Here is a 115343-nt window from a genome sequence, read left to right as displayed (position 1 = left end):
AGTGGAAGGAGGGGTTGCCACTCGACTCCTGCGGGAAATAAAGGAAAGATGAGACCCAGCAGGCGAAGACGAGGAGGATCAGCTTCCTCCCCGCGGAAAGCGAGTGGGTGTAGCGTATTGCAACGTTCTATTTAATAGCTGTACTCTTTTTTATAATCCATGCTCCATTGTTCCAAAGGTAGATGTAATTATTTAACACTCGTGTTTAGATAGGTAATATTTTGTTTTGCCTCATCCCCTTTTTTTTGATAGGGAAATTTGCACCTGTATAAAGTATGAAAAAAGGAAATTTTGCCAATGAAAATTTTTTTCTATCTGGCTATGTGCTAAAATGAAAATATACGGGTATTAATAGATTGTGAGAACAAAAAATGTAAATAAAGGGGACTTAATATGATACTAGTAGTAGGCGGTGCCGGCTATATCGGCAGTCATCTAGTAAAGGAACTGGTGGAAAAGGAAGAGGTTATCGTCCTTGATAACTTGGCGACAGGCCATCAGGAATCTGTAGATGAAAGAGCAGTATTTATTAAAGGAGATTTAGGGAATGCGGAAGATTTAGAACCGATATTTTCTAAATATCCAATTAAAGCTGTCATGCATTTTGCTGCGTTCAGTCTTGTTGGTGAATCAGTGCAGGACCCATTTAAATACTATGAAAATAACGTTGCTAATACTTTAACATTGTTGAAAACGATGCTTAAATTTAATGTGAAAAACTTCATTTTTTCTTCAACAGCAGCTACGTATGGCATTCCTGAAGAAGAAATTATCTTGGAAAAATCCAATACAGCTCCAATTAATCCTTATGGACGCTCCAAGCTGATGGTAGAGCAAATTTTGGCGGATTTTCATGAGGCTTACGGGTTGAATTATGTTGTTTTCCGTTATTTTAATGCTGCAGGTGCTCATGAATCAGGGGAAATCGGTGAGAAACATGACCCTGAAACACATTTGATTCCAATTATATTACAGCATTTATTAGGACAAAGAGAGTCTATTTCTGTTTTTGGAACAGACTATCCGACAGAGGATGGGACATGTATCCGCGATTACATCCATGTAACAGATTTGGCAGCTGCTCATATTAAGGGAGTGGAAGCACTATTGGATGGAAGCAAGCAGGCAGAAACGTATAATCTCGGAAATGGTGTAGGTTATTCTGTCAAAGAAGTTATTGAAACATGTGAAAATGTGACAGGCAAAAAGGCAAATGTTGTGTTAGCTGACAGACGGGTAGGAGATCCTGCAAGACTTGTTGCTTCTTCCAATAAAATATATGAGGATCTTGGCTGGAAAGCAGAAAGAGGCTTAGAATCCATTATTCAAAGTGCTTGGGAATGGCATAAAAAAGCATGATGGTAAAGCGGAGAAATGCAGCCTGCATTTCTTCGTTTTTTCTTACATACAAAAAAGTGATTGGATGGTGTTGTCACATGAAAGTCAATAAAGTGCATCATATAGCTATTATTTGCAGTAATTATCAAATATCTAAGACCTTTTATGTCGATATTTTAGGATTTAAACCGATTAGAGAAGTGTTTAGAGAAGAGCGTAATTCATATAAACTCGACCTTATGGTAAACGATGTTTATCAGCTAGAACTATTCTCATTTCCTAATCCAAAGAAAAGGCCGAGTTATCCAGAAGCAGCAGGCTTGCGACATATCGCATTTGAGGTGGATGACATTGCTGAAACAGTATCTTATTTACAAAGTCAATCTATAGAAGTCGAAGATATTCGCCGTGATGAGTTTACAGATAAAAGATTTACATTTTTTGCAGATCCAGATGGACTGCCTATCGAAATTTATGAGAAATAACAATATTCGAGTTTTATTTAGAACCCTTGTATTTAGAAAGAATGCTAAGTGTTTGCAAGATGAATTGCTTGTCCTGTGTAGTTAGTAGTCTCCAGCTTCCTGCTTTTATTTTCATGATTATCATCCTTTCAATGGGATATTGTTTTTCATATAATACATATACCGCATTCGGTTGAATAAGAAACAACAAAAATATCAACAAATGCTGACAGTTTATTTCCCGAGAAATTTCAGGAAATTTCCTTATTCGAGTTTGTTTTGTATAATTTCGTCAAAAAATGGTTTGTGAGTGTGTGTAATTGCTTAGGTGTAAGTGGTGATTTCATTTGCAAGGGAAGGTGTGCGTTGCAAATTTGTAGGGGGTTACCTATTACTTCTAACAACATCTTAACATAATAGTTTAAAAAACGACTGAAGAAAAATCTTCAGTCGTTTAACCATTTTGTTATTAGTGCAGCAACGTTCTCACTTGCTTTGCCTGTGGAATATTCGTTCCAGCGCTTATGAAATGTTTCTACTCGTTCCAAATCATAGCTGTCTTTTTCCAAAATAACGGCCAATTCCTCTGTTGTATAGGCAACAGGTCCAGGGACGAGGTTTTCGTAATTTGTCCAAAATCCTCTGTCTTTTGCATAACTTTCGAGATCGTATGGGAAGAATACCATTGGTCTTCTCATAAAGGAATACTCAAAAGGGATAGAGGAATAATCTGTGATGAGCAGGTCTGTAATCAAAAGTAATTCATTTATATATGGATATTGTGATACATCATAGACAGTGCCATCCATTTCAGGTATATCTACCTTTTCTTTAATGGAGGGGTGGAGTCTAATCAGCATAATAGTGTCATCACTGAGCTTCGTTTTTAATAATGGTAAATCAAGCTGGGCATTTGTCATCCCATTATTTCCGCCTCTAAAGGTTGGAGCGTATAAAACGATTCTTTTGTTTTCAAACTGTGGGTATTCTTTGTATATTTTTTTGATTGTTTCGTTTTTGCGTGCTTCATCAAGGAAAATATCGGTACGAGGTATTCCTGTGTGAATGATTTGCTGCTCTTGGATGGAGAATGCTTCATGAAAAATAGTATCCATCTCATGTGAGCCAGTTATTACATATTGAAACTGACTGTATACAGCCTTGAATCGCTGATTTGCTTTGCTTGTCCGCGACTGAATACTCGAATCCTTTAAGCCGAACGTTTTAATGGCACCGGCAGCATGCCAGATTTGCAGCACTTTAACATTTGGCTTAAATCGAATGCTAGATAGAAAACCGAAATAATTATCAAGAACAACTACCTTTGCTGTTGCAAGATGCCGTATTCCTGTAAGGAAATGCAATGGCTTACGTGGTGTGAAATCAAGCACTTCACCAATTTGCTTTTCTTCCAGCAATTTTTTCGTTTGTGCTGTTGTTGCAAGAAAAATAGAGCGGCTATTTGCAGCGGTTTTTATTAGCTTTTCATTTATATCCAGCGTATTTTCTGGAAAAGACACACAAAAAACTATTTTCTTTTGTTGCTGGAATAGACTGCTAATCCGAAACAACAAAGAAAATAGCATTAAATAGAAGGAAATCGCAAGTTCCCTTATCATATTACTTAACCTTGAATAAATCCTTTTTGATTTTAGAAGTGGAAATTCCAACAGTCCTTGGCAGGTATACAACTTCACAATGATCCTTCAAGAAGTCGAACTTTCCTTCCCAGTCATCTCCCATAACAAATACATCGATGTTGTGGTCGATCACGTCCGTGACCTTTTGATCCCAATGGTTTTCAGGAATTACTTCATCAACATAACGGATAGCTTCTAAAATCATTTTTCTGTTTTCATAGCTGTGGTAAGCCTTTTTATCTTTAATTGCATTGAACTCATCGCTAGAAAGAGCTACTGTCAAATGGTCGCCAAGCTCTTTTGCTCTTTTAAGAATATTGATATGACCCCAGTGCAATAAATCGAAGGTGCCATAAGTGATTACTTTTTTCATTTGTATCCTCCTATATATGAAGTGCCCATAGTCGTTATAATAACAGCCAGTCATTCTGCTATATTATTTAGCGTTGCAGCAAATGTGCATGGATGGTATCCAAGCTGTTTCTCATAGTTCTTAAATTTATGATATATTGTTTCCTAATTACCTTATTTTAAAACCTTTCCACCATTCTGACAAGTATTTCTATATTATTCGACAGCGTCTTTCATAAAAATGAAAAAACATTGAAAAATATGTCATAATAGCGAGTGTTTGTTATAGGATAAAATGGCTAAAAGAAAATAAAATACATTATTCACCAAACTAGAAGGTGGATATTAACATTTAAAACATTGGACTTTATGTTTAAATGATGTCTGGCTTTAAAAATTAGTTCGTTTCATTGCGCTGCGCCCACTCGCTTTCCGCGGGGTCTCATCCTTTCCTCTATTACCCTTAGTAGTCGATTGGCCTCCGCTCCATTCCACTAAGAAATATTCGAATAGATATAAAAAATGAAAAAACCGAACTAATAGGCACGATGGCTAAAGTAGTTCGGTTTTATTATCAGGATATAAAATAGCTTTCCAGCCTAGAGTGTATTACTTAACTGATAAATGGTCTTTCAAAGCTGTTTGGATTTTTGTTTTTTCTGCATCATCTACAAGTAAATACCAAATGCCGTCAATCTTCTGGCCTGTACCATTAATCGTAAATTGCTCAATATTTCCTGCAGCTTGTTTATAGTTTTTTTGAATATTTACCATTTCATCAAATGTAAGGTTCGTTTTAATATTTTTACTTAAAGCAGCAAAGATATCGTCGAAGTTCGTTAATGAGTTAAGACTCGCACCTTCTTTTAGTACCGCTTGGATAATTAGGCGCTGTCTTAGCTGACGTCCGAAGTCTCCACGAGGGTCCTCATATCGCATCCGCGAGAATTTAAGAGCTTTTTCTCCATTAAGGGTAACCTCTCCTTTTGGGAAATGAACACCTTCATACGTGAAATCAAGGTCATTATTTACAGTGACTCCGCCGACAGAATCAACTATATCCTTAAAACCTTCCATATTGATTTGCATATAATAATCAATAGGTATGTCTAGGAAGTTCTCGACAGTATCCATAGACATTGCCACACCACCAAATGCATAGGCGTGATTTATCTTATCTGTTGTTCCGTGTCCAACAATTTCTGTACGAGTATCGCGAGGAATGCTGAGCATTTTTACAGATTTTTTCTCTGGATTAACGGTCATAACAATCATTGTATCAGATCTTCCGCTGTCTCCGTCGCGTTCATCGACACCAAGCATTAATACGGAAAAAGGCTCCTGTTGCTCTAAATTTAACGTTTCTGTCCGTTTTGTTGTTTCTCTGTCAACAGGCTCGTGCATAGAATCCACTGCACTTGTTAACGAATTCCAAATAGTATATCCATAAACGCCAATACCAATTAAAAGGATAAGTAGTATTAATCCTGTAATACGCAGCCATTTTCGTTTTTTCTTTTTCGGTTTTTCCGATCTCATGTTCTGCTAAAACCTCCATAACCTGACAATTTTTGATAAAACTACTTTTAAGATAGCAGAAAAGACCTTATTTGAATATAAAATTCAGCAAATTTATTATATTAATAATTGTTTATAGAAGGGATGTGTTGCTTCAATAGGCTAAAATGAGTTTATCCACTGTATATGAATTAGATAGGCTGCTTTTTTGTATACTAATAAAGGTATAAACTAAAATAGTAACTTTTGCCCTGCCTGTAATCGGTGGACAATAAATAATATTGCATTTAAAATAGAGGTAAGATAGGAATTATTTGGAGGTAAATACATGTCTAAAGTTAGAAAAGCGATAATACCAGCTGCAGGTCTTGGAACTAGATTTTTGCCAGCTACTAAAGCAATGCCAAAGGAAATGCTGCCAATTGTTGACAAACCGACTATCCAATACATTGTTGAAGAAGCGGTTGCTTCAGGCATCGAAGACATTATTATTGTAACTGGAAAAGGGAAAAGAGCAATAGAGGACCATTTCGATAATGCATGGGAATTGGAAGAAAACCTAGTTGCAAAAGAGAAGTTCGACCTTCTCGATAAAGTAAAGGAATCATCCAATGTAGATATTCACTATATCCGCCAAAAGGAACCAAAAGGTTTAGGACATGCTGTATGGTGTGCAAGAAACTTCATTGGTGATGAGCCGTTTGCCGTGTTGTTAGGTGATGACATTGTGGACAGTGACGATCCGTGTTTAGGTCAATTAATGTCCCAATACGATGAAACATTATCCTCTGTTATTGGGGTACAGGTTGTACCTGATACAGAAACACATCGCTATGGTATCGTTGATCCAATTGAAGGATCTGGAAGAAGACACCAAGTGAAAAAATTCGTGGAAAAACCAAAGCAAGGTACAGCTCCATCTAATTTGGCAATTATCGGCCGCTATATTTTCACTCCGGAAATTTTCCGCTTCTTAGAAGAACAAGAAGTAGGCGCAGGCGGCGAGATTCAGCTGACAGATGCAATCGAAAAGCTGAACCAAATCCAACGAGTGTTTGCATATGAGTTTGAAGGCAATAGATATGATGTTGGGGAGCAATTGGGCTTTATCCAAACAACAATCGAGCTTGCTTTAAAGCGTGACGATATTAAAGATAAATTGGAAGTATATTTGAAAGACCTTGTTGGAAACATGCAGGATGAGCCTGTTAATAATAAATAAAGGCAATAAAAAAAGAGGATGGAAATCCTCTTTTTTTATTGCCTTTTTATACGAAGATTACTAAAAAGAGGAATTGATTCCAAGTATTTTCAGCTAATGCTATTAAACAAAACGCCTATCTACTCGATAATAATAGTATATTAAACTATTAAAATTATTGAGGTGTATGGTTATAAAAAAATTACTGAGCAAGAAGGCTTGTTTTTTGGTGTTTTTTTCTATTTTTGGTCTGTTATTAATTAACCCTGAGCATAAACTAGCAGCAGATACAGGCTGGTCAGGGAATTTTTATAATAATACCAATCTATCTGGAACGGGAATCGCTGCACAATTTCCAAGTCTCCACTTGAATTGGGGCTATGATAAGCCTAAGAGTGGTGTTAATGCAAATGATTTTTCAGCGTCATTTACAACGAAGCTGAATGTACAAGAAAGCCAGCGTGATTATTTTCTCCAAACCTTTGCAGATGACGGTGTCAGAATGTATGTGGATGATAAGCTATCAATTGATAGCTGGAGCAAATCTGGCCAAACAATTTCGAAACCGATCAATCTGACTGCTGGGGTTCATGATGTCAAAACAGAGTATAGGGAGGCAGGAGGCAAAGCGATCCTGTTTTCTGATGTGCTGCCTTTTGACAGCTGGGTTGGCTATTTGTACAATAACACGACAAAAAAAGGTGCTCCAGAGGATGCGCTTCTATACACACCTACTAGTAACAGTGATTTGTCTTTTAACTATGGCTATAATGCACCTGGTGCAAAAAATATCGGCAGTAACAATTTTTCGATGAAGCTTTACACATACAAAAAGCTTGCTGCAGGAAAGTATGTTATTCGTACAAAATCAGACGATGCTATCCAAATTTTTATAGATAATAAGAAGGTGCTTGAGAAAACAAGTCCAGGAGAGGAACAAATTATCGTCGATGTGGCTGATTCCTCGCAAGGAAGCACGCATGCTATTAGAGTGGAATATGTGGAGAAAACAGGGAAAAGCTATCTGGACTTTTCCATAACACCTGTGAAGGAAGAGCTGGCTGAAAGCTCATGGCTTGCCGCTTATTATAACAGCACAACTGCTGCAGGAATCGGCAATGTATATGGAGGCAACAGCAGCACAAGCAAAATCAGCAATGTGTTTTATAACTGGAAAACTGCTGCACCGAACACAAAGACAGCAAAGGATAATTTTTCTGCTTCCTATTATAAACTATTAAATAAAGGTAATTATTTTGTTCATACAATTGCTGATGATGGGATAAGTGCATCTATTAATGGACAACCATTATTTAATCGCTGGTCCTCCTCCTCAGGTAAAGAGAATAAGGCAGTTATTACAAATCTGCAGTCTGCAGGTATACTGAAAATCAACTATTTAGAAAAGACTAGCAGTGCTTTTGTTAGTGCAGATGTGCTTCCGTATGGACAGTGGCTAGGTTATTATTATGCAAATACTAGTTTAAAAGGAGTCCCTGCGAACAAAAAAATCATCAAGGGCGACGAAAATGGGGCATTCAGCTTTGATGCTGGTACTGGCGCTCCTGCAGCGGGTGTTCCAGTTAATAATTTTACGGCCCAGTTTATTACTGCAATGAAGCTGACTGCAGGTGATTATATACTTCGTTATAGTGCAGATGATGGTATAAGAGTTTATGTTGATGATAAGCTAGTGCTGGACAAATGGACTAGCTCCAATTCTGCTGAAAACACAGTGAAAATCAATATAAATGATATAGCGACAACAGATGCCTCTAAAAAGGATGTTCACTGGATTAAAGTTCAATATCTAGAGAAAAGCGGGAAGTCAAAGCTTAACTTCGACATTAAACCATTACAGCAATCAGTGACGACAAGTGATTGGCTTAATGTGTTTTATCCAAACAAAACGCTTACAGGAACTGGAACAGTAATTGGCGGGAAAAACGCTAAGACAAAAATCAGTTCTATTCAGTATAAATGGAATAAAAATGCACCTCTTGCGGGTATTCCTGCAGATGGCTTTTCGGCATCCTTCATGAAAAAAATAACTGGAGGTCAAGATTACTTTGTTTCAACATTTGCAGACGATGGCATGCGGGTGAAGGTAGACAACAAATCTGTTATCAATCGCTGGAGTAACTCAGGCGGTGTATATAACAACGGGTTAATTACAAGCTTAAGCTCTGGTGAACATGTTATCCAAGCTGATTATTATGATAATACTGGCAGTGCCTATGCTTATGCAGATGTACAGCCATTAGGAAACTGGATTGCCTATTATTATAACAATACGACATTGACAGGAGCACCGGTGGCATCTAAGACTGTTAATAACAGTAACAGCATGACATTGACTCAGAATTTTGGAACAGCAGCACCGGCTGCTTCTGTTAATGCAGACGGATTCTCGGCGAAATATGTGACAGCGAAAAGAATCGAAGCTGGGGAGTATGTTATTCGTGGTCTTTCTGATGACGGTGTTCAAGTATTGATTGATGGACAACCAGTCATTGATCAATGGAATAACGGCTCATACAGAGAGAAGGCTACAAAGATAAAGATTGCTGATACGAAGGACGGTAATATTCATTGGATAGAAGTGCGTTATTACGATAATAAGGGAACAGCGAAATTCGAGCTTTCCTTTGTCCCATATACTGCTGAAAATCTAGTCAACAGCACTGGCTGGTATGCAGAATATTATCCGAAGATTATCGGTGCTGATGAGACTCCTGCTTATACTTTGTCTGACAATGTAAAACCAGTTGTCATTGGCGGACAGAATTCGATTAACAAAATAACAGCAGTTCATTTCGATTGGGGAACAGGATCGCCAGCAAGCACACTTGGTACAGATAAGTTCTCTGCCATTTACAGAAAAACAGTAGAAATAACAGAGGATGGATTGTACAACTTTACGGTCCAAGCAGATGATGGAGTCATTCTGGAAATCGATGGTGAAAGAGTGATTAATTCATGGGAGAGCACCTCAAGCGGCAAGCGCGAAGTTACTGGCTATAAGCTTGCGAAGGGGACACATGAATTTGTCCTTAAATATTATGATAATACTGGTGAATCTTTTGTTAGCTTTGAAATGAAGAAAACAAAAGCTGTCTATACAGCATATGATTATTTAAACTATTCGTTGGCTGATGCAGCTGCTATTCAAGCTAGTAAATCTGCCCAAACGGATAAGAAGTATAAGGCATATGTCAGAGAGGATGTCTTCTCTTATATAAGCAGCTACAGTGATTACGGGTTAATTAATAGTGGCAGCTGGAATGTGAGAGGTGGAGTTAGCCTAAATGATTGGGTGATTGGCAAGTTCTCAACAGGAGATAAAGTAACCATCTTGTCAAAAACAGCTAAGGACAGTAACGGGTATTACTGGTATGAAGTAGACTTCTACAAATATTATGATGAAATTGCTGCAGCAACGACTGACATGCCTGCCCAATACAGACTGTCTTACAATTATTGGGTTAACGCTGGTCCTGCAGACATCCAATATTATTTGAATCCAGATAATTTCATTAGTGATGAAAAGCAGAAGCTGCAGTTCTTGAAGCTTTCAGCAAGTGCAAACTTAAACGAGGCAGAGGTAAACGCAAAGATTCTTGCCGGAAAAGGGATCTTCGCAGAAAAGGCGAGCTCGTTTATAGAGGCAGGCAAACAGTATGGAATAAATGAAATTTACTTGATTTCCCACGCATTACTGGAAACAGGCAATGGTTTTTCAGAACTGGCAACAGGAGTTACCGTTTCTAGTGTAGATGGTAAGGCAGTTGAACCAATGAAGGTCTATAATATGTACGGAATAGGAGCATATGATGCTTCGCCAACACAAAGCGGATCTGAATATGCATACAAGCATGGCTGGACAACCCCGGAAAAAGCAATTATCGGCGGAGCAGAGTTTATCGGCAAAAATTATATTAATAATGCCACATACCAACAGGACACACTTTATAAAATGAGATGGAATTCCAATAATCCAGGAGTGCATCAATACGCAACAGATATAGGGTGGGCAAGTAAACAAGTGAACCACATGAAATCCTTGTATGATTTGCTTGATTCCTATGAAATGTACTTTGAAATTCCGATATATAAATGATAACGGAGCCAGCACGAATTGGAGTGCTGGCTTTTACTTGTCTTCAAAGCATATAAGTTTTAAAATGGTCTTCATAGAAAAAAAGGATATTGCTTTGCTCGAACCTCTGTTTAATGTGTGTAGGCTTTTAGTGGATTGATCCAAAAAGTATAAAGAATGGCTTTTAAAGGAGGCTTTATACTTTCTGACAGTACATAAATAAAGGTAAGGGTTAGGTCGAAATTCCTAGTGTGATCAAAAGTAAAATTACTTATTTTTGCTTGCTTGCTCCATAATGTTAGGTTAATGTTTAAGAAAATCGGCAAAATGTGTATAATAATAAAATGGTTACTTTTGTAAAAGAAGTGAATCGTTCTAATACATAATGTATTTGATAATGAAGAGGCGGTGTTTTTATAGTGTCAAACTATAATAAAAAACAATTCGAAGCACAAAATAAAATTGATTATAATAATGATGGCTACTATGTCTACAATAAAAAAAGCAGCATATTCAGTGCGTTGAAAAAGAAGAAGGAAAAGCTGTTGACAGTTGTTACACCTGTTTATAATGCTGAAAAATACTTAAGCAAAACAGTTGATTCTGTTATTAATCAAACAATCGGTTTTGATAATGTGGAGTATATACTTGTCGATGACGGCTCAAATGATAATTCTCGTCCGATGCTGTTGGAATATGCTCAGAAATACCAGAATATGATGGTTGTTTTTCTTAAGGAAAATACGGGAACACCTGCACAGCCTAGAAACTTAGGGATAGAACTGGCAACAGCTCCTTATATTACGTTCCTTGATGCAGATGACTGGTTGGAGAATAACGGTCTTGAGGTACTTTACAATATCCTGAAAGAAACTAACGACGATTATGTTGTCGGCAAAACAATCCAGGTAGAGAATAAATCTACTAAAATAGTTGGTGAGCATGAATCCTGCAAAGAAAGAAGAGGTATTCAAGCAACGTCCATTCCTCATATTTTTCAGCATTTAGGACCGCGCTCAAGAATGATGAAGACAAGCCTGTTGAGAGATAATAATATTCGTTATCCGGAAATGAAGTATGCAGAGGACAAGCAGTTCTTTATCGATGTGCTTGTAGCAACTAAAACAATTTCAACTACGACTAATGTTATTTACTATTTGAACAGGCTTGATGAAAATGATGCTTCCTTAACAAAACAAACAAGCATCATGCAGAAAATGGATACAAACATTAAAGTAATTGACTATGTAAAGGCTAAAAAGCTCGATGAAAAAACAGAAAAGATGATTTTGAATCGTCTATATGAATTTGATTGCATCACTAGATTCTTTAATCGTCAGCATTTCTTCAAGAGTAAAAACAAGCAGGCGTATTATGATAAATTTAATGAAGTGATTGAAACAACGAAGGATCTCAGCTACTCTATTGAGGATCAATTCTTCCACCCAATCAATAAGGTCGTTTATAATATGTTCCTTAATGGTGAACAGGATAAAATTGCGGACTTGTTTAAATGGGACAAAAAGGAAAAAGTAAAAGACATTGTTATTCTGGAAAATGAGCCATATATGGTTACACCTTTTGAAGACAAGAAGCATATTCGTGTTTCTATGGCAGGCTTCTATGAAGAGGGAGCTTTCGGTGAAAGCGACTATGTTTTGGACTTCCACTTGTATGGTGATTCTATTGATAATGTTAATGATATTATCTTGCGTGACAGGGGCAATACAGTAAATCAGTATTCCTTTGAGCTTGAAAGAATCGATAAGCATCATTTCCGCTTGACACTTCCATTGACAACAATGCGTGAGTTTGGGAAGGGAAGCTATGCAATATTCATCCGTTACAATGAATATCAAAAGATTAGCTTAATTCGTATGGACTATACGCAAAAAATGATGGATAAAAAGCTGTATCAGTTCTATACAACAATCAATTCAAATCTTGGCTTGAATATTAAGTAATGTAAGCAATTCTATATCCTATAGTGCGGGTCTTATGCCCGCAGCTATAGGTTTTTTTCATTTTTGTGACAAAAATGAAAATAGTCTAACACAGTTGAGCGTCGTACTTCTAAATAAGTTTGAAATCCATTCACGTTACCTATATAATGTTTGATAGATTGTAAAGTACGTGAATTTAGGTACTGTATGTTTGAGAGGAGTAGCATAATGAGTGAATCTGGATATGTTCATAAACAGGCACATAAGGTAATTATTGATAACGATCAATTATCCGTGAAGTTCTGTTTTAAACATGAATTGCTTGAAGCAAAGCAGACAAGCCTTGTACTAATACAAAGAGGCTCTGAAAATGTAATAGAGGGGTCTATCAAGCAAATTGACATAAATGAAGATTTTGGAATTTATGAATCGGCAATCAGCCTTACTGAAAATAAAGAGGAATTCATCAAGACATCTACATGGGACTTGTATTTGCTTGTGAAGGATGAAGAGACAGAGACAGAGACAGAGATAGAGACAGAGAAGAAATTTAGAATAAAAAGCAATAAGGCAGCATTGGAGCTTAATTATTATATGTTTGCTGAAGCTGACACAATGTTTTATGCTTATACAACGAACAAGGGCAATGTTTCCTTCAGAACGGTTCAACAAAGAATCATTGCTAACATCGAGGAAGCCCATTTAACAAATGGAAGTCTTGTACATATTTCTGGATATGGCTTTAATCCGCAGTCACAGCAGGCTCCTGTCGAAAAAAGGCTGATTATCACAAATAATATTAATGAAGAAGTATTTAATATTTCCCTTGAGGAAAACAAAAGAAGCGATTTGCAGGAAATGTACGGTGGCAGCATCCATAATTACGAAACAATTGGTTTCGAAGGTAAGATTGATTTAAGCCAATATCTTTTCCAGTCAGAAGCAATCTTTTATCGCCTTTATCTGGAGCTTTCTTATGAAGAAAACGGCGAAATAGTAAAAGTATTAAGCCCGAGATTAAAGTTTATTTCCTTTAATCCAAAATATAAAAGACAAAAAAGTATTATTTCAACTGTATATGGAAAGAAAAGAGTGCTGCTTAAATCAACAGCAAAAAATAATTATCTATCCCTTAAAGTGGCTGACTACAATGCAAAACAAGAGCTGAAAAGCAGAATTAAAGGCAAGCTTGTGCGCATTAAAAGAAGCAGAAAAGCGAAAAAGCTCTTTAAGCTTGCATTTAAAATGCTCGGCATGCTTCCAGCAAGCAAGAAAACAGTTATATTTGAAAGCTTCTTAGGGAAACAGTATAGTGACAGTCCAAGAGCAATTTATGAATATTTGAAAGAGAATCACCCAGAGTATAAGCTGTACTGGAGTGTTGATAAAAGATTTATCCAAAACTTTGAGAACAGAGGTATCAATATTACACCAAGATTCTCACTTAAATGGCTATTCAGGATGGCTAGGGCACAATATTGGGTCAGCAACAGCCGTTTGCCGTTGTGGATTCCAAAGCCAAAGAACACGACATATTTGCAAACATGGCATGGCACGCCACTTAAACGTCTAGCAGCAGATATGGATGAAGTGCATATGCCTGGCACGAACACGAAAAAGTACAAAAGAAACTTCCTTAAAGAAGCAAGCAACTGGGATTATCTCGTTTCTCCGAATGCATACTCTAGTGAAATCTTTGCAAGAGCATTTGATTTCGACAGGAAGATGATTGAATCAGGCTATCCGCGTAATGATGCATTGATTAATGATAACCATGTTGATAACATTACAGCGATTAAAGAAAAGTTTGCTTTACCCCTTGATAAAAAAATCATCCTATATGCACCAACATGGAGAGATGACCAGTTCTATGGTAAAGGAAAATACAAGTTTGATTTAGAGTTAAAACTCGACCAGCTAAAAGAAGAGCTAGGCGATGACTATATCGTTATTTTGAGAATGCACTATTTAGTGGCAGAGAATTTAGATCTGACTCCGTATGTTGGTTTTGCATACGACTTTTCAAACTATGAGGATATCAGAGAGCTATACTTAATATCAGATTTGTTGATTACCGATTATTCTTCCGTATTCTTCGATTACGGTAACTTAAGAAGACCGATGATCTTCTACGTATATGATATAGACACATATCGCGACAAGCTGCGCGGCTTTTACTTTGACTTTGAGCAGAAGGCACCAGGTCCATTGGCAAAAACGACGGATGAGGTTATTGCATATATCCGTCAAGCGGAAAAAGAGCCTCTTAACGAACAATTCGAGGAGTTCTATAATACGTTTTGTTATTTGGAAGATGGGGAAGCATCTAAGAGAGTGGTTGAGGAAGTATTCCTTAAGTAGAGCAATTTTGCTTAAAGCTTACATTAAAAAGCCCATTTAGTCCTATTTGGCTTATGAGAGAAGGGTTAGGTTTACATGGTTTCAATGTTTAAAGTGTTAAAAGAACAATATGATAATTTTCATTTGATCAATAGACTGGCTGCATATGAACTGAAAAGCGCCAATAACAATAACTATTTGGGAAGCTTATGGGAGCTGTTGAACCCTGCTATCCAAATTGCGATTTATTGGTTTGTGTTTGGTTTTGTTCAAGAAAGGCATTCTATTCATTATGAGGGCGGAGGAACATATGAATTCTTCCCTTGGATGCTTGCTGGAATCACCATTTGGTTCTTCATTTATCCGTCGATAACACATGGTTCGAAGTCGATTTATACAAGGCTGAAGATGGTATCTCGCATGAACTTCCCGTTGAGTGCAATACCCTCTTATGTAATTTTGTCCAAGCTGATGCCGCAATTGCTGTTAATGCTTGTGACAATCATTATTTTTCAGTTTATGGGATTACCTATTAACATATACTATTTGCAGCTTCCATACTTTTTGGTTGTAACAATTCTATTTTTATTTTCATTGTCCTTAATCACATCAACCATTTCAACAATTGTGAGGGACTTTCAAATGCTTGTTCAATCATTGATGAGAGTACTGCTTTATACTACACCAATACTTTGGCCGATACAGGATCGTTTTGGTGAAAAATTACAATTAATAATGCAATTGAACCCGTTTTATTATTTAATTGAAGGTGTCCGCTATTCCCTTTTAGGTGAAGGGTGGTTCTTCATCGAGCATGGCTGGCTGACCCTTTATTTCTGGGCAATTATGCTTGTCTTCCTATTCCTTGGTTCGTATTTACATGTAAGGTTCAGAAGGCATTTTATTGATTTCTTATAATGGAAGTGATTGTATGACTAAATCTGTCGTAGTGAAAAACTTGACGAAAAGATATAAACTATACAGCAGCAACAAGGAAAAAATGATGGATATTTTTTTGCCGAAGAGCTATGGTGAGCCGTTTTATGCCCTTAGAGATGTCAGCTTTACGGCGGAAAAAGGCGATACGATCGGCTTTGTCGGCATAAATGGTTCAGGTAAATCAACGCTTTCCAACATTATTGCAGGCATCGTTCCAGAAACGAGCGGCACTGTTGAGATAGATGGACAGGCTTCCTTGATTGCTGTTGCAGCAGGGCTTAATAACCAGCTGACAGGCCGGGAAAACATTGAGCTTAAATGCTTGATGCTCGGCTTCAGCAAAGAAAAGATTAAAGCACTTGAGCCAGATATCATTGAGTTTGCTGAATTAGGCAAGTTCATTGATCAGCCTGTTAAATCCTACAGCAGTGGGATGCGCTCCCGTCTTGGATTTGCGATTTCTGTTCATACAGACCCAGATGTACTTATCATTGATGAAGCATTGTCTGTTGGGGATAAGGCGTTCGGTGAGAAGTGCTTGGAGAAGATGCAGGAATTTAAGGAACGAGGCAAAACAATGTTCTTTGTCAGCCATTCCATCGGCCAAATGAAGAAATTCTGTGAAAAAGCGATTTGGCTTGAATTTGGCCAGGTGAAAATGGAAGGCAGCATAAAGGATGTTATTCCCGCTTACGAAAAATTTATGGACGATTACAAAAAGATGTCTAATAAAGAGAAAAAGCAGTATCGGGAAAATGCCTTTAAAGACCGAAGTGAAGAGAAGGAAAAAGCACATAGTTAATTAAATGGCAGCATTCAAAAAGGGAAACCTTGATTGAATGCTGTTTTTTTTGCCTTTTTCGTCATGGAGCGGCTGGCAACAGAGAAAAAGCGGAAATTTATCAGTAAGATGGAGAATTTATGTCCATATTATAAGTAAAGAGTGCAACTTTTGCTTGTGATGCTACGTCTAATATTATATATTTATAAAAGGTTTTAATTATTTGTAATTTATATGTAAACTATCATGAAGAAATTAAAGGATTTATTAAGATGAAATATGCTATAATCAGTCTTGAAAAAATATAAGCTTAAGAAGAAAGCGCAAATGCCTAAAAAACAAAAGGGGCATTGGGGAGGATCTTATGATTTATATAATGCTTATTACATGTTTTTTTGGATCCATCATACTTACTCCTTTAGTGAAAAAACTGGCATTTAAATTAGGAGCGGTGGATAAACCAGAACAACGTAAAGTGCATCTGAAAATAATGCCCCGAATGGGCGGTTTAGCCATATATATCAGCTTCATTATCGGAGCTTTAATTATTAATCCAAACAAGGATTATCATTTTCCGATTTTAATCGGGAGCACCATCATCATTATTACAGGCATATTAGATGATATTTATAATTTGTCTGCAAAAATCAAATTCCTGACACAAACATTGGCAGCTGCTGTTGTCGTTATCTGGGGTGGAGTACAGGTCGAATTCATTAACCTGCCGTTCGGCGGTCAAATCGAGTTTGGGTTCCTGGATATTCCGATTACCATTCTTTGGATCGTTGGGATTACAAATGCGATTAATTTGATTGATGGTCTTGATGGACTAGCTGCAGGAGTATCCTCCATCGCCTTGTTCACGATTACAGGCATGGCGATGATTATGGGGAACGGTTATGTTATTGCCATATCCTCGATTGCTCTTGCGAGTACATTAGGATTTTTATTCTTTAACTTTTATCCGGCGAAGATTTTTATGGGCGATACTGGAGCATTATTCCTAGGCTATATTATTGCTGTAATGTCCTTGCTGGGCTTCAAAAACGTAACATTAATCTCATTCGTTATTCCAGTGATTATCCTGGGTGTACCGATTTCTGACACGTTTTTCGCGATAATACGCAGACTTATTAATAAGCAGCCACTATCTGCACCAGATAAATCACATTTGCATCATTGTCTGCTCAATATTGGCTTTACACATAGACAAACAGTCATCATTATTTATGCAATGGCAACATTCTTTGGTTTGGTGGCAGTTATTTTCTCGCAAGCGAAGGTGTGGGGAGCAATTCTGCTAATCGCTACAGTACTGCTAATTATTGAGTTGTTTGTTGAAAAGATAGGACTTGTCGGAAAGAACTATAAACCTATCCTGAAATTCATTAACGATATTCGATACGCAGCAGATAAAGAGCGTTAAAGCACATAAAAAAAGCTTACCTGAATGGGTAAGCTTTTTTTGTTATGTGGTCACAGATCATCATCTGTAATGCTCTCTAGTGCCGGCATTACATCCTCTTCATCATCCATCAGGAATGAATCATGTTCTGAAAACAACGGCCTTTCAAGCGCATAATTAATTAAAGACCAAACTGATTTAATCATGGTTGTTTCCCTCATTCTTGGTAGTTTAACAGCATCAATAGTATTTACAAAAACTAACCGTTTTATAGGGGAAATATAAAAAAAGAAGATGGACTGCTTGTCCATCTTCTTTAGTAAAATTAATTGGTTGTACCTGTTGATTCAGAATAAGTCGAATCTGTAGTAGTTGTGCCTGTACTATCTGTCGTACCTGTACTGCTGTCTGTCGTGCTTTCAGAAGAAGTATCAGTAGTGCCAGTACCAGTAGTATCAGTTGTTGTATCTGTATCTGTACTGTTTGTATCAGAAAGCTCATCACTGATTCCAAGATGCTCCTGCAGGATTGCTTTCGTTTCTTCTAATGCTGTTTGATCTAATTGGTAAATATACTTACCGTCTACGTTGCCATCACTGCCTTGTAATGTCAGGCTTTCCACCTGCAATCCGTTTTCAGCAGTTGCATATGCAAGAAGTGACTGAATATTGCTGAAAGAAAGGTCTGTTGTCATGTTATCGCCGACAGCCTCCATCAGCTTCGAATATTTCGTAATCGCTTGAGCAGAAACTGCCTTATTCATAACAGCTTTCATAATCAATTGCTGGCGTTTACCACGTTCAATATCATTATCAATTTTTCTTGTTCTTGCAAGGGCTAAAGCCTGCTCGCCATTAAGTGTTTGCAAGCCTTCTTCTAAATGAATGGCATTAGAGCCTTTTTGATCCTTCGAGTTTTGCTCTGTGAATGTAACTGGAACGTCTACTTCAATTCCGTCAAGTGCATTAACAACATCCATGAAGGCATCAAAGTTCATTTTTACATAGTAATCGACAGGTACGTCTAACAGGTTTTCCACTGTATCAATTGTTGAACTCACACCGCCGAAATAATGGGCGTGGGTGATTTTATCACTATAGCCTCGTTCAGGGATGTACACATAGGAATCACGCGGTATGCTTAGCAGCTTAACTGATTTTTCCTTTTCATTTAATGTTGCAAGCATTAGTGCATCCGAGCGGGATCTTGTTGTGCCAGAAGATGAAGAGCGTTTTTCACTGTCATCCACTCCGATAAATAAAATGGATATATCATCAATGTCTGGATCTACTGCTGAACTGCGTAGGGAAGAATCTCTATCGATTGGCTGATAAGAGTCATCTGCTACCGATTTAGCCTTTGTATAAAGGAATGCGCCGTAGCCAATTCCACTTGCAACAATGACAAGCAGCGGCACAAGGATAAATGTCAGGATTTTTTTTCTCTTTCGCTTCTTTTTATTATAATTAACATAAGATTCTCTATTCGATGCCATTGGTTTCTCCTTTAAGCGTTGATTTTGGAAACTAGTCATAGCCATTACATTATTCTTATCTTACTATCTCATCCCATAATAATAACTAGTGTTTTATTTCTTGTTAAGGAATTTTTTAATAAGAGAAGGGAAAATATTCATATAAGAGTTTCTAAATAAACGGCTTCTTTTTCTTTTAGTATGCCTTGGCCATTCGTTAATTCTGTCATCCAATTCTTGTAGGTTTGGATTTTTTCGGTCTCGACATATACATCAATCTCAACAGACTCCAGATAATGGATTTCTTTTAATTGATAAGGGGAGGTTCTTAATTCATTCTCTATTTTACCGAGGAATGTATAGTCAATTGTAACGCCAATAATTGTCATTAGTTTTCTTTCCACGACTCCTGTCGCAGTTATACCCTCTGAGGCCGATTTTCCGTATGCACGGATAAGGCCGCCGGCTCCCAGCTTAATTCCCCCGAAATAGCGAGTAACGACAACCACTGTATCTTTCAGTTTTCTTTTCTTCAGCACTTCTAAGATTGGTACACCGGCTGTTCCGCTTGGCTCTCCATCGTCATTTGCTTTTTGGATTTGGTCATTTTCACCAATTAAGTATGCTGAACAGTTATGGGTTGCATCTTTATGCTTCTTTTTAATATCTATGATAAACGCTTGTGCTTCTTCTTCACTAGTTGAAGTGCAAACATGTGCGATGAAACGCGATTTCTGTATGATGATCTCATGTTCTCCATAACCTTTTACAGTATGGTAGCAAGGAAGCATTCATAACAGCTCCTTTCTAAATAAAAAAAGCAAAAATGTTTGTTATAACGAACAAATAAGAATATAATATTTTATAGCCTTATTTCATTATAATTCGACATTCTTCATTCTTCAATTGTTGATGTGTTTGTAACAGAATTTTAATATTAGTCCGATATTGCCATGTTATAATAAGTAAAACTCCATGCCTAAAAAGTCCCTGATAAAAAAGCAGTCATATGGAAAGTGGATAGGTAAATGCAAGGAGCAGCTTGATATCAGCCGTATTTTTTGTAAATACTAAATAGGGCAAAGGACATTTGTTCCGTATAAAAAATATTCCTTAAAAATTTCTTAATTAGGTAAATAGTATTACTTTAATTGGGTATAATATATGTCTATATAACGATTTTATATTATTTACCCATGAAATTATACATATTTTCCACTTTCACGCTAAAATAAGATTTGATACAGGAAGGGTTTTCAACCTTTTTGGAGGAATTATATAATATGATAATAAGGAAATTTGATACAAAAACACTAGATTTCATTTTAGAAAAAATGGTTGAGACTGTCAGCTCCAGCAAGGATGAAATATTTCGCATTGGAGAACAGTGTCGAAAGGATTATGAAAAGCTGACCGAAGAGCTGAAGGAAATAAGGAATCTAGTCCTTCAAACAATTGAAGAGGGAGATAAGCTTGAAGCACAATCCCGCTTTGCGAGAAAACGCCTGTCAGAGGTGAGTAAGCATTTCAACGAGTACTCCGAGGTAGAAGTGCGTGAAGCATATGAAAAAGCCCACAGCCTGCAAATGGATTTAAGCATGAACCGGCATCTTGAAAAGCAATATCGAGACAGACGTGACGATATTGAAAGAAGGCTGATCGGTTTGGATGAGACGATTGAACGGGCAGATCATCTTGTTACCCAAATCACAGTCGTAATGAAATACTTGATTAGTGATTTGAAGCAGGTCGGAGAAGTACTTGAGGATGCAAAGCAAAAGCAGGATTTCGGCTTGAAAATAATTGGGGCCCAAGAGGAAGAGCGGAAAAGACTCTCACGGGAAATTCATGATGGACCTGCCCAAATGATGGCAAATGTCATGATGCGTTCTGATTTAATAGAAAGAATATATAAGGAGCATGGCGCTCAGGAAGCATTTGAAGAGATAAAAAATCTTAAGCTTATGGTTCGCAGCGCACTCTATGAAGTGAGAAGAATCATCTACGACCTTCGCCCGATGGCACTCGATGATTTAGGTCTTGTTCCAACATTAAAGAAATACTTAAAAACGACGGAAGAATATTATCAAACAGCAAGTATCGGCTTTACGACAATAGGCAAGGACTTCAGACTGCCAAACAAATATGAGGTAGCGCTGTTCCGGCTTATTCAGGAATCAGTTCAAAATGCATTAAAGCATGCCGAAGCCAAGACAATCCTCGTAAAAATAGAAATGAGGCGCGATCAAGTTATTGTTGTCATCAAAGACGATGGTAAAGGCTTTGACAAAAGTGTTAAAAAACAGGAATCTTTTGGTTTAATAGGGATGAGAGAAAGAGTAGAATTGCTCGAAGGGGAATTATCAATTGATTCAAAAATTGGATCAGGGACGCTCGTCATGATTAATGTTCCAGTTAAAAATTAATGAAATTGATAAGTGAGATTAGGGGAGGCGAAACAATTGGCTACAACGAAAATAGTTATTATAGATGATCATCAATTGTTCAGGGAAGGTGTTAAACGTATCCTGGATTTTGAATCAAGCTTTGAGGTTGTCGCAGAAGGTGATGACGGTTCACAAGCTATCCAATTGGTAGAGCAATATGAGCCGGATGTAACAATCATGGATATTAATATGCCGACAACAAATGGTGTGGAGGCAACAAGACAATTGCTGGAGAAATTTCCAGATACAAAGGTTATTATCCTGTCGATCCATGATGATGAAAACTATGTAACACATGCATTAAAAACTGGTGCAAGTGGCTATCTGTTGAAGGAAATGGATGCAGATGCACTTGTAGAAGCAGTTAAAGTGGTTGCTGATGGAGGATCTTATCTTCATCCGAAAGTAACTCATAACCTTGTTAATGAATACCGCAGGTTAGCATTGGAAGAGACAGGCGGCGGAGATCATTATGTACAAACTGTTGAAATAAGAAGACCGCTTCATCTTCTGACACGCCGTGAGTGCGAAGTGCTCCAGCTTCTTGCAGATGGAAAGAGCAACAGGGGTATTGGGGAAGCGTTGTTCATAAGTGAAAAAACAGTTAAGAACCATGTCAGCAATATTTTGCAAAAAATGAACGTTAATGACCGTACTCAAGCAGTTGTTGTTGCAATCAAAAACGGTTGGGTAGAAGTACGATAAAAGCTTCCTTATGGGGAGCTTTTTTTTATCTATTTAAAATAAATGTCGATTCCTGTCCTAATTCATGGGCAGGAATTCACTTTTTTGCCAAAAAAGTAGCGGAAATAGTAAAATATTCCTATGTCCATCATATGACGAATAGTGCAGAATATTCATAGATATAGGGATAGGAGTGTTTGAGATGAGCGGAGTTTGTATTCTTTCAAACGCTGAGCTGATAAAAGCATATCACCTGGCGATATCCTTAAAGTTGGAGGAAGAATTTATTTCCATCTTATTCGAAGAAGTAAATCGTCGGGAACTGACTGTTTGATTCTTTTCATCTATGAATCAGTATAAGATACCTTTTTGACTATAATAATAAAATCAGCCTATATTTGGTGCAAATATATTGTTTTTTAGTTAAAATATACATACATCTGTATAGATAAGGAAGGTATTATATAAAAATGAAAACAGCTATTGTAACAGATAGTACTGCTTATATAACGAAAGAAGTAAGAGACAAATATGATATACATATGATTCCATTGACAGTTGTGTTTGACAACGAGATTTATGAAGAGGAAGTAGACTTGCAAGCAGGTCAATTTTATGAAGAAGTGAAGTCAAAAGCACTTCCGACTACCTCTCAGCCGTCAATTGGAAAATTTGCTGAACTGTTTGAGCAGCTTTCAAAGGAATATGATGAAGTAATCAGCATTCATCTATCAAGTGGTATTAGCGGGACATACCAGGGCGCAATTACTGCTGGAAATATGGTGGATAATATTAATGTATTTGCTTTTGATACAGAAATAAGCTGCATGGTCCAGGGTTTTTATGCTATAGAAGCTGCTAAGCTTGCCAAATCCGGCAAAACGGCAGCAGATATTATTCCTGTATTGGAAGAGCTCAAAAAAACAAGCCATGCCTACTTCATGGTAGATGATTTAGCTCATCTGCAGCGGGGAGGACGCTTGTCCAGTGCCCAAGCATTAATTGGCAGCCTGCTACAGGTTAAACCATTGCTGCACTTCGCTGACAAGGTAATTGTTCCGTTTGAAAAAATCCGGACAAGAAAAAAAGCAATGAAACGAATTGTTGATTTGCTTGCAGAAGCAACAAACGGGGAAGAGTACCAAGCAGTAATAATTCATGCGAACAGAGAAGAAGAAGCACACGAATGGAAAGCAGAGCTTGCTGAGAGATTTCCTAATATTGAATTTTCCATCAGCTACTTTGGTGCTGTCATCGGAACTCATCTTGGTGAGGGTTCGATGGGGCTTGGCTGGATGAAAAAAATCTGAACAATGGCCTATCTAATGAAGAATTAGATAGGCTCTTATTTTTGTTAGAAGGAATGCGTAGGATAAATAGAGAAGATAATAGAGGAACATAGAAAAAACGGAAGGGGGATCAACAATACATCAGACAAAAATTCTATAAGGAGGCTAAGTTATGCTTTTTAGACTTTCACCTGACAATGAACTTCTTCCCACCCTCACCTACAGTCCTGGACTGTCCCGAATAATTGATCTCCCTTGCCATCCGCGCACAATAAACCCAAGCTTTCCCTACAACAAAAAACTTCAATCAGCACTACAAGGCAAAAAATTATTACTGGAGGAGACCACCTTCTCATTAGAAGAAATTCAAACACATTATCGGAATGGATATTGCACGTATCAGCCAGCAATAATAAAAAACCATAAGCAAATAATGTGTGTGCGTTGTGGAAATGACCAGCTGAAGCTATTCGCGTCCTTTTATTGCGCACGTTGCAGAAGAAAATGCACCTATTGCCGTAATTGTGTCATGATGGGTAGACTTTCCGAATGCACCCCTCTATTAAGCTGGACGGGTCCGGATGCACCAATACCTGCTGTATGCAGGCTCGATTGGCAAGGAACATTATCATCAGGGCAGCAGCACGCTTCCGAAAAGATTGTAACAGCAGTCGAACAAAGTATGGAGATGCTGGTCTGGGCAGTATGTGGAGCAGGAAAAACAGAGCTTTTATTTAAAGGCATCGAAAGGGCACTTCAGTTGAAAAAGAGAGTGTGTATTGCCACACCAAGAACAGATGTTGTGCTTGAATTGGCACCAAGACTGCAGCAGGTTTTTCCTGATATAAATGTAATCGCGTTATATGGAGGCAGCGAGGATAAGCTGACATACAGCCCTCTCCTCATTAGCACAACACATCAGCTTTATCGTTACGAGAAGGCATTTGATCTTGTTATCCTTGATGAGATGGATGCATTTCCATATTCGGTAGATAAAACGCTTCAGTATGCAGTGAGGAAAGCAAGAAAACAAAACTCTTCAATGGTATATCTAACAGCTACTCCCAACAAAAGCTGGCAACGAAAATGCCAAGATAACAAAATTGACTATGTAACAATTCCAGCACGCTTTCATCAACATCCACTTCCCGTCCCGCACTTTGTTTGGTGTGGAAATTGGGAAAAGAAGCTCCGCCGAGAAAAGCTGCCATTCACGCTGCTTACTTGGTTGAAGGAAAGATTAATCACAGATAGGCAGGTTTTATTGTTTTTACCGAAAATCGCTTATTTACAAAAGGTGATGTCGATATTGAAGAAGCTGGACAGCAATATCGAATCTGTTTATGCTGCCGACCCCATGCGATTAGAAAAGGTGAAAAGGATGAGAAATAAGGAAATAAAGTTACTGATTACTACGACGATTTTGGAAAGAGGTGTTACTTTTCCTAATATTGATGTTGCAGTGTTAGGTGCAGAAGATGCTGTGTTTACTGCAAGTGCACTAATTCAAATCGCCGGTAGAGCAGGGCGAAGCGTTAAAAATCCATTTGGTGACGTCGCTTTTTTTCATTACGGAAAAACGAAAAGTATGGTTGAGGCAAAACAGCAAATTACCAATAGTAATAAGGAAGCAGCAAAAAAGGGTATGCTCCTTCCTTGTATGGGAGGGGACAAATGAATTGTACGATTTGCTTAACCTCATTAAGACCAGTCTTAAATTGGACTAATTTGGTTAAGAAGCAAAAGACTTTTCTATTATGTGAGGACTGTATGAGCAAATTAGAGATTATTGAAGGAGAACGCTGTAATATGTGCTGTCGTCTCTTTGCTTTAGTAGATGCTCGCTTCAAAAAAGGGGATGTTTGTCTTGATTGCTATAAATGGGAAAGCAACCCGAGCTGGAAAGGCATGCTGGACGGGAACACCTCGATTTTTCGTTATAATGATTTTTTAAAGGAGAAGATTGCACAGTTTAAATATAGAGGAGATCATCAAGTTGCAGGCGCTTTTGCTGAATATTTTCCGAAGAGCTTAGTGAAAGGGAGAGTTGTCACTCCTGTGCCATTAAGTGCTGAAAGGTTGTACGAAAGGGGCTTTAATCAGGCAGAAGCAATTCTTGAGTATGCTCAAATAAAGTATAAACCGCTTTTAACCCGAACCCATGGTGAAAAACAGTCAAAGAAAGAACGGCAGGACCGATTGGAAAATACTGCTGCCTTCTCTGCGGCAATTAATACTAGTTGTAATGCTCAACATGTTCTGCTGGTTGACGATATATATACTACAGGTGCAACAGTAAGGCAGGCAGCAAAGGTGTTAAAGGCCGCAGGTGCAAGTACAGTCTATTCCTTTACTATTGCAAGATGACGATACTAATGGAGGGAAAGAAACAATGGCTGATTTAGCTAATTGTCCTAAGTGTGGGGACATTTATGTTGTAAATAATCTTAGGGATATTTGCCCTAAGTGCTATAAAAAAGAAGAAGAGGATTATGAGAAGGTATATCACTTCATCCGTAAGAAGCAAAACAGAACAGCACCAATGGAGCAAGTGGTAGCAAATACTGGTGTGGAAAAATCGTTAATATATAAATGGATAAAAAAAGGTCGAATTAAGCTGTCCCAATTTCCAAACCTAGGGTATCCTTGTGCGAAATGTGGCACTCAAATTAGAGAAGGGAAGCTTTGTACAAGCTGTTTATCTAGCCTTCAGGGGGATATAAAGAATCTAGAGGTAGAAGAAGAACGGAAAAGGCAGGCAAAATCGTCCACTTATTTTACAGGAAAATAAGTGGAGTGTGATACTAATGATCTGGGGCTGTGCTTGACAGCCCAGATGACTCTGCTTTTCCTTCTGCATATCTCTCCAGGAAACAAGCCTCACGACACGATTTCTTCAATATAGTAAAATACTCTTGGTTTTTTTGTTTTAAATTAGTCTTTTTGGCGCATTTTAAGAAAAAGCGAAGGAAATGTTTAAATAAAACGCTAATCATCCGATACTAGAGGTAGAGCTTTTCTGTACGGAAAAAAGAAAGCGAGGAATTACGATGAAAATTAATAATTATGGAACACAAGGAATTAACCCATACAAAAAACAAGTCAATAAAATAGATCAAGTAAAATCAGAGGCTGTAAAGGGAACAGATAAAATTGAAATCTCTTCTGCAGCTAAAGAGCTTCAGCAAGTGACACAAGTGTCACAAGCAAGAACTGAAAAAATTGAAGCACTTAAAAAGGAAATCCAAAATGGCACATATCAAGTCCGTGCAGAAGATGTTGCAAGCAGCATCGTGAATTTCTATACGAAAAATAATCAAGCTAACTAATTTTTAGAAGGAGGGTCTCTAATGTCTGCGTCCTTATTGATTGAAGTGCTGGAAGAGCTCGTCAACTCACATGCAAAGCTGTATGAGGTGGCGAAAAACAAAACAGAGATCATAAAGAAGGGGGATATTGAGTCCCTTCAGCAAGTGATGAAAGATGAGCAAGCGCAAATCATGAGCATTCAAAAGCTGGAAGCGGCAAGAATGGAAGTTTGCCGAAAAATTGTCAAGACCGTTCACAATCCTACCATTTCAGATTGCCTGGAGCTGCTGCAGCCAGCAGATGCCAAGCGAGCAGGGGAAATAGCAGATAAGCTGCGCAGCATCATAAGTGAATTAAAAGATGCGAATACGTTGAATCAGCAGCTGTTAAGACAATCAATGCAATTTGTAAATGTATCATTAAGCTTGTTAAAACCAACGAAGCAAAGCCTAAACTACGGAAAACCGGTAAATGGAAACACTGTACAAACAGACAGCATCGGAAAAATATCAAGCAGTCTTTTAAATATGAAAGCATAATGGAGGATAATTATGGGATCAACCTTTATGGGGCTTGAAACAGCCAGAAGAGGGCTAGTCGCACAGCAAAGTGCACTTTATACAACAGGTAACAATATTTCAAATGCTAATACACTTGGCTACACTCGTCAAAGAGTAGATTTAGAGCAATCACAAAGCTTTCCAGGAGTTGGACAAAATGCTCCAAGGATTGCCGGTCAATTAGGTACAGGTGTTGTTGCAGGTTCTGTAAATAGAATCAGAGACAGCTTCCTTGATACACAATACCGCTCAGAGTCAAGTAAGCTTGGTTATTGGGAGAATCGTTCTGCAGCATTAAGTAACTTAGAGACAATTATGAATGAACCATCTGAATCTGGTCTGTCTACGTCTATGGATTCTTTCTGGGAGTCATTACAGGATTTAGCAACAGACCCACAGAACTCAGGGGCACGTGCTGTTGTGCGTCAGCGTGGGATTGCCGTTTCAGAAACATTTAACTATTTGTATAAAACAGTAGCAGCAGAAAAAAGTGATGCAAAAAATGAACTTGGTGTTGCGGAAAAGGCTGTAAATACAATTCTTAGCCAGCTCGACCAGGTTAACAAACAAATTGGCAGTGTAGAGCCAAATGGCTACTTGCCAAATGATTTATATGATCAAAGGGACAGCTTGCTTGATGAACTTTCTTCGTATGCAAACATTAAAGTCTCTTATGAAGCATCTGGTGGCCACTCACTTGCACAAGCAGAAGGAAAAGCAATTGTTACGCTTGTTGATGATAAAGGTAACTCGTTAGGAACATTGGTAGATAAAAATGGTTATAATACGTTTAAGGTGAACAGCAATGCTGATGATAGTGCTGTAAAAAGCATAACAATCGGAGATAACGAGATTAATATAAATGACTATGAATCTACTGGGAAATTAAAGAGTATTGTAGAAGCATATGGCTATGAAGATGCAGATGGTAATAAAGCTGGAATATATAATGATATGCTGACAGAATTAGATAATTTGGCATATACATTTGCGACAAAGTTCAATGAGGTTCACCAGCAAGGGATGAGCCCGAACGAAATTAAAGCAGGCGAAAACCAGTCTATTTCCTTCTTTGCTGATGCAGAAAGTGCTGATGGTTCCATTACAGATCGAAGCGGCTTTGCAAGCAGAATATCGATTTCCGCTAGCATCGAGAGCAGCTTAGATAATATTGCGAATGCTGATCCTGGTACAGATCCAACGAAAGCGACACTTGGGGATGCGACAATTGTTAGCAAATTGGCTGACATCATCAACCAAAGCTATGATTATGGAAATAATTCGCAGACTTCTAACTTCCGTAACTATTATGAAGGTGTAATCGGAAGTATGGCAGTTAGTGCACAGGAAGCAGAAAAGATGTCATCCAATGCTACAACACTACAGCAGACTGTTGAAAATAAACGAATGAGTACAAGCGCTGTTTCTTTGGATGAAGAAATGACGAATATGATTCAATTCCAGCAGGCTTATAATGCAGCTGCAAGAATGATTTCTTTAACGGATGAACTTTTAGATACGATAATAAACGGCATGGGTGTCGGAGGGAGATAGGTGATTAAGCAATGCGCGTAACACAATCAATGCTTTCAGCAAACAGCTTGCGTAATATTAGCAGCAGTTATAATAAGCTGAACCAATTATCTAACCAAGTATCAACAGGAAAAAAAATCACTAAGCCGTCAGATGATCCAGTTGTAGCGATGAAGGGGATGTATTATCGCTCCAGCCTGTCAGAGGTAGAGCAGTATAAACGTAACCTTTCAGAGCTATACCTGTGGATGGATAACTCAGAGTCAGCAATGGACCAGGCTAGTTCAGGATTAGACCGTGTCAGAGAATTGCTTGTGCAAGGTAAAACAGATACGAACGGCAAGGATGAAAGAAATGCAATCGCTGAGGAAATCAATCAAATCAAAGAAGATTTGGTGAATGTAGGTAACACGAAGGTAAATGGAAAATATCTTTTCCATGGTACAGATGTTTCTAATCCACCTGTAACAGCAGGAGATCCACCGCAGGTCGCAGCAAACTTAACAGATGGGTTGATTGACAGCTATAAAGTAGAGGTTTCAAGTGGTGTCACTATGAAAGCGAACGTGAACCCTGCAACATTCAATCAAGAGATGTTTGATGTTGTTCAAGAAATCCAAGACAAAATGGCAAACAACGATAATACTGGCTTGGATGATTTGCTGACAAGACTTGATTCTGTCATGAACTCTTTATCAAGCGAAAAGTCAGAGCTTGGTGCAAGATATAACCGTTTAGAAATGGTTGAATCAAGAATTGATGCACAGGAAGTACTTGCGAACAAGGTTCTTTCAGACAATGAAGACGTCGATATGGAAGTTGCCATCACAAACCTGTCTGTTCAGCAAAGTGTTCATAATGCTTCATTGAGTGTAGGAGCAAAAATCATCCAAACTTCCTTAATTGACTTTTTGAGATGATGTAAGCAAGTTCCTTCATTATTCAGGCTGGTGAGCTCATTTTTGAACATCTATCTATGTCAAATATCACCTGAATATTAGGAGAAACAGTGAAGCTATTCTGAAAGGAATAGCTTTTTTTTATAGAAAGGAGAGTGTTTTGTATGCAAATTCCGCAAATTAGAATTGAATCAACGCCTGGCAAGCTAGGACTGACAATACTCCAACCACAAGTTTCTATGGAGCAAAGGCCTGCTGATTTGCATATTGAGCAACCAGAGGCGATTCTGACAATCGATAAAAAGGCAGCCACCTTAACAATTGATCAAACAGAAGCGAGAGCATATGAAGGAATGAAAACAAGAGAAAGATTCATTGATGATTATGTTCGAAAAGGCCGCCAGGAATGGCTGAAGGGGATTGCAAGGCGAGTGCAGGAAGCAGACCAGCTTGGAGCAATTCAAAATAAAGGGAAGCCAATCCAAGCAATTGCTAAGCGAAACAGCGAGGGTCCTCAGAAGGAGTTTGGGCTCGGCTGGATACCGCCAGCAAATAGTGTCAAAATTAACTATGATCCTGGCTATGTAAAAACAAATGTTGAAACTCGTGATCCAATTATTGAAGTGAACCAAAATAAGCCAATAATCGATTATACGCCTGGGAAGGTTATCACAGAGTTAGTTCAATATCCAAGTTTAGAAATTCATTTTGAAAATTTAAAGTCCAATGGGGTAAACTATCAACAATCAAACTAAAAGGACTGATGTAATTGAAAATCAATACAAGATTTCATGGAGAAAAAGAAATAACAGACAAGGAAATAATCCATTTTCCAAAGGGAATTCCTGCTTTTGAAGAGGAAAGACAGTTTGTTATTTTGCCAATCGATGAGCAAGAGCATGTTTTTATCCTTCAATCAGTAACAAATGAAAACCTTGGTTTTGTTATTGCCAATCCTTTTGTTTTTTTCAAGGAATATGAGTTCGACCTGGAAGAGCCTATCACAAGCTTTTTAGAGTTAGAGTCTGAAAAAGAAGTTCTCTTGTTTACCATTCTGACAGTGCAGGACCCATTTCCAAAATCAACAGCTAACCTGCAAGCACCTATTGTGTTGAACATGAAAAACAATAAGGCCCAGCAAATCATTCTGAACCTGCCGCATTATAAAACAAAGCACAGTATTTTTTCACAACAATCAGAAGCGGTAAAGGGGTGAGGAGATGCTTGTACTATCAAGAAAAGTTGGAGAAGTAATCAAAATAGGCAATGATATTGAATTGACCGTCGTATCTGTCAGCGGAGACCAAGTGAAGATAGGCATAAAAGCACCTAAACAAGTTGAAATACACCGCAAGGAAATTTTTGATCAAATTTATAACGAGAATAAAGCAGCATCTGTCGATATAAGCAGTGTTTTAAATGTCTTTAAAAAAAACCAATAAAAAAGTATAAAAAATATTAAATAAAAAATTCTCCTGCCGATATATAAGTTAGAGAGGGGAAGGGCGGCCGACCTTCCCCAATCCTAAAAAATGAAGTCCACAAGGATGTGGACAGAACATTCACGGAGGAGAAATTTACAATGAGAATTAATCATAATATTGCTGCATTAAACACTTACCGTCAATTGAGCTCTGCAACAACTGCTCAATCTAAATCAATGGAGAAATTGTCTTCAGGTCAACGTATCAACCGTGCTGGTGACGACGCTGCTGGACTAGCAATCTCTGAAAAAATGCGTGGACAAATCCGCGGTTTGGATCAAGCATCTCGTAACTCACAAGATGGTATCTCTTTAATCCAAACAGCTGAAGGTGCATTGAACGAAACACATGCAATCCTTCAACGTATGCGTGAGCTAGCTGTTCAAGGTGGTAACGATACGAACACTACTGATGACAGAACTCAAATTCAAACAGAATTAACACAATTGACTTCTGAAATTGATCGTATTGCTAATACAACTGAGTTCAACACGCAAAACCTACTAGGTGGTTCATTCTCTGCAACTCTACAAGTTGGAGCTAATGATGGACAAACTATCAACTTCTCTATTTCTAAGATGAATAGCGCTGGATTATCTGTTGGATCACTTAGCGTGACTTCAAACTCAGCTGCAAGCTCATCTATCTCTAAATTGGATGAAGCAATCAAAACAGTTTCTACACAACGCTCAAACCTTGGTGCATTACAAAACCGCCTAGAGCACACAATCAACAACTTGGATACATCTTCTGAGAACTTGACTGCTGCTGAATCTCGTGTTCGTGACGTAGACATGGCAAAAGAAATGATGAACCAAACGAAGAACTCTATTCTTTCTCAAGCAGCGCAATCAATGCTTGCACAGGCAAACCAACAGCCACAAGGCGTATTACAATTACTTCAATAATCTTTATCATTTTTTTATCAAAAGAGGATTGTCTATTTTTAGACAGTCCTTTTTTGTTTTTAAGTTATTCGATTCTATTTTTATTAATACATAAAAGCCCTGAAGGAAAGTTATTGGGAATATCTACTTGTTAATGAGAGAATCGACTTCCCGATATATAAAGTAGAGAGGGAAAGAGCTGCAGAACTTTCCCAATCATAAAAACACTAAACGTCTACAAGGATGTGGACACTTACATTCAGGGAGGAAGAATTACAATGAGAATCAACCATAATATCGCTGCATTAAACACATACCGTCAATTAAGCTCTGCAACAAACGCTCAATCTAAATCAATGGAAAAATTATCTTCAGGTCAACGCATCAACCGTGCTGGTGACGATGCTGCTGGACTGGCTATTTCTGAAAAAATGCGTGGACAAATCCGCGGCTTGGATCAAGCATCTCGTAACTCACAAGATGGTATCTCTTTAATCCAAACAGCTGAAGGTGCATTGAACGAAACACATGCAATTCTGCAACGTATGCGTGAGCTAGCCGTTCAAGGTGGTAACGATACAAACACGAGTGATGATAGAGCGCAAATCAAAACAGAAATAGACCAATTAACAAAAGAAGTTGACCGTATTGCTAATACAACGGAATTCAACACACAAAACCTACTAGGTGGTTCATTCTCTGTAACTCTACAAGTTGGAGCTAATGATGGACAAACTATCAACTTCTCTATCTCTAAGATGGATAGTACTGGATTATCTATTGGTTCAATCAGCGTAGGATCAAACTCAGCTGCAAGTTCATCTATCTCTAAGTTGGATGATGCAATCAAAACAGTTTCTACCCAACGTTCAAACCTTGGTGCATTGCAAAATCGCCTAGAGCACACAATCAACAACTTAGATACATCATCTGAGAACTTGACGGCTGCCGAATCCCGCGTTCGTGACGTAGACATGGCGAAAGAAATGATGACGCAAACGAAGAACTCTATTCTTTCTCAAGCAGCGCAATCAATGCTTGCACAAGCAAACCAACAGCCACAAGGCGTACTACAATTACTTCAATAATTAATAATATGTTTTAAAAAAGGAATGCCTGAATTTCGAGGCATTCCCTTTTTATTTTCACAGGTTAACTAATATTTTAATTAACAGTGATTACTTTATATAGTTAAAACCTATAGTTTTAATTGTTTGGATTGGTATAACCTACCATGAAATTAATCTAAATAAAAGTTAAACAAAAAAATGATCTACCGATATATATATTAGAGAGGGGAGGAGCACCAGTTTCCCTAATCCAAAAAACAATAAAGTCCACAAGGATGTGGACACTTAAATTCAAGGAGGAAAATTAATATGAGAATTAATCACAATATCGCTGCATTAAACACATACCGTCAATTGAGCTCTGCAACAACTGCTCAATCTAAATCAATGGAGAAATTGTCTTCAGGACAACGTATCAACCGTGCTGGTGATGACGCTGCTGGACTAGCAATCTCTGAAAAAATGCGTGGCCAAATCCGCGGTTTGGATCAAGCATCTCGTAACTCACAAGATGGTATCTCTTTAATCCAAACAGCTGAAGGTGCATTGAACGAAACACATGCAATCCTGCAACGTATGCGTGAGCTAGCTGTTCAAGGTGGTAATGATACAAATACAAGTGATGATAGAACACAAATCCAAACAGAAATCGACCAATTAACAAAAGAAGTTGACCGTATCGCTGATACAACGGAATTCAACACACAAAACCTATTAAAAGGTTCATTCTCTGCGACGCTTCAAGTAGGAGCTAACGATGGACAAACAATTAACTTCTCTATCAGCGCAATGGGTGCTTCTGGTCTTGGAATCTCTGGAACAATCAGCGTTGGAAGTAACTCTGCTGCAAGCTCATCTATCTCTAAATTAGATGAGGCAATTAAATCAGTTTCTACCCAACGTTCAAACCTTGGTGCATTACAAAACCGCCTAGAGCACACAATCAACAACTTGGATACATCATCTGAGAACTTGACGGCAGCTGAATCTCGCGTTCGTGACGTAGACATGGCAAAAGAAATGATGAACCAAACGAAGAACTCTATTCTTTCTCAAGCAGCGCAATCAATGCTTGCTCAAGCAAACCAACAACCACAAGGTGTATTGCAATTGCTTCAATAATTGTTCAAGTACCTTTTTGAAAAGACTGCCTATTTTTAGGCAGTCTTTTTTTGTTAATACTGTAGTTTATCTAACGTTCGCTTACATGGCTTCTATTAAGTCATGGATTGAGTATTGGAAATGGAGAAATTGCAATTTAATTAATTATAATCTGGAAAAATTTACAGATGTATTATAGCTAAATAAAAAATTCTCCTGCCGATATATAAAGTAGAGAGGGGAAGGGATGCGCAACTTCTCCAATCACTAAAAAATATCAATGTCCACAAGGATGTGGACACCTAAATTCAAGGAGGAAAAATACAATGAGAATCAACCATAATATCGCTGCATTAAACACATATCGCCAATTGAGCTCTGCAACAACTGCTCAATCTAAATCAATGGAGAAATTGTCTTCAGGACAACGTATCAACCGTGCTGGTGATGACGCTGCTGGACTAGCAATCTCTGAAAAAATGCGTGGCCAAATCCGCGGTTTGGATCAAGCATCTCGTAACTCACAAGATGGTATCTCTTTAATCCAAACAGCTGAAGGTGCATTGAACGAAACACATGCAATCCTTCAACGTATGCGTGAGCTAGCTGTTCAAGGTGGGAATGATACAAATACAAGTGATGATAGAACACAAATTAAAACAGAAATCGATCAATTAACAAAAGAGATTGACCGTATTGCAGATACAACAGAGTTCAACACACAAAACCTATTAAAAGGTTCATTCTCTGCGACGCTTCAAGTAGGAGCTAACGATGGTCAAACAATCAACTTCTCAATCAGTGCAATGGGTGCTTCTGGTCTTGGAATCTCTGGAACAATCAGTGTTGGAACAAATGCTGAAGCAGGTTCTTCTATCTCTGCACTTGATAAAGCAATCAAAACAGTTTCTACACAACGTTCAAACCTTGGTGCATTGCAAAACCGTCTAGAGCATACAATCAACAATTTGGATACATCATCTGAGAACTTGACGGCAGCTGAATCTCGCGTTCGTGACGTAGACATGGCGAAAGAAATGATGAATCAAACGAAAAACTCTATTCTTTCTCAAGCAGCTCAATCAATGCTTGCACAAGCAAACCAACAGCCACAAGGCGTATTGCAATTGCTTCAATAATTTTATTCATTATCATTCTGTTTAGGAAATCTGATTCATTTGTTTTTCCCTTAACTAGAATGAGTTTTATTAATGAAAAGGATACTGACTACGGGAAATTTTAATATTTTCAAAAAAAAAATTAAAATATGTTAAACAAAAAACGGTTCTGCCGATAAATAAAGTAGAGTGGGAGGGATTCTCCTAACTCTAAAAATAATAGTGCCCACAAGGATGTGGACACGAACATTCAAGGAGGAAGTAATACAATGAGAATCAATCACAATATCGCTGCATTAAACACTTACCGTCAATTGAGCTCTGCAACAACTGCTCAATCTAAATCAATGGAGAAATTATCTTCAGGTCAACGTATCAACCGTGCTGGTGACGATGCTGCTGGTCTAGCAATTTCTGAAAAAATGCGTGGACAAATCCGCGGCTTGGATCAAGCATCTCGTAACTCACAAGATGGTATCTCTTTAATCCAAACAGCTGAGGGTGCATTGAACGAAACACATGCAATCCTTCAACGTATGCGTGAATTAGCAGTACAAGGTGGTAATGATACAAATACAAGTGATGATAGAACACAAATCAAAACAGAAATTGATCAATTAACAAAAGAAATCGACCGTATTGCAGATACAACAGAGTTCAATACACAAAACCTATTAAAAGGTTCATTCTCTGCGACGCTTCAAGTAGGAGCTAACGATGGTCAAACAATCAACTTCTCAATCAGTGCAATGGGTGCTTCTGGTCTTGGAATCTCTGGAACAATCAGTGTTGGAACAAATGCTGAAGCAGGTTCTTCTATCTCTGCACTTGATAAAGCAATCAAAACAGTTTCTACACAACGTTCAAACCTTGGTGCATTGCAAAACCGCCTAGAGCACACAATCAACAACTTGGATACATCATCTGAGAACTTGACGGCAGCTGAATCTCGCGTTCGTGACGTAGACATGGCGAAAGAAATGATGAACCAAACGAAAAACTCTATTCTTTCTCAAGCAGCTCAATCAATGCTTGCTCAAGCAAACCAACAGCCACAAGGCGTACTACAATTGCTTCAATAATTATATCACTAGAGAGAAGAGGGCTACCTATTAGGAAGTCCTCTTTTTTTGATGTTATTAGCCACATAATGCATGAAAAGTTTCCCTTATTGCTGTATGAAACACATTGTTACTGTGAATAATACAGATAAAGATTTTACATACCTGGAATGATTCTATTGTTTTATTAAAGGATGCTTAATAACACATTTAATATGCTTTTATATGTCTCACTCTATCCTGAAGGACGAATTAATATAAAAACTTTATAAAAAGGTTAAATAAAAAAAAAATATTCCGATATAAATATAGTAAAGGGAAGGCAAATTCTTACTGTCCTTAAAAGCAATAAAATCGGCAATATATTCAACTAATAAAAATCACTTTATTAAACAGTTACCGTTTATAGAGATTAAAAGCTAACAAGTGTCAAATGATTAACTTCTATAATTACTTCAATAATAAAATATTTTAGTAGTTCTATTGAAATATCGTGCTTCGTTTTACTAAGCACGATATTTTTATTAGCATTATTAACTATCAGGAGGAATTATCAATGGAATTAAGCGTGTCATTATGCATGATTGTTAAAAATGAAGAAAGTGTCTTGGATCGTTGCCTAGCATCTGTTGCTCATTTAGTTGATGAAGTGATTATAGTTGATACAGGCTCCACAGACAGAACGAAGGAGATTGCAAGCAAATATACTTCTAAAATATTTGACTTTGAATGGATTAATGATTTCTCAGCTGCAAGAAATTTTGCCGCGGAGCAGGCAACTGGTGACTGGATTTTAGTACTTGATGCTGATGAATATATTGATGAGGAAAATTATCAGGAATTTGTTGATGGATTAAAAGAAGATAATGGCAAATACGACACATACGGTGTTAAAATCATAAACTTTACCGGCTCATATGGAGAGAAATTAGTTCAGAATCATCATGATCGTGTGTATAAGAATAATGGAGAAATAGCATATTACCGTGCAATTCATGAACAATTAAAGAGTGTTGAGGGCAAACCCGTGAAGGGAAGTATAGCAAAGCTTTCTGTATTTCATTCTGGATATATGAATAAAACTGTAGCAGATAAAGGAAAGAATGAAAGAAATAAAGAGCTTATTGATAAAGAAATGCAAGAGAGTAATAATGCATTTGATTATTTCAACTTAGGAAATGAATATTATTCTCAAGGCGAATATGAAGAGGCATTAAAAGCATATACAAATGCCTATAATCTAAAAAGCAACTATCATTTATCCTGGGTAGCCTCTACTGTTATTCAAATAATCAGTGTCTTAATTCAATTAGAGAGATTTAATGATGCAGTTAGTGTTATTGACGATTCTACAGAATTATATCCAGGTTCATTTGAATTGGTCTACTTAAAAGGTGAAATTAGCTATACTAGAGGGCAATTTGATGATGCTAAATACTACTTTGAAGAAATTATAAACAATAGCGATAAATACAATCATGAGATACTCAGACCAGATTTAAAAGACCAAATGCCGCACAGAAGGCTTGGGGATTTATATAATTATGAAAAAAATTATGATAAAGCAATTTATCACTATATGAGTGTACTGAATATAAATAAGCTTGATAGCGACAGTATTGGGAAGGTTATCTTTATATTAAATAAGTTTCATACGGAAACGGAGATTATTCAATTTATTCAAAGAAATGATTTAATTAATAAGAACAACCTGAATTACTATATGTCAGCATGCTTTAATATTGGGAAACCGGACATTATGCAGCCATTTTTTGAAGACGCTCAGGAAGACACAGTATTAGAAAAAATATATAAATTAAAGAATTACTGCTTAACTGGACAAGGAAGTATAAGGGAATTTAATGATTTATTAAATCCGAAAGTTATTGAGAATTTAAATAAAAGGCAATTACTCAACATTGTTGATATTTATTTCTTAAGAAAAAGACTTAAAGGAATAGAAAAGTTTGCTTTCCTTGTTGAAGCTCTTGAGAAAGATGAGCATGTAAGTATGTTGACTAAATTAATGGACAATCTAACGGAAGAACCGATTCTTGAGACGGAGCTATTTTTTGGTGCGCTGCAAATTTTGTTAAATTATAAAATGCTTGATTATGTTTCTGCATTATTGAAAAATAAACATTTACTAACAGAAGCTGCATTATCACAAACAGCTGCTATCCTTTATGAAAATGACTTCAAAGGAGAAGCCTTGCAGCTATATAATCAATGTGATTGGGATGTTTATCAAGAGCAAGATTTCCTTAATATTATTAATGGCTTATTGGAAACAGGGAATAATCTCAATGCTATTGAGTTTACTAAGTATGCTTTGCTTGTGTTTGAAAATGATTTCAGATTCTATAAGCTGATTTTCGAAAACTCAGTCGAACAAGACCTGTATCAGACTAATTTAGAAAAGGCAAAGCAGCTCTTCCCTGACAGTGTTTATCTGAAAAATTTACAATCGAAGTAATTCAAAGAGGAAATAGTTAAATAGTTGAGAGCTAAAAAAGGTATTTATCTAACGGTACAAACCAGTGATTGCCGGAGGATAAGTATCCTTTTATTGCTTTTTAATTAAGAATGTTCAGTTTATGATGGAGGATACATATATGTTTTTGAAAAAAAAACAGAGGGTTCTAGAGCTAACTGACACCATTATTGAAATGGTTGGTATATTAAATCAAATACAGGATCCTAGCCAAGAGCTATCAGATTGTTTAATGGCCTTAGACATTATTGCAGAGCAATTGATGCAGGAGGAGGAGCTTTCCCCTCTATTAATAGAGCAATTTAACACCGTACAAAGTAGTTTTGTCATGTATTATGAGAATTTAAAGGAATTAACTGGTGACAACTTAAGTGAAACACTTGCTCAATTAATCTCATTAGTATCATTAATAAAAGATACTATTAATACAAAGCTCAATATAGTATTTTTCCCATATAAGGTATCTATGTGGGATAGCCTCTCCACAGTTTATGAAGCAGCTAAGAATGACGAAAACTGTGTTGTTAATGTAGTGCCAATTCCGTACTATCAGCTTGCACAAGATAAGGCCATTCCAACTTATGAAGGTGACAGGTTTCCAGAGGATGTTAAGATAACTCATTTCGATGACTATAAGTTAGAAGAGCAAGAGCCAGATATTATTTTCATACATAATATTTATGATAATTATAATACGCTTACTAGAGTATATGACGAATATTTTACTTCTAATCTTAAGAAATACACAGATATGTTAGTGTACGTTCCATATTACACTGCATCTTTTATTCCGTATAAAAAAGGTGGATTTTATCCATATCATTCCCCAGCAATAGATAATATTGATAAATTTATATTAGCGCACAATAAGGAAAAGGAAATAGCGCTTGAAGAAGGAATACAAGAAGACAAACTGCTTGTGCTTGGTTCTCCGAAGCTTGATATTATGTATCGTTCCTTAAATAGCAAGCATGAATACCCTGAGGAGTGGAAGGAAAAGCTTGATGGAAAAACAGTTTATGTTCTTAATACGGGCTGTATGTACTTTGCAGTTAATCCATTTGTAGCGCTGGAAAAGCTTATAGATATTTTTAACATCCCTAGATTTGTTGAAAATAGTGTAATTTTATGGAGACCGCATCCTCTTACTGAAATATCAATTTTGAAGTATACGCCATATTTTAGTGGCTATTTTAGTAATCTTTTGGATAACGGAATCAATGGTAATGATCCATTGTACAAAGGGATTATTTTGGATAAAACGGATGATTATATGAATGCTTTGCTTTTAGCAGATGTATTGATTACTACCGATAGTTCTATCCTCAGATCATATTTGCTTACTGAAAAAAAAGTATTATTCTGGGATGAAAAAGCCCCTAAAGACTCATTAGTACCAGAAAATGCTTTTTACTATGCATATAGTAAATCTGAACCTTGGTATGAACTTGTGAAAAAATTTCCTGAAGGCTATGATCCATTAGAGCAAAACCGTATAGGGGTAGGCTCACAAGTTTATGTGAACAGCGATGGGACTTCAGGTGAAAAGATATTCAGAGAGATTAAAGCGGCTTTGCAAGGTAGGAGAAGCTAGGAAGGGATAATATGAAATTACTATGGCGAAAATCTCACTAGCCTTAATAACAAAAAATGAGCAAGAAAATATCCAAATTTGCTTGAATAGCATTGGAAACCTAGTTGATGAAATAGTGGTCGTTGATACTGGTTCCACAGACAGAACGTTAGAAATTTTAGATAAGCAGCCTCGTGTAATGGTATATCAGTTTGAATGGACAAATGACTTTTCCGAAGCACGAAACTATGCAATCAACCAATGCACGGGCGACTATATTCTAGTATTAGACGCAGACGAGTATGTGACATTCGGCAAAAGAAGTGAGCTTGAAAAAATAATGAAGCAACATCAAATTGGCAGGATGAAAATCGTCAGCAAATTTAAGAAAGACGGCCAAGTATATGAGGCAAGCTCGTATATCTCTAGGTTTTTCCCGAAAGAGGTTCGTTTCACTGGAGCTATTCATGAACAGCTTGAATCTAATTTGCCAAGAGTTGATATGAAGCTGACTGTAGCTCATAGTGGCTATTTGGATAAGGATAAAGGCTCTAGAAATATACCGATTCTTCATCAAGAGCTTGAGAAGTATCCCAATGATGCCTACTACCATTATCAACTTGGGAAGGAATACAGATTAAAACGAGAGTTTCAACAATCCTGGCTGTACTTGATGAAGGCGTACAAGCTAGCGGATGATCGCTATGCCTATTACAACCAGCTCATATTGGAGCTATTGCAAACAGGGAAGGAACTGGCTGATAAAGGCACCATTTCTGTTATTGTTGAAAACGAGTTAAAGCTTAAACATGTTACAGACTTTCATTTTTATAAAGGGCTGTTTTATCTAGATTATTGCCTAAAGCACTTGGAAGAAGCGATAAACCTGCTTCCTAATATTGAAGCAAGCTTCCTGGAATGTATTGCGATTAGCAAGAAAAAGCATATCGAATACCTATCAGGAACGGCCAGCTTTCTAGCGCTTTACAATTTAGGCGTTTATTATGAAGCAATTGGCGCTGTACCAAATGCTAAAAGGTATTATATGGAGTCTGCTAAACTTGGTTATGAACCAGCTAAGACACGGCTCTCCGCTATGTAATTGGAAAGAGAAGGCAGTTTGGCATTTTTGTCGAACTGCCTTCCCTTTTTATAAACACAGGAAGGAAGCCGCCGATATAATGGTGGTAGTATATATTTTTTTAGGGGGAAATGCCTATGATAGAAAAGTATTCTTCAAATGGCGTCTATTCAGCTCAACAGCTCAAAACCAGTGAGAATAGTGTGACGAAGGGTAACGATGCAGCTGCCGAACCACAAGTAGAGGAGAGTAAGGCTGTAAATCCTGTCGATAAGGAAAAAGAGAGAAAAAGCCTAGAAGGCTTGATGGACAGCTTAAATGATTTCATGCCTGCACACACATCACTTAAATTTCAGCTTCATGATAAGCTGGAGGAGTATTATGTGCAAGTTATTGATGATCAAACAAAAGAGGTAATTAGAGAGATACCCTCAGAAAAGATGCTTGATATTCATGCTGCAATGAAAGAGTATTTGGGCTTAATGGTAGACAAAAAAATTTGATGCATACATTGACAGCATCTTTTGCATGTATAGGATTAGATGCTGTCACCCTAAAAAAACTACATTTGATTGTTTAAAAAACACCATTCATATATAGGTAAAAAGTAAGATATCTTAATAAAATGTTAAAGGCTGAATAGGACTGGCCGATAATAATAGTAATCAATGATTATATTTAAAAAATAGTAACACACTATTGATTTAAATATAAAAAAAGTACGAGGTGAGGAATTTGGTTTTAAGAATAGGCGGACTTGCAAGCGGCATGGATATCGACTCCTTAGTAGAACAGCTAATGACTGCGGAAAGAGTTCCGTTGGACAAGTTGAATCAAAAGAAAACATATACAGAGTGGCAGCGAGACGACTATCGCGAAATGAACACCTTGCTACTGTCATTAGATACGCTAATGTCAGAAGGCGTCTCAAAGCAGTCGACATTTATTAAGAAGACGATCAATTCATCTAATTCAGATGCATTGGGTGTTAAAAATATAACGTCTACAGTTGATTTTTCAGGACAAATGGAAATTAAACAGTTGGCTACTGCTGCTTCAATTAAGAGTAATGGGGCAACTGGAATTACTGATTCTACTGCTACATTACGCAGTGCCGGAATTAATGATACGAAAATGACCATCTCTGCAATTGATGCTAACGGTGTAATGTCCAGTAAGGATATTGAAATAACAGATACAGACACGATGGACAGCTTGATTTCCAAAATCAATCAGCAGTCAGGTGTAACAGCATTTTTTGATGCTAATTCAAAACAAATCTCTTTTACTGCCAAAAATACAGGTGATATTGCAACTGGAGCGGAAATTACTTTAAGCTCTGCAAATTCAGATGGAAGTACTGGCAGTCTATTGACAACATTAAACGTTGCCTCTGATAACCTTGGCACAGGCGGTACAGCAGGAAAGAATGCAAGCTTTATATACAATGGAATTGAAACAACAAGATCTTCCAACACCTTCCGCATCAACGGTGTTGAACTGACACTTAAACAAGTCACAGAATCAGGCAAGCCAGTAACATTCTCATCAACGGCTGATGTTGATTCTATTTATGACTCGATTAAAACCTTCGTGGATAAATATAACGAAATAATTGACAAGATTAGTGATAAAATTGGGGAAACAAAATACAGGGACTATGCTCCGCTGTCTGATGCGCAAAAGAAAGAGATGACAGATGATGACATTGAGAAGTGGGAAGAAAAAGCGAAGAGTGGAACACTAAAAAATGATCAAATCCTTTCCAGTGTCTTAACTAAAATGCGTTCAAGTCTTGGCTCTATTGTGAACACAGGAGGAGCATTCAAAAGACTTTCTGATATTGGAATTTCCACTACAAATAATTATTTAGAAGGCGGCAAGCTGGAAATCGATGAAGACAAGCTAAAGGAAGCAATCACCGCTGACCCAAATAGTGTTTATAAGCTATTCCAAAACAGCAGTGCTAAAACTTCTTCTGAAAATGGCTTGGCACAAATGGTTAGAGCAAACTTGAAAACTGCTATGGATGATATCAAAACAAAGGCAGGTTCCTCTTCAAGTGTTAATAATACATTTACATTAGGGAAATTATTGAACCAATATAGTTCGAGAATAACTGATTTTGAAGATAGATTAAAGAATATTGAAGACAGATACTGGTCAAGATTTACGGCAATGGAGACAGCTATCAATAATGCAAACAGTCAATCTGCATACTTAACAAGTATGATGAGCTCATAAAAAAAGGAGTAAAATAAATGGCAACTACTAATCCGTATCAATCATATAAACAGAATTCAGTAAACACTGCTTCACCTGGCGAGTTAACACTAATGCTTTATAATGGATGCCTGAAGTTTATCGGTTTAGCCAAAAATGCTATCCAAAATAATGATATTGCGACGAGAAATGTAAATATTCAAAAGGCGCAAAAGATTATTAATGAATTAATGGTTACATTAAATATGGATTTTCCTATTTCTAAAAATTTCATGTCTTTATATGATTTTATGAACCGTCAGCTTATTAAGGCTAATATTGTAAATGACATTAAAATTCTAGAAGATGTAGAGTTCCTGTTAACGGAATTCAGGGATACATGGAAAGAAGCAATTCAAATTAACCGTCAAAAGCAATATGCGGCAGGCGGACAAGCTTAATGGAAGCAATTAAACAGTGCTATGCAATCACGCAAGAACTAATCGGCTACTTAAAGGGCGATGGGGAAAAGGAATCGGATATGATTGGCGGCCTGCTTGATCAAAGAAAAGCAGCACTGACATTGTTGAAAAAGCCTACTACCGAAAATGAAAAAAAGCTCGGAGCTGCACTTCTTCAGCAGGATAAGGAGCTATTAGAGCTGCTCCATGCTGAAAAGAGAAGTATCCAACAGGATATAAAAGAATTAAAGCTTAAGAAAAATTCTAATCAAAAATATGTGAATCCGTACCAGTCTTTACAGACAGACGGCATATATTATGATAAGAGAAAATAACAAGCGAAAACCATTTGCCTTGGCAAATGGTTTTTTGCTTTTTCAAAACCAAATGTTAAAAAAGCCGACTCAAAAGGGCTGCCATTAAAAACCCTTTTGAGTCAGCTTATAATGTTTGTTTAGATTACTCTTGAAAGTTCATGATGCTTCTTATCATTAACGACATCTTCACCAATTAAAGCAATTGCGTCATAGGGTGTTTTTGATTTGATGACAGAATAAGCGTCTATTTTCACGTTAGATGCAACAACAGCTCTTTCGATAACTGCGTTTTCTCCGATAACCGCTCCTGGAAGAAGGACAGAATCCTTAATAACTGCGCCTTTCCCGATTGTTACATCTTGGAAAATAACAGAGTTTTCCACTGTTCCGTAAATCTCGCATGCCTCACTGACTAAGGAATGCTTAACAGTTGAAGCATCATCAAGATATACTGGTGGATGGGACTGTTCTACAGTATAGACATTCCAATCCTTGTCTTTTAAGAAAATGTTGGATTCTTTTTCAAGTAGATCCATGTTGGCTTCCCAAAAGCTGTCGATTGTACCGACATCTTTCCAGTAGCCTTTGAATTTATATGCGTGGAGTTTAAGATTGTCATGCAGCATTGCGGGGATAATGTCTTTCCCAAAATCCTTGCAGCTGTCTTGATTGTTTTCTTCTTTCTCTAAGTATGCTTTGAGGGTTTTCCATTTGAAGATGTATACACCCATTGAAGCAAGGTTTGATTTTGGATCCTCTGGCTTTTCCTCGAATTCGCTGATACGGTTGCTGGAAGCTTCTGTGTTCATAATACCGAAACGGCTTGCTTCTTCCCATGGTACCTCTGTAACAGAAATAGTGGCATCAGCACCTGTTTCGATATGCTGCTTCAGCATCAGGTCATAATCCATTTTATAAATATGGTCGCCAGAAATAATCAAAACATTCTCTGGATCATACTGCTCAATGAAGGGAGTATTCTGATAAATGGCATGTGCAGTTCCTTCATACCAGCGTTCTTCTGTATCGCATTGATATGGAGGAAGGATGGAAAGACCGCCATCTCTTCTGTTTAAATCCCATTCTTTTCCGTCTCCGATGTAATTTTGTAATACATGGGGCTGGTATTGTGTTAGCACGCCAACTGTATCAATGCCAGAATTGCGGCAATTGCTTAAAGTGAAATCGACGATTCGGTATTTACCTCCGAATGGTACGGCTGGTTTCGCTAGATGATCTGTAAGTTTTTTTAATCTCGTTCCTCTTCCACCGGCTAAAAGCATGGCGATGCATTGTTTTTTCATGATAACCCTCCTGTATTCGTTTTCAGATTGTAGTTTGATTGAAGAATTATAATCGGTCATCTTCCCATAACTTGTAGTAGTACTCATGCTCTTCTTCAGCTTCTATGCTGTTATGCTGTTCTTCTGGAAGTTCTGTTAATACTTTTAAGTTGTTCAATGCTGTTCCTCCTTGGCCATTCATATAGACGTAATTCTATTAGATTTTAATTAGATTAACAATTAAAATAATTAGATGTTTTCTGTCAACTACCGACAAATTTCGAAAGTTTTTTTATGTTTTGAAGAAGATTTGATTTATTGGTTGAAAAAATATTAGCTTGTTTCACGTAGTTTTTAGATACCCATGCTAAAAAGCTTTGAAACCAAGTTATATCAAAAAAATTGTAAAAGATTGTTCTAAACGACAAATTAGTACTATAGAAGCAGTAAAAAAAGAGAAAGCATGAATTTTTAGGAAAGATGTATGGAGAGAAATAACGGAGAAAAGGAGGGTTTACCTACATATAGAAAACATATGTTAGAATACATGCCACAGATTTCTGCATTAGGAGAAGCTATACTGCTAAAGATTCTCGTAAAAAATTTGTCTAAATGTATAAATGAAAAATTTGCCGTAAAGTTTTTGGTGAAATCAGCTTTTTTTTTACAAGTTCACAAATTTGTCGAATTTTCCAAAAGTTTTTGCAGGAAATCAAAAGGGTAATCAAGAATTATATAGCATAGTCAAAAAAGTTCACTGCTCGCATAGATATAAGAATGTGGTGGGAACAATAAGACTTGCACTGGAATCCAAAAGGAGGAGTAACTTATGAATTTCAACATTAGAGGAGAAAACATTGAGGTAACTCCAGCAATTAGAGAGTATGTAGAAAAGAAGATTTCCAAACTGGAGAGATATTTCTCCGAAACACCAGATGCTAATGTAAATGTGAATTTAAAAACCTACAATGATAAGACTGCCAAGGTGGAAGTTACAATCCCGATGTCCCAGCTGGTGCTTCGAGCTGAAGAAGACCATTTGGACATGTACGCAGCTATTGATTTGATCGTTGATAAGTTGGAGCGGCAAATCAGAAAACATAAAACAAAAGTAAACAGAAAGCAGCGCGAAAAAGGCAATCTAAATGCTTTATTTGGCGCAGACGAGCCTAATACGGTTTCTGTGCAGGACGAAGAGGACGAAATGGAAATTGTTCGCCAAAAGCGCTTTAATTTAAAGCCAATGGACAGTGAGGAAGCCATTTTACAAATGGATCTTCTTGGCCACAGCTTCTTTGTTTATACAGATGCGGAAACGAATTCAACAAATATTGTTTATAAAAGAAAAGACGGCAAGTATGGTTTGATCGAAGCAAGTAGTTAAATAGCATTTTTTTAAAAACCTGCAGGAAACTGCAGGTTTTTTTCTAATATAGTAAGAACATGTAAGGTGTAGCTTTTTTTAGAAGATAGTATGCCGTAATCATTATATGGAAATTACTTGAATATTCCAGCGTGATGCAGAAGTGTTTGATATAATAAACAAAAGAATTTATAGCTAAAACAGCTGAAATCAGAATATCCTTTCTTATAAAAGTTAATTTCATTTTCAAGGAGTGTGAAAGGGATGAAAAGGTCTGTAATGGAAGCGAACCTGTTTTGTACACACTGTAATAATGAAACAAACCATGACGTTGTTTATATAAATGAAGAGATAACGAGCGTCAAGTGCCAAACTTGTCAGCATGAAGCAGGCATGAAGGTGGACATCATGAAGAAGTTTTATAAAGAGCTATTTGAGCATATTGCCACAAAGCCGAGCAGGATGACAGAGGAATACAAGCAGGATCTAAGTAAATTCATTGCAAGACTACCTATTAGGGTCATCAGCAAGCCATATCGCTTCATACGCTACTTGAATGAATCCAGAAAGGTATTAAAGTACTATAAAAAGACCTGATTTTTTTACTATAATGAGCAACTGCGTTTTTTTCTTTAGGGCATCAGTCCTTTACATACCCCTTTTTTCAGCTTTCTGTCTTTCCTTTATACTAAAGTTGTCACTCTATTAAGGAAATGGTAATATTAATAGGAAAATACTAGTGCAGCTATCATATATTCAATGATATCCTTCTTATATGGAGTTTACAAAAGAGCCATATTCTTTTCATGTGATTTTAATGAATAGTGAATATGCTATAGATACTTTAATGCTAGTTATTATGCTATTGATATAATAAACGGATGGAATTTTTCACATAGAATCTCTCATTTTAATTATAAAGGAGCGTTTTTTAATGCTTGGTATTTTAAATAAGGTTTTTGATCAGAACAAACGCGATATAAAGAAACTGACTAAGATTGCCGAAAAGGTTGAGCTTTTGGCTGGAGAAACAGCAGCATTAAGCGATGAGCAGCTCAAGGCAAAAACAGAGGAGTTCAAAGCGCGCGTTCAAAAAGGAGAAACACTTGACGATTTGCTGGTTGAGGCTTTTGCGGTTGTGAGGGAAGCTGCAAAGCGTGTGCTTGGCCTTTACCCATATCCTGTTCAGCTGATGGGGGGAGCTTCTCTTCATGAAGGTAATATTTCTGAAATGAAGACTGGTGAAGGTAAAACCCTGACTGCGACAATGCCGGTATATTTGAATGCACTTTCTGGAAAAGGCGTTCATGTTGTCACAGTCAATGAATATTTGGCTACACGTGATGCTGCTGAGATGGGACAGCTATATGAGTTTCTTGGGCTAACGGTTGGTTTGAACTTAAACGGCCTTTCAAGAGAGGACAAGCAGGCAGCATATAATGCCGATATTACTTACGGTACAAATAATGAATTCGGATTCGATTATCTTCGTGATAACATGGTTCTATATAACGAGCAAAAGGTACAAAAACCACTTTACTATGCAGTAATTGATGAGGTGGACTCCATCTTAATTGATGAAGCGAGAACGCCGCTGATCATTTCTGGCTCAGCTCAAAAGTCGACTCAATTATATGTACGGGCAAATGTTTTTGTGAGCAGCTTAAAGGTAGAAAAGGACTATACGTATGATGAAAAGACGAAGGGTGTTCAGTTGACGGAAGAAGGTATGTCAAAGGCTGAACGTGTCTTCCAGATTGAAAACTTGTTTGATGTAAGCAATGTGGCAATTAACCATCATATCACGCAAGCCCTTAAGGCACATGCAAGCATGCATAAAGATGTCGATTATGTTGTGCAAGATGGCGAAATCATCATCGTTGACCAATTCACAGGCCGTTTAATGAAGGGGCGCCGCTATAGCGACGGGCTTCATCAAGCAATCGAGGCTAAGGAAAATCTTGAAATTCAAAATGAAAGCATGACGCTTGCAACCATTACTTTCCAAAACTACTTCCGCATGTATGATAAGCTTGCTGGGATGACTGGTACAGCGAAGACAGAGGAAGAGGAATTCCGCAATATTTACAATATGAGTGTTATTGTTATTCCAACAAACAGAGATATTGTTCGTGATGACCGTGCCGATTTAATTTACGCAACAATGGATGGTAAATTTAGAGCTGTTGTTGAGGATATTGCTGAAAGACATAAGTTAGGTCAGCCGGTTCTTGTTGGTACTGTGGCAATTGAAACATCTGAAATTATCTCGAAGTATCTTTCTAAGAAGGGTATTCCTCATGATGTATTGAATGCAAAAAATCATGAGCGAGAAGCGGAAATTATCGCAACTGCCGGTGAAAAAGGCGCTGTGACAATTGCGACAAATATGGCAGGACGCGGAACAGATATTAAACTTGGAGAAGGAATTAAAGAGGTGGGCGGTTTAGCTGTTATCGGAACAGAACGTCACGAAAGCCGACGAATAGATAATCAGCTACGCGGACGTTCCGGACGTCAAGGAGATCCAGGTGTGACGCAATTCTACCTTTCTATGGAAGATGAATTGATGCGCCGCTTCGGATCTGACGGCATGAAGGCGATGATGGCTAAACTGGGCATGGATGACTCCCAGCCGATCCAAAGCAAGATGGTTTCAAGAGCTGTTGAATCTGCTCAAAAACGAGTGGAAGGAAACAACTTTGACTCACGTAAACAGCTTCTTCAATATGATGATGTTCTTCGTCAGCAAAGGGAAATCATTTACGCTCAGCGTAATGATGTACTAACATCTGACAACCTTCGTTCTATTGTTGAAAGTATGATCAAATCATCATTGGAGCGCCATGTTGCAGCACATACTCCAGCGAGTGAAGATCAGGAAAACTGGGATTTGCAGGCAGTTCTTGATTATGCGAATGGAAATCTGCTTCATGAAGGCGAATTGGAGCTGAATGATATCCGCGGCAAAGAAGGCGATGAAATTGCCGAAGTCATCATGGAGAAGGTATTGCATAACTATGATGAGAAGGAAGAAAAGCTGACAACTGAACAAATGCGTGAATTCGAGAAGGTTATCGTACTTCGTGCTGTTGACAGCAAGTGGATTGACCACATTGACCAAATGGATCAGCTTCGTCAAGGTATCCATCTTCGTGCATATGGTCAAATCGATCCGCTTCGCGAATATCAATCTGAAGGGTTTGCGATGTTTGAGCAAATGGTTACTTCCATTGAAGAGGATGTTGCTAAGTACATTATGAAAGCAGAGATCCGTGAAAACCTTCAAAGGGAAGAAGTCATGAAAGGACAAGCGGTCAACCCGAAAGAAGAAGGCGAAGATAAGAAGCCGAAGAAAAAACCAGTGATGAAGAAGCTTGATGTGGGCCGAAATGCTCCATGCTTCTGCGGCAGCGGCAAAAAGTATAAAAACTGCCACGGAACTAATCTTTAATAGAATAATGGGACCTGCCTCCCCGAATGCGGAGAGGCAGGTTTTTTAAAGTCTAACGTTTGTGCAAATAAAGTATATCTTCCTGAATAATGGAAATGCTTTATTACAGAAAACAACTATTCAAATTAACTTCTAAAAAGGAAAGCATGCATTTTTTCTTGAAAAGCCATATAATACTAGAAGGAAGCAGCCGTGCTTTGAACAATAATTTTTAAAAAGGGTGACAGGTAAATGGAATTAGCAGATATTCGCAATGAGTTAGAGAAGATAAATGTAACACTAGAAAACTTTAGGGGGTCTCTTTGACTTAGATAACAAAGAGGCACGTATCGCTCATTTGGAGGATGAAATGTTGCATCCTGATTTTTGGAATGATCAGCAGGCAGCACAGACAGTTATCTCCGAAAGCAATGGTTTAAAGGATCAAGTCAATGAGTTTTATAAGCTGGCAGAAACATTTGAAAACCTAGAGCTTACTTATGAGTTGGTTAAGGAAGAAGACGATGAAGAATTGCGCACTGAGCTTGAAGAGGAGCTAGGACAATTGGTAAGCAGCTTAAGCCAGTTTGAGCTTAATCTTCTATTAAGTGAGCCTTACGATAAAAACAATGCTATTTTAGAGCTGCATCCAGGTGCTGGTGGAACAGAGTCCCAAGACTGGGGAAGCATGCTGTTGCGTATGTACACTCGCTGGGCAGAAAAAAGAGGCTTCAAGGTGGAAACATTGGATTATCTGCCTGGTGATGAAGCTGGAATTAAGAGTGTAACATTGGCTATTAAAGGACATAATGCATTCGGATACTTAAAAGCAGAAAAAGGCGTACATCGTCTTGTTCGTATTTCTCCATTTGATTCATCTGGCCGCCGCCATACGAGCTTTGTATCATGTGAAGTTATGCCGGAATTCAATGATGAGATTGAAATTGAAATCCGTACAGAGGATTTAAAAGTTGATACGTACCGAGCAAGTGGTGCCGGTGGACAGCATATCAATACAACAGACTCTGCTGTACGTATTACACATATCCCAACAGGAGTAGTCGTATCTTGCCAAACAGAGCGCTCTCAGATCAAAAACAGGGAAACAGCAATGAAAATGCTGAAAGCAAAACTTTATCAGAAAAAAATCGAAGAGCAGGAAGAAAAGCTTGCGGAAATCCGCGGCGAACAAAAGGATATTGGCTGGGGAAGCCAAATTCGTTCGTATGTTTTCCATCCATACTCTCTTGTTAAAGACCACCGTACAAACACAGAAGTAGGTAACACACAATCTGTCATGGACGGAGATATTGATCTATTTATAAATGCTTACTTGCGTTCAAAGCTAAGCATTGCAGAATAAGTATTAGGCCATCACATCAAGTGATGGCCTTTTTGTGTTTAAAAAAACCTTAAATAGGTAACTAATTATGAAGTGATTATATATTTTTGGTTAAGTTTTGCCAGCTTAGCATGAGGGAAAGGAATTGTGACGTATAATTTTTTAAGAACTAAATTTAAGAAGACAAGGAGATAAAGCAAAAATTCACAAATAATAATAAATTTACTTTTTTAGGAAAAAGTGAAACTTTCTTCTGAATTTTTCGTTTATATGTATATTGTTGGAATTATTTAGGGATTCTTATAGTAATTGGTTATTTTAAGAAAAGAGGTTATGAAATGAAAGAGGTCGTTTTGACTATTGCTGTACCATGCTATAACGAAGAGGAGGTATTTGAACAATCTTATTATCAACTGAAAAATGTGCTAACTTCCCTTATTTCAGAAGGACTTGTTAGTTCTAAAAGTCAATTGCTCTTTATTGATGACGGAAGCAAGGATTCAACATGGGATAAAATTGAAAGTGCAACCCATTTTGACAAGCTTGTCAGCGGTATAAAGCTGTCGAGAAACTTTGGACACCAAAGAGCATTACTTGCTGGTCTAGAGGAAGCTGTTCAGTTTTCTGATTGTGTCATTAGTATTGATGCAGATCTTCAGGATGACACCAGTGTAATAAGAGAATTTGTGCTGAAATACTTAAGCGGCTATGAAATAGTGTATGGTGTTAGAAGCAAAAGAGAAACAGATACCTTTTTTAAACGGAGTACGGCACAAGGCTTTTACCGCCTAATGGGAAAAATGGGCTTATCACTCGTTTATAATCATGCTGACTATCGTTTATTAAGCAAAAGAGCATTAACAGAAATGCTTCAGTTTAAGGAGTCCAACCTTTTCTTGAGAGGTGTTGTCCCATTACTTGGGTTTAAGTCAACTAGTGTTTATTATGAGCGTAAGGCTCGTGAGGCTGGGGAATCTAAATACCCAATCGCAAAGATGCTTGCATTTGCATTAGATGGTATTACATCCTTCAGCGTTAAACCGATTCGGTTTATAACATTAATAGGATTTTTGTCTTCCATTATCAGCATTATAGCAGGTGGTTATGTGCTTGTTCAAAAATTCCTTGGTGATACAGAATCAGGCTGGGCATCTGTAATGATTTCTTTATGGCTGATTGGTGGCCTTCTTTTAATGAGCATTGGTCTTATTGGTGAATATATAGGAAAAATTTACGAAGAAGTGAAACACCGTCCGCGCTATATTATTGAAGATAATCTTTGCAGAAATAAGCAGGCTAATCCTGTTAAATCAAAGGTGCATATATAATGCTTCGCTCTTCTTTTATACGTTTTCTGTTCGTTGGTCTAATTAACACAGCAGTCGGCCTTTCTATCATGTATGCCTGTCTGCTGTTATTTCATATTAATTATTGGAGCTCCACTTTTATAGGTAACTTGGTTGGGGCAGTTGTAAGCTATTTTCTTAACAAAAATATTACCTTCCAAAGTAATGCTAGATTCATAGGAAGTGGTATCCGGTTTGGCATTGTCATTCTAGCTTCTTATTTCATTGCCTATAAGCTTGGTCTAGTGCTAGTGGAAGAAGTGGCAGGAAGAATTCCGCTGCTCGCGGGTTATGTGGAAGTGCTTGCTGTTCTTTTTGGAAGCGGGATGTACACAATATTAAATTACTTTGGGCAGAAGTATCTTGTCTTTTCATCTAAATTTCAACAGGTTTCAAGGAGTGTTAAATGATTAAAGTAACAGGTTTAGGGAAGCAGGAAAAAATCTTCCTCTCATTGGCATTATTAATCGTTGTTTTATGGGTTTTGCCCTATTTTATTTTAAATGGAAATGCTCATATGCGTATCCATGATAATCTCGATTCCAATCTTGGCTGGTATGAAGTTTTAAAAGACAGTGGTAATATGTTTGCACCTGTCAATACACCAATGGAACAGATTATGAACGGTGAGTTTTCCCGGGATACATACTATTCGGAATACTATGGCATGGTTTTTCTTTTTAATATCCTGCCTCCTGTCGTTGCATATGGTCTGTGTCAGGCAATTACTAGAATTGTTGCCTTTTTAGGAATGTATCTTCTTTTAAAAAAGTATGTTTTTAAGAAGTCAAACCCTTATATCATTACAATAGGAGCAGCATTGACGTTTTCGCTCACACCATACTGGCCCTCTGGCATGCTCAGCATCCTTGGAATGCCTTTAGCATTATGGAGCTTTCTAAATATTCGCAAGGGTGAGCGAAACTGGAAAAACTATGTAGTAATTACACTATTACCGTTTTTCTCGACGTTTGTAATCGGCTTTTTTTATTTTCTTACATTCATTGGCCTGCTGTGGGTATATGACCTCTTTAAGACGAAAAAGTGGAACCTAGTATTTTTGCTATCCATCATTTATATGCTAGCAATCTATATGGCGATTGATTATCGTTTAGTTATGTCCATGATCGCCCCAGCATCGAATGAACTAACAAACAGAGATGTATTTTATCAATCTAAGCTTAATCTAATTCAGACATTTAAGCTAATTGGCAAGAACTATGTTATTAGTCATAATCAAGACAGAACGATTTCACAATATATCATATTGCCTCTCACCATTATTTGCTTAGTTTGGGTGCTTATAAAAAATAAAGCAAAAGACAATCGTCTATTTATTTTCTTGCATATTGTTAATTTGCTGCTGTCCACCTGGTATGCGTTTTGGTTCTTTGAAGGCTGGCAACCATTGAAAGAACGGTTCGGCATTTTGACGAGCTTTAATTTTGGCAGGTTCCATTATTTGCGACCGATGATCATCTATGTTTTATTTGCACTATCATTGAAAATGCTGTGGGATCAAGGTGGACGAGTAAAAAAATTAGTTTATGTTTTGGTAATAGCACAGCTGCTTGTATTGATCCCAAATAATGAGGAAATCAAGTACAAAAATCAGCCAAGCTATAAGCAATATTTTGCAGTTGATGAATTTAAGGAAATTAAAGATTACATAGGTAAGCCATTAGAGGATTACAGGGTTGTAAGTATTGGCATGCATCCTAATGTTGCCCAGTACAATGGCTTTTATACACTTGATTCCTACAGCAATATTTATCCATTAAGCTATAAGGAAGAATTTAGAAAAATTATTGAGCCTGAACTCAATAAAAATAAAGGGCTACGGGAGTATTATGATTACTGGGGTGGACGCTGTTATATATTTGTTGATGAGCTCGGCAAAAAATACCAGTTTTCCAAGCATACAAAGAAAACTATCAAGAATTTGGACTTAAATACAAATCAGCTTAAGAAAATGGGCGGTCAATATATTCTGTCAGCAGTGCCTATTGATAATGCTGCAGATAATAATTTAAGCTTTGAGAAATCATTTGATTCAAAGGACAGTTATTGGAAGATATATCTTTATAAAGTTAATGGAAAAGTGTCTCAACAAAGACTGTAGAAAACCGATGATTTAAAAAGTTAAATGATTAGTTTCTTGAGGTTCCTATACTAAAACAAGTGGATATTGATTTCTCCTGCAGAGGGCCTTAACTGTCCCGCTAATCTGCAGGGGAAAGAGATATCCTATTTTATTGGAGCTTACTCTCTACTGTTCCAACTAGGTTTCGTATACAGATAAACATCTATCCACTTTATAGTATAAATTACTAATCACCCCAATATATATAAATTGGAGGTGTTTATGGATATTTTAACGGCTATTATCATGGGTATTGTAGAAGGCTTGACAGAGTTCGCGCCTGTTTCGTCAACAGGGCATCTTATTTTAGCAGGCCATTTGTTGGACTTTACTGGAGAAAGTGCGAAAACATTTGAAATCATTATTCAGCTTGGCAGCATACTCGCCGTTATTTTTGTTTTTTGGCGAAGGATATTAAGTATTTTAGGCTTAAAGAAATATCAGGATTCGGAAAGCGTTGGTACACTAAGTATTTTTCATATTGCTGTAGGAATTATTCCCTTCGGTGTTGGCGGTGTTCTGTTTTATGACTTGATAAAAAATGTATTATTTAGCCCGGCAACTGTTGTCATCACATTAATTATCGGAGGGCTGCTGATGCTGGCAGCTGAGAAGCTGAAGCCGAAAGCTTCTGCAGAAACACTTGATCAAGTTACATACAGACAAGCCCTAACAGTAGGTTTTTTTCAGTGCTTTGCATTAGTGCCAGGCTTTTCCCGATCTGGAGCAACACTTTCAGGCGGACTGCTTGCAGGTATGAGCCATAAGACAGCGTCTGAATTCACATTTATCATGGCAGTTCCCATCATGTTTGCAGCATCGGCAAAGGATTTATTTGAAAGCTGGAATCAATTGGGCGCACAAGATATACCTGTTTTTGCAGCAGGCTTTGTGACCGCCTTTATCGTTGCGTTAATTGCAATCAAGTTTTTTCTGCGGCTTATTAATAAAGTGAAATTAATTCCCTTTGCGATATATCGTTTTGGACTGGCCATCGTTTTTTGGATATTTATTATATAAAATGACAAATGCTATCCTTTCGAGAAAGGATAGTATTTTTTTGTTCCATCCTTGAAAAACGTTGTTTCATCCCTTTACCACTCTAATTTGTCACCATTTACACTTGCTCATTTGAATGATATACTCTCTGCTTGGGAAAATATAAAGAATGCATTTTTTAAGCAATATTAACTTTTAGGAACAATGCTTCTTACATATTTTTTAATAGCAAAAATTATGTCGTTTTTTAAAGAAATGAAGACATGTCAATAAAAGACAATAAACTAATGAGGTGTCAAATCTTGCGTGAGTATATTTATGTATTAATTGGATCTGCTATTGTAGCATTATCATTTAACTTATTTCTATTGCCTAACAGCATTGCTTCAGGTGGAGTGAGCGGTATCAGCACAATTACTGCGAGCCTGTTTCATTGGGAGCCGGCATTTGTACAATGGGCTTTTAATATTCCTTTATTTATTGCCGGCGTCATATTCCTTGGGAAAAATTTCGGTATTAAAACGCTTGTCGGAACATTATTCCTGCCATTTGTTGTTTTCTTATCAAAGGATATGGAGCCATGGACTACTCAACCGCTGCTTGCAGCGATATACGGTGGAATTGGTATTGGCCTTGGGATAGGGATTGTTTTTAAAGGAAAGGCATCAACAGGCGGAACAGATCTTGCCGCGCAAATTATCACTAAATATACAGGGATGTCATTAGGAAAAAGTGTTGCTTTGATCGATGGGGTTATTGTTATTACGGCTGCTGCTGTATTTAGTATTGAACAAGGTTTATATGCATTGTTAGCCTTGTTTATTACAAGTAAGACAATTGATATTGTCCAGGTTGGCTTTGGAAGCAGCAAAATGGCACTTATCATTACAGAAAAACAAGAGGATGTAAGGGAAGGAATCTTAAATAAAATCGACAGAGGTGTTACAAAGCTGACAGCTCATGGCGGTTATACAGATTTTGAGCGTCCTATTTTAATGTGTGTTGTTGATCAGGCCCAGTTTATGAAATTAAAGGGGTTAGTTCAATCGATAGATCCGACTGCTTTTGTCATTGTAATGGATGCATCAGAGGTTCACGGCAGAGGCTTTAGTGCAAAAAAAGCATAGAAGTAAATCAATGTCCTTCTATTTTTGTATAAAATGCAAAGATAGAAGGATTTTTTTATGTGTAATATGTCGATTCTTTGTAAGATTTGTAACAGGTATAAAAATGTAATCGCTTTATTGTAAATACAGGATACGTTTAAACAGAAATATGTCATGTAAATATTTCCACGAATTGTAACATAACATAGGTATAAATGCCTAAAATAGAGGAAAGATTAAAAAAAAAAGGGGAATATAGACGATTTGTAGTACTATTATAATAGTAAATAAAGGTATTGGATGATAATAATAGTACATTTTTCGATATTTGAAAAGAAAATGTAATAATTTTATCCGTTAATTTACCGTACTATGATGATATAATAATGTAAGTAATTAGAAGGAAGTCTTATATTTATAAAAAAAATGTCTCCTTCAGTCGGTTTGTAAATGTCGAATTTTGGTGGTTAATGGAGTTGGAAAAGGAAAAACGAGAGAATTAAGTTATTCTCTTAGTAGAGAAAGCAATTGATATGGCAATTCGCAAATGTGATTCGTCTTCCATGTTGCTATAGACGTTTTGCACTTTTCTTATGTTCTTACAAATAAAATTCAGGTGTGATAATAGATGATAGAAATGAAAAATGTAATTAAGAAATATGCCAATGGTGTTATTGCAGCCAATGGTATTGATGTGAAAATTAATCAAGGTGAGTTTGTATATGTAGTAGGGCCGAGTGGTGCCGGGAAATCTACATTTATTAAAATGATGCATCGGGAGGAAAAACCGACGCAAGGCACTATTTTAATCAACGGAGTTAATTTGGCAAAACTGAAAAACAGCAAGGTCCCGCTGCTAAGAAGAAATATGGGGGTTGTCTTTCAGGATTTCAAGCTCTTGCCTACATTGACTGTATATGAAAATGTTGCGTTTGCATTAGAAGTTATTGAGGAAAATCCTAAATTAATAAAAAAACGAGTAATGGAAGTTCTAGGACTTGTTGGTTTAAAACATAAAGCAAGAATGCTACCTACTGAATTATCAGGAGGAGAGCAGCAGCGTGTCTCCATTGCCCGCTCAATTGTAAATTCTCCTAAGCTTGTCATTGCCGATGAGCCGACTGGGAACCTTGACCCTGAAACTTCTTGGGAAATTATGAATATCTTCGAGGAAATCAACAATAGAGGAACGACAATTGTGATGGCTACTCACAATAAGGAAATTGTTAATACGATAAGACATCGTGTAATCGCCATCGAGGGTGGAAGAATTGTTCGTGACGAGCAGAGAGGTGATTACGGATATGAAGGCTAGAACAGTTAAAAGACATGGTAGAGAGAGTTTTAAAAGTTTATGGAGAAACGGATGGATGACATTCGCTTCAATCAGTTCTGTTACTATTACCCTTTTACTTGTCGGTGTATTCTTCGTCATTATGATGAACTTGAACGAGGTTGCCACAACGATCGAAGAAAATGTGGAAATACGTGTTCATGTTGATCAGACGGCAACAAAAGAGGATCAGGCAGCACTTGAGGATAAAATAAAAGGAATATCAGATGTAGCAAGTGTTACGTTTTCTGCGAAACAGCAGGAATTGGACAATCTAATTAAGAGTTTTGGTGATCAAGGGGATGCCTATGAACTATTCCAACAGGATAACCCGCTAAGTGATGTTTTTGTTGTTAAAACAAAGGATCCAAATGACACGAAAAAAGTAGCAAAAGAAATAGAGAAGTTTGATAATGCAGCAACTGTAAAGTACGGACAAGGCACGGTTGACAGATTGTTTAATGTCATTAATGTTAGCCGCAATGTCGGGATTGTCTTAATTGCAGGACTTCTGTTCACTGCAATGTTTTTAATTTCCAACACAATTAAAATTACCATTGTTGCTAGACGCAAAGAGATAGAAATAATGAGACTTGTCGGTGCAACAAACTGGTTTATCCGCTGGCCGTTCTTCCTTGAGGGAATGTGGCTTGGAGTATTAGGCTCCATTATTCCAATTGGCCTTGTATCTGTTATTTACTATTATGCATATGAATATTTACAGCCAAGATTAGCTGGAAACTATATTCAAATTCTTGATTACACACCATTTGTTTATCAAGTGGGAGCATTACTATTGTTGATGGGGGCAGTAATCGGTATTTGGGGAAGTGTTATGAGTATTCGTAAATTCTTGAAGGTATAAGGTGAAAACAGGAGGAAGTAGTCCCTTCCTCCTAATAATCACAATATACTGTTGGTTAATAGCCTGGATAAGGGCCAGGCTATTAAATTGGCGTTATTTTCGATGGTATAGTTCTAATTTACTAGTTTTGTAGTGGTTAAATCTACTTATCTATCAATAGAGGGGAAGGCATGAGAGCTTGAAAAATACAATAGTTAAATGGACAATCGTTACTACTTTAGGCATTGGTGGTATAGTTACTCAAGTACCGTTTTCTACAGCATATGCTGCGAGCATAAATGATCTTAATAAACAAAAAGAAGATATTGAAAGCAAGCAGAGTGATGTGGTAAATAAAAAGAGCGATAAAAACGATGAGTTAAGCAGCATCCATGATGAGCAAGAATCTGTGGAAGCAGAGCTGAAGAGACTAAATACGGCTATTTCCACTACTCAAGTCAACATTACCGAGAAGAAAAGTCAGATAGAAACAACAAAAGCTGATGTGAAAAGGCTGGAAAAACAAATTAAAGAAACGCAAAAGAGAATTGATGAAAGAAATGAAGTACTGAAGGACAGAGCTAGAGCAATGCAGGAAACTGGCGGAGCAGTAAGCTATATGGACGTTCTTATGGGCTCTCAAAGCATAAGTGATTTAATCGACCGTATCGGTGCTGTCGCAACAATTGTTGAGGCAGACCGAACTATTTTAAAAGAGCAGGAAGCTGATAAGAAGCTCCTTGAAGATTCAAAAGCAGAGTTAAAGGAAAAGCTAAGCTCCCTTGAAACAATGCTAAGTGACTTGGAAGATATGAAAGCTGATTTAGATTCAAAAAAGAAAGAAAAAGATAAAGTGATGGCTCAGCTTGAAAAAGAAGAGGATCATGTTCACGCAGAAATGCTGTCTCTTGAAGAAGAAGAAGCAATTCTGGCAGACCAAAAGGTAGCAATGGAAAAAGCAATTGAGTTGGAAAAGCAGCGTCAGGCTGAAGCGGCGAAAAAAGCAGCAGAAGAAGAGAGAAAGAGACAAGAGGCAGAGGCAGCAGCTGCAGAGGCAGCAGCAAAAGCTAAAGCTGCAAAAGCGAGCAGCAGTTCAAGTTCAAACTCAAACTCAAGCTCAAGCTCAAAAAGTTCAAGCTCAAGCAGCTCCAGTTCAAGCAGTTCAAGCAGTTCAAGCAGTTCAAGTTCTTCATCTGCACCTTCAAGCCCGGCAGTTTCGTCAGGGTCTTTCACTAAACCGGCAAACGGAGTCCTTTCTTCTGGCTTAGGCCAACGTTGGGGCACATTCCATGCAGGAGTTGACTTAGCGGCGACTGGTGATAATGTGGCAATTGTAGCGGCTGCAGACGGTGTTGTTATCCGTTCTTATACATCAAGCAGCTACGGGGAAGTTGTTTTCATCGCTCACTCTATTGATGGTCAGACGTATACAACTGTTTATGCACATATGAAATCTGGAAGCAGAAAAGTAAGTGCAGGCCAGGTTGTTTCGAAAGGACAACGCATCGGTACAATGGGGAATACAGGTGATTCAACTGGACAGCATCTTCATTTCGAATTGCATAAAGGCGAATGGAACCAAGCAAAATCAAATGCAATTAACCCAATTGGCATTGTTCCATTGTAATAGATTAAAAGACTTGTCCGCATTTGTGGACAAGTCTTTTTCCTTTTTTACAGGAAGAGCTTCAAATAATGAAACAGGATACAACTATGCTATAATGGAGGCATTAGTTTTAGTTAACAAGGGGAGCAATGAAAATGAGCGGCAATGATCATAATAATGACGAGTTAAATCCGATAAATGGAAACAGTGCCATGCTTGATGAGGAAACATTATTTATTGTTTCTCAAACCTTTAAAGCATTATCAGACCCAACGAGAATTAAAATTCTCCATGTATTATCTGAAAGGCAGCATTCTGTTAATGAGATTGCAGAAAGGCTTCAAATGCTGCAGTCTACCGTATCACATCAATTGCGTTTTCTAAAAAACCTTCGTCTTGTCAAATATCGTCGCGAGGGAACTACGATGATTTATTCCTGTGATGATGAGCATGTAATGAGCGTTTTAAAGCAGATGATTGACCACGCTAGACATCACTAATGAAGAGCTAAAGCAGCCGCTTTTTTTGCGGTTGCTTTTTTTATACCCATATTGGAAATTACATTGACACTTTAAAGCCTGCTTACATATAATATGAATATATGAGTAGTTGTTCATATAATAATTTGTATACAAATAAGTAAAATAGATAAAACCACTTAAAATACTTTCATTAAGGCTTTACGAAAGAGGGGATAACCATGGAGAAGGGAAGAGAGCTGCAAAAAAAGGATTTTATTTTAGAAGGGTTAGACTGTGCTAATTGCGCAATGAAAATTGAGCGAGGTGTTTCTTCCATTGAAGGAGTGGATGCCTGTCAGGTCAATTTTGCGACACAAACATTGTCTATGGAGTTCAGTCAAGAAGCAGAAGCAATTGTTGCAAAAACAGAAAAAACGATTAGACGATTAGAACCACATGTTAAATTAAGAGAAAAGGCAGCAGGTGGAACTAAAAAAGCGAATAATCATGCACATCATCATCACCATCATCATAGCCACGCTCATGAACATGGACATTCTCATGAGCATGGAAATGAGAATATGAAAAGGATGATCTTTAGGCTTGTTATAGGGACAATTATAGCTGGAGCTGGCCTTTTTCTTCCATTAGATGGTATTGCTGAATTATCTGTATTTCTTGTTGCTTACTTGATTATCGGTGGAGACATTGTTTGGAGGGCATTCACGAATATTGTTCGCGGCCAAGTATTTGATGAACATTTTCTTATGGCAATTGCCACAATAGGCGCATTTGCTATCTCAGAGTATCCAGAAGGTGTTGCAGTAATGTTGTTTTATCAAGTCGGAGAGCTGTTTCAAGGCGCTGCTGTTAATCGTTCACGCAAGTCTATCAGCAGCCTGATGGATATCCGACCTGATTATGCTAATGTGCAAAAGGGGCAAGGCCTTGAAAAAATGTCACCTGAGGACGTTGTAATTGGGGATATAATTGTCATCAAGCCTGGTGAAAAGGTCCCGTTAGATGGGATTGTGCTTGAAGGCAAGTCAAGTGTTGATACCTCTGCGTTGACAGGTGAATCTATGCCAAGAGATGTAGAAGCAGGAAACGATATATTAAGTGGATGTATTAATAAAAATGGTGTTCTTACTGTTAAGGTAACAAAGGAATTCGGTCAGTCCACTGTTGCTCGCATCTTGGAGCTTGTTCAAAATGCCAGCAGCAGAAAAGCGCCGACAGAAAACTTTATCACAAAGTTCGCTCGTTATTATACTCCGGTTGTTGTGATTATTGCGGTACTTTTAGCAGCTGTTCCGCCACTGCTTTTAGAAGGTGCGACATTCTCTGATTGGCTTTACCGAGCACTAATCTTTTTGGTTATTTCTTGTCCGTGTGCTTTAGTCGTTTCCATCCCCCTTGGATTTTTTGGAGGAATTGGAGCAGCTTCAAAGGCAGGAATCCTTGTTAAGGGAAGCAATTATTTAGAAGCATTAAATAGTGTTAAATATGCAGTGTTTGATAAGACTGGAACACTTACAAAGGGTGTATTTGAAGTAGTTGCCGTTCACCCTGCAAATGGATATGCAGACCGAGATGTGCTGAAAAATGCTGCGTTAGCAGAGGTTCATTCCAACCATCCTATTGCAGAATCAATTAGAAAGGCTTATGAAGGGAAAGTATCAGAAGCGGATGTAAATGAGTATGAAGAAATTCCTGGTCATGGTATATCTGCTATTGTAGGTGGAGCAAAAGTTTTAGCAGGTAATCACAAGCTGATGGTGAAAGAAGAAATAGATTTTACCGTAAGGGAAGAGACGGGAACTATTGTCTATGTAGCAGTAAACACTGAATTTATCGGCTCTCTTATTATCTCCGATCAATTAAAGGACGATGCAGCACAAGCAATTACAGCTTTAAAGAAAGCGGGTATTAAAAAGACAGTCATGCTCACAGGTGATGCAGCAGCAGTTGGAAGGAGTGTTGCTAAGTCACTGGATATTGATGAAGTCTATGCAGAGCTGCTTCCTCAGGATAAGGTCGAGCAAATCGAAAAGCTAGACGCAAAAAAGCATGCTAAAGAAAAGATTTTATTTGTGGGAGACGGAATTAATGACACTCCTGTACTTGCAAGGGCAGATGTAGGAATGGCGATGGGAGGACTAGGATCAGATGCTGCTATTGAAGCAGCAGATATTGTCATCATGACAGATGAGCCTTCCAAGATTGCCACAGCAATATTAATTGCCAAAAAAACAAGAAGAATTGTTTGGCAAAACATAGTGTTTGCATTAGGCGTAAAGGCAATATTTCTCCTGCTAGGAGCCTTTGGGATTGCAACAATGTGGGAAGCGGTATTCTCTGATGTCGGTGTCACATTAATTGCTGTCCTTAATGCAATGAGAGTTCTTAATAATAAAGATATACAATGATTAAACCCGCTGCTAAAAGGGCAGCGGGTTTTTGTGTGGATTTTACATTACATTTGGAGGTGTAGTATGAACTGCAGGTGGAGCGGGCTTCAGTTTTGGGGCAGGCCCAAATGGCGGTACATCCTTTACATATTGGAATGTGCCCATGCCATCCATGCTTTGTCCAGATGCCCATCTTCCTTTGCTGCTTTCGTCTCCCATCGAATGGTTCAAGAACAAGTAAGAAACATCTCTTTTTTCCAGTTCCTTTGGAAATGTATTTGGAACAACAACGCCTTCTTGCTGCTCTAGCTCATAGATGGCAGCAAGCCACTGGTTTTGGTGCATTGTGTCCCGTGCGATAAGGTACGAAAGCATATCTTTAATTCCTCTGTCATCCGTTTGTTCGTAGATTCTTACAGCCTGCAATCTGCCTTGTGATTCTGCATGAAGGTTTGAACGCATATCTGCAAGCAAATTACCACCAGCTATAATATAGCCGCCGCTCCAAGGCACTCCATTACTGTCTTTAGGTGTAGCAGACAACCCTGAGACAATGGCATGCTGAGGGTCCATTCCACCAATTATTGCTGCTAAAGCAGGGTTAGTAGCCGCAGCAGTATCCAACTCCGTAACAGGAGCATCGTCTAAAAGGCGGGCAACCATTGTAGATAACAGCTCGATATGTCCAATTTCTTCTGTTCCCGTATCTAACAGTAAATCTCTATATTTAGCATGCCCTCTAGTTCCCCATGCTTGAAATAAATATTGATTCATGACTGACATTTCACCAAATTGGCCGCCAATTAATTCCTGAAGCCTTCTCGCCATAATTGGGTCTGGTCTTTCTGGCTTGGCTTGATAGGCTAATTCCTTAATATGATAGAACATTGTAGGCATACCTCCCTTATAAGTCTGTATAGGTTATTCAACTAAGTGGAAATTGGTTCATTTTACTTAAGGTATGCCGAAAAGCTGTCATCATAACTTGTCCTTTGGCCGCATATAAATGAGTAGGCACTTCTCATGAAGAAGACAGGCATGATGAAGAAGGAAGGGACGATCTTAGATGAATCGAAAATTGCTGGTGATTTGCATGACAGGCTCGCTTATAGTCGGAGCTGGCGGCACCTATATTGGAATGAATAAATGGGGAGAACATTCAGAAACAGCCGCTAACAGCAGTGAAACAGTCTTATCAAAGGTTGGTAAGGCATATGACCTTATACTAAATAATTATGTCGAAAAGGTAGATAGGGATAAATTGGAGGAGGGAGCAATAAAAGGCATGCTTTCTACTTTAGAGGACCCTTATTCTGTTTATATGGACAAGGATAGTGCGAAGCAGTTTGAACAGGCGCTTGATTCCTCCTTTGAAGGGATTGGTGCAGAGATAAGTGCAGAGGATGGTAAAGTGATTATTGTTTCTCCTATAAAGAACTCACCTGCAGAAAAGGCTGGCATTAAAGCAAATGATGAAATTGTGAAGGTAGATGGCGAAAGCGTGGAAGGCTCTGATTTGTACGATGTGACACAAACAATAAGGGGGGAAAAAGGAACGAAGGTAAAATTAGAGATTGTGCGCCAAGGGTTGGAGAAACCACTGCAAATTGCTGTCGTCCGTGATGAGGTACCACAAATTACGGTCCATTCTTCCATTAAAAGAGAAGGTGGAGAAAATATAGGCTATATTGAGATTACCTCCTTCTCAGAGGATACGGCTTCTGAATTTCATAAGGCGTTAGCTGCACAGGAGCAGGAAGGGATTGCCGGCTTAATATTAGATGTCAGAGGAAATCCTGGTGGCTTGCTGACAAGTGTTAATGCTATTTTAGAAGAGTTTGTAACTTCAGATAAGCCTTACGTACAAATTGAGCATCGCAACGGAAAAACAGAGCAATTTTACTCTGATTTAAAGCAAAAGAAGGATTATCCAGTAGTCGTGCTTGTCGATAATGGAAGTGCCAGTGCATCAGAAATTATGGCCGGAGCTTTGAAGGAAGCGGAAAACTATACCTTGATTGGCGAAAAGACATTTGGAAAAGGTACGGTACAGCAAGCAGTTCCGATGGAGGATGGCAGTAAGATTAAGCTGACTTTATTCAAATGGCTAACACCTGATGGTAATTGGATTCATAAACAAGGAGTTGAGCCAAACCTGGAGGTCGAAAAAACAGCCCTGTATAACACGCATCCACTTCAGATAGAGAATACGTTAAAACGAGAAATGAATAATGAACAGGTTAAATATGCACAGGAAATCTTAACAAGTATCGGCTATCGAACAGACAGGCAGGATGGCTATTATAGCAGTCAAACGGAAATTGCTGTAAAGGCATTTCAAGGTAGTAATAACCTACCGGAAACAGGCGCAATTGACTCAAATACAGCCGAAAAAATGCAGCAAGTTGTCAGAGAAGAAATGCAAAAAGATGAAAATGACATCCAGCTTCAAACAGCTTTACATTATATTGTTAATTAACAAAAAAGAGCACCGAATTTTTTTCGGTGCTCTTTTTTGTGCTTGTTATTTATTTAAAATGCTGTCCTCAAGCATCAGTGTCTTGTCACCATATACCTTCGTAATATGTCTTTCACCCCAATTGCATAATGCATCAAGGATGCTTTGCAAGCTTTCTCCATATTCACTTAGCTCATACTCTACTTTTGGGGGGATTTGCTGATAAATTATGCGGTTGATAATACCGTCATCCTCTAATTCACGAAGCTGCTGTGTCAACATCTTTTGCGTGATATTTGGCATTAAACGCTTCAGCTCACTTGTCCGCTTTTTCCCATGTGTCAGATGGCATAAAATCACACATTTCCACTTGCCGCCAATAACCTCAAGTGTTGCTTCGACAGAAATATTATATTTTTTCTTTTCCATCCTATTTCCTCCTAAAGAAAAAAATTAACTATATTTTGATAGGCACTAAAAAGTACCTATATAACTTTTTGGTTCCTATATTACAAAAAAGTACGTACTTCTCAAAGAAAACGATATGATTCATAATAACATTTGCCGGTCGAAAAGCAAGCTGATAAACAATTCAATTCCACTAGTGGATAACATATAAGAAGCATCAAGAAGGAGGACATATGAGCAATCAAAAAAATAGCAGCATGTATGCCTTGCTTGCATTGGCAGTTAGTGCTTTCGCTATAGGTACAACAGAATTTATTAGTGTTGGTCTTTTGCCGCTTATTTCCAAGGATCTGCACGTCAGTATAACCGCAGCAGGATTGACAGTTTCCATCTATGCGCTAGGTGTGACAGTTGGAGCACCTGTTTTAACATCAATAACATCAAGCATTTCAAGAAAGACATTATTATTATGGATAATGATTGTGTTTATTATTGGAAACAGCATCGCAGCAACCGCAGGAAGCTTAACTGTTCTGCTGACTGCAAGAATTATCTCTGCATTAGCACATGGAATATTCATGTCAATTGGTTCAACCATTGCAGCAGACCTTGTCAGCAAGGATAAAAGAGCAAGTGCTATTTCCATCATGTTCACAGGACTAACAGTAGCAACTATTACAGGAGTTCCAATTGGAACATTTATTGGCCAGCAATTTGGCTGGAGGCTAGCATTTTTTGCTATTGTGGTTGTTGGTGTCATTGCATTTATCGCCAACAGCATTCTTGTTCCTAAAAATTTATCTCAGGCGAAGCCGGCTACTTTTAAGGATCAGCTTCGATTGGTGACGAATGGCAGATTGCTGCTGCTGTTCATAATCACGGCATTAGGCTATGGAGGAACATTTGTCGTCTTTACGTATTTATCTCCACTTCTCCATGAAGTCACTGGCTTTAAAGAAGGTACTGTAGCGGGAATCCTGCTGCTGTATGGTGCAGCCATCGCAGCAGGAAATATGATTGGAGGAAGGCTTTCCAATAAAAAGCCGCTTACAGCCTTATTTTATATGTTCATGATCCAAGCTGTTATCTTATTCCTGCTTATCTTTGCCTTGCCATATAAAGGGGCAGGCCTTGCAATGATAGTGTTAATGGGACTGCTGGCGTTCATGAATGTTCCTGGCTTGCAAGTATATGTCGTCATGCTCGCAGAACGGTATGTACCTGGAGCTGTTGATGTGGCATCAGCTATTAATATTGCTGCCTTTAATGCAGGCATTGCAATAGGCTCCTATTTAGGCGGTGTTGTTACCAACTCCTTAGGACTGATTCACACAGCCTGGGTTGGCGGAATAATGGTCACAGCAGCAGTGCTGTTGACTGGCTGGAGTTTAATACTAGAGAAAAAATCAAACAAAGAAGAATGGGGTAATTAAACATGAAACATTTACAAGATACAGTTGCATTATCAAATGGAGTCCAAATGCCATGGTTAGGACTGGGTGTATTTCAAGTGGAAGATGGTTCCACTGTTGTTGAGTCTGTTCGCACAGCGATAAAAAATGGATATCGCAGTATTGATACGGCGGCTATTTATCAAAATGAAACAGGTGTTGGGCAAGGCATCAAGGAAGGACTTGCGGAAGCTGGTATCAGTCGCGAAGAGCTTTTCATCACGTCTAAAGTTTGGAATGAAGATTTAGGCTATGAAAAAACACTTGCTGCGTTTGAAACTAGCTTAGAAAAGCTAGGATTGGATTATTTGGATCTTTATTTAATCCACTGGCCAAAAGCTAATAAATATAAAGAGGCTTGGAGAGCGCTAGAAACACTTTATAAGAATGGAAAGGTAAAGGCAATCGGTGTAAGCAACTTCCAAATTCATCATTTGGAGGAGTTAATGAAGGATGCGGAAATGAAACCAATGATTAACCAAGTCGAGTTCCATCCAAAGCTAACACAAGTAGAATTAAGATCTTTTTGCCAGCAGCACGGCATCCAAGTTGAAGCGTGGTCGCCGTTAATGCAAGGCAAGCTTTTAGATAATAGCCTGTTAATGACAATTGCTGCAAAATATAATAAATCTGTTGCACAAGTTATCATTCGCTGGGATTTACAAAATGGAGTCATTACTATTCCTAAATCTATTAAAGAGCATCGTATCATCGAAAATGCAGATGTGTTTGATTTCTCCTTAACTACAGAAGAAATGGAGCAAATTGCAGGCTTGAATGAAGACCTGCGTGTTGGTCCAGATCCGGATAATTTTGATTTTTAATACTTATGATAAAGGCCTGAATCCAAATGGATCAGGCTTTTTTATCTATGTTGAAGGGGAGTTGTTTTATAAAAGCCTCACAAAACAAAACTTCATTAGTTTCCATTTCAAGGGGAGAGTGGACTTCTTAGATAAACAATAGGCGAAGCTTTTTGAAATATTTCTTAAATAAACTAACATCTATTTTGCTGAAAGGTCTGACCTTATTTTAATTATCGCATTACATGTACGTACCATTGTTATATTAATAATACATTTTATAAAAAAAAAACTATTTTCTCTATACATGTACGTACGAATATATGGTAAAATGTACGTGTCAAAATAAATTTCATGAAAAGTTCTAAAATAGTTAGGAAGGGGATAGGGAATTGAAGCTGGCAATTGCAAGTGATCATGGCGGCTTTCGTTTGAAAGAAGCAGTAAAAGCATATTTAGCAGAGAAGGGCCTTGAGGTCCTTGATTTCGGGTGTACGGGCACAGAGAGTGTCGATTTTCCAGGGTATGCTAAGAAGGTGGGAGATGCTGTTAATGCTGGTGAAGCAAAATTAGGCATTCTTTGTTGTGGAACAGGGATTGGCATGAGCATTGCCGCAAATAAATTAAATGGGATTCGTGCTGCTGCAGTTGGGGATGTGTTTACTGCTAAAGCTACAAGGGAGCATAATGACAGCAATATTCTTTGTTTAGGGGAGCGTGTAACTGGAGAGGGATTAGCCTTAGCTATTGTGGATACATGGCTGAATGCTGAATTTCTAGGAGGCAGGCATGCCCAAAGGGTAAACGCTATCAGTAATTTGGAAGCAGAGCTGTGCTGACTAAGGGAGATATCTGAAAAATCTGCTAAAAATAATCCTCTAAAAGACAAGTTTTTTTCCATTGTTCTCATAATCCTATATAATACCATTATACGAAAGTAAAAACGCATGCAAAAATTTAGGGGGTAAAATGCTTTGAAAGTGGGAGTAATTGTCTTTGGGAGTTTGCCTGCAGGGGTCAAACAAATAGTGTATAAAATGCAGCTTCATTTGGCTTCTAAGCACGAATTGGTAGGAATGGAGATAGAAAAGGATACAGGTACAGCAACGTATAGAGAGTTGAACATTAACAGCGACGCTCCTTATTTAAGCCAATCTATGCTGATGATGTCTGCATATCCTGAAGATAATAAATGGGAAGAAATTTTCTCGGCAGTGGACGCTGCTGTTGTTATCGGAAATAAAGAGGCAAAGGAAAAATGGGAAACGCATCTTGCTGGCCGTTCTTCTGTTCGTTCTTTGTTTGTGCCAGTATCAATATATAACGATATGGAAGGTTCTGATTCTTCTTTAGGATATGATACTGCTGTTAACAGCATTGTTGATAATATTTTAAGAGTCAAAGATACGATTAATTCGTTGAAGTATGATAAACCGCGGTTATTCGGTTTTTCTATAGATGGAAGCCCCTCCACAAAAATGCTGAAGGATATCTCTATTGCAGGAGATGGTCATTATTTTACACAGGCAGCTAGTGAAGAGGAAATACTTTCTTTAAGAGAACGAATTGAAAACAGCTTTACAGAGTGGAACACGTCCTCCGTTATTGTTTATAGCAAGGCTTCAGCAAATGAGGCTCAAGAAAAAGTGGTCGACCAGTTGAATGTGGACTTTAAATACACAGAAATTGATGAAGCACTCTGCATGGGAACAAATCCAACTTCTGCAGACCGAATCATTGCCAATGGACTGGCAGTAGAGATATTATCATGGGTGCAGAATGAGCAGGAAACAGGCCAAGTGGCTGTTCGCACAGATGGAATTACATTTTTGAATAAATAACGACAATCCATAAAGGGCGGGAAATGATGAGTGAAATGACGAAGACGAATATTGAGCAAATGGCAATCAATACAATCAGAACACTATCTATTGATGCTGTCGAAAAATCCAATTCAGGTCACCCAGGAATGCCAATGGGTGCAGCACCGATGGCATATGCATTATGGGCAAAGGAAATGAATCATAATCCAGCAAACCCAAATTGGTTTAACAGAGACCGTTTTGTGCTGTCTGCAGGACACGGTTCTATGCTGTTGTACAGTCTGCTGCACTTGTTTAATTATGGTGTGAGCATTGATGATTTGAAGAACTTCCGTCAATGGGGCAGCAAAACTCCTGGACATCCGGAATTCGGCCATACTCCTGGAGTGGAAGCAACTACAGGTCCACTTGGACAAGGGGTTGCTATGGCGGTAGGAATGGCAATGGCAGAAAGGCATCTTGCTGAAACTTACAATAAAGAAGGCTATCAAGTAGTTGACCATTATACATACAGCATCTGTGGAGATGGTGATTTAATGGAGGGTGTTTCTGCAGAAGCAGCTTCTCTTGCAGCACATCTTAAGCTGGGAAGATTGGTTGTCCTTTATGATTCAAATGATATTTCACTTGATGGTGACCTACATCTTTCCTTCTCTGAAAGTGTGCAAGAACGTTTTGAAGCTTACGGGTGGGAGGTCCTTCGTGTCGAGGATGGCACTGATATTACTGCAATTCAGAAAGCAATCTCTCAAGCGAAAAAATCAGATGTGCCAACACTGATTGAAGTTAAAACAGTCATCGGCTACGGTTCTCCGAATAAAGGCGGTAAATCAGCATCCCATGGTGCGCCGCTTGGAGCGGACGAAACATTGCTTGCAAAAGCTGCATACAGCTGGGATTATGAAGAAGCCTTCCATGTGCCAGCAGAGGTTGCTGAGCATTATGCCGGCTTAGCTGGAGAAGGTCAAGTAAAGGAAAATAATTGGAATGAAATGTATGACAAATATAAATCTGCATATCCAGAGCTTGCCGAGCAGTTTGAAACAGCTGTGAAGGGTGAGGTTCCTGCAAATCTACAAGAAAGCCTGCCTGATTTTGAAGCGGGGAGCTCTATGGCAACAAGAGATTCCTCTGGCAAAAGCATTCAAGCTGCTGCAAAAGCAATTCCCGCATTTATGGGCGGTTCAGCTGACTTGGCAGGCTCTAATAAAACGTTGATTGCTGGTGAAAAGAATTTTGCAATCGACAGCTATGCTGCGAAGAATATTTGGTTCGGTGTTCGTGAATTTGCAATGGGTGCAGCTATCAACGGTATGGCATTGCATGGTGGAGTGAAAGTATTCGGAGCAACATTCTTTGTTTTCTCTGACTATCTTCGTCCAGCAATTCGTCTTGCAGCATTGATGAAGCTGCCTGTAACATATGTCTTCACACATGACAGTATTGCTGTAGGAGAGGATGGTCCGACACATGAGCCAGTTGAGCAGCTTGCTTCCTTGCGTGCAATGCCAGGCCTTTCAGTCATCCGTCCTGCTGATGCGAAGGAAACAGCAGCCGCATGGCAAATTGCCTTGGAAAGCAAGGATACTCCGACTGCTTTAGTACTTACTCGCCAAAACTTACCAACATTAGACTTGTCAAAGTCAGCGGCATATGAAGGTGTAAGCAAAGGGGCATATACAGTTTCAGCAGCAAAAGGTGAGGCACAGGGCTTGCTGCTTGCCAGCGGTTCAGAGGTTTCTCTTGCAATGAAAGCACAAGCAGCGCTTGCACAAGAAGGCGTTAATGTAAGTGTCGTCAGCATGCCAAGCTGGGATTTGTTCGAAAAACAATCAAAGGAATATAAAGAAAGTGTGCTTCCAGAAGGTATTCAAGCACGTGTGGCAATTGAGGCAGGTGCTTCACTTGGATGGAGAGAGTACATCGGTTCTAAAGGGGAGCATATTACGATAGACCATTTTGGTGCATCTGCTCCAGCCGACAAGCTTTTCCAAGAATACGGCTTTACAGTTGAGAACATATCAGCAAAAGTAAAAGCGGTTATAGAAGCAACAAAATAATTCGAAAAAGCCTGCCATTTTGGCAGGTTTTTTTTCTTGGATTCTACACTAATTATCCTTCCTGGTCTTTCTATTACTTTGCTAGTAGAATATAATAGATTTATATAATGAGGAATATCACATTCTTGTTCAAATAGGAATAACTAGTTTTTAAAAAAGGTGGGACTCTTCATGTGGCAAGATTGGCTGTTTGAATTTTTAAAGGGATTTGGAAAGCTGTTCCTTCATCCTTTGTTTTATGTTTCCTTTCTTTTAGCTGCCTACTTGGGTGTTTCGAGGGTGAAGATGGAAAGAAAGGAATTTACCATTAGGGCGAAAAATGCCTTTTATGAGCTGCGGCAGCTCCTGCCAATGGGAATTATTATAGGACTGTGCATGTCCGTCCTTTCAATTGGACTCGTTCTTGTTGTACCGATGGAATTGATTATTTATACAGGAGCATTTACAATCCTGCTTGGGTTACTTGGAAAAACACGCTTGCTTTCTCCTGCTTATACACTTGGTTTAGGGTTATTGGCAACAATGGCTTCCCTTTATATGGGCTGGGATTTTTTCCTGTTTTCCAAAGGGGCTATAGGTGAAGATACATATATTTTCCCGACAGCTGTTGCAGTATTAGGCTTGCTGCTTGCAGCAGAAGGCTTGCTGATGGAGAAGAATGGCAGTAAAGGAACATCTCCTCGCTTGAAAAAAAGCAGCAGAGGCCAATCAATCGGCATACATTTGTCAGAAAGAGTCTGGCTTGTGCCAATGTTTTTGTTCCTGCCAAAGGGTATTCTCTCGATTCCGATCGAAGGCTGGCCTGCATTTACTGTTGGTGATGAAACATATTCCTTTATCTTTGTGCCATTTTTGCTTGGATTTAGACAAGCCGTACAGGGAATGCATCCAACACCTGCAATAAAAGCAGTTGGCAGAAAGGTCTTCTGGCTTGGAATACTTATTGCGTTCAGTGCAGCTGCAGCGTATTTTATCCCGCTAGCAGCAATTGGCAGCATTCTTGTTGCAATCATTTGCCGCGAATGGATTACAGCTAGCCAAAAAGCGAAGGAAAAAAATAAAGCCTTTTATTTCACGAAGAAAAATAACGGTATTATGATTTTAGGTGTCGTACCTGAATCCCCAGCAGATAAGATGGACCTTAAGGTAGGGGAAGTCATCACAAAAGTAAACAGTATTTCTGTGCATGATGAAATTCAGTTATACAGAGCACTGCAAAAAAACTCTGCACATTGCAAGATAGAAGTTCTCGATATAAATGGAGAGGTCCGATTTGCACAACGGGCCCTGTACGAAGGTGACTATCATAAGCTTGGTATTCTGATGATTCAGGATGATAAGGCTAGGGATGATGCGGCAGTATAAAAGAAAGAGCTTGCTTGAATGAGGCAAGCTCTTTTTTCTATGTGTGAGAATTTCAACCGAAAAGTAAAGGGAACAAAAAAATGCTCCGATATTAAAAATAGTTTAGTATAATGGTAATATATGTAATCTTAGAAGTGTTTACAGATAGGAGAGAAGTTATGATAATGAACGTTGTGCTGTTTTATTATTTGCCACCAATAGCGGCATTAGTTTTATTTTCGATATGTGTTTCCATTGTAAAAAAGATAGTCAACAAGGAAGAAACTACAAAGCATACGATAACAGGCGCTATTTTATTTTCTTATCTTTTCTATACTTTAATGTATATAGGATACAGTTGAAGTCACTATACTTTTAACATGGCTTGGAAACTTAAATAGTTAATCAATTTTAGAATCCTAAGGAGATTTTAAGAAGTAAGTGAGTAGTTGAAGACAGCTATATCTCACTCCTTTCCTAATGCAAAAGCCGTTACCGAATTGGTACGAGCTGTCATAGTATATGGTGACAGTGCAAAAAAAGGACAAGGAGTGATTGATCTATGGATAGAGGCACACTTATCCGTACATTAGTGTTGGCAATTGCATTGGTTAACCAAGTTTTAGTATCTGTTGGGCTATATGAAATCCCAGGTACAAGCGAGGAATGGACAAACATTTTAACAAATGCCTTTACGGTAATATCTGCTGCGGTTGCATGGTTTAAAAATAACTATGTAACAGCTAAAGGGAAAATGCAGAAGGAAGTTTTGAAGGCAAATAATCTTACAAAAGCGAAATAAAGCTAAGGAGCATCTTTTTAAGATGCTCCTTTTCTATTTATCGAGTAGGGCTTGAGCGTATTAATTTTTTATTTAAGTTGATTATTTTATAATGGTAAAGAGAGACTAGGAAAGATATAAGTCTATAGTAAGTACTTGATGAAAAGAGGTAGCAATAATGAAAATAGAAGTATGGTCAGATTTTGTATGCCCATTTTGTTATATAGGAAAACGCCGCTTAGAGGAGGCAATTGCTCAATTCCCTGGTAAAGACCAGGTTGAGGTGGAGTTCAAAAGCTTTGAGCTGGACCCAAATGCACAAACATATTCTGGCACAGGAATAAATGAAGCTTTGGCAAAAAAATATGGCATGAGCATCGAGGAAGCGAAGAGAGCAAATGAAGGTATTGGAAGCCAAGCAGCCGAGGTTGGCTTAACATTTAACTTTGATGAAATGAAACCAACAAATACGTTTGATGCACATCGTTTAGCGAAGTTTGCTGCTACTGTTGGCAAAGAAAAGGAAATGACGGAAAAGCTATTAGCTTCTTACTTTACAGAATCGAAGCTAATAAGTGATCATGATGTATTAGTAGAAATCGCTCAAACTGCTGGAATTGAAAAAGAAGAAACTTTAGCTGTTTTGAATGACTCCACAAAATATGCAAATGATGTCAGAATTGATGAAGCGCTAGCTCAGCAAATGGGAGTTACTGGAGTACCGTTTTTTGTTATTAATCAGAAATATTCTATCTCAGGAGCACAGCCGACAGAAACCTTCAGACGTGCACTTCAGCAAGTATGGGAAGAGGAAGGGAATGCCCCTAAGCTGCAAGACCTTTCAGGAGGAAACACAGCCGCCGCTTGCACAGACGATAACTGCGAAATCCCTGGAAAATAACATATTATTTAAGAGGCTTGGACATAAATAGGTAACATCGATTGAAAAAAACGAACTATTCTACTTTGTTGAATGATAGTTCGTTTTTTTTATCAACTTAATTACAATAGGTAGAACTTTAGTGGAATGGAGCGGAGGTCACTCGACTCCTAAGGGAAAAAGAGGAAAGGATGAGACCCCGCAGGCGAAGATGAGGTGGCATCTTCCTCCCCGCGGTAAGCGAGTGGGCGCAGCGCAATGAAACGAACCACTTTTAAAACCACATTTATTTAAAAGTCCCAAGCCCATTAAAGTTAGATGTATTATTTTAATTATTACTCGTGTTTAGACAGGTTATACTTAGTATTGTTTCATCCCTTTTTTACTATTAAAATGATGTTTACATAAAAAATAATTGACATGGAAGCTCCTTTTATCATAAAATTACATGCATGTGCAATTATATGTAGTGCAACTATTTTTCCGGAAAGGATACTATATGTCAAATAAGTATATGAATAATAAAGAATTAGGCTTGATACTTTCACGGACTTACTTAGCCTTTAAAAGGGCAGCTACAAGACAGATGAGCAGCTTCGGGCTGACACCAGAACAGTTTTCCGTACTGAGTGAACTGAGTAAGACAAATGGCGTTTCTCAAAAAAGGCTTGCAGAATTAACAGAAAGAGATCAGACAACAGTCGGAAAGATTCTCGATAAGCTTATAAAAAAGGAACTTGTTAGCCGCTCAGTAGATCCATCTGACAGAAGAGCAGTCCAATTGAATATCACTAGTAAAGGACTTGATTTGCATACACAAATTTGGCCAGAGCTCGAAATACTTGAAAATCGAGTGTATGAAGGCTTAGAGGACACTGAAATAGAGAGCTTTATATCAACATTAAATAAAATGTATGACAATCTTTCCTAATTTTTTTTAAACATATACATGCATGTGCAACTATTTTTGTGAACAGAAGTAAAGGGGAGTAGGAATGAAGATTTTACAAGGCTTTAAAAATATGATGAAAATTCCACAGACAAAGATTGGATTAGTATTTGCGATTTTTGTACCTGTGTTTTTTATGATTGTGTGGATGACAGGTTATAATAATGCGACAGAAAGACTTGATCAGCTGAATGTTGGTATTGTCAACGAAGATGGAGCTGCTAGCAAGGTAATTGCAGAGCAAATAGCAAAAAACAGTCCGTTCCATGTAGTCGCTGTTTCTGAATATGAAAAAGCGAAAGAGCAGCTAGATAAAGGGAAATATGCAATGCTTATTGTCATTCCAGAAAAATTTGCTAATACAATGACAGATGGCAGTGGAGAATTGACTTTCTATGTGAACGAGGCAAATTCGCAAGTAGCTGTGTCAATGATGGAAAAAGCCGCAGCAGAAATTAGTGCAAACTTAGGAGCACATAGTGGTGTTAAAGCAGATATTGTAAAAACAAATGAGCTTCATAATTTTGCGGCATCTATGCTGCCGATGATTCTTGGCTTCATTACGTATATTGCCGTTATGACAATGAATATCCAATTTAACTTAGTTGGTCAAATAATGAAGAAGGGTCATTCTAAATGGCAGATATTCTGGAGCAGACAAATGCTTCTGTTAATCGTAGCACTCGTTGTTCCTACTATTATTATCAGTCTAACAGTGGCTTTTCAGGACGTCTCGGCATCCTTCTGGAAGCTATGGCTGTTCCATGTGTTAGTAACAGCAGCATGCATTAGCTTTACACAAATGAGCTTTAGCTTGTTTGGCAATGCTGGACCGCTGTTTAATGTGGCAATGGTGCCGTTGCAGTTAATGACAGCAGGGAACATTATTCCTGCTAATATGCTTGCACCATTTTATCAGCATTTCGGTGCATTCCTTCCAGCTTCTAACGGAGTCCAAGGATTTACGAAGCTGATTTATACAGGCGAATCAGTATCAGTATTTGCTGTTCACCTAGTGCTTCTGCTTCTAGTGACATTTGTGATAACTATCATCAGACTGGCAACTCAAAAAGAAAAGGCAGCCAATCCAGCTTTATCAGCAAAGCAGCTAGCCCATTAAAAAGGAGAATTCACCTGTATTGGTGGATTCTCCTTTTTATTATGAGAGAGGTTGTTTATCTAATGTAAACAATTGCACATCTTCTTTTAGGATGGGTCTTGAGAACAAGTAGCCTTGAATATAAGAGCATCCCATTTCTTGCAGAAGCTGCAGCTGTTCTAGATGTTCCACACCCTCAGCTACAAGCTTAAGATTCAGATTGTTTGCTAGTGTAATAATGGTATGAACGATGGCATTATTCGTTTCAGTTCCAAGATTTTGCACAAATTCCCTTGGGATTTTTAATGCGTCGATCGGTAGCTCTGTTAAATAGGATAAGGAGGAATGACCTGTTCCAAAATCGTCAATGGAGATTCTAACACCTAGTTTTTTTAGCCTGTACATTGTATCTACCGTTTTTTCAATTTGGCTCATAGCAATTGCCTCTGTAATTTCAATGATTAGACAGCTCGGGTCAAAACCAGATTCCTCCAGTGCATCAGCGATTAGATCGACTAGCTGGTTTGATTGAAATTGTTTAGGTGAGATGTTAATAGAAACCTGCAGCATTAAACCACTGTCATGCCATTCTTTTCCTTGTCTGCAGGCTTCCCTTACAATCCATTCCCCAATAGGAATAATTAAGTTTGTTTCTTCTGCTATATCAATAAAATGGAAGGGAGTCAGCATTCCCAGCTTCGGATGCTGCCATCTTATCAATGCCTCTACTCCGTACATATGTCCTTTCAGCGTATCCACTTGCGGCTGGTAATACAGTTTAAATTCATTATTTACAATGGCATGATGCAAGTCCTGTTCCATTCTTAAGTGATTCTCCGAAACTCCCTCCATTCCGTTCTGATAAAAATTATATTGGTTCTTACCATTTTTCTTTGAGTAATACATGGCAATATCGGCTTGCTTCATCATTATAACCGCACTTTTTTCCTTTTTTTCCGATAATGAAACACCCATGCTTGGTGTTGTCATAACATAATTGTTTTTTATAAAGTAGGAAGGTGCCAATACTTTCATCATCCGCTCAAGGATTTCGATAATCTCATCCTTTGTTTGAATATCCAATAAGAGGATGACGAATTCATCTCCTCCTAATCTGGCAAGAACATCACCACGGCGGATTACAGAAGAAAGTCTTGCTGCGATAGACACTAGCAGTTCATCACCAGCGTCATGTCCTAAAGAGTCATTAATTACTTTAAATCTGTCAAAGTCAATAAAAATGACAGCGATGTCGCCTCGGTTTGATGCTACCAGCTTCTGCTTAAGTGTTTCTTCAAAATATGCTCTGTTTGCCAACCCTGTCAATGAATCATGATAAGCCAAATACTGTATTCTTTCCGTGTTTGCGATTGTATTTGTAATGTCTTTGGAAATGACAAATACCCCGGCAACATTCTTATTTATATAAATCGGAATGAAGGTAACTGAATAATAATACCTATTTCCAGCAGTATCAAGATAATCCACCTCAAAGCTTTGGTGTTGTCCTTGAAGGGCAGCTAGAAAGGACCTCTCCACAACCTTTCTTTTCGCCGGAAATATATGAAAGAAGGAAGCACCTAAAAAGGATTGAACTGGCTCATACGCAATCCTGACAAAAGCATCATTAATTTCAATAATCGTTCCCTCTAAGTCAAGTGTCATTGCAGCATCTGGATGATACTTAAACAAGGACATAAACTTTTGTTTATCAGCAGCTGCCGTTTTAAGAAGCCTTTTATATCTTCTTAGGATGATAATTTGTCTTGCTATAATTAATAGAACTGATATTATGCTGCCAATTGCTAAAACATAATTATGATGATTCAACCAAATGGAAGTACCTATTAAAATTAAGAACGCAGCGTAAGGAATATAAAGCTTGAACGATTCGTATTTAGCTTCTTCGTTATTGTCAGCAATCGGACAATCCTTCGACATCATGCTAGATAACGAGACTATCAGCAAGGATAACGTGAATAAAGGGTCAAAAAAACTTTCCAAATTGTAATATGTTCCAAAAAGTAAGTACATATATCCTGTATCTGAGACTATTTGCACAAATAAGCCGACTATGATTACCGACAAGCTTGAACGAAATGGTAATCCCTTAATGGAAAACAGAATAAGTAATGCTCCTGTCAATAAAGCAAGGTCACCTAAAGGATACCCGATTGCTATCGTCAAAAATACACCTGAAAATTCGTTATTATTTAATAAGGGTTCAATAATAAAATAGTAGCTTAAGCTGAATGCAGCGATCATAATAATCATCATTTCAAATACAAGCTGAACACTGCGGAGCGCATTTCTCAGCCTGCTGAAGTAACGAATCAACCCAATTAAGTAAAAGAAAATTTGCAGTACATAAAAAATGTCGCTGTCACCAGGGAAGGGAATAGTGCGGTGCAGAATACTTTCCTGATACATCCAAATTAGATCGCCAATAAAGTAGGTAAACGTTCCAGCAGCAAACCAAAACCAAATTACCTTATCAGAAGTGACACTTTTTCTATAGGAATAAAATAAGACAGTAGAGGAAATGAAAGCACCAGCAACGGATAATAAATTGCTGCTGATTACAGAAATATGGCTTTCTGGTCCGAATAGTAAAACAGAGTAATAGAATAATATATAAATAATAATAAATGCTATGCCAAGTCTGATTTTGTAGGTATTTTTCAACGGTGTTCATCCTTTATTTCGCGTATATTAATATGAATGTTAGGTATTTTGTCTCATTATATACGAAATATTAGGTTATTCCTACAGTATAAAGGTATGTTTAAAGTGGTACTATTTGCCAAACGCTTTGATGTAGTTTGGAGATATATTTATACCTATTAAGAAAGGATTCTAATGCTTGAAAAAAAGTATTTTAGATATTTACATGTCCTTATTTGTAAATGTAGAGAACATTTGCCTAATAAAAGCATATATATAATTGACGTATTGTTGATATACATTTAAAATCTTTCCTAAGGGAAACTTTTTTAAATTAGGAAAAAAACATTGGTTATATGAATTGATTAGAAAACTCAAAAAATAAAAAAGGGGTATGATGATGCCGGAGAATTTGTTGCTAGCATTTGGTTTAACCTTACTTGCGGGCCTTGCAACTGGGATTGGGAGCATACTTGCGTTTTTCACATCCACGACAAATACGAAGTTTTTATCTTGGATGCTCGGATTTTCTGCAGGTGTAATGATTTATGTGTCAATGATTGAAATTTTTGTTAAAGCTAAGGATTCGCTTGTAGGATATTTAGGGGTTCAACAGGGAAATTGGCTTACTGTGGCAGGCTTTTTCGGAGGTATTTTGTTGATTGCATTAATTGATAAATATGTTCCTGAACAGGGGAACCCGCATGAGTTAAAGAAGGTGGAGGATTTATCTACAACTAACAAGGTTGCAGACCCAGCCCTTCTGAAAATGGGAACATTCACAGCGCTTGCAATCGCTATTCATAACTTTCCAGAGGGGATTGCCACATTTACTGCTGCGTTGCAGGATCCTGCACTTGGAATTGCCATTACGGTTGCCATTGCCATTCACAATATTCCAGAAGGAATTGCTGTATCTGTACCAGTTTATTTTGCGACAGGTGATAAAAAGAAAGCATTCAAGCTGTCCTTTTTATCTGGTTTGGCAGAGCCGGTTGGTGCTGTAGTTGCTTTCCTTATTTTAATGCCATTTTTGAATGATTTGATATTTGGTTTAATCTTTGCTGCTGTTGCCGGAATTATGGTGTTCATTTCTTTAGATGAACTATTACCTGCAGCAAAAAGATACGATGAAGGTCACTTGTCCATTTACGGGCTAATAACTGGAATGGCTATTATGGCAGTAAGCCTGCTGCTATTTATCTAACGAGAAAAATAGCAGCTCATTTTTACTTTACGTCAAACTTTTGGTTTTCAATTTCTAATTTTTCAACTTCCAGCTTCATTTTATTTGTCTCCAAGAGAAAATTTTCATGCTTTAATTTTTCCAGTGCGATTTCATCTTGAAGCATCTTACGCTTTAGTTTCAGCTTATCTTTGGAATGTTCTGATATGATTGCGATAATAGGTATGGCAAATATCATTATTACTGCAACTAGTCCTGTCATGGTTATCCTCCTTAAATTCATTTCTTATTAATAAGTATACGAATAACCCCTTATGTATGTTTCAGAAGATTTCATATTTATGCGATAATATAGTGAAAAAAAGAGGAGTTAATGGAAATTCCTCTTTTTTTGTATTACGATGAAGACAAGCATTTTTACCAACTAATGAGGTGAAAACAATGAATGAAAAAGCTGCAGTAGGAGAAAAGGCGGCAGTCGATTATGTGAAAGACGGGATGGTTGTTGGGTTAGGGACAGGGTCAACAGTGTACTATACAATAGTAAAAATAGGTGAAATGATAAAGGAAGGGATGAAAGTCCAAGGTGTAGCAACGTCTGTTCAAACAGAAAAGCTTGCTGAAGAGCAAGGCATCCCACTGTTAACGCTAGATAAGGTCGAGTCCATTGATGTAGCGATTGATGGTGCAGATGAGATAGATCATCACTTTTATGCCATTAAAGGCGGCGGCGGAGCGCTGTTGAGGGAGAAAATAATTGCAAGGGCTTCCAATAAGTTCGTCGTTGTGGCTGATTCTAAGAAGGTCGTTCAGAAGCTTGGCAGTTTCCCATTACCGGTTGAAGTAGTCCCATTTGGAGTAAGGAAAACGGAGAGCTATATTCAACGTTTTGGTTGTCAAACAGTGTTAAGAATGAAAGGGGATACTCCATATATAACTGACAATGGTAATTATATTATTGATTGCACATTTGATGTCATAGCAAATCCTAAACAACTGGAAAAGGATTTAAACAACATCACTGGTGTTGTCGAAAATGGTTTGTTTATCGATATGGTCAAGGATGTAATTACGATAAATGGGGATAAACAGGCAATCCTCCTTGACAAGCTAGAATAAGCTATAAATAGGAGAAGCTAATTTAGCGAACAAGTGAAAAAGAGCTTTACAGCTAAAACCTTTAACTTTGTTAGAGGTTTTTTTATACTGTTTTTATTTGTTCATAAAATCCTCACAATATCGCCATTTTTTTTACTTTATTAAAGTTTCCATTTCATTTTGTAAGTTATATCATCGTTACATGAGATATTTATAAAATGAAAAATTATCAGAAGTAAGTGGTATTTAGCTTTATCTGCTTATGATTTGATAAGCGAAAGGGAGAGAAAATATGTCATTACGAGAAGATGCTTTAAAAATGCATCAGGAAAAGCAAGGCAAATTAGAAGTAAATGCAAAGGTAGAAGTGAAGAATGCAAAGGATTTAAGTCTTGCTTATTCACCTGGTGTTGCTGAGCCTTGTAAGGTAATTCATGAGGAGCCGGAAACAGTTTATGACTATACAATGAAAGGCAATATGGTTGGTGTTGTAACGAATGGTACTGCTGTTCTTGGTTTAGGTAATATTGGTGCAGCTGCTTCTTTGCCTGTTATGGAAGGGAAAGCCATTCTATTCAAAAGCTTTGCAGGAGTAGATGCATTTCCAATCGCATTGGACACTACAGACCCAGATAAGGTTGTGGAAACAGTAAAATTGTTAGCTTCTGGTTTTGGAGGAATCAATCTAGAGGATATAGCAGCACCACAGTGCTTTGAAATTGAAGAGCGTCTTAAGCAGCAATTAGATATTCCAGTATTTCACGATGATCAGCATGGAACAGCAATCGTAACGGTTGCAGGGCTGTTAAATGCTTTGAAAATCGTTAATAAAGAGTGGAAGGATATTAAGGTTGTTTTAAATGGTGCAGGTGCTGCTGGAATTGCCATCACAAAGCTTCTATATTCTTATGGTGTGACAAACATGATTATGTGCGACACAAAGGGAGCCATTTATGCAGGACGACCTGAAGGCATGAATAAAGTGAAGGAATCTGTGGCCGCATATACAAATGTAAACAAAGAAGCTGGCTCTTTAGCTGATGTCATTAAAGATGCAGATGTGTTTATCGGAGTTTCTGTTGCCGGTGCCCTAACAAGTGAAATGGTTGCAACGATGAGTAAAGATGCTATCATCTTTGCAATGGCAAATCCAGTGCCTGAAATTACACCAGATGAAGCGAAGTCTGCTGGAGCTGCAGTTGTTGGAACAGGAAGATCTGATTTCCCGAACCAAGTGAATAATGTTCTTGCATTCCCAGGAATCTTCCGTGGAGCACTTGATGTACGTGCAACAGATATTAATGAAGAAATGAAGCAAGCAGCAGTTGGCGCAATTGCTGACTTGATTATGGAGTCTGAGTTAAATCCGGATTATGTTATTCCAAGCCCATTTGACCCACGTGTTGCCCCGGCGGTAGCAGCGGCAGTTGCGAAGGCTGCAATGGAGACGAATGTTGCAAGAATTACAGTTGATCCACAGCAGGTACAAGACAAGACTGCCGAGCTGACAAGCATTGGCGGTTAAGCTTTAAATTAGTGAAGGGCTGCAGCATGTGCTGCAGCCCTTCTTTATTAGGATGATTGTTCTAGTGTAGGAGTAATCTTTTGTGTGGCTTTCTCTCTCTTAGGCTTGATACTGAAAAGCAGATTTAACAGAATGGTAACAAGACTTCCAGAAATAATGCCATCACTGACAATGATGCGAAGAGCTGAAGGAAGCTGTGCGAATAAATCAGGAACAGCAGTTGCGCCTAGGCCAATAGAAACGGAGCACGCCATGATAAGCAGATTTGCCTGTTTGCTGAAATCAACTGTGCTGAGCATCTTAATTCCTGATGCTACGACCATTCCGAACATGACGACAGTGGCTCCGCCAAGAACTGGTGTTGGTATGATGGTTGCAAATGCAGCTATTTTAGGAATCAATCCTAAAAACACTAAAATACCGCCGGCTGCTACCACTACATTTTTTGTTTTTACCTTTGAAAGCTGGACAAGACCAACGTTCTGGGCGAAGGTGTTATAAGGGAAGGCATTGAGGATTCCACCAAGTGTGATGGCAACGCCTTCTGCCCGGTAGCCTCGAGTCAAGTCTTTATCTGACAGCGGCTTTTCGCAAATTTTACTTAGTGCAAAGAAGACACCTGTTGACTCAATTACAATAACAATTCCTACAACTAGCATCGTCAAAATCGGACCAATTTCAAAGGTAGGTGTCCCAAAATAGAAAACACTTGGCAAACGGAACCAGCTTGCTTCGGCTACTGGAGAGAAGTCGACCTTGCCCATTAATGTAGCTACAGCGGTCCCTGCGATAATGCCAGCCAAGACAGATAATGATTGAATAAATCCTTTGGAGAAGCGACTTAGAACTAAGATGAAAAGCAAAACACCAAAGGATAAGGTGAGATTATCAATTGAACCAAAATCGGGACTTGTTACACCGCCTCCCATATTTTTAATTCCGGATGGTATTAGTGATAAGCCGATAATTGTCACAACTGTGCCAATGACAACAGGAGGGAACAATCTTGCAATTTTACTAAAGAGCGGCGCACATAAGATGATGAACAAGCCTGTAACGATGATGGCCCCATAAATGGCCGTAATGCCGTAATTTGTTCCGATTGAAATCATCGGAGTGACGGCAACGAAGGAGCTGCCTAACACTACAGGCAATCCGATTCCTAAATACTTGTTTTTCCAGGCTTGCAATAATGTCGCAATTCCACATGTGAGCAAGTCGATTGCGACTAAATAGGAGAGCTGTTCTGCTGTCAGCTCTAACGCTCTGCCAACAAGTAATGGCACAAGAATCGCACCTGCATACATTGCCAGCACATGCTGGAGGCCTAAGGAAAAGATTTTCCCATTGTTTTGCTTTGTTTTTGTCATCATTATCACTCTCTCATCCTTAATGTTAATTAATCTAACATATCGAGTTAGGTTTAATAACATATTAAAGAGTGGAGAAAAAGAAGTCATTAGTTATAATGTACAAAATATTTAGAAAATATAGTTTACTTTGCGCCTGCTGCTGGCTTTTGTGTATGCAATATTGATTTTATCCGAAAAGCAAGCCTTAAATGGAAGGTTGTGTCAGCATCCTTCAAGCTTCTTCCTAAAAGCTCCTCGCATTTTTCCAAGCGGTAAATAACTGTATTACGATGAACAAATAATCTTTTGGCAGTCTCGGAAATTTGGCAATGTGTTTCTAAATATACGGATAATGTATGAAGCAGAATTTGTTCATCCTCTTCTTGCTGCTTGCTCGACAATCCTTGGAAAATATGATCACAAAATTCCTGCAGATCCTTTCCTGGAATAATGCGGAGCATTTCTGAAACATCCTTAGGACGATGGATTTGGATGAATTGTGCTTTTGCTGAAAGCAGTCCAGTATGATAAGCACTTAAAGCTTCTTTATAAGCATTAGGCATATTGATTAACTGATGACTTATATTACTTATTCCAAAGGACATTGTTTTCTTGAAAATATTGGCGATATTTGCTTGCAGTCTTTTTAAGTAAGAGATTGCCTGTGAACGGAATTCTACATTGGAATCGCCAGCCTCCATAATAAGGATGCAATGATCGCCTTTCACAAACAGTTGTGCCATAAAAGGTGCCTTCGTAATTTCTGTTTCCAGAAATTCATACAAATAGTCTGTTTCAAGCTGGTGCTGAGTAAATGTTTTATGTACATCATCTTGATCAACCTTGCCAAGAAACATGAGACAGGGCTGTTCGTTTTGTAAGGAAAATTCTTTTGCTCTGCTGGCAATTTCCTCTTTTGAAGTAATTCTTCCTTCCACCATATTCAAAAAGAATTCATTACGAGCTCTTCTTGCATATTGTCTCTCCGTATTTTCACGCATCAGCTCAAAGGAAAGTACATTTGTAGCCTGTTCAATTGTCAGCAGCAAGTTTTTGTCATGGATAGGCAGGCTTCCCAACGCAATCAGAAATGCCGGTTTCCCGATAGGGGTATGAATTGGAAAGGCACAAAAGACTTCCTCTGTATACCTGGATGAAAAACATGTGCAGGCAGTGCTATTTAAAAACAAACGAAAGTCCTCCGCATATAAGTTCATGACAAACTCACTTATTGGATGTTTGGAATGGGAGGATGCATGTGTTTGAAAATGCTGATCAAGCAAAATAACCCTTTGTCCAATCATGTTAGATAAATCATCAAGCAATCTTTTAATCCCTTTTCCTTTTAAAATATGCTGAGTGAATTTCCGGTGGGTTTCAAAAGCAGTCATTAAATCGGTTGTCCGTTCATTCAACATATAATGCAAAGTTGCGTTTACGATTTCCCCTAGCGATTTCTCCAGTGGAATTTGCATAATCGGAAATTGGTGCTCGTCAGCAAATTGTATAACATTTTCTGGTATTTGCTCTAAAAAACGATGTGTTTTGATTCCCAGACCGGCGCATTTTTGCTTATGCATTGATTGCACCAATTCTAAAAGCAAGGCAGAATCATCCTTCAAGTGATAAGCGGTCGTTACAAGAAAATCATTTTCAAACAGGAAGTCAATAATGTCTGGAGCATCCATCATGGTGACGTTTTTTATTTCTCTGCTTAATCCGTTTTTTCCAGCAAGAACTTCGATGTCACAAAAAGCTGGTTTATTAAGAAGATCGGTAAGTTTCATAATAGCCTCCCTTTATAAATGCCGTTTTTTCTTTATATTATAACGTCAACTTAGTTAATTTGCACAAAAAATTTAGATAATTCTAACATTACCTCTAATGAATTCACTAAATATCGTCTTTATGATTAATTTAATAAAAAACTGTTTATGGGCAAAAAAAGTGCTTATTGATGAAGATTGCTAGGAGGAAGTGAGGCAAAATGATGAAAACATCCATTCAGGTGAACGAACAAGAAATAGACAACTGGCTTAGATGGCTGTCTGATTACGGACGATCGGAGGAAGGTGGGGTAACTCGCCTTCTTTATGATGAGAGCTGGGCAGAAGCACAAACCGCCTTAAAGGACAGAATGGAGCAAATCGGATTGTCTGCCAGGTTTGACGGTGTAGGAAATCTATTCGGTAGACTTGAAGGAACTGAATCGGGTAACGCAATTTTGACTGGTTCTCATGTTGACACTGTTGTTAATGGCGGTATCTACGACGGAGGATTTGGCATTATCGCCAGCTTATTAGCTGTCGGTTATCTTTTTGAAAAGTATGGAAAACCGAAGAAAACGATAGAGGTAGTGTCACTATGTGAAGAAGAAGGAAGCCGTTTTCCATTGGCGTTTTGGGGTTCTGGATCCATTACTGGAAAATATCAAAAAGATGAAAGCTTGCTACTCTTTGATTCTGCTAATATCTCTATGTCGAAGGCGTTGAATAATATTTCGTTCATTCCAGATTCTGATAATCTTCTGCGAAAGGATATTGATTGTTTTATTGAATTGCATATTGAACAGGGTGCGGTACTAGAAAAAGAACAAAAATCGATTGGACTTGTTTCTCATATTGTTGGGCAACGGAGATTCACTATTAAAGTGACAGGCGAAAGCAATCATGCAGGCACAACACCGATGCCTTACAGGAAGGACAGCCTCCATATTGCTTCACAATTAATTGTCCATGCATTGGATAAAGCCTCCACCATTAATAGTTTAGTAGCGACAGCCGGGAGTATTACGGCTTCTCCAAATGTCCCGAATGTTATCCCGAATGAAGTGGTATTTACATTAGATGTGCGTCATCATGACGAAGAGATCATTCAGCAATATTGCGAAAATATCTTTAACTATTTCAAAGAAATAGGCGCACAAAAGGGAGCTGCTGTCGAGATAGATCAATGGCTTGATGTAAAGCCCGTGGAAATGAACAAGGAGCTGACTCGGATTGCTGAAGAAGTGGTGAAGGAAAACGAGCTTTCCTATAAAACAATGACAAGCGGTGCAGGACACGATGCACAAGTATTTGGAACGTATTGCAAAACAGTGCTGTTATTTGTGCCGAGTGTAAATGGCATCAGCCATTCACCACTGGAATATACGAATAAACATGACTTGAAAAATGGCGTTACAGTATTGATAGAATTACTCCATAAACTAGCCTATTGATAGAGGAACCATTATGAAACTAAAGGAGAGATAATGATGTTTGCTGAATTGAACACACCGTTAAGAACGATTATGACCCCAGGTCCCGTAGAAGTTGACCCAAGGGTTTTACGCGCAATGTCCACGCCAATTCTTGGACAGTTTGATCCTGCTTTTACAGATATTATGAATAATGTTATGAAAATGCTGCAGCGTACTTTTAAGACAAATAACGAATGGGCATTTCCGATTGACGGGACGTCCAGATCAGGATTAGAGGCAGTGCTTGCAAGTGTGATTGAACCAGGCGATAAAGTGCTTATTCCCATCTACGGCAGATTTGGACATTTGCTTACAGAAATAGCTGAAAGATATGGCGCGGAAATCCATTTGCTTCATACTGATTGGGGAACTGTGTTTGATCCTGAAGAAGTAATTACAGAGATGAAAAAGGTAAATCCGAAAATCGTTGCAATGGTTCATGGCGAAACATCAACTGGCTGTATGCAGCCTTTAGAAGAAATTGGGAGGGCGTGCAGGGAAGCGGATGTCTTGTTTATTGTTGATGCTGTTGCCACAATCGGAGGTGCAGATGTCCAAACAGATAATTGGTATATTGATGCTGCAATCGGTGGAAACCAAAAATGTTTATCTGTTCCCTCAGGGAATGCACCGATAACTTATAATGACCGGATTGAAAAAATCCTTAAGCAACGTAAAAAAGTGGAACGAGGCATTGCGACAGAACAAGAATTAGCAGAAGGCAGATCCTTTTCTGCTATTCGCAGCAATTACTTTGATTTAAGCCAACTACAGGATTATTGGGGACCAAGAAGACTGAATCATCATACGGAAGCAACCTCCATGCTGTATGCTCTTCACGAAGGCTTAAGAATCGTTCTTGAAGAAGGACTTGAGCAAAGGTTTAAGAGACATAAGCTTCATGAGAAAGCTTTGATTGCTGGGATTGAGGGGATGGGCCTTGAGCTATTCGGTGATGCCCGTTCAAAGCTGCCGACAGTAACATGTATAAAAATTCCAGACGGCATTGAAGCAGAATCAGTACGCAGCATGATGCTCAACGATTTTGGGGTCGAAATAGCAAGCTCATTCGGTCCGCTGCACGGCAAGATCTGGCGAATCGGCACAATGGGATACAGCTGCCGCAAGGAAAATGTTTTGTTTGCGTTAGCGAGTCTTGAAGCAGCATTAATTAGGCATGGTGCAAAAGTCAATGCTGGGCAAGCACTTCAAGCATCATTAAATGCCTACGAAAAGGAAAAGTCCCTGATTTAATTGCTTATATTTTTCTAGAAAATTGACAATAATAAATCTATTGGCTATTATGTTAAAAAATAAGGAAACAATAAAAAGGATTAGTAAACGGTAATGGCTATCAAAAGAGAGGGTCTTACAGCTGAAAGGGACCTATAGTACGGCCGTTGAACCTGCCTTTTTCGTTCTGCATCGGATAAGATTGCAGCGGTTAAAAGACCGTTATCATGAAGAGTGTAAAGCTTTGCTTTGAATTAGGGTGGTACCGCCGATTTTTCGGTCCCTAATGAAAGCAGGGCTTTTTTTGTTTTCAAAAATGCGGGGAGTGAATAACATGAAGGGTAATTTTGTTGAAAAAATTACGAATATGGAAGATGATTTTGCAAAATGGTATACAGATGTAGTGACAAAAGCAGAGCTTGTTGACTATTCAAGTGTCCGTGGATCTATGATTATTAGACCATACGGCTTCGCCATTTGGGAAAATATTAAAAATGAGCTTGATAATCGAATCAAAGAAACCGGGCATGAAAATGTCTATATGCCATTGTTCATTCCAGAAAGCCTGCTCCAAAAGGAAAAGGATCATATCGAAGGCTTTGCTCCAGAGGTAGCATGGGTTACACACGGGGGCGAAGAAGAGCTAACAGAAAGACTTTGTGTACGCCCAACATCTGAAGTGCTGTTTGGCGAGCATTATAAAGACATCATTCATTCATACCGAGACTTGCCAAAGCTTTATAATCAATGGGCTAATGTTGTCAGATGGGAAAAAACAACAAGACCCTTTTTGCGTACACTAGAATTCCTTTGGCAGGAAGGTCATACTTGTCATGAAACAGAAGAGGATGCAGACAAAGAAACCGTGCAAATGCTTCGCGTTTATGCAGATATTTGTGAACAAATATTAGCAATCCCTGTTATTAAGGGGAAGAAAACAGAGAAGGAAAAGTTTGCTGGAGCAAGATATACGTATACGATTGAAAGTTTAATGCATGATGGAAAGGCGCTGCAATCAGGTACCTCTCATCATTTAGGTGACCACTTTGCCAAAGCCTTTGGTATCCAATTTACAGACAGGAACGGTACGCAAAGCTATGTGCAGCAGACCTCATGGGGATTCACGACAAGAATCATCGGGGCAATGATAATGGTTCACGGTGACGACAGAGGATTAGTTGTGCCTCCAAGGATTGCACCGACCCAAGTGATGATTATTCCGATTGCCCAGCATAAGGAAGGCGTCCTTGATTTTACTTACGAGCTAAAAAAACAGCTCCAAACGAGCTTCCGTACAGGCTTGGATGCAAGTGATAAGAAGCCTGGCTGGAAGTTCAATGAATATGAAATGAAAGGTATCCCTGTCAGGCTCGAGGTTGGTCCAAAGGATATAGAGCAAAAGCAAGTAGTGCTTGTGCGACGTGATACAGGTGAAAAGCTTGCTGTGCCATTAGATGGGCTAGAGCAAACAATCGCCAATCTGCTTCATAATATCCAAGAAAATCTGCTGACTAAGGCTACAGAGCATCGCGAAGCAAATACCCATATTGCCCGTGACTTCGATACATTTAAAAAGCAGGCAAATGAACAGAAAACAGGCTTTATAAAAGCAATGTGGTGTGGTGACAGAGTGTGTGAAGATTTCATTAAAGAAGAAACTGGCGCAACATCAAGATGTATGCCGTTTGAACAAGAAAAAATCAGTGATAAATGTGTATGCTGCGATAAAGAAGCAGACGCGCTAGTGTATTGGGCAAAAGCTTATTAATGCTAAAAAGCCGAAGGAGAACATCCTTCGGCTTAAGCTGCTTTTTTTGAAAAAATACAAACGTTTTCATTTTTCTCTATTTTTACCATATAGATAGTAAGAAAGTAGTATAACCCAAGTATTGACCGTCAAGTATTATTTGTTAACATTAAAAGTGGGAGAAATAAAGCGTTATTATGGCATATATCTGTGTGCTATGTTGGGAAAATAGATTGCCTTTAGTCCTTGCTGGTTGATGACAGGACATCAGGCAGTGGAGGGGTATTGGATGAGAAAATGGGCTGTAATCGTCATGGTGGCCCTGTTTCTGGCTGGCTGCAGCTCAGAAACATATGAAAACGACATGAAAGCAGCAAAAACAGCAATAGAGAGCGGCGACTTAAAAAAAGCTCTGTTATCACTTGAACTTGCCCTTGAGCAGAAGCCAAAGGATAAAGCCGCGCAAGACCTACATAAAAGAGTGGCAGGGTTAATGGATATAAAAACCGCCATTGATAATGGAAACTGGAGCGATGCCTTAGCCAAAGCAAGCCATCTTGCAGAGGATGGCAAGGTGGATAAAGATTTAGATACACTGCTGGACAAATATTTAGTTGCAGCAGAAGCAAACGCAAATGAATAGGAGAGAGGACAGGCTTCTAATAGTCTGTTTTTCATTCAGAAAGGCGTATTTTCTTTGGAAAAGCGTCTTTTTTTATTGGATATATGATTTGTTCATTTATAAAAAAATGCCATCCATTACGGTAGTATCAAAATCATGCTATTTTTCATCTGTATATTTGGTGAAAGGAAAATGATTAAAGATGAAATTCTTAATAGAAACCCATTAAAGAAAAATAAGGAAGATTTTAATGATATAAAAGAGACCTAGTAGATAACTTCTTCTAGGTCTCTTTTTATTAAAATTTATTAAACTGTTTGATTGTTCTCTAGCTTTTCTCTCTCTTTTTCATTACTTTCATGCAAATGTTTTGTTGCTGGCCAAAAGGCAGCTTTTTTACATAAAGCAGTTATGCTAGGCACCAAAAATGGACGAACAACAAATGTATCGAGAAGCACACCGATTGCAGTAATTGTTCCGAAATGGACTAATATTTGAATCGGTAATGTTGTTAATACCATAAAGGTGGCTGCAAGGATAACTCCTGCTGAGGTAATAACTCCCCCAGATTCGGCGACTCCTTCTTTAATCGCTTGGGTAAGCGGCATTTCCTTGCTCTTCTTCCAAATGCTCGAAATCATGAAAATATTATAATCTTCTCCAAGTGCGACAATGAAGACGAAGGCGTAAAGTGGAATCAGCCCTTGAATAGCGTCAACACCAAATCCGTAATGGAGAATGACCCAGCCTAAGCCTAGTGCACTGAAATAAGACAGCAGCACTGTTGCAATTAAATAAATCATCGCTGTTATTGATCGCAAATAGGCAAGCAATAGCACTGCTATCATTACAATAATAATTGGAATGACAAGAAGTGCATCCCCATCAGCTGTTTCTTTCGTATCAAGCTGCTCTGCAGTTATGCCTCCAATCCAAACCTTGTCACTGCTGTTTGCAATACCATTGTCAGAAAGAGTTTTTTCAACAGCTTCACGGAGGTCAGGGAGCTTTTCCATTGCCTCATTTGAGTAAGGATTTGTGTTAAGTTCTACGGAGTATTTCAGCATGCCTGCATCATCTTTTCCTTGCTCACCCTCAGAAACCTTCGCTACATATGGCAGTTCATTCAATGTATCTTCTACAGATATATTTTTTCCTTCTGTTTGGACAACTATTTCTGCTGGAGCAAGCTCACCTGCAGAAAAATGCTCAGAGATAATCGAGAAACCTTCTCTTGACGGCATATCTTCAGGGAAGGAAGACAATGTGTCATACGTGTATTCAGTCTTTAAGGATAATAAGGCGAAAATGCCGAGAAATACTGTCGTTATTATAGTAACCTTCCATGGATGCTTCACGGCGATTTTACCGACAAATTCCCCAATTGCCCAAGTCTTTTTCGGTTTCTTCGCTTTTTTTGCTTTTTCCATGTCTGCGGTTTTTGGCATGAAAGGGAAGAAGGATATTCTGCCAAAAATCGCTAGGATTGCTGGAACAAGTGTTAAGCTTGCGATCATCATAATTAAGATTGCAAGGCTGAAGGGCACAGCAAACCGTTGGATAGATCCATATTCTGCAAGCAATAGAACTAGCAGGGAGAACACAACTGTCAGCCCGCTCATTGCCACAGCTCCGCCTGAACGGCGCAGTGCATTTGCCATTGCGATTTCCTTCTTTGTTTCAACCTTTAGCAAGCTTCGGTATTTGCTTATAAGGAACAAGCAATAATCTGTTCCTGCACCAAACAGCAAGACTGTCATGATGGCAATACTTTGTGAGTCGAACTCTATCCAGCCAGCTTTTCCCATTCCTCCAAGGATTGGACTAATCACTAAGTAGGCGATACCAACTCCAATCAGCGGTATGAATGCCAGAATAGGAGAGCGGTAAATAACTAGTAGACAGATTAAAACAATAATAACAGTGCCAATTAGTAAAGATAAGTCACCTTGACTAAACAAAGCGGCTGCATCGACTGCGATTCCGACAGGACCTGTAGTTCTTGCTGAGAGGTTATCGGCATCCCCAATTTTTGTTTGGAAGGGATCTGTGCTAAAAACATCGGACGCTGTGTTTTGAAGCTCTTCAAGACTTTTTTCTAAATCAGCAGTTGCTGCTGATTTCTCAAACAATACAGCAAGAACAAATGTGGTTTCATCCTCTGAAACTTGCTGCTTCAGTACTTCAACAGGCAGCTGGTGAAGCGGTGCGATACTCTGTTGGTTTGCAACTGGCTCCTCAGATAATTTACCTGCCAATTCCTGTATTTGCGTTAAATCCTCATCTGTAAGGCCAGCTTCTCGATGAAAGGTAATAAGTGCTGGTGTACCTTGTTCATTTGGGAATTCTTTATTAATAATTGCCTCTGCTTCTTGAGAAGGAGAATCCTCAGACAGATTTGCCGCAAGCTCGTTTTTTTGTGAGCTTGCTTGTGGCAATGTCAGGCTCAAAACAAGGACAAGACAGATCCATGCAAGCAAGGTAAGCCATCTTCCTGTTTTACCTGAAACAAAACGAAAAACAGTAGGGATAAAATTTTTCACTTTATTTAGCTCCTTTAGATTAGTTTATATGATAAACTTATCAACCGATAAGCTGAGCTGAAAAAAATATCAGCTTATCAAATGATAAGGTAATCAAAAAAATATTATGCTGCTTCTGTAATGGTGTAGAAACAGCATGCATAAAGGTGAGAACCTCAGTCGTTTTTTTCCGCAATTCCACTTAAAAATATTTGGACGATGAGTCTGGCTTTCTTTTCAACGATGGCCTTTTGCTCTGATTCAGTCAAGGTTTTCATAAAATCTGGCAGAAGAGCGGACTTAATCATGTTCAACAAAAGGAGAGACACTTCAAAGCTGCTGCTGTCTATAGCCTCAAATGAACCAATTTCCTTTTTGGAAACTGCTTCCTCGAACATATGAATAATCGGTGAAAGGAAGCCCTTTTGCCAATGGCCATTAATAACCTGTTTGACATCTTCCGGCATTTCATGATGAAGATCATGAAACATTTGCATTAAATCCTCTTGATAATTTTGCATGAAATAACAGGACAGATGAAAAATGCGCTGCTTTATGTCAGGAAAATCTCTAGCTATCTTGGTAAGATAGTTCTCTGTCTGAAGGATGGAAGCCTTTAAGACCTCTATATAAATTTCTTGCTTATTTTGAAAGTGGTGGTATAAAGCAGGCTGGGTTATCCCGCATTCTGCCGCGATTTTCCTTGTACTGACTGCCCGATATCCAAGCTCCATAAATAATTTTGTTGCTGCCTTGATGATCAAATGGTGTGTATCCTGTGTTTGTGAAGGCAGCTCAGTGTGATTCCTTTTCATTTCGTTTCCTTTCTATTACCCAGTAAAATGACTTATCACTCGATAAGTATAGGAGAAATTAAAGAAATATGCAACTTGTGAACAAAAAGTGAATGACTTTGTGAAATGTTGAACAAAGTTTCGTAAACCTATTGCGGACTGGTACAAAAGGGATTAAGATATGCTTGTAAGAAGAAAAATTGGTATTACAGGATGAAATTTCCATTATTTAAATCTTTAATTGTAAACCGGGTCAATATATTAGACATGACGGTTTTTCTTTTAAAGACTCTTGTGAAAACATTCACAAAGAAAAAATCTGGAGGGATTAGGAATGTCGACTGTCGAAAAGGATAAGACAAAACAGGAAGCGAATGACGTGCAAGCTATCATTGATGATATTGCTGCAAAAGGCAAGCAGGCACTCAAAGAGTTTTATGAGCTGGATCAGACTAAGATTGATCAAATTGTGAAGGAAATGGCCTTGGCAGGTCTTGATAAGCATATGTATTTAGCTAAGCTTGCAGTTGAAGAAACTGGGAGAGGCATTTATGAGGATAAAATAACGAAAAATATTTTCGCAACAGAATATATTTATCACAGTATTAAATATGACAAAACGGTCGGAATCATAAGAGATGATGAATCGGCAGGAGTTGTTGAAATAGCTGATCCAATTGGTGTTATTGCAGGTGTTACTCCTGTGACGAATCCTACATCTACAACGATGTTTAAAGCCATTATTGCCATAAAAACACGTAACCCGATTGTATTTGCCTTCCATCCATCAGCACAGCGCTGCAGCAGTGAAGCTGCAAGAATTTTACGAGATGCTGCTATAAAAGCAGGCGCTCCTGAAAATTGCATCCAGTGGATAGAGAAGCCTTCCATTGAAACGACTAAGACATTGATGAACCATCCAGGCATTTCTTTAATTTTGGCAACAGGCGGACCGGGAATGGTTAAATCTGCGTATAGCTGCGGAAAGCCGGCGCTTGGCGTAGGTGCGGGGAATGTGCCTTGTTATATTGAAAAAACAGCAAAGGTAAAGCGTGCTGTCAATGATTTAATTCTTTCTAAAACATTTGATAACGGTATGATTTGTGCATCTGAACAGGCAGTTATCGTTGATAAGGAAATTTATGAAGAGGTCAGAACCGAGCTTATCCGCAATGGCTGTCACTTCTTAAACGAAGCAGAAAAAAAGAAAGTGGAAGAGCTCGTCATTAATGTAAATACATGTGCAGTCAATCCGGATATTGTCGGTAAATCAGCCTATGATATTGCCGCGATGGCAGGGGTGGAAGTGCATAAAGAAACAAAAATTCTTATCGCGGAACTGGATGGAGTTGGTCCTGCGTATCCTCTTTCACGGGAAAAGCTCAGCCCTGTGCTTGCCTGCTATAAAGCAGAATCCACAGAGGAAGGGCTTAAGCGTGCGGAGGAAATGCTTGAGTTTGGAGGATTAGGCCATTCTGCTGTCATTCATTCAGAGGATGAGGAGGTAACGAAGAGGTTTGCTTTAAGGATGAAAGCATGCCGCATCATCAGCAATGCCCCATCCTCCCAGGGCGCAATCGGTGATATATATAATGCCTTCATGCCTTCCTTGACATTAGGGTGTGGCTCTTATGGAAAAAACTCTGTTGCCACGAATGTAACAGATGTGCATTTGCTGAACATCAAAAAACTTGCTAAAAGGAATGTTAATATGCAATGGTTCAAACTTCCGCCGAAAATTTACTTTGAAAAAAATTCAGTCCAATATTTACAAAAAATGAAGGAGATTTCAAGGGTATTCATTGTTACAGATCCTTACATGGTTAAGTTTGGCTATGTGGATAAGGTGCTGCATCATTTAAGACAAAGATCCGACCTCATCCAAGTTGAGGTATTTTCAGATGTTGAGCCAGATCCATCTCTCGACACTGTCGCAAGAGGAACAGAGATGATGGCTAAATTTCAGCCTGATTGCATCATAGCATTAGGCGGTGGTTCACCAATGGATGCAGCGAAAGGCATGTGGCTTTTCTATGAACATCCTGAGGAGGATTTCTTTGGATTAAAACAAAAATTTCTTGATATCAGAAAAAGAGTATACAAGTATCCGAGTCTTGGGGGCAAAGCTAAATTTGTCGCAATACCAACAACTTCCGGAACAGGCTCTGAGGTAACGTCCTTCGCTGTTATTACAGATAAGGAGAATAATATCAAATATCCGCTCGCAGATTATGAATTAACACCAGATGTTGCCATCATTGATCCACAATTTGTTATGACAGTTCCTCCGGCTGTAACTGCTGACACAGGCATGGATGTATTGACACATGCAGTAGAGGCTTATGTTTCCAATATGGCAAATGATTACACAGATGGATTGGCTGTTAAAGCAGTACAATTAATTTTTGAATACTTGCCGCGAGCTTATCGCAATGGGTCTGACGAAGAGGCACGGGAGAAGGTTCATAATGCCTCCACCATTGCAGGAATGGCATTTGCCAATGCCTTTTTAGGAATTAACCATAGCTTGGCACATAAATTAGGGGCAGAGTTCCATATTGCTCACGGGCGGTCCAATGCCATTTTAATGCCACATGTGATCCGCTATAATGCAGAAAAACCGAAAAAATTCACAGCTTTTCCTAAATATGAGCATTTTAAAGCAGATGAGCGTTATGCTGAGTTAGCAAGAATATTAGGTCTGCCTGCAAATACGACAGAGCAGGGAGTAGACAGCTTTGTCAAAGCAGTCATCAGCTTGGCTAAGGAGCTGAATATTCCGATGAGCATTGCTGCTAACGGTGTTGAAAAGAAAGCCTTTGAGGAAAAAGTAGAGTATTTGGCAGATAGAGCATTTGAAGATCAATGTACAACAGCAAATCCGAAGCTGCCGTTAGTAACTGATTTAGCAGAAATATACCGTAGAGCATATAAAGGAGTTTAAGAATGCAGAAAAAGGCGCAGATTATCTGTGCCTTTTTTGTATTTTTTTAGATGTTTTCTGACCCAGCCGTTATGCTTGTCCTTTTATTTTTATAGAGGACGTTTTTCTTAAATCTAAATAATCATCTTTAATACGTACTAGTGGCAAATGGGGCTCATTTTGGTGGATAAAAATAATTTCCGCTGTTTGCTCGGTTGTTAATGTTACTTTGTTAAAAAGCTGTTTTCGCATGAGGTAGGAAGCAAACGGAATAACGATGGCAGGGTTCAAAGAATTCCCATGTGCTTCGTCAACCAATTCGTTTATCGCTTCAAAATAGTTTTTTTTCTTTTGGTGCCAGGGATTGGAGCACATACTGTTAAAAATGTCAGCAACTGAAATAATTTGAATCATGAATGGAATATCCTTTTCCTTGCGGTTATAAGGATAGCCGTTACCATTAATTTTTTCATGATGAAGCAGTGCTGTTCTTGAAATGATAATGTCTAGTGAATTAATAGAAAAAAGAATGCTTTTTCCTAATGTTGTATGTTTTTGGATTTCTTTATATTCAGAATGTGTCAGCTTTGTCTTTTTGTGAAGGATATCCTCATTTATCAGGAGCATACCAATATCGTGAAATAAACCCATTTGGCTTAATAAATGATAGTTCTTTGCAGAGTATCCTAACGTATTACCAATAAGAGCAGCTATGATACCTACATTTATACTGTGCTTATAAATAGAGCTGCTTGCAAGAGATTCATCGAGAATTATATCTAAAATAGAAATGTCTTGTATCGCTAATTCTATCAAATTTTCATAGTCTAAGAGCATTTTCTCCAGACCATCCTCACTTTTAGTGATTATAGCGGAAAATGTTTCTTTTACTTGCTCAATAAGCGTCAAGTAAGCATCCTCAACGGATAAGGGCTTGGAGGCCTCTGACAATAAATTTAAAGAATTAATATCTACTTTGTGGTTTATAAGCAGTTCAATATGGGTATCATCCAAAACAGCGCCTTTTTTTAATAGTAAAAGACCTTCAATGGAATTTGAAAAGATATCTTCATTTATTTTTGTTCCGATGTATTTTGTTTTTATTTTTTCAATATCCATATTGATTCCTCCTCCTAGAAATCATGAAGCATTGGAGTGTATGAACGTAGAAACAGGGTAAAAGTAATATGTAAAATATATAGTAAATTCTACCTTATATTAATTTGGAGCGGAATAGACTATATCCCTAGGCGGCATACGACATTATTCCTAATTTCCTTCCATATAAGGAGGATACTGCCTTTCATGATTGACCTCTACTTATCAAGTAGATATATTTACACTTAAATAAAGAAGTTACTGAAACTAAAATGTCTACAATTGTATGTAACCAAAGTGAGGTGCAACTATGTATAAAGAGGATCGTACACAGAGGGTTAATCAAGTTGAACAAAATGGGTTATCAAAATATGAATATCATATGAATATACTCAGAAAAGAGCTTATGCAATGTCGGACAATCAAAATTCCTTTTCAGAACATATCTATAAGCCATCAGGAGTTGGCAGATTGGATAATAGAAGAACTTTCTCCGCAAGAATTGAATGAAATTATTGTCATGTTGAGCAATGCTAAAAAAAGATCTTCTTCTGTGAAGCCGCTTTTTCAAGTTATTGCCACAGGGCTTATAAAAAACTAAGTATTTCTAAGACCTATATAAAAAATTAAATGCTGCAAACTGCAAATGAGGTAATTCCTTTCTTAAAGTTTGGTCAACAGCTGTAAAATGCATTTGATTCATTCGGACAAGCTCCTTTTCTGTTAAGATGCGGGCTTTTTATAGTACAATTACTATGGAGATATCCTTCTAGATAGTGATTAAAAGATAAAAACTCGCAATTTTAAAGATTGGACCGTCGCAAACTTTCAGGAGGGGAATTACGTGTCAGATTGCAAACAAAAACTATACATCTATTTAAATGAACATATAGAATTTATGGCAGAGGAATGGATTAAAACATTAAGCGCAAGCGATTCTGTTTTTTACAAAATTGAAGAGGGACAGCCAATTAGAGAAGAGCTGATTAGCAGCTATCAAACATTGGTGAAAAACGTTCTTCATGTCTTTAATTCAGAGGAGGACGTCTATCGAACAAGCATTGCTGAATGGGCTGTAAAGGTTGCAAAACAAAGATCACAAGACCTTGTGCCGATTTTGGAATCAATAGAGCAGCTTACTTGTGTTAAATCAATCTTGTTTAAGTATATTCAAAAATTTGCTGAGGAATCTGGCGAGCATTTGACAGTTAGTAATATGTTCAATTGGCTGCGTCTAGCAAACTATGCATTTGATATTTTTACGAATATTTTTATTGAATACTATGATAAGTTTAAGCATCATCAGCTTTCCGCACAGCAAGAGACAATTTATGAATTAAGCAGCCCTGTTATTCCAATTACGAAGGGAATAGGGGTGCTTCCATTAATTGGCGATATTGATACACAAAGAGCAAATATTATTATGGAAACTACACTGAAGCAATGTAATAATAACAATATGGAAAAGCTATTTATTGACTTATCGGGAGTACCGATAATTGATACAATGGTAGCACAGCAAATCTTTCATGTTATCCATGCATTGAACCTTATTGGGGTTAGTGCTTATCTATCCGGCTTGCGTCCAGAAGTGGCACAGACGGCAATCCAGCTAGGTGTAGACTTTAGTAAAATTCCCATTTTCAACAACCTCGCCAGTGCATTGTCAAGACTGGGTATTACGGTTAATGAAGGATAATTAACGCTCAAGCAAAAAAAGAGGTGTATCATTATAAAATGATCTATTTAGCAGCACTCATTTTTCCTGGATTATTAGTATTGCTTTTTACAAGGGTAGCGTACAACCGTGTACTTGCCTTAGTGCTGACTGTTGCACTGATCGCTGCCTCTGCGTATAAGGGCTATACGAATTCTCTTTTGCTGATTGTAATTGATTCATTCTCCCTCACAGCGGGATTTTGGCTTAGCCATAGGTTAATAAAACGCGCGGCTAAACCAGCTGAATAAAGATAGAAAAAAAATGGCCTTCCTGCCAGGTGATATTATCCTTTGTGGAGAAATCATCTGTTAGGAAGGCCATTCTTTTTTTCAGAAGAGCATACAAGTTTGGAAAGCCATCATAATAAAGGAAGAAGAAAAAAACAAAAAGGGGAATATTCGTTCGCATATTGTTGGTTTGAATAGGGCAGTTTGTGGTAGAATGGTGATATATCAATTTCTTACATTTCAATTAGGAAAAACGGTGTGCGTTTATAGAATGTTTCCTTAACATTTACATATAAGCTACAATTTTTAAACTGGTGAACCTTAAGATACTTACCTTACAGATAAATGAAACAGGAGGATTACAGTGAGCCAAGAATTCGAATTAGTTTCTAAATATTCCCCTCAAGGGGACCAGCCCGCAGCAATTAAAGAGCTCGTTTCTGGAATAAATTCAGGCAAGAAAATCCAAACGCTCCTTGGTGCTACAGGGACAGGGAAAACATTTACTGTCAGCAATGTCATCAAAGAGGTGAAAAAACCGACATTAATTATTGCGCATAACAAAACATTAGCAGGTCAGCTTTACAGTGAATTTAAGGAGTTTTTCCCGAATAATGCTGTGGAGTATTTTGTCAGCTATTATGATTATTATCAGCCAGAAGCATATGTGCCAAGCACAGATACCTTCATAGAAAAGGATGCAAGTATCAATGATGAGATAGATAAGCTCCGTCACTCGGCAACAGCCTCGCTGTTTGAGAGGGAGGATGTTATCATCATTGCCAGCGTTTCCTGTATTTATGGCTTAGGTTCTCCTGAAGAGTACAAGGAAATGGTTGTTTCGTTAAGAACAGGTATGGAGATTGAACGCAACCAGCTTCTTCGCAGGCTTGTGGATGTTCAGTATGACCGTAATGATATTGATTTTAAGCGGGGAACATTCCGCGTAAGAGGAGATGTCGTCGAGATCTTTCCGGCATCCCGTGACGAGCGCTGCATTAGAGTAGAGTTTTTTGGAGATGAAATCGACCGCATTCGTGAAGTAGATGCATTGACAGGAGAGATTTATGGAGAAAGGAATCATGTTTCCATATTCCCGGCATCCCACTTCGTTACACGAGAAGAAAAAATGAAAATAGCAATAGAGAATATCGAAAAAGAGCTGGACGAACGGCTTGAAAAGCTAAGAGAGGACAATAAGCTGTTAGAGGCTCAGCGCCTTGAACAGCGCTGCCGATATGATTTGGAAATGATGAGGGAAATGGGCTTTTGTTCGGGAATTGAAAACTACTCCCGCCATTTGACATTAAGGCCGCCAGGCTCCACACCATATACATTATTGGACTTCTTTCCAAAGGACTTCCTGCTTGTCATTGACGAGTCCCATGTTACATTGCCTCAAGTAAGGGGAATGTACAATGGAGACCAAGCGCGTAAAGGGGTGCTTGTTGACCATGGCTTCCGCTTGCCGTCTGCATTGGACAACAGGCCATTAACATTCGGTGAATTCGAGGAGCATATTAATCAGATGATTTGTGTTTCGGCAACACCTGGTCCGTATGAAATTGAGCATACTCCGGAAATGATCGAACAGATTATCAGACCGACAGGATTGCTTGATCCAACGATAGATATCCGTCCGATAGAAGGTCAGATAGATGATTTAATCGGTGAAATTCAAGAGCGTATTAAGAAGAATGAAAGGATATTGGTTACTACCTTAACGAAAAAAATGTCTGAGGACCTGACGGATTATCTGAAGGAAATCGGTATTAAGGTTCAATATCTCCATTCTGAAGTGAAGACATTGGAGCGGATCGAAATTATCCGTGAGCTCCGTTTAGGCAAATATGATGTACTTGTAGGTATTAATCTGTTGCGGGAAGGGCTTGATATTCCGGAGGTATCCCTTGTGACTATTTTGGATGCAGACAAAGAGGGCTTCCTTCGTTCTGAGCGTTCGCTGATTCAAACAATCGGGCGTGCGGCAAGAAACTCAAATGGGCATGTCATTATGTACGCAGATAAGATGACAAACTCCATGGAGATAGCGATAAATGAAACGAAGCGTCGCCGAGCTATCCAAGAGGAATACAATGAGAAGCACGGCATCACACCGCAAACCATCCAAAAAGGCATCAGAGATTCAATCAGAGCAACACAGGCTGCAGAGGAACCAGAAGAGTATTCTGCATCTGCCAAGCTGGAAAAGTTAACGAAAAAAGACAAAGAAGCAATGATTGCACAAATGGAAGCAGAAATGAAGGAAGCGGCAAAAGCCCTCAATTTCGAAAGGGCTGCAGAGCTTCGCGATTTGCTTCTTGAGCTTAAGGCAGAGGGGTGAAGGCTTAAATGGCAAAGGATAAATTGATTGTAAAAGGTGCAAGAGCACATAATCTTAAAAATATTGATATCACAATACCAAGGGATAAGCTTGTCGTGATAACTGGACTGTCAGGCTCAGGGAAATCCTCTCTGGCCTTTGACACCATTTATGCAGAGGGACAAAGGCGCTATGTGGAGTCATTATCAGCATATGCCCGCCAATTCCTCGGCCAGATGGATAAGCCGGATGTTGACTCGATCGAGGGGCTTTCTCCTGCTATTTCAATTGATCAAAAAACGACAAGTCGCAATCCAAGATCCACTGTAGGAACAGTTACGGAAATTTACGATTATTTGCGGTTATTGTATGCAAGAATCGGCAGACCAGTATGTCCAGAGCATGGTGTTGAAATCACGTCCCAAACGATTGAACAGATGGTTGACCGGATATTGGAATACCCGGAAAGAACGAAAATTCAGGTGCTTGCTCCTGTTATTTCCGGCAGAAAAGGAGCACATGTGAAAGTGCTCGAGGATATTAAGAAGCAAGGATACGTGCGTGTCAGAATTGACGGAGAAATGCATGAGCTGAGTGATGATATTGAGCTGGAGAAAAATAAGAAACACAGTATTGAAGTAGTTATTGACCGGCTTGTTGTCAAGGAAGGAATTTCTCAGCGTCTTGCAGATTCACTGGAGTCAGCCCTGCAATTTGGCGGCGGAAAAGTAATCATTGACGTGATCGGGGAAGAAGAGCTGTTATTCAGTGAACATCATGCCTGCCCGATTTGCGGTTTTTCTATTGGAGAATTAGAGCCAAGATTATTTTCCTTCAACAGCCCATTTGGCGCATGTCCTGAATGTGACGGACTTGGAACAAGGCTTGAGGTGGATATCGAGCTTGTCATTCCTAATCCTAATTTGACATTAAAGGAAAATGCGATTGCGCCATGGGAATCAATCAGCTCCCAATACTATCCGCAGCTTTTGGAAAGTGTCTGCAACCATTATGGCATTGACATGAATATACCTGTTAAGGATATTCCGAAAAATATGCTTGATAAAATTCTTTACGGGTCTGGAAAGGAAAAAATCCATTTCCGGTATGAAAATGATTTTGGACAAGTAAGGGAAAATGATATCCAGTTTGAGGGTGTTGTTCGCAATGTGGAGAGAAGATATAAAGAAACGAGCTCTGACTTCATTCGTGAACAGATGGAAAAATATATGGCTCAACAGGATTGCCCGACATGCAAAGGCTATCGCTTAAAGAAGGAAGCTCAAGCTGTGTTTGTAAACGGCTTGCATATCGGCCAAGTGACAGAGAAATCGGTCATCGAAGGGAAAAAATTCTTTGAAAACCTAACGTTAACTCAAAAGGAACAGCAAATTGCCAATCTTATTCTTCGTGAAATTTCAGAACGACTTGGGTTCCTTAATAATGTTGGCTTGGATTATTTAACGCTGAGCAGAGCTGCAGGGACGTTGTCAGGCGGAGAAGCACAGCGAATTAGGCTCGCAACCCAAATAGGTTCAAGATTAACTGGTGTCCTTTATATATTGGATGAGCCCTCCATTGGGCTGCATCAAAGGGATAATGACAAGCTGATTGATACATTGAAGCATATGCGGGATATCGGGAACACGTTAATTGTTGTAGAACATGATGAAGATACCATGATGGAAGCAGATTATCTTATTGATGTGGGACCAGGTGCTGGTGTGCATGGCGGCCAAATCATATCGACAGGAACACCGCAGGAAGTAATGGCGGATGATAATTCTATTACGGGTCAATATTTGTCAGGCAAGAAGTTTATTCCATTGCCGTTAGAAAGAAGAAAAAGTGATGGCAGAGAAATAGAGATTATTGGGGCGAACGAAAATAATCTCAAAAATGTCGATGTCAAAATTCCGTTAGGTGTGTTTACAGCAGTAACTGGAGTATCTGGTTCAGGGAAAAGCACCTTGGTAAATGAGATACTTCATAAAAGCCTTGCTCAGAAGCTCAACAGAGCGAAAGCAAAGCCAGGAGAGCATAAGGAAATCAAAGGGATCGAGCAGCTTGAAAAGGTCATTGATATTGACCAATCGCCTATTGGCCGTACGCCAAGATCAAATCCGGCCACATATACTGGTGTGTTTGATGATATTCGTGACGTTTATTCCACAACGAATGAAGCAAAGGTGCGAGGCTATAAAAAAGGCAGGTTCAGCTTTAATGTGAAAGGCGGAAGATGTGAAGCTTGCCGCGGTGACGGTATTATCAAAATTGAAATGCACTTCCTGCCGGATGTTTATGTTCCATGTGAGGTTTGTCATGGGAAACGATATAACAGAGAAACACTCGAAGTGCAATACAAAGGAAAAAATATCTCAGATGTACTTGATATGACTGTGGAGGATGCAGTATCCTTCTTTGAAAATATCCCGAAAATACACCGTAAGCTGCAAACAATAGTAGATGTTGGTCTTGGATATATTAAACTTGGCCAGCCGGCGACAACCCTGTCTGGCGGTGAAGCACAAAGGGTCAAGCTTGCTTCTGAGCTTCATAAAAGATCAACAGGAAAAACCTTTTATATTTTAGATGAACCGACGACAGGGCTGCATGTTGATGACATTTCGAGACTGCTAGTTGTTTTGCAGCGTCTTGTAGATAATGGAGAAACTGTCCTTGTTATTGAACATAATCTGGATGTAATTAAGGCAACTGACTTTATTATTGACCTTGGTCCTGAAGGAGGAGACAAGGGCGGAACTATTTTAGGAAGCGGCACACCTGAAGAAGTTGCTGAACTGAAAGGTTCGTATACTGGTAAGTATTTAAAGCCCATCCTTGAAAGAGACCGTTTGCGTATGAAGAAAAGCATCAAAGAAGCGGAAGAAATAACAACAGGATAAGCTTTTCTCTACAGCCGGCTTTAGAGTTTACTCTCTAAGCCGGTTTTTTGTATAAATCACCACAGGCATTTGCTTGTGGACATTATTCTTAATCCTTAACACTGCTCATACGATAGAAAGAAATGTTTTATTCCCAGCTTAGATGAAACTTTAAGATTGTTTCATTCGTAGTAATAGGAAAGGGAAGCAAGTAAAAAATCCTGCTTATCACTGTATTTTTAGTAAGCGACAGGTGAAGAATGGACATAAAGAAAAGATGCGGCAAGTATTATGCTCAAAGCTTAAAGTTTTACTTAAGCAGGGAAATATATAACAAGTATATGGGGAGGCATTTAGAATGGCTGATGAAAAAAGAAGAATTTTGCAACTGTTGGAAGAAGGGAAGCTTACGATAGAAGAGGCTCTGTCTTTAATCGAAAAGGCAGATGAAGCGGATTTAGCTAAAAAACTTAACAGTGAAGAGACTCTTGCTGACGATTCTGTTTTTCAAGAAAAGAAGAAAGATCCATATCAGCAATCAGCTTTTAAATTTCAATCGGCGAAAGAGAAATTGTTCGACTTTGTAGATAATGCAGTCAAAAAAGTAAAGGAAGTAGACTTCGATCAGTTAAATATTACAAGACATGAAGAAGTATCTCATATTTTTCAATTTACAGAGGTATTTCCAAAAAACATAGATGTTGATATACCAAACGGTGAAGTAGAGCTTATTCCTTGGGACCAAGATGAAATTCGCATTGAGTGCAAGGCGAAGATATACAGAGTGGATTCGACTGAACAGGCAAAGGAACTGTTCTTGAAGGAAGTGCAAGTAAAGGCGAAGGAAGATATCTTAGAGCTTAAAGTGAATCATAAGTGGATGAAATTACAGACAAAGTTTTATATTCCGAAAAACGCTTATCATATAGCGAAGGTTAGATTATTTACGGGCTCCATTAAAACATACGATTTACTGGCAGATCAGCTTTATGCGAAAACAGCAAACGGAAAAATTACCATAAATGCCGGCCAAAGCGAAAAGCTGGAGGCAGATGCGGCAAACGGCAGTATTGTCATTGAAAACAGTGTGATTGAAAAGCTTGATGGAGAAACATTAAATGGTGCAATCAAGGCAGAAGGTTTCTTCCAAAAGGTCGACCTGCAATCATTTAATGGCAATATCCTTTGCATCAATCATTCAGAAGATATTGACGTGCTTGAGTTAAACGGCACAACTGGAAGTATTGAGGTTCAAGTTCCAGATCAGATTGCTGTTACTGGGAATTTAAAGACTAATTTTGGTGGATTTAATGTTGAACTGGAGGGTATACAAATAATAGAGGAAAAAAATGATGTGCTCCAAAAGGTGATGCAGTTCCAGTCCATTCAATCATTAGATAAACGAACCAAAATTGAAGCAAATACAAAAACTGGATCCATCAAAATTAAAAAGCGGGAGCAGCAGTAATCTTCGAAAGGGGACAATATGAAGAAATTAGTGCGCTCAACAAATAATCGGAAGTTAGCAGGAGTTATCGGTGGACTTGCAGAAAGTATCAATGTTAATGCAAATCTATTAAGAGTAATTTTCGTCCTGGCATTAATTCCGACTGGGTTTTCGCTAGTGTTAATTTACTTATTATTGACGTTTGTTCTTCCAAATGAGGTGTAGGAAAATATGAAGTGGTTATTAGGTATTGTTATAAATGCAGTGTTTTTCATTGCGTTGGCAGGGTTGTTTAAAGATTCGTTTTACCTTTCTGGTATAGGAGCAGCAATTGGAGCAAGTGTTATTTTGTCCTTGCTAAATATTGTTGTTAAGCCTATCTTGATTCTTTTGACACTCCCTGTAACAATACTATCCTTAGGTTTGTTTTTATTTGTAATCAATGCAATTACCCTTTCTTTAACAGATCACTTAATGGGAGACAGCTTTGAGATTTCAAGCTTTGGCATGAGCATGCTTGCAAGTGTCCTGCTTTCTCTCTTTAATATCATTATTCAGAATACAATGCTGAAAAGTGAAAAGTAGATTTGTTAAGATGGTTTTAGCATGTGGAAAAGGCGACGCATTTGTGTCGGCCTTTTTTCTTTTCCTAGAAAAAAGCTATCCGAAAAACGTCAATTAACGTAGTCAGAATCTAGCATAAATTTATGGAATAATGCTAAAATAAGATGATGCGATAAAGTTATTTAGTTAAAGCAGCATTGAACCTTTGAAGGAGGAACCCCATTGGCTAAGGTATTAATAAAAGAAGTAATGGAAGAGTTTGATTTAGAACTAATCAGTGGTGAAGAAGGAATTAATAGACCGATTACGGTAAGTGATATATCTAGACCTGGATTAGAGCTTGCAGGTTATTTTGATTATTATCCTGCAGAAAGGGTGCAGCTCCTTGGGAAAACCGAGCTTACATTTGCTGAGAAGCTAAGTGAAGAGGAGCGGGAAACAAGGCTGACAAGGCTTTGTAATGATATAACGCCAGGAATTATCATCACAAGAGGTAAAGAGGTACCAGCAGAATTAATAGAAGCTGCTGAAAGAAATGCCGTGCCTGTTATGCGTTCCAAACAGAAGACATCTTTATTCTCAAGCAGACTGACAAACTTTCTTGAGCGCAAGCTAGCTCCGACAACTGCTGTTCATGGCGTGCTTGTTGATATTTATGGTGTTGGTGTGCTTATCACAGGAAAAAGCGGTGTTGGTAAAAGTGAGACTGCACTTGAGCTTGTTAAAAGAGGACATCGTCTTGTAGCAGATGACTGTGTAGAGATTCGCCAAGAGGACGAGGGAGTAATTGTCGGACGCTCTCCTGAATTAATTGAGCATCTGTTGGAAATTCGCGGATTAGGTATTATCAATGTGATGACATTGTTTGGAGCTGGTGCTGTCAGAAGTGATAAAAAAATCTCCATCATCATGTCTCTTGAGCTGTGGGAACAAAACAAGCAGTATGACCGCTTAGGCTTAGATGAAGAGAAAATGAAAATTATTGATACAGATGTGACTAAGCTGACGATTCCTGTTCGTCCTGGACGAAACTTGGCAGTTATCATTGAGGTTGCAGCGATGAACTTCCGTCTGAAAAGAATGGGTGTAAATGCTGCACAGCAATTTACGAACAAGCTTGCTAACGTGATTTCACACGAGAATGCATGATAGCCTTATAGAGAAAAATAACTAAAGGGGAAAAAGGGAGGAATAGTAGTGGAGAATATACAGCCGATTGATCCTATTGCATTTTCGATAGGAGGGCTAGATGTTCGTTGGTATGGTGTTATTATCGGAACAGGCCTTATCCTGGCTTTGATTTTGGCAATACGGGAAGGAAACAGGCGAGGCCTTGGAAAAGATGATTTCCCGGACTTAATGCTTTGGGCTATTCCGATATCCATAATATCTGCCAGAATTTATTATGTTATTTTTGAATGGGATTATTACGGCAGCCATTTAGGAGATATTCCGAAAATATGGCATGGCGGTATTGCCATTCATGGTGCGTTGATTGGTGCCATTATAACGACATACATATTTACAAAGAAAAAGGGCATTTCGTTTTGGAAAATGGCAGATATCGCAGCACCAAGCATTATTTTAGGTCAGGCGATTGGCCGTTGGGGCAATTTTATGAACCAGGAAGCACACGGCGGGGAAGTGAGCCGTTCGTTTTTAGAAGGCTTGCATTTACCTCAATTTATTATTGACCAAATGTATATAAATGGAACTTACTATCACCCGACATTTTTATATGAATCTTTATGGAATATCGTTGGTTTCATCATTTTAATGTTATTAAGAAGAGTTAACTTACGCAGAGGGGAAATATTCTTCTCTTACATTATTTGGTACTCGATCGGTCGGTTCTTTATTGAAGGCATGAGAACAGACAGTTTAATGGTTGGTGATTTAAGAATGGCGCAGCTTATTTCCTTGGCATTGATCGTAGTGTCAATTCTGGCTGTTATTTACAGAAGGAAATCCGGATTGGCGAGCGAGCGCTATTTGGAGAGCGGTAACTAGAAGTCAGAAAGGAAAGATAAGATGAACGGAAAAATTAATACACTGCTATTTGATTTAGATGGAACACTTATCGATACAAATGAACTAATCATTTCATCATTTTTGCATACATTAGAGATTTATTATCCTGGTAAATATCAACGCGAAGATGTCATTCCATTCATGGGCCCAACCTTAATGGAGACATTCGGCGGGATAGATGTAAACAAGGCTGAGGAAATGGTCGCTAAATACAGAGCATTTAATATAGCTAACCATGATAATATTGTGACAATTTTTGAAGGTGTTTATGACACGATTAAGACATTAAAAGAAAATGGCTATAAGATTGGAATTGTCACGACAAAGTTGTCAGATGTAGTCAATATGGGCTTGCGTTTAACGAAGCTGGATGAATTTTTTGATGTCATTGTTGCACTTGATCATGTGAAGAATGCAAAGCCTGATCCAGAACCAGTCTTAATGGCGCTGGAACAGCTCGGGTCTTCTCCTGAGGAAGCAATTATGGTCGGTGACAACTCTCATGACATACTTGCAGGGAAAAATGCGGGAACAAAAACAGCAGGTGTAGCATGGACGTTAAAAGGTAGAGATTTCTTGGCTTCCTTGCAGCCAGATTATCTTTTGGATAATATGAGCGATCTGCTGACTATTCTTGAAGTGGAAGTAAAATGAGACGAACGACTCGCTATCCGGTGAGCGGTCCCAACTCTTTATGGCATATTTATAAAACAGTTCCGTTTCTGAAGGTAATCAAAAATTTCATCGTCATTCAGCTTGCAAGATATACTCCGTTTCTTGGATTGAAAAACTGGATGTATCGTAAACTACTGAAAATGACCGTCGGCAAGGAAACCTCCTTTGCTTTAATGGTGATGGTGGACATTATGTACCCAGAAAAAATAAAAGTGGGGAAAAATACGGTCATTGGCTATAACACCACAATTTTGGCGCATGAGTATCTCATTGAGGAGTATCGTCTTGGAGAGATAGTAATCGGAGATGAAGTGATGATTGGGGCGAATACGACAATTCTCCCTGGTGTGGAAATTGGCGACAAAGCAGTTGTTTCTGCAGGCACCCTTGTTCATAAGGATGTCCCTGCCGGCAGTTTTGTTGGCGGTAATCCAATGCAAATCATCTATTCTGCGGAAGAGATGCAAAAGCGGCGACAAAATAGTCCGATTTATATAGTAGAAGAATAAAATAGGGCAACTCTAATAATGAGTCTTATTTCAAAGGGAACGGCAATAAGTCAGGCCAATTTTGAAAAAGATCATGAGCTAGGGTTGCTTTTTTTTATAAAAGAGAAAAGTCAGAAAACAGTGTTTTTTACTTGACCAAAAGGAATTGGAAGAGTAAACTACAACTAACCTTTAATTTGTTAGCATATTAGCGAACTAAAGTATTCGGAATATTCTTCTTTATGAGGTGTATAAAATGAGCAGCTTGTTTATGTTTGAAAAACCATTAGGCATGAGAGATAGTTTACCTGAAATATATGAAACAAAATATATAGTAAAGCAAAAAATGGACAAAGAAATAAAGCAATGGGGATATCAATTTATTGAGACACCAACATTGGAGTACTACGATACAGTTGGAGCAGCCTCCGCTATTTTAGATCAGCAGCTGTTTAAGCTACTGGACCAGCAAGGACATACATTGGTGCTTCGCCCTGATATGACTGCACCAATCGCAAGGGTGGCAGCTTCTAAACTATTGAATGAAGACTTGCCACTGCGCCTTGCTTATAATGCCTCTGTTTTTCGAGCACAGCAAAGAGAAGGTGGCAGACCTGCAGAGTTTGAACAAATTGGTGTCGAGTATATTGGCGACAAAACAGTTAGCGCAGACGGCGAAGGGATAGCGCTGATGATATCCTCCTTAGAGAAGGCAGGCGTGCAGAAATATCAGCTTTCTGTTGGCCATATCGGCTTTGTGCAAGCTTTTTTTGAACAGATTCTGGGCACAAAGGAAAGAGCAGACGCCTTGACGAAATACTTGTATGAGAAAAATTATGTCGGCTATCGCCAGCATGTGGATAATCTTTCGTTGTCTAGCATTGATAAACAGAGGCTTCACGATTTTCTGAAGCTAAGAGGCGGGGAGGAAATCATTCCTCTTGCATATAAGCTGATTGAAAATGGCAGTGGAACACAAGCAATTGATGACTTGCAGCAATTATGGGACATCCTATTAGATTACGGTGTTGAAAATCAAGTTCGCTTTGATTTAACACTTGTCAGCCATATGAGCTATTACACAGGGATTCTGTATGAGGCATATGCCGAAGGGGTTGGCTTTCCGATTGGAAGTGGAGGCAGATATGATCTTCTCCTCGCTAAATTCGGAAAGAACACAGGTGCAACGGGGTTTGCGATTCGCATAGATCATTTGCTGGAGGCACTAGGAAGTCTCGTTAGAAAAAGTGATATTCACTGCATTCTATTCAGTGGTGACAGAAGAAAAGAAGCATTCGAACTGGCAAAGCAAAAAAGAGCGGACGGCTTTAAAGTGATTACACAGGACATAAATGGTGTCGGCAACGTGGATGCTTGTACAAAGCAATATGATGAGATTACCTTGCTAGTCGGAAAAGCGGGAATGGAGGTTGTCAAATGAGTGATATTCTAACAATTGCCATGCCAAAAGGAAGGATTTTTGAAGAAGCAGCAGAGCTTTTACGAGAAGCTGGTTATCAGCTGCCACAGGAATTTGACGACTCCAGAAAACTAATTATTGATGTAGAAGAAGAAAACTTCCGGTTTATACTGGCAAAGCCTATGGATGTTCCAACATATGTTGAACATGGTGTTGCAGATTTAGGAATCGCAGGCAAGGACGTTATGCTGGAGGAAGAAAGAGATGTTTATGAGCTTTTAGACTTGAAAATAAGTGCTTGTTACTTAGCAGTTGCAGGCTTGCCAAATACAAAATTAAATGAGATTGCACCTCGAATTGCAACAAAATATCCAAATGTAGCTGCAGCATATTTTCGTGAACAAGGCTCACAGGTGGAGATCATTAAGTTGAATGGTTCTATTGAGATTGCGCCAATTATCGGCTTAACAGATCGGATTGTAGATATTGTTTCTACAGGAAAGACGCTTGTTGAAAATGGGCTTGTTGAATATGAAAAAATTGTTGATATTACATCCCGTCTTATTGTTAATCCGGTCAGCTATCGCATGAAGGATAAGCGAATAAGTGATTTAGTCGACCGTGTTAACGGTGTAGTCAGAGCGGTGCAAAAATAGATTTTGGAGTGGAGACCGGAATGAAAATTGTAAATGGTGTAGACAGTTCCTACCTGAAACGATCTGTGGATGCAGGGACGGAAGAACAGAGAATTATTGTGAAGGACATTATA

The 115343-nt window shown here is 38.4% G+C and carries 99 protein-coding genes, 2 pseudogenes and 1 other annotated feature (1 of these 102 running past the window's edge); of the genes and pseudogenes, 85 read left to right on the top strand and 16 right to left on the bottom strand.

The features are described from left to right. Positions 1–393 precede the first annotated feature (393 nt). Both galE and gloA2 read left to right on the top strand, forming a co-directional pair. Positions 394–1359: a UDP-glucose 4-epimerase GalE gene (galE, locus tag EM808_RS10945; protein ID WP_127738247.1), complete on the top strand. Its 966-nt coding sequence runs from the start codon at positions 394–396 to the stop codon at positions 1357–1359. Between the two features lie 77 nt (positions 1360–1436). After that, a complete protein-coding gene (gene gloA2 / locus EM808_RS10940) occupies positions 1437–1823 on the top strand; it encodes an SMU1112c/YaeR family gloxylase I-like metalloprotein (protein WP_127738246.1) in 387 nt (128 codons plus the stop codon). A 425-nt stretch (positions 1824–2248) separates the two neighbouring features. On the opposite strand, the gene EM808_RS10935 is transcribed toward gloA2, so the two are convergent. From EM808_RS10935 to tagU, 3 genes are all read right to left on the bottom strand, one after another. Beyond that, complete coding sequence (locus EM808_RS10935; protein ID WP_127738245.1) at positions 2249–3421, bottom strand: CDP-glycerol glycerophosphotransferase family protein; 1173 nt, start codon at positions 3419–3421, stop codon at positions 2249–2251. Between the two features lies 1 nt (position 3422). After that, complete coding sequence (gene tagD / locus EM808_RS10930; protein WP_127738244.1) at positions 3423–3815, bottom strand: glycerol-3-phosphate cytidylyltransferase; 393 nt, start codon at positions 3813–3815, stop codon at positions 3423–3425. Between the two features lie 587 nt (positions 3816–4402). After that, positions 4403–5332, bottom strand: a complete 930-nt coding sequence (gene tagU, locus EM808_RS10925; protein ID WP_127738243.1) for a polyisoprenyl-teichoic acid--peptidoglycan teichoic acid transferase TagU — start codon at positions 5330–5332, stop codon at positions 4403–4405. Positions 5333–5639: 307 nt separating this feature from the next. Here tagU and galU point away from each other — a divergent pair, with 307 nt between their 5' ends. From galU to EM808_RS10890, 8 genes and pseudogenes are all read left to right on the top strand, one after another. Further along, entirely contained in the window at positions 5640–6533 is an 894-nt protein-coding gene (gene galU, locus EM808_RS10920; RefSeq protein ID WP_127738242.1) for a UTP--glucose-1-phosphate uridylyltransferase GalU, read from the top strand. Positions 6534–6699: 166 nt separating this feature from the next. Beyond that, a pseudogene (locus EM808_RS10915) lies at positions 6700–9591 on the top strand (PA14 domain-containing protein); the annotation flags it as partial. Positions 9592–9828: 237 nt separating this feature from the next. Then, positions 9829–10632, top strand: a pseudogene (locus EM808_RS29965) (N-acetylglucosaminidase); the annotation flags it as partial. A gap of 398 nt (positions 10633–11030) precedes the next feature. Further along, positions 11031–12575 carry a glycosyltransferase family 2 protein gene (locus EM808_RS10910; RefSeq protein ID WP_127738240.1) on the top strand — a complete coding sequence of 515 codons (1545 nt, stop codon included), beginning with the start codon at positions 11031–11033 and terminating at the stop codon, positions 12573–12575. Positions 12576–12782: 207 nt separating this feature from the next. Then, positions 12783–14915: a CDP-glycerol glycerophosphotransferase family protein gene (locus EM808_RS10905; protein WP_164849624.1), complete on the top strand. Its 2133-nt coding sequence runs from the start codon at positions 12783–12785 to the stop codon at positions 14913–14915. A gap of 75 nt (positions 14916–14990) precedes the next feature. Next, complete coding sequence (locus tag EM808_RS10900; RefSeq protein ID WP_127738238.1) at positions 14991–15812, top strand: ABC transporter permease; 822 nt, start codon at positions 14991–14993, stop codon at positions 15810–15812. A 13-nt stretch (positions 15813–15825) separates the two neighbouring features. Beyond that, positions 15826–16635 (top strand): teichoic acids export ABC transporter ATP-binding subunit TagH, encoded by an 810-nt coding sequence (gene tagH, locus EM808_RS10895; RefSeq protein ID WP_127738237.1) that lies wholly within the window; start codon positions 15826–15828, stop codon positions 16633–16635. A gap of 343 nt (positions 16636–16978) precedes the next feature. Beyond that, positions 16979–18040: a glycosyltransferase family 4 protein gene (locus EM808_RS10890; protein ID WP_127738236.1), complete on the top strand. Its 1062-nt coding sequence runs from the start codon at positions 16979–16981 to the stop codon at positions 18038–18040. Between the two features lie 50 nt (positions 18041–18090). Here the strand turns inward: EM808_RS10890 and EM808_RS29500 are convergent, their stop codons facing one another. The 3 genes from EM808_RS29500 to EM808_RS10880 all read right to left on the bottom strand — a co-directional run bounded on the left by EM808_RS29500 (position 18091) and on the right by EM808_RS10880 (position 20284). Then, positions 18091–18225, bottom strand: a complete 135-nt coding sequence (locus tag EM808_RS29500; protein WP_259347141.1) for a hypothetical protein — start codon at positions 18223–18225, stop codon at positions 18091–18093. Positions 18226–18344: 119 nt separating this feature from the next. After that, complete coding sequence (locus EM808_RS10885; RefSeq protein ID WP_127738235.1) at positions 18345–19514, bottom strand: LCP family protein; 1170 nt, start codon at positions 19512–19514, stop codon at positions 18345–18347. Positions 19515–19651: 137 nt separating this feature from the next. Next, on the bottom strand, positions 19652–20284 hold the full coding sequence (locus tag EM808_RS10880) for a YigZ family protein (RefSeq protein ID WP_127738234.1): 633 nt from the start codon (positions 20282–20284) through the stop codon (positions 19652–19654). A 492-nt stretch (positions 20285–20776) separates the two neighbouring features. Between EM808_RS10880 and EM808_RS10875 the strand changes: the two genes are divergently transcribed. The 26 genes from EM808_RS10875 (at position 20777) to EM808_RS10750 (ending at position 45081) form a co-directional block, all read left to right on the top strand. Continuing rightward, the gene (locus EM808_RS10875; RefSeq protein ID WP_127738233.1) at positions 20777–21919 is read left to right on the top strand and encodes a sensor histidine kinase; all 1143 of its coding nucleotides are present in this window, start codon (positions 20777–20779) and stop codon (positions 21917–21919) included. 36 nt (positions 21920–21955) lie between these two features. Further along, complete coding sequence (locus EM808_RS10870) at positions 21956–22645, top strand: response regulator (RefSeq protein WP_127738232.1); 690 nt, start codon at positions 21956–21958, stop codon at positions 22643–22645. 181 nt (positions 22646–22826) lie between these two features. Beyond that, positions 22827–22958, top strand: a complete 132-nt coding sequence (sda, locus tag EM808_RS10865) for a sporulation histidine kinase inhibitor Sda (protein ID WP_127738231.1) — start codon at positions 22827–22829, stop codon at positions 22956–22958. Between the two features lie 136 nt (positions 22959–23094). Continuing rightward, positions 23095–23934, top strand: a complete 840-nt coding sequence (locus EM808_RS10860) for a DegV family protein (RefSeq protein ID WP_127738230.1) — start codon at positions 23095–23097, stop codon at positions 23932–23934. Between the two features lie 151 nt (positions 23935–24085). Further along, positions 24086–25591 carry a DEAD/DEAH box helicase gene (locus EM808_RS10855; RefSeq protein ID WP_127738229.1) on the top strand — a complete coding sequence of 502 codons (1506 nt, stop codon included), beginning with the start codon at positions 24086–24088 and terminating at the stop codon, positions 25589–25591. Beyond that, entirely contained in the window at positions 25588–26280 is a 693-nt protein-coding gene (locus tag EM808_RS10850; RefSeq protein WP_127738228.1) for a ComF family protein, read from the top strand. Before EM808_RS10855 ends, EM808_RS10850 begins: the two co-directional genes overlap by 4 nt. A gap of 25 nt (positions 26281–26305) precedes the next feature. Further along, positions 26306–26704 carry a TIGR03826 family flagellar region protein gene (locus EM808_RS10845; protein WP_127738227.1) on the top strand — a complete coding sequence of 133 codons (399 nt, stop codon included), beginning with the start codon at positions 26306–26308 and terminating at the stop codon, positions 26702–26704. 259 nt (positions 26705–26963) lie between these two features. Beyond that, positions 26964–27242 (top strand): flagellar biosynthesis anti-sigma factor FlgM, encoded by a 279-nt coding sequence (flgM, locus tag EM808_RS10840; RefSeq protein ID WP_127738226.1) that lies wholly within the window; start codon positions 26964–26966, stop codon positions 27240–27242. A 21-nt stretch (positions 27243–27263) separates the two neighbouring features. Then, the gene (locus tag EM808_RS10835) at positions 27264–27761 is read left to right on the top strand and encodes a flagellar protein FlgN (protein WP_127738225.1); all 498 of its coding nucleotides are present in this window, start codon (positions 27264–27266) and stop codon (positions 27759–27761) included. Between the two features lie 12 nt (positions 27762–27773). Next, positions 27774–29336: a flagellar hook-associated protein FlgK gene (flgK, locus tag EM808_RS10830; RefSeq protein ID WP_127738224.1), complete on the top strand. Its 1563-nt coding sequence runs from the start codon at positions 27774–27776 to the stop codon at positions 29334–29336. Positions 29337–29347: 11 nt separating this feature from the next. After that, complete coding sequence (flgL, locus tag EM808_RS10825; RefSeq protein WP_127738223.1) at positions 29348–30235, top strand: flagellar hook-associated protein FlgL; 888 nt, start codon at positions 29348–29350, stop codon at positions 30233–30235. A 143-nt stretch (positions 30236–30378) separates the two neighbouring features. After that, positions 30379–30969 (top strand): DUF6470 family protein, encoded by a 591-nt coding sequence (locus EM808_RS10820; RefSeq protein WP_127738222.1) that lies wholly within the window; start codon positions 30379–30381, stop codon positions 30967–30969. 14 nt (positions 30970–30983) lie between these two features. Further along, on the top strand, positions 30984–31430 hold the full coding sequence (gene fliW, locus EM808_RS10815; RefSeq protein WP_127738221.1) for a flagellar assembly protein FliW: 447 nt from the start codon (positions 30984–30986) through the stop codon (positions 31428–31430). A gap of 4 nt (positions 31431–31434) precedes the next feature. Continuing rightward, on the top strand, positions 31435–31656 hold the full coding sequence (gene csrA / locus EM808_RS10810) for a carbon storage regulator CsrA (protein WP_127738220.1): 222 nt from the start codon (positions 31435–31437) through the stop codon (positions 31654–31656). A 140-nt stretch (positions 31657–31796) separates the two neighbouring features. Then, positions 31797–32606, top strand: a complete 810-nt coding sequence (locus EM808_RS10805) for a flagellin N-terminal helical domain-containing protein (protein WP_127738219.1) — start codon at positions 31797–31799, stop codon at positions 32604–32606. A gap of 257 nt (positions 32607–32863) precedes the next feature. Further along, positions 32864–33673: a flagellin N-terminal helical domain-containing protein gene (locus EM808_RS10800; protein WP_127738218.1), complete on the top strand. Its 810-nt coding sequence runs from the start codon at positions 32864–32866 to the stop codon at positions 33671–33673. A gap of 291 nt (positions 33674–33964) precedes the next feature. Beyond that, positions 33965–34777 (top strand): flagellin Hag, encoded by an 813-nt coding sequence (hag, locus tag EM808_RS10795; protein WP_127738217.1) that lies wholly within the window; start codon positions 33965–33967, stop codon positions 34775–34777. A 305-nt stretch (positions 34778–35082) separates the two neighbouring features. Then, positions 35083–35895: a flagellin N-terminal helical domain-containing protein gene (locus EM808_RS10790; protein ID WP_127738216.1), complete on the top strand. Its 813-nt coding sequence runs from the start codon at positions 35083–35085 to the stop codon at positions 35893–35895. Between the two features lie 248 nt (positions 35896–36143). Next, positions 36144–36956 (top strand): flagellin N-terminal helical domain-containing protein, encoded by an 813-nt coding sequence (locus EM808_RS10785; protein WP_127738216.1) that lies wholly within the window; start codon positions 36144–36146, stop codon positions 36954–36956. A gap of 535 nt (positions 36957–37491) precedes the next feature. Then, positions 37492–39411, top strand: a complete 1920-nt coding sequence (locus EM808_RS10780) for a glycosyltransferase (protein ID WP_127738215.1) — start codon at positions 37492–37494, stop codon at positions 39409–39411. A gap of 139 nt (positions 39412–39550) precedes the next feature. Further along, positions 39551–41023 (top strand): hypothetical protein, encoded by a 1473-nt coding sequence (locus EM808_RS10775; protein ID WP_127738214.1) that lies wholly within the window; start codon positions 39551–39553, stop codon positions 41021–41023. Between the two features lie 22 nt (positions 41024–41045). Then, the gene (locus EM808_RS10770) at positions 41046–42104 is read left to right on the top strand and encodes a glycosyltransferase family 2 protein (protein WP_127738213.1); all 1059 of its coding nucleotides are present in this window, start codon (positions 41046–41048) and stop codon (positions 42102–42104) included. A 116-nt stretch (positions 42105–42220) separates the two neighbouring features. After that, positions 42221–42586, top strand: coding sequence for a flagellar protein FlaG (gene flaG / locus EM808_RS10765; protein ID WP_127738212.1), 366 nt, complete (start codon positions 42221–42223; stop codon positions 42584–42586). Between the two features lie 232 nt (positions 42587–42818). Beyond that, entirely contained in the window at positions 42819–44327 is a 1509-nt protein-coding gene (locus tag EM808_RS10760) for a flagellar hook-associated protein 2 (protein ID WP_127738211.1), read from the top strand. A gap of 17 nt (positions 44328–44344) precedes the next feature. Then, positions 44345–44746 carry a flagellar export chaperone FliS gene (gene fliS, locus EM808_RS10755; RefSeq protein ID WP_127738210.1) on the top strand — a complete coding sequence of 134 codons (402 nt, stop codon included), beginning with the start codon at positions 44345–44347 and terminating at the stop codon, positions 44744–44746. Continuing rightward, positions 44746–45081 carry a flagellar protein FliT gene (locus tag EM808_RS10750; protein WP_127738209.1) on the top strand — a complete coding sequence of 112 codons (336 nt, stop codon included), beginning with the start codon at positions 44746–44748 and terminating at the stop codon, positions 45079–45081. The genes fliS and EM808_RS10750 overlap by 1 nt, the downstream gene beginning before the upstream one ends. Before the next feature lie 119 nt (positions 45082–45200). On the opposite strand, the gene EM808_RS10745 is transcribed toward EM808_RS10750, so the two are convergent. Next, a complete protein-coding gene (locus EM808_RS10745) occupies positions 45201–46367 on the bottom strand; it encodes a glucose-1-phosphate adenylyltransferase (protein WP_127738208.1) in 1167 nt (388 codons plus the stop codon). A gap of 808 nt (positions 46368–47175) precedes the next feature. On the opposite strand from EM808_RS10745, the gene hpf reads away from it, so the two are divergent. The 14 genes from hpf to EM808_RS10675 all read left to right on the top strand — a co-directional run bounded on the left by hpf (position 47176) and on the right by EM808_RS10675 (position 64751). After that, positions 47176–47730: a ribosome hibernation-promoting factor, HPF/YfiA family gene (hpf, locus tag EM808_RS10740; RefSeq protein WP_127738207.1), complete on the top strand. Its 555-nt coding sequence runs from the start codon at positions 47176–47178 to the stop codon at positions 47728–47730. A gap of 243 nt (positions 47731–47973) precedes the next feature. Further along, positions 47974–48306 (top strand): bh protein, encoded by a 333-nt coding sequence (locus tag EM808_RS10735; protein WP_127738206.1) that lies wholly within the window; start codon positions 47974–47976, stop codon positions 48304–48306. Positions 48307–48643: 337 nt separating this feature from the next. Next, on the top strand, positions 48644–51163 hold the full coding sequence (secA, locus tag EM808_RS10730) for a preprotein translocase subunit SecA (protein ID WP_127738205.1): 2520 nt from the start codon (positions 48644–48646) through the stop codon (positions 51161–51163). Positions 51164–51394: 231 nt separating this feature from the next. After that, positions 51395–52505 (top strand): peptide chain release factor 2 gene (gene prfB / locus EM808_RS10725; RefSeq protein ID WP_127738204.1). Its coding sequence is split into 2 segments (ribosomal slippage): positions 51395–51466 and positions 51468–52505, totalling 1110 coding nucleotides; the frame shifts between segments, so codons are not numbered across the junction. Between the two features lie 317 nt (positions 52506–52822). Further along, on the top strand, positions 52823–53812 hold the full coding sequence (locus tag EM808_RS10720) for a glycosyltransferase family 2 protein (protein ID WP_127738203.1): 990 nt from the start codon (positions 52823–52825) through the stop codon (positions 53810–53812). Continuing rightward, entirely contained in the window at positions 53812–54240 is a 429-nt protein-coding gene (locus EM808_RS10715) for a GtrA family protein (RefSeq protein ID WP_127738202.1), read from the top strand. Before EM808_RS10720 ends, EM808_RS10715 begins: the two co-directional genes overlap by 1 nt. Then, positions 54237–55952 (top strand): DUF6044 family protein, encoded by a 1716-nt coding sequence (locus tag EM808_RS10710; protein ID WP_127738201.1) that lies wholly within the window; start codon positions 54237–54239, stop codon positions 55950–55952. Before EM808_RS10715 ends, EM808_RS10710 begins: the two co-directional genes overlap by 4 nt. Before the next feature lie 243 nt (positions 55953–56195). After that, positions 56196–56993, top strand: coding sequence for an undecaprenyl-diphosphate phosphatase (gene bacA, locus EM808_RS10705; protein ID WP_127738200.1), 798 nt, complete (start codon positions 56196–56198; stop codon positions 56991–56993). Between the two features lie 281 nt (positions 56994–57274). Next, positions 57275–58099 carry a YitT family protein gene (locus EM808_RS10700; protein ID WP_396898426.1) on the top strand — a complete coding sequence of 275 codons (825 nt, stop codon included), beginning with the start codon at positions 57275–57277 and terminating at the stop codon, positions 58097–58099. A 607-nt stretch (positions 58100–58706) separates the two neighbouring features. Continuing rightward, entirely contained in the window at positions 58707–59393 is a 687-nt protein-coding gene (gene ftsE / locus EM808_RS10695; RefSeq protein WP_127738198.1) for a cell division ATP-binding protein FtsE, read from the top strand. Next, positions 59383–60276: a permease-like cell division protein FtsX gene (ftsX, locus tag EM808_RS10690; protein WP_127738197.1), complete on the top strand. Its 894-nt coding sequence runs from the start codon at positions 59383–59385 to the stop codon at positions 60274–60276. Before ftsE ends, ftsX begins: the two co-directional genes overlap by 11 nt. Before the next feature lie 178 nt (positions 60277–60454). Then, a complete protein-coding gene (locus tag EM808_RS10685) occupies positions 60455–61882 on the top strand; it encodes a murein hydrolase activator EnvC family protein (RefSeq protein WP_127738196.1) in 1428 nt (475 codons plus the stop codon). Positions 61883–62016: 134 nt separating this feature from the next. After that, positions 62017–62361, top strand: coding sequence for an ArsR/SmtB family transcription factor (locus tag EM808_RS10680; RefSeq protein WP_164849623.1), 345 nt, complete (start codon positions 62017–62019; stop codon positions 62359–62361). A 200-nt stretch (positions 62362–62561) separates the two neighbouring features. Continuing rightward, positions 62562–64751 carry a heavy metal translocating P-type ATPase gene (locus EM808_RS10675; RefSeq protein ID WP_127738195.1) on the top strand — a complete coding sequence of 730 codons (2190 nt, stop codon included), beginning with the start codon at positions 62562–62564 and terminating at the stop codon, positions 64749–64751. 42 nt (positions 64752–64793) lie between these two features. On the opposite strand, the gene EM808_RS10670 is transcribed toward EM808_RS10675, so the two are convergent. Then, on the bottom strand, positions 64794–65621 hold the full coding sequence (locus EM808_RS10670) for a manganese catalase (protein ID WP_127738194.1): 828 nt from the start codon (positions 65619–65621) through the stop codon (positions 64794–64796). 178 nt (positions 65622–65799) lie between these two features. Between EM808_RS10670 and EM808_RS10665 the strand changes: the two genes are divergently transcribed. Continuing rightward, complete coding sequence (locus EM808_RS10665; RefSeq protein ID WP_127738193.1) at positions 65800–67212, top strand: S41 family peptidase; 1413 nt, start codon at positions 65800–65802, stop codon at positions 67210–67212. A gap of 45 nt (positions 67213–67257) precedes the next feature. On the opposite strand, the gene EM808_RS10660 is transcribed toward EM808_RS10665, so the two are convergent. Continuing rightward, entirely contained in the window at positions 67258–67620 is a 363-nt protein-coding gene (locus EM808_RS10660; protein WP_127738192.1) for a winged helix-turn-helix transcriptional regulator, read from the bottom strand. A 212-nt stretch (positions 67621–67832) separates the two neighbouring features. On the opposite strand from EM808_RS10660, the gene EM808_RS10655 reads away from it, so the two are divergent. The 11 genes from EM808_RS10655 (at position 67833) to EM808_RS10605 (ending at position 78810) form a co-directional block, all read left to right on the top strand. Continuing rightward, on the top strand, positions 67833–69032 hold the full coding sequence (locus EM808_RS10655) for an MFS transporter (RefSeq protein ID WP_127738191.1): 1200 nt from the start codon (positions 67833–67835) through the stop codon (positions 69030–69032). 2 nt (positions 69033–69034) lie between these two features. Next, entirely contained in the window at positions 69035–69874 is an 840-nt protein-coding gene (locus tag EM808_RS10650; protein ID WP_127738190.1) for an aldo/keto reductase, read from the top strand. Between the two features lie 371 nt (positions 69875–70245). Next, positions 70246–70692: a ribose 5-phosphate isomerase B gene (gene rpiB, locus EM808_RS10645; protein ID WP_127738189.1), complete on the top strand. Its 447-nt coding sequence runs from the start codon at positions 70246–70248 to the stop codon at positions 70690–70692. A gap of 141 nt (positions 70693–70833) precedes the next feature. Continuing rightward, the gene (locus EM808_RS10640; RefSeq protein WP_225314821.1) at positions 70834–71694 is read left to right on the top strand and encodes a 6-phosphofructokinase; all 861 of its coding nucleotides are present in this window, start codon (positions 70834–70836) and stop codon (positions 71692–71694) included. 23 nt (positions 71695–71717) lie between these two features. Next, the gene (tkt, locus tag EM808_RS10635) at positions 71718–73736 is read left to right on the top strand and encodes a transketolase (RefSeq protein ID WP_164849622.1); all 2019 of its coding nucleotides are present in this window, start codon (positions 71718–71720) and stop codon (positions 73734–73736) included. Between the two features lie 171 nt (positions 73737–73907). Then, the gene (locus EM808_RS10630; protein ID WP_127738186.1) at positions 73908–75101 is read left to right on the top strand and encodes a PDZ domain-containing protein; all 1194 of its coding nucleotides are present in this window, start codon (positions 73908–73910) and stop codon (positions 75099–75101) included. A 158-nt stretch (positions 75102–75259) separates the two neighbouring features. Next, a complete protein-coding gene (locus EM808_RS10625) occupies positions 75260–75442 on the top strand; it encodes a hypothetical protein (RefSeq protein ID WP_127738185.1) in 183 nt (60 codons plus the stop codon). A gap of 200 nt (positions 75443–75642) precedes the next feature. Further along, positions 75643–75882, top strand: coding sequence for a phage holin (locus tag EM808_RS10620; RefSeq protein ID WP_127738184.1), 240 nt, complete (start codon positions 75643–75645; stop codon positions 75880–75882). A gap of 157 nt (positions 75883–76039) precedes the next feature. Continuing rightward, complete coding sequence (locus tag EM808_RS10615) at positions 76040–76762, top strand: DsbA family oxidoreductase (protein WP_127738183.1); 723 nt, start codon at positions 76040–76042, stop codon at positions 76760–76762. A gap of 478 nt (positions 76763–77240) precedes the next feature. After that, on the top strand, positions 77241–77672 hold the full coding sequence (locus tag EM808_RS10610) for a MarR family winged helix-turn-helix transcriptional regulator (protein ID WP_235856593.1): 432 nt from the start codon (positions 77241–77243) through the stop codon (positions 77670–77672). Positions 77673–77736: 64 nt separating this feature from the next. After that, entirely contained in the window at positions 77737–78810 is a 1074-nt protein-coding gene (locus EM808_RS10605; RefSeq protein ID WP_127738182.1) for a YhgE/Pip domain-containing protein, read from the top strand. Between the two features lie 39 nt (positions 78811–78849). Here the strand turns inward: EM808_RS10605 and EM808_RS10600 are convergent, their stop codons facing one another. Next, positions 78850–81474, bottom strand: coding sequence for a putative bifunctional diguanylate cyclase/phosphodiesterase (locus tag EM808_RS10600; protein ID WP_127738181.1), 2625 nt, complete (start codon positions 81472–81474; stop codon positions 78850–78852). Between the two features lie 379 nt (positions 81475–81853). Between EM808_RS10600 and zupT the strand changes: the two genes are divergently transcribed. Next, positions 81854–82660 (top strand): zinc transporter ZupT, encoded by an 807-nt coding sequence (gene zupT / locus EM808_RS10595; RefSeq protein WP_127738180.1) that lies wholly within the window; start codon positions 81854–81856, stop codon positions 82658–82660. Positions 82661–82682: 22 nt separating this feature from the next. Here zupT and EM808_RS10590 read toward each other — a convergent pair whose 3' ends face one another. Beyond that, a complete protein-coding gene (locus EM808_RS10590) occupies positions 82683–82901 on the bottom strand; it encodes a hypothetical protein (protein WP_127738179.1) in 219 nt (72 codons plus the stop codon). A 179-nt stretch (positions 82902–83080) separates the two neighbouring features. On the opposite strand from EM808_RS10590, the gene rpiA reads away from it, so the two are divergent. Both rpiA and ystJ read left to right on the top strand, forming a co-directional pair. Further along, positions 83081–83758 (top strand): ribose-5-phosphate isomerase RpiA, encoded by a 678-nt coding sequence (rpiA, locus tag EM808_RS10585; protein ID WP_127738178.1) that lies wholly within the window; start codon positions 83081–83083, stop codon positions 83756–83758. Between the two features lie 271 nt (positions 83759–84029). Then, a complete protein-coding gene (gene ystJ / locus EM808_RS10580) occupies positions 84030–85262 on the top strand; it encodes an NADP-dependent malic enzyme (protein WP_127738177.1) in 1233 nt (410 codons plus the stop codon). Positions 85263–85309: 47 nt separating this feature from the next. Here the strand turns inward: ystJ and EM808_RS10575 are convergent, their stop codons facing one another. After that, on the bottom strand, positions 85310–86632 hold the full coding sequence (locus EM808_RS10575; protein WP_127738354.1) for a nucleobase:cation symporter-2 family protein: 1323 nt from the start codon (positions 86630–86632) through the stop codon (positions 85310–85312). A gap of 125 nt (positions 86633–86757) precedes the next feature. After that, complete coding sequence (locus EM808_RS10570) at positions 86758–88401, bottom strand: PucR family transcriptional regulator (RefSeq protein WP_127738176.1); 1644 nt, start codon at positions 88399–88401, stop codon at positions 86758–86760. A gap of 200 nt (positions 88402–88601) precedes the next feature. Here EM808_RS10570 and allC point away from each other — a divergent pair, with 200 nt between their 5' ends. From allC to EM808_RS10550, 4 genes are all read left to right on the top strand, one after another. Then, complete coding sequence (allC, locus tag EM808_RS10565) at positions 88602–89834, top strand: allantoate deiminase (RefSeq protein WP_328040132.1); 1233 nt, start codon at positions 88602–88604, stop codon at positions 89832–89834. A gap of 33 nt (positions 89835–89867) precedes the next feature. Next, on the top strand, positions 89868–91109 hold the full coding sequence (locus tag EM808_RS10560) for a pyridoxal-phosphate-dependent aminotransferase family protein (RefSeq protein WP_150910801.1): 1242 nt from the start codon (positions 89868–89870) through the stop codon (positions 91107–91109). 61 nt (positions 91110–91170) lie between these two features. Continuing rightward, positions 91171–91376: a binding site (T-box leader), on the top strand. Between the two features lie 46 nt (positions 91377–91422). After that, positions 91423–92856 (top strand): proline--tRNA ligase, encoded by a 1434-nt coding sequence (proS, locus tag EM808_RS10555; RefSeq protein ID WP_127738174.1) that lies wholly within the window; start codon positions 91423–91425, stop codon positions 92854–92856. A 268-nt stretch (positions 92857–93124) separates the two neighbouring features. Continuing rightward, complete coding sequence (locus EM808_RS10550) at positions 93125–93478, top strand: hypothetical protein (protein ID WP_127738173.1); 354 nt, start codon at positions 93125–93127, stop codon at positions 93476–93478. 287 nt (positions 93479–93765) lie between these two features. Here the strand turns inward: EM808_RS10550 and EM808_RS10545 are convergent, their stop codons facing one another. Both EM808_RS10545 and EM808_RS10540 read right to left on the bottom strand, forming a co-directional pair. Beyond that, the gene (locus EM808_RS10545) at positions 93766–96000 is read right to left on the bottom strand and encodes an MMPL family transporter (protein ID WP_127738172.1); all 2235 of its coding nucleotides are present in this window, start codon (positions 95998–96000) and stop codon (positions 93766–93768) included. 155 nt (positions 96001–96155) lie between these two features. Further along, on the bottom strand, positions 96156–96794 hold the full coding sequence (locus EM808_RS10540; protein ID WP_127738171.1) for a TetR/AcrR family transcriptional regulator: 639 nt from the start codon (positions 96792–96794) through the stop codon (positions 96156–96158). 313 nt (positions 96795–97107) lie between these two features. Here EM808_RS10540 and adhE point away from each other — a divergent pair, with 313 nt between their 5' ends. Continuing rightward, complete coding sequence (gene adhE, locus EM808_RS10535) at positions 97108–99717, top strand: bifunctional acetaldehyde-CoA/alcohol dehydrogenase (RefSeq protein WP_127738170.1); 2610 nt, start codon at positions 97108–97110, stop codon at positions 99715–99717. A 69-nt stretch (positions 99718–99786) separates the two neighbouring features. Here the strand turns inward: adhE and EM808_RS10530 are convergent, their stop codons facing one another. Continuing rightward, positions 99787–100815, bottom strand: coding sequence for an HD-GYP domain-containing protein (locus EM808_RS10530; protein WP_127738169.1), 1029 nt, complete (start codon positions 100813–100815; stop codon positions 99787–99789). Positions 100816–101104: 289 nt separating this feature from the next. Between EM808_RS10530 and EM808_RS10525 the strand changes: the two genes are divergently transcribed. The 15 genes from EM808_RS10525 to hisD all read left to right on the top strand — a co-directional run. Beyond that, a complete protein-coding gene (locus EM808_RS10525) occupies positions 101105–101395 on the top strand; it encodes a hypothetical protein (RefSeq protein WP_127738168.1) in 291 nt (96 codons plus the stop codon). Between the two features lie 243 nt (positions 101396–101638). Next, positions 101639–102493 (top strand): STAS domain-containing protein, encoded by an 855-nt coding sequence (locus tag EM808_RS10520; RefSeq protein ID WP_127738167.1) that lies wholly within the window; start codon positions 101639–101641, stop codon positions 102491–102493. Positions 102494–102531: 38 nt separating this feature from the next. Then, positions 102532–102762, top strand: coding sequence for a CsbA family protein (locus EM808_RS10515; RefSeq protein WP_127738352.1), 231 nt, complete (start codon positions 102532–102534; stop codon positions 102760–102762). Positions 102763–103105: 343 nt separating this feature from the next. Beyond that, entirely contained in the window at positions 103106–105085 is a 1980-nt protein-coding gene (uvrB, locus tag EM808_RS10510) for an excinuclease ABC subunit UvrB (RefSeq protein ID WP_127738166.1), read from the top strand. A gap of 8 nt (positions 105086–105093) precedes the next feature. Next, positions 105094–107970, top strand: coding sequence for an excinuclease ABC subunit UvrA (uvrA, locus tag EM808_RS10505; protein ID WP_127738165.1), 2877 nt, complete (start codon positions 105094–105096; stop codon positions 107968–107970). Between the two features lie 337 nt (positions 107971–108307). Beyond that, on the top strand, positions 108308–109417 hold the full coding sequence (locus tag EM808_RS10500) for a DUF4097 family beta strand repeat-containing protein (RefSeq protein WP_127738164.1): 1110 nt from the start codon (positions 108308–108310) through the stop codon (positions 109415–109417). Between the two features lie 18 nt (positions 109418–109435). Next, a complete protein-coding gene (locus EM808_RS10495) occupies positions 109436–109621 on the top strand; it encodes a PspC domain-containing protein (RefSeq protein ID WP_127738163.1) in 186 nt (61 codons plus the stop codon). A gap of 6 nt (positions 109622–109627) precedes the next feature. Next, positions 109628–109981, top strand: coding sequence for a phage holin family protein (locus EM808_RS10490; protein WP_127738162.1), 354 nt, complete (start codon positions 109628–109630; stop codon positions 109979–109981). 201 nt (positions 109982–110182) lie between these two features. Next, a complete protein-coding gene (gene hprK / locus EM808_RS10485; RefSeq protein ID WP_127738161.1) occupies positions 110183–111109 on the top strand; it encodes an HPr(Ser) kinase/phosphatase in 927 nt (308 codons plus the stop codon). 48 nt (positions 111110–111157) lie between these two features. Next, positions 111158–111970: a prolipoprotein diacylglyceryl transferase gene (gene lgt, locus EM808_RS10480; protein ID WP_213084033.1), complete on the top strand. Its 813-nt coding sequence runs from the start codon at positions 111158–111160 to the stop codon at positions 111968–111970. 21 nt (positions 111971–111991) lie between these two features. After that, positions 111992–112645 carry a pyrophosphatase PpaX gene (gene ppaX / locus EM808_RS10475; RefSeq protein WP_127738159.1) on the top strand — a complete coding sequence of 218 codons (654 nt, stop codon included), beginning with the start codon at positions 111992–111994 and terminating at the stop codon, positions 112643–112645. Continuing rightward, the gene (locus tag EM808_RS10470) at positions 112642–113175 is read left to right on the top strand and encodes an acyltransferase (RefSeq protein ID WP_127738158.1); all 534 of its coding nucleotides are present in this window, start codon (positions 112642–112644) and stop codon (positions 113173–113175) included. Before ppaX ends, EM808_RS10470 begins: the two co-directional genes overlap by 4 nt. A gap of 235 nt (positions 113176–113410) precedes the next feature. Beyond that, the gene (locus tag EM808_RS10465; RefSeq protein ID WP_127738157.1) at positions 113411–114595 is read left to right on the top strand and encodes an ATP phosphoribosyltransferase regulatory subunit; all 1185 of its coding nucleotides are present in this window, start codon (positions 113411–113413) and stop codon (positions 114593–114595) included. Further along, complete coding sequence (hisG, locus tag EM808_RS10460) at positions 114592–115230, top strand: ATP phosphoribosyltransferase (RefSeq protein WP_127738156.1); 639 nt, start codon at positions 114592–114594, stop codon at positions 115228–115230. Before EM808_RS10465 ends, hisG begins: the two co-directional genes overlap by 4 nt. 20 nt (positions 115231–115250) lie before the next feature. After that, a protein-coding gene (gene hisD / locus EM808_RS10455) for a histidinol dehydrogenase (protein ID WP_127738155.1) crosses the window boundary here: on the top strand, positions 115251–115343 show its 5' end (the start). 1179 nt of this gene lie beyond the right edge of the window; only the first 93 of its 1272 coding nucleotides appear in the window; it begins with the start codon at positions 115251–115253; its stop codon lies off the right edge, out of view.

This window comes from Niallia taxi, from assembly GCF_004005475.1.
GTDB lineage: Bacteria > Bacillota > Bacilli > Bacillales > Cytobacillaceae > Niallia > Niallia taxi.
Note: the sequence above shows the minus strand (reverse complement) of the source record. Positions and strands in the feature narration are given on the sequence as shown.

What these genes read in the sequence shown, in the direction of transcription:
- EM808_RS10820 (WP_127738222.1), top strand. Translation starts at nt 30,379, where the DNA reads ATGCAAATTCCGCAAATTAGAATTGAATCAACGCCTGGCAAGCTAGGA.
- EM808_RS10850 (WP_127738228.1), top strand. Translation starts at nt 25,588, where the DNA reads ATGAATTGTACGATTTGCTTAACCTCATTAAGACCAGTCTTAAATTGG.
- flgK (WP_127738224.1), top strand. Translation starts at nt 27,774, where the DNA reads ATGGGATCAACCTTTATGGGGCTTGAAACAGCCAGAAGAGGGCTAGTC.
- csrA (WP_127738220.1), top strand. Translation starts at nt 31,435, where the DNA reads ATGCTTGTACTATCAAGAAAAGTTGGAGAAGTAATCAAAATAGGCAAT.
- EM808_RS10675 (WP_127738195.1), top strand. Translation starts at nt 62,562, where the DNA reads ATGGAGAAGGGAAGAGAGCTGCAAAAAAAGGATTTTATTTTAGAAGGG.
- galU (WP_127738242.1), top strand. Translation starts at nt 5,640, where the DNA reads ATGTCTAAAGTTAGAAAAGCGATAATACCAGCTGCAGGTCTTGGAACT.
- EM808_RS10875 (WP_127738233.1), top strand. Translation starts at nt 20,777, where the DNA reads ATGATAATAAGGAAATTTGATACAAAAACACTAGATTTCATTTTAGAA.
- EM808_RS10750 (WP_127738209.1), top strand. Translation starts at nt 44,746, where the DNA reads ATGGAAGCAATTAAACAGTGCTATGCAATCACGCAAGAACTAATCGGC.
- hisG (WP_127738156.1), top strand. Translation starts at nt 114,592, where the DNA reads ATGAGTGATATTCTAACAATTGCCATGCCAAAAGGAAGGATTTTTGAA.
- EM808_RS10780 (WP_127738215.1), top strand. Translation starts at nt 37,492, where the DNA reads ATGGAATTAAGCGTGTCATTATGCATGATTGTTAAAAATGAAGAAAGT.
- EM808_RS10655 (WP_127738191.1), top strand. Translation starts at nt 67,833, where the DNA reads ATGAGCAATCAAAAAAATAGCAGCATGTATGCCTTGCTTGCATTGGCA.
- EM808_RS10470 (WP_127738158.1), top strand. Translation starts at nt 112,642, where the DNA reads ATGAGACGAACGACTCGCTATCCGGTGAGCGGTCCCAACTCTTTATGG.
- EM808_RS10465 (WP_127738157.1), top strand. Translation starts at nt 113,411, where the DNA reads ATGAGCAGCTTGTTTATGTTTGAAAAACCATTAGGCATGAGAGATAGT.
- tagU (WP_127738243.1), bottom strand. Translation starts at nt 5,332, where the DNA reads ATGAGATCGGAAAAACCGAAAAAGAAAAAACGAAAATGGCTGCGTATT.
- EM808_RS29500 (WP_259347141.1), bottom strand. Translation starts at nt 18,225, where the DNA reads ATGATTAAATCAGTTTGGTCTTTAATTAATTATGCGCTTGAAAGGCCG.
- fliS (WP_127738210.1), top strand. Translation starts at nt 44,345, where the DNA reads ATGGCAACTACTAATCCGTATCAATCATATAAACAGAATTCAGTAAAC.
- EM808_RS10620 (WP_127738184.1), top strand. Translation starts at nt 75,643, where the DNA reads ATGGATAGAGGCACACTTATCCGTACATTAGTGTTGGCAATTGCATTG.
- flgL (WP_127738223.1), top strand. Translation starts at nt 29,348, where the DNA reads ATGCGCGTAACACAATCAATGCTTTCAGCAAACAGCTTGCGTAATATT.
- EM808_RS10770 (WP_127738213.1), top strand. Translation starts at nt 41,046, where the DNA reads ATGGCGAAAATCTCACTAGCCTTAATAACAAAAAATGAGCAAGAAAAT.
- EM808_RS10500 (WP_127738164.1), top strand. Translation starts at nt 108,308, where the DNA reads ATGGCTGATGAAAAAAGAAGAATTTTGCAACTGTTGGAAGAAGGGAAG.
- ppaX (WP_127738159.1), top strand. Translation starts at nt 111,992, where the DNA reads ATGAACGGAAAAATTAATACACTGCTATTTGATTTAGATGGAACACTT.
- EM808_RS10560 (WP_150910801.1), top strand. Translation starts at nt 89,868, where the DNA reads ATGATGTTTGCTGAATTGAACACACCGTTAAGAACGATTATGACCCCA.
- EM808_RS10735 (WP_127738206.1), top strand. Translation starts at nt 47,974, where the DNA reads ATGAAAAGGTCTGTAATGGAAGCGAACCTGTTTTGTACACACTGTAAT.
- flgM (WP_127738226.1), top strand. Translation starts at nt 26,964, where the DNA reads ATGAAAATTAATAATTATGGAACACAAGGAATTAACCCATACAAAAAA.
- EM808_RS10860 (WP_127738230.1), top strand. Translation starts at nt 23,095, where the DNA reads ATGAAAACAGCTATTGTAACAGATAGTACTGCTTATATAACGAAAGAA.
- EM808_RS10515 (WP_127738352.1), top strand. Translation starts at nt 102,532, where the DNA reads ATGATCTATTTAGCAGCACTCATTTTTCCTGGATTATTAGTATTGCTT.
- gloA2 (WP_127738246.1), top strand. Translation starts at nt 1,437, where the DNA reads ATGAAAGTCAATAAAGTGCATCATATAGCTATTATTTGCAGTAATTAT.
- tkt (WP_164849622.1), top strand. Translation starts at nt 71,718, where the DNA reads ATGATGAGTGAAATGACGAAGACGAATATTGAGCAAATGGCAATCAAT.
- EM808_RS10590 (WP_127738179.1), bottom strand. Translation starts at nt 82,901, where the DNA reads ATGACAGGACTAGTTGCAGTAATAATGATATTTGCCATACCTATTATC.
- EM808_RS10660 (WP_127738192.1), bottom strand. Translation starts at nt 67,620, where the DNA reads ATGGAAAAGAAAAAATATAATATTTCTGTCGAAGCAACACTTGAGGTT.
- hag (WP_127738217.1), top strand. Translation starts at nt 33,965, where the DNA reads ATGAGAATTAATCACAATATCGCTGCATTAAACACATACCGTCAATTG.
- EM808_RS10845 (WP_127738227.1), top strand. Translation starts at nt 26,306, where the DNA reads ATGGCTGATTTAGCTAATTGTCCTAAGTGTGGGGACATTTATGTTGTA.
- EM808_RS10665 (WP_127738193.1), top strand. Translation starts at nt 65,800, where the DNA reads ATGAATCGAAAATTGCTGGTGATTTGCATGACAGGCTCGCTTATAGTC.
- EM808_RS10710 (WP_127738201.1), top strand. Translation starts at nt 54,237, where the DNA reads ATGATTAAAGTAACAGGTTTAGGGAAGCAGGAAAAAATCTTCCTCTCA.
- EM808_RS10905 (WP_164849624.1), top strand. Translation starts at nt 12,783, where the DNA reads ATGAGTGAATCTGGATATGTTCATAAACAGGCACATAAGGTAATTATT.
- EM808_RS10525 (WP_127738168.1), top strand. Translation starts at nt 101,105, where the DNA reads ATGTATAAAGAGGATCGTACACAGAGGGTTAATCAAGTTGAACAAAAT.
- ftsX (WP_127738197.1), top strand. Translation starts at nt 59,383, where the DNA reads ATGAAGGCTAGAACAGTTAAAAGACATGGTAGAGAGAGTTTTAAAAGT.
- adhE (WP_127738170.1), top strand. Translation starts at nt 97,108, where the DNA reads ATGTCGACTGTCGAAAAGGATAAGACAAAACAGGAAGCGAATGACGTG.
- EM808_RS10935 (WP_127738245.1), bottom strand. Translation starts at nt 3,421, where the DNA reads ATGATAAGGGAACTTGCGATTTCCTTCTATTTAATGCTATTTTCTTTG.
- rpiA (WP_127738178.1), top strand. Translation starts at nt 83,081, where the DNA reads ATGAATGAAAAAGCTGCAGTAGGAGAAAAGGCGGCAGTCGATTATGTG.
- EM808_RS10670 (WP_127738194.1), bottom strand. Translation starts at nt 65,621, where the DNA reads ATGTTCTATCATATTAAGGAATTAGCCTATCAAGCCAAGCCAGAAAGA.
- EM808_RS10530 (WP_127738169.1), bottom strand. Translation starts at nt 100,815, where the DNA reads ATGGATATTGAAAAAATAAAAACAAAATACATCGGAACAAAAATAAAT.
- EM808_RS10720 (WP_127738203.1), top strand. Translation starts at nt 52,823, where the DNA reads ATGAAAGAGGTCGTTTTGACTATTGCTGTACCATGCTATAACGAAGAG.
- flaG (WP_127738212.1), top strand. Translation starts at nt 42,221, where the DNA reads ATGATAGAAAAGTATTCTTCAAATGGCGTCTATTCAGCTCAACAGCTC.
- EM808_RS10880 (WP_127738234.1), bottom strand. Translation starts at nt 20,284, where the DNA reads ATGCTTCCTTGCTACCATACTGTAAAAGGTTATGGAGAACATGAGATC.
- EM808_RS10615 (WP_127738183.1), top strand. Translation starts at nt 76,040, where the DNA reads ATGAAAATAGAAGTATGGTCAGATTTTGTATGCCCATTTTGTTATATA.
- EM808_RS10630 (WP_127738186.1), top strand. Translation starts at nt 73,908, where the DNA reads ATGTGGCAAGATTGGCTGTTTGAATTTTTAAAGGGATTTGGAAAGCTG.
- EM808_RS10610 (WP_235856593.1), top strand. Translation starts at nt 77,241, where the DNA reads ATGTCAAATAAGTATATGAATAATAAAGAATTAGGCTTGATACTTTCA.
- uvrA (WP_127738165.1), top strand. Translation starts at nt 105,094, where the DNA reads ATGGCAAAGGATAAATTGATTGTAAAAGGTGCAAGAGCACATAATCTT.
- ystJ (WP_127738177.1), top strand. Translation starts at nt 84,030, where the DNA reads ATGTCATTACGAGAAGATGCTTTAAAAATGCATCAGGAAAAGCAAGGC.
- EM808_RS10775 (WP_127738214.1), top strand. Translation starts at nt 39,551, where the DNA reads ATGTTTTTGAAAAAAAAACAGAGGGTTCTAGAGCTAACTGACACCATT.
- EM808_RS10540 (WP_127738171.1), bottom strand. Translation starts at nt 96,794, where the DNA reads ATGAAAAGGAATCACACTGAGCTGCCTTCACAAACACAGGATACACAC.
- tagH (WP_127738237.1), top strand. Translation starts at nt 15,826, where the DNA reads ATGACTAAATCTGTCGTAGTGAAAAACTTGACGAAAAGATATAAACTA.
- hpf (WP_127738207.1), top strand. Translation starts at nt 47,176, where the DNA reads ATGAATTTCAACATTAGAGGAGAAAACATTGAGGTAACTCCAGCAATT.
- EM808_RS10805 (WP_127738219.1), top strand. Translation starts at nt 31,797, where the DNA reads ATGAGAATTAATCATAATATTGCTGCATTAAACACTTACCGTCAATTG.
- EM808_RS10800 (WP_127738218.1), top strand. Translation starts at nt 32,864, where the DNA reads ATGAGAATCAACCATAATATCGCTGCATTAAACACATACCGTCAATTA.
- EM808_RS10835 (WP_127738225.1), top strand. Translation starts at nt 27,264, where the DNA reads ATGTCTGCGTCCTTATTGATTGAAGTGCTGGAAGAGCTCGTCAACTCA.
- secA (WP_127738205.1), top strand. Translation starts at nt 48,644, where the DNA reads ATGCTTGGTATTTTAAATAAGGTTTTTGATCAGAACAAACGCGATATA.
- EM808_RS10885 (WP_127738235.1), bottom strand. Translation starts at nt 19,514, where the DNA reads ATGGCATCGAATAGAGAATCTTATGTTAATTATAATAAAAAGAAGCGA.
- EM808_RS10890 (WP_127738236.1), top strand. Translation starts at nt 16,979, where the DNA reads ATGATTTATATAATGCTTATTACATGTTTTTTTGGATCCATCATACTT.
- EM808_RS10745 (WP_127738208.1), bottom strand. Translation starts at nt 46,367, where the DNA reads ATGAAAAAACAATGCATCGCCATGCTTTTAGCCGGTGGAAGAGGAACG.
- EM808_RS10570 (WP_127738176.1), bottom strand. Translation starts at nt 88,401, where the DNA reads ATGAAACTTACCGATCTTCTTAATAAACCAGCTTTTTGTGACATCGAA.
- galE (WP_127738247.1), top strand. Translation starts at nt 394, where the DNA reads ATGATACTAGTAGTAGGCGGTGCCGGCTATATCGGCAGTCATCTAGTA.
- EM808_RS10715 (WP_127738202.1), top strand. Translation starts at nt 53,812, where the DNA reads ATGCTTCGCTCTTCTTTTATACGTTTTCTGTTCGTTGGTCTAATTAAC.
- sda (WP_127738231.1), top strand. Translation starts at nt 22,827, where the DNA reads ATGAGCGGAGTTTGTATTCTTTCAAACGCTGAGCTGATAAAAGCATAT.
- EM808_RS10900 (WP_127738238.1), top strand. Translation starts at nt 14,991, where the DNA reads ATGGTTTCAATGTTTAAAGTGTTAAAAGAACAATATGATAATTTTCAT.
- zupT (WP_127738180.1), top strand. Translation starts at nt 81,854, where the DNA reads ATGCCGGAGAATTTGTTGCTAGCATTTGGTTTAACCTTACTTGCGGGC.
- tagD (WP_127738244.1), bottom strand. Translation starts at nt 3,815, where the DNA reads ATGAAAAAAGTAATCACTTATGGCACCTTCGATTTATTGCACTGGGGT.
- EM808_RS10575 (WP_127738354.1), bottom strand. Translation starts at nt 86,632, where the DNA reads ATGACAAAAACAAAGCAAAACAATGGGAAAATCTTTTCCTTAGGCCTC.
- EM808_RS10605 (WP_127738182.1), top strand. Translation starts at nt 77,737, where the DNA reads ATGAAGATTTTACAAGGCTTTAAAAATATGATGAAAATTCCACAGACA.
- EM808_RS10490 (WP_127738162.1), top strand. Translation starts at nt 109,628, where the DNA reads ATGAAGTGGTTATTAGGTATTGTTATAAATGCAGTGTTTTTCATTGCG.
- EM808_RS10785 (WP_127738216.1), top strand. Translation starts at nt 36,144, where the DNA reads ATGAGAATCAATCACAATATCGCTGCATTAAACACTTACCGTCAATTG.
- EM808_RS10790 (WP_127738216.1), top strand. Translation starts at nt 35,083, where the DNA reads ATGAGAATCAACCATAATATCGCTGCATTAAACACATATCGCCAATTG.
- EM808_RS10855 (WP_127738229.1), top strand. Translation starts at nt 24,086, where the DNA reads ATGCTTTTTAGACTTTCACCTGACAATGAACTTCTTCCCACCCTCACC.
- EM808_RS10650 (WP_127738190.1), top strand. Translation starts at nt 69,035, where the DNA reads ATGAAACATTTACAAGATACAGTTGCATTATCAAATGGAGTCCAAATG.
- bacA (WP_127738200.1), top strand. Translation starts at nt 56,196, where the DNA reads ATGGATATTTTAACGGCTATTATCATGGGTATTGTAGAAGGCTTGACA.
- EM808_RS10495 (WP_127738163.1), top strand. Translation starts at nt 109,436, where the DNA reads ATGAAGAAATTAGTGCGCTCAACAAATAATCGGAAGTTAGCAGGAGTT.
- EM808_RS10550 (WP_127738173.1), top strand. Translation starts at nt 93,125, where the DNA reads ATGAGAAAATGGGCTGTAATCGTCATGGTGGCCCTGTTTCTGGCTGGC.
- EM808_RS10680 (WP_164849623.1), top strand. Translation starts at nt 62,017, where the DNA reads ATGAGCGGCAATGATCATAATAATGACGAGTTAAATCCGATAAATGGA.
- allC (WP_328040132.1), top strand. Translation starts at nt 88,602, where the DNA reads ATGATGAAAACATCCATTCAGGTGAACGAACAAGAAATAGACAACTGG.
- ftsE (WP_127738198.1), top strand. Translation starts at nt 58,707, where the DNA reads ATGATAGAAATGAAAAATGTAATTAAGAAATATGCCAATGGTGTTATT.
- proS (WP_127738174.1), top strand. Translation starts at nt 91,423, where the DNA reads ATGAAGGGTAATTTTGTTGAAAAAATTACGAATATGGAAGATGATTTT.
- EM808_RS10625 (WP_127738185.1), top strand. Translation starts at nt 75,260, where the DNA reads ATGATAATGAACGTTGTGCTGTTTTATTATTTGCCACCAATAGCGGCA.